Origin of the sequence: Sphingobium sp. LB126, assembly GCF_002795205.1 — a bacterium.
Taxonomy (GTDB): domain Bacteria; phylum Pseudomonadota; class Alphaproteobacteria; order Sphingomonadales; family Sphingomonadaceae; genus Sphingobium; species Sphingobium chungbukense.
The window spans coordinates 749,559-864,901 of the sequence record NZ_NETV01000002.1; the positions used below are offsets into that span (position 1 = coordinate 749,559).

General features: G+C 61.0%; 101 protein-coding genes and 2 pseudogenes (2 of these 103 cut by a window edge). 49 read left to right on the forward strand and 54 right to left on the reverse strand.

The genetic code is table 11. The features are described from left to right. Both CAF53_RS19510 and CAF53_RS27160 read right to left on the reverse strand, forming a co-directional pair. Positions 1-15: the 5' end (the start) of an MFS transporter gene (locus CAF53_RS19510; RefSeq protein ID WP_100239271.1), read on the reverse strand. It extends 1,419 nt beyond the left edge of the window; the window shows 15 of its 1,434 coding nt (coding positions 1-15); the start codon lies at positions 13-15; its stop codon lies beyond the left edge, outside the window. Between the two features lie 169 nt (positions 16-184). Then, positions 185-343, reverse strand: a complete 159-nt coding sequence (locus CAF53_RS27160; RefSeq protein ID WP_157801306.1) for a hydantoinase/oxoprolinase N-terminal domain-containing protein — start codon at positions 341-343, stop codon at positions 185-187. An 89-nt stretch (positions 344-432) separates the two neighbouring features. Here CAF53_RS27160 and CAF53_RS19515 point away from each other — a divergent pair. Next, positions 433-1,184 (forward strand): IS5 family transposase gene (locus CAF53_RS19515; RefSeq protein ID WP_100236949.1). Its coding sequence is split into 2 segments (ribosomal slippage): positions 433-754 and positions 754-1,184, totalling 753 coding nucleotides; the frame shifts between segments, so codons are not numbered across the junction. A gap of 121 nt (positions 1,185-1,305) precedes the next feature. On the opposite strand, the gene CAF53_RS19520 is transcribed toward CAF53_RS19515, so the two are convergent. The 12 genes from CAF53_RS19520 to CAF53_RS19570 form a co-directional block, all read right to left on the reverse strand. Next, entirely contained in the window at positions 1,306-2,106 is an 801-nt protein-coding gene (locus tag CAF53_RS19520) for an SDR family oxidoreductase (RefSeq protein ID WP_232307549.1), read from the reverse strand. After that, positions 2,103-3,146: an SMP-30/gluconolactonase/LRE family protein gene (locus CAF53_RS19525; RefSeq protein ID WP_100239272.1), complete on the reverse strand. Its 1,044-nt coding sequence runs from the start codon at positions 3,144-3,146 to the stop codon at positions 2,103-2,105. Before CAF53_RS19525 ends, CAF53_RS19520 begins: the two co-directional genes overlap by 4 nt. 185 nt (positions 3,147-3,331) lie before the next feature. Next, on the reverse strand, positions 3,332-4,258 hold the full coding sequence (locus tag CAF53_RS19530; RefSeq protein ID WP_100239273.1) for a 3-keto-5-aminohexanoate cleavage protein: 927 nt from the start codon (positions 4,256-4,258) through the stop codon (positions 3,332-3,334). Next, positions 4,258-4,407: a hypothetical protein gene (locus CAF53_RS27165; RefSeq protein WP_157801307.1), complete on the reverse strand. Its 150-nt coding sequence runs from the start codon at positions 4,405-4,407 to the stop codon at positions 4,258-4,260. Before CAF53_RS27165 ends, CAF53_RS19530 begins: the two co-directional genes overlap by 1 nt. Positions 4,408-4,520: 113 nt before the next feature. After that, positions 4,521-6,803, reverse strand: a complete 2,283-nt coding sequence (locus tag CAF53_RS19535; protein ID WP_197707486.1) for a TonB-dependent receptor — start codon at positions 6,801-6,803, stop codon at positions 4,521-4,523. A gap of 449 nt (positions 6,804-7,252) precedes the next feature. Beyond that, on the reverse strand, positions 7,253-7,720 hold the full coding sequence (locus tag CAF53_RS19540; RefSeq protein WP_100239275.1) for an SRPBCC domain-containing protein: 468 nt from the start codon (positions 7,718-7,720) through the stop codon (positions 7,253-7,255). Between the two features lie 13 nt (positions 7,721-7,733). Next, on the reverse strand, positions 7,734-8,027 hold the full coding sequence (locus tag CAF53_RS19545) for a muconolactone Delta-isomerase family protein (RefSeq protein ID WP_100239276.1): 294 nt from the start codon (positions 8,025-8,027) through the stop codon (positions 7,734-7,736). Positions 8,028-8,066: 39 nt separating this feature from the next. Further along, positions 8,067-9,305, reverse strand: coding sequence for a hypothetical protein (locus CAF53_RS19550; protein ID WP_046764240.1), 1,239 nt, complete (start codon positions 9,303-9,305; stop codon positions 8,067-8,069). 168 nt (positions 9,306-9,473) lie between these two features. Beyond that, the gene (locus CAF53_RS19555) at positions 9,474-10,406 is read right to left on the reverse strand and encodes a LysR family transcriptional regulator (protein WP_052757433.1); all 933 of its coding nucleotides are present in this window, start codon (positions 10,404-10,406) and stop codon (positions 9,474-9,476) included. 354 nt (positions 10,407-10,760) lie between these two features. Beyond that, on the reverse strand, positions 10,761-11,801 hold the full coding sequence (gene dmpG, locus CAF53_RS19560; protein ID WP_046764241.1) for a 4-hydroxy-2-oxovalerate aldolase: 1,041 nt from the start codon (positions 11,799-11,801) through the stop codon (positions 10,761-10,763). A 13-nt stretch (positions 11,802-11,814) separates the two neighbouring features. Then, positions 11,815-12,756: an acetaldehyde dehydrogenase (acetylating) gene (locus tag CAF53_RS19565; protein WP_046764242.1), complete on the reverse strand. Its 942-nt coding sequence runs from the start codon at positions 12,754-12,756 to the stop codon at positions 11,815-11,817. Continuing rightward, a complete protein-coding gene (locus CAF53_RS19570) occupies positions 12,753-13,538 on the reverse strand; it encodes a fumarylacetoacetate hydrolase family protein (protein WP_100239277.1) in 786 nt (261 codons plus the stop codon). Before CAF53_RS19570 ends, CAF53_RS19565 begins: the two co-directional genes overlap by 4 nt. Before the next feature lie 79 nt (positions 13,539-13,617). On the opposite strand from CAF53_RS19570, the gene CAF53_RS19575 reads away from it, so the two are divergent. After that, the gene (locus CAF53_RS19575) at positions 13,618-14,394 is read left to right on the forward strand and encodes an IclR family transcriptional regulator (RefSeq protein ID WP_100239278.1); all 777 of its coding nucleotides are present in this window, start codon (positions 13,618-13,620) and stop codon (positions 14,392-14,394) included. 68 nt (positions 14,395-14,462) lie between these two features. Beyond that, a protein-coding gene (locus CAF53_RS19580; protein WP_100237303.1) for an IS5 family transposase occupies positions 14,463-15,220 on the forward strand; the annotation gives its coding sequence in 2 pieces (ribosomal slippage) (positions 14,463-14,799 and positions 14,799-15,220; 759 coding nt in all). A gap of 100 nt (positions 15,221-15,320) precedes the next feature. Here the strand turns inward: CAF53_RS19580 and CAF53_RS19585 are convergent. Continuing rightward, complete coding sequence (locus CAF53_RS19585) at positions 15,321-18,821, reverse strand: indolepyruvate ferredoxin oxidoreductase family protein (protein ID WP_242443527.1); 3,501 nt, start codon at positions 18,819-18,821, stop codon at positions 15,321-15,323. A 124-nt stretch (positions 18,822-18,945) separates the two neighbouring features. Here CAF53_RS19585 and CAF53_RS19590 point away from each other — a divergent pair, with 124 nt between their 5' ends. After that, positions 18,946-19,557 carry a Crp/Fnr family transcriptional regulator gene (locus CAF53_RS19590; RefSeq protein ID WP_242443528.1) on the forward strand — a complete coding sequence of 204 codons (612 nt, stop codon included), beginning with the start codon at positions 18,946-18,948 and terminating at the stop codon, positions 19,555-19,557. Continuing rightward, entirely contained in the window at positions 19,518-19,619 is a 102-nt protein-coding gene (locus CAF53_RS28280; RefSeq protein WP_242443529.1) for a hypothetical protein, read from the forward strand. Before CAF53_RS19590 ends, CAF53_RS28280 begins: the two co-directional genes overlap by 40 nt. A 127-nt stretch (positions 19,620-19,746) precedes the next feature. Here CAF53_RS28280 and CAF53_RS19595 read toward each other — a convergent pair whose 3' ends face one another. Together CAF53_RS19595 and CAF53_RS28285 are read right to left on the reverse strand one after the other, a co-directional pair. Continuing rightward, positions 19,747-21,114, reverse strand: coding sequence for an FAD-binding oxidoreductase (locus CAF53_RS19595; protein WP_100239279.1), 1,368 nt, complete (start codon positions 21,112-21,114; stop codon positions 19,747-19,749). Between the two features lie 123 nt (positions 21,115-21,237). Continuing rightward, positions 21,238-21,474: a hypothetical protein gene (locus tag CAF53_RS28285; protein ID WP_242443530.1), complete on the reverse strand. Its 237-nt coding sequence runs from the start codon at positions 21,472-21,474 to the stop codon at positions 21,238-21,240. Between the two features lie 155 nt (positions 21,475-21,629). Here CAF53_RS28285 and CAF53_RS19605 point away from each other — a divergent pair, with 155 nt between their 5' ends. Then, a complete protein-coding gene (locus CAF53_RS19605; RefSeq protein WP_100239280.1) occupies positions 21,630-23,906 on the forward strand; it encodes a TonB-dependent receptor in 2,277 nt (758 codons plus the stop codon). 65 nt (positions 23,907-23,971) lie between these two features. Here CAF53_RS19605 and CAF53_RS19610 read toward each other — a convergent pair whose 3' ends face one another. The 3 genes from CAF53_RS19610 to CAF53_RS19625 all read right to left on the reverse strand — a co-directional run bounded on the left by CAF53_RS19610 (position 23,972) and on the right by CAF53_RS19625 (position 26,250). Then, positions 23,972-24,298, reverse strand: coding sequence for an NIPSNAP family protein (locus tag CAF53_RS19610; RefSeq protein ID WP_100239281.1), 327 nt, complete (start codon positions 24,296-24,298; stop codon positions 23,972-23,974). Next, complete coding sequence (locus CAF53_RS19615) at positions 24,295-25,236, reverse strand: 3-keto-5-aminohexanoate cleavage protein (protein WP_100239282.1); 942 nt, start codon at positions 25,234-25,236, stop codon at positions 24,295-24,297. Before CAF53_RS19615 ends, CAF53_RS19610 begins: the two co-directional genes overlap by 4 nt. A 255-nt stretch (positions 25,237-25,491) precedes the next feature. Next, the gene (locus tag CAF53_RS19625) at positions 25,492-26,250 is read right to left on the reverse strand and encodes an SDR family oxidoreductase (protein WP_197707487.1); all 759 of its coding nucleotides are present in this window, start codon (positions 26,248-26,250) and stop codon (positions 25,492-25,494) included. A 378-nt stretch (positions 26,251-26,628) separates the two neighbouring features. On the opposite strand from CAF53_RS19625, the gene CAF53_RS19630 reads away from it, so the two are divergent. Continuing rightward, entirely contained in the window at positions 26,629-27,606 is a 978-nt protein-coding gene (locus tag CAF53_RS19630) for a LysR family transcriptional regulator (RefSeq protein WP_100239284.1), read from the forward strand. A 355-nt stretch (positions 27,607-27,961) separates the two neighbouring features. Here CAF53_RS19630 and CAF53_RS19635 read toward each other — a convergent pair whose 3' ends face one another. From CAF53_RS19635 to CAF53_RS19650, 4 genes are all read right to left on the reverse strand, one after another. Then, a complete protein-coding gene (locus CAF53_RS19635; protein WP_157801308.1) occupies positions 27,962-28,846 on the reverse strand; it encodes an amidohydrolase family protein in 885 nt (294 codons plus the stop codon). Positions 28,847-28,982: 136 nt separating this feature from the next. After that, positions 28,983-30,638 (reverse strand): AMP-binding protein, encoded by a 1,656-nt coding sequence (locus CAF53_RS19640; RefSeq protein WP_197707488.1) that lies wholly within the window; start codon positions 30,636-30,638, stop codon positions 28,983-28,985. A gap of 574 nt (positions 30,639-31,212) precedes the next feature. Continuing rightward, positions 31,213-33,423 (reverse strand): TonB-dependent receptor, encoded by a 2,211-nt coding sequence (locus tag CAF53_RS19645; RefSeq protein ID WP_100239287.1) that lies wholly within the window; start codon positions 33,421-33,423, stop codon positions 31,213-31,215. 409 nt (positions 33,424-33,832) lie between these two features. Continuing rightward, positions 33,833-34,768, reverse strand: a complete 936-nt coding sequence (locus CAF53_RS19650; protein ID WP_100239288.1) for an NmrA family NAD(P)-binding protein — start codon at positions 34,766-34,768, stop codon at positions 33,833-33,835. Between the two features lie 73 nt (positions 34,769-34,841). On the opposite strand from CAF53_RS19650, the gene CAF53_RS19655 reads away from it, so the two are divergent. The 3 genes from CAF53_RS19655 to CAF53_RS19665 all read left to right on the forward strand — a co-directional run bounded on the left by CAF53_RS19655 (position 34,842) and on the right by CAF53_RS19665 (position 38,352). Continuing rightward, the gene (locus tag CAF53_RS19655; protein WP_100239289.1) at positions 34,842-35,669 is read left to right on the forward strand and encodes a helix-turn-helix transcriptional regulator; all 828 of its coding nucleotides are present in this window, start codon (positions 34,842-34,844) and stop codon (positions 35,667-35,669) included. Between the two features lie 691 nt (positions 35,670-36,360). Further along, positions 36,361-37,140: an SDR family oxidoreductase gene (locus CAF53_RS19660; protein WP_100239290.1), complete on the forward strand. Its 780-nt coding sequence runs from the start codon at positions 36,361-36,363 to the stop codon at positions 37,138-37,140. Positions 37,141-37,473: 333 nt separating this feature from the next. Further along, positions 37,474-38,352 (forward strand): NADH oxidase, encoded by an 879-nt coding sequence (locus CAF53_RS19665; RefSeq protein WP_242443531.1) that lies wholly within the window; start codon positions 37,474-37,476, stop codon positions 38,350-38,352. A 362-nt stretch (positions 38,353-38,714) separates the two neighbouring features. Here CAF53_RS19665 and CAF53_RS19670 read toward each other — a convergent pair whose 3' ends face one another. The 4 genes from CAF53_RS19670 to CAF53_RS19685 all read right to left on the reverse strand — a co-directional run bounded on the left by CAF53_RS19670 (position 38,715) and on the right by CAF53_RS19685 (position 42,697). Further along, complete coding sequence (locus CAF53_RS19670) at positions 38,715-39,686, reverse strand: AAA family ATPase (RefSeq protein ID WP_100239291.1); 972 nt, start codon at positions 39,684-39,686, stop codon at positions 38,715-38,717. Beyond that, complete coding sequence (locus CAF53_RS19675; RefSeq protein WP_100239292.1) at positions 39,686-41,347, reverse strand: IS481 family transposase; 1,662 nt, start codon at positions 41,345-41,347, stop codon at positions 39,686-39,688. The genes CAF53_RS19670 and CAF53_RS19675 overlap by 1 nt, the downstream gene beginning before the upstream one ends. After that, the gene (locus CAF53_RS19680) at positions 41,347-41,994 is read right to left on the reverse strand and encodes a recombinase family protein (RefSeq protein WP_100239293.1); all 648 of its coding nucleotides are present in this window, start codon (positions 41,992-41,994) and stop codon (positions 41,347-41,349) included. The genes CAF53_RS19675 and CAF53_RS19680 overlap by 1 nt, the downstream gene beginning before the upstream one ends. A gap of 166 nt (positions 41,995-42,160) precedes the next feature. Then, positions 42,161-42,697, reverse strand: coding sequence for a hypothetical protein (locus tag CAF53_RS19685; RefSeq protein WP_100239294.1), 537 nt, complete (start codon positions 42,695-42,697; stop codon positions 42,161-42,163). Between the two features lie 385 nt (positions 42,698-43,082). Between CAF53_RS19685 and CAF53_RS19690 the strand changes: the two genes are divergently transcribed. Then, complete coding sequence (locus tag CAF53_RS19690; RefSeq protein WP_100239295.1) at positions 43,083-44,237, forward strand: alpha-hydroxy acid oxidase; 1,155 nt, start codon at positions 43,083-43,085, stop codon at positions 44,235-44,237. Between the two features lie 259 nt (positions 44,238-44,496). After that, positions 44,497-44,904 (forward strand): GFA family protein, encoded by a 408-nt coding sequence (locus CAF53_RS19695; RefSeq protein ID WP_100239296.1) that lies wholly within the window; start codon positions 44,497-44,499, stop codon positions 44,902-44,904. 154 nt (positions 44,905-45,058) lie between these two features. Here CAF53_RS19695 and CAF53_RS19700 read toward each other — a convergent pair whose 3' ends face one another. The 5 genes from CAF53_RS19700 to CAF53_RS27170 all read right to left on the reverse strand — a co-directional run bounded on the left by CAF53_RS19700 (position 45,059) and on the right by CAF53_RS27170 (position 51,757). Further along, entirely contained in the window at positions 45,059-45,865 is an 807-nt protein-coding gene (locus CAF53_RS19700; RefSeq protein WP_100239297.1) for a TetR/AcrR family transcriptional regulator, read from the reverse strand. A gap of 476 nt (positions 45,866-46,341) precedes the next feature. Next, on the reverse strand, positions 46,342-48,411 hold the full coding sequence (locus CAF53_RS19705; protein ID WP_100239298.1) for a 3-hydroxyacyl-CoA dehydrogenase NAD-binding domain-containing protein: 2,070 nt from the start codon (positions 48,409-48,411) through the stop codon (positions 46,342-46,344). 807 nt (positions 48,412-49,218) lie between these two features. After that, positions 49,219-49,923, reverse strand: a complete 705-nt coding sequence (locus CAF53_RS19715) for a TetR/AcrR family transcriptional regulator (protein ID WP_157801309.1) — start codon at positions 49,921-49,923, stop codon at positions 49,219-49,221. A 133-nt stretch (positions 49,924-50,056) separates the two neighbouring features. Further along, positions 50,057-50,827, reverse strand: a complete 771-nt coding sequence (locus tag CAF53_RS19720) for an enoyl-CoA hydratase/isomerase family protein (protein ID WP_100239300.1) — start codon at positions 50,825-50,827, stop codon at positions 50,057-50,059. A 72-nt stretch (positions 50,828-50,899) separates the two neighbouring features. Then, entirely contained in the window at positions 50,900-51,757 is an 858-nt protein-coding gene (locus tag CAF53_RS27170; protein WP_157801310.1) for a CmcJ/NvfI family oxidoreductase, read from the reverse strand. 441 nt (positions 51,758-52,198) lie between these two features. On the opposite strand from CAF53_RS27170, the gene CAF53_RS19735 reads away from it, so the two are divergent. The 5 genes from CAF53_RS19735 to CAF53_RS19755 all read left to right on the forward strand — a co-directional run bounded on the left by CAF53_RS19735 (position 52,199) and on the right by CAF53_RS19755 (position 58,305). Further along, the gene (locus CAF53_RS19735) at positions 52,199-53,050 is read left to right on the forward strand and encodes an NAD(P)-dependent oxidoreductase (protein ID WP_100239303.1); all 852 of its coding nucleotides are present in this window, start codon (positions 52,199-52,201) and stop codon (positions 53,048-53,050) included. A gap of 265 nt (positions 53,051-53,315) precedes the next feature. Then, positions 53,316-54,218 carry a crotonase/enoyl-CoA hydratase family protein gene (locus tag CAF53_RS19740; RefSeq protein WP_100239304.1) on the forward strand — a complete coding sequence of 301 codons (903 nt, stop codon included), beginning with the start codon at positions 53,316-53,318 and terminating at the stop codon, positions 54,216-54,218. 6 nt (positions 54,219-54,224) lie between these two features. After that, complete coding sequence (locus CAF53_RS19745; protein WP_100239305.1) at positions 54,225-56,540, forward strand: acyl-CoA dehydrogenase family protein; 2,316 nt, start codon at positions 54,225-54,227, stop codon at positions 56,538-56,540. Positions 56,541-56,614: 74 nt separating this feature from the next. Next, positions 56,615-57,376 carry an electron transfer flavoprotein subunit beta/FixA family protein gene (locus CAF53_RS19750; protein WP_100239306.1) on the forward strand — a complete coding sequence of 254 codons (762 nt, stop codon included), beginning with the start codon at positions 56,615-56,617 and terminating at the stop codon, positions 57,374-57,376. Next, complete coding sequence (locus CAF53_RS19755; protein WP_100239307.1) at positions 57,373-58,305, forward strand: FAD-binding protein; 933 nt, start codon at positions 57,373-57,375, stop codon at positions 58,303-58,305. The genes CAF53_RS19750 and CAF53_RS19755 overlap by 4 nt, the downstream gene beginning before the upstream one ends. A gap of 105 nt (positions 58,306-58,410) precedes the next feature. Here the strand turns inward: CAF53_RS19755 and CAF53_RS19760 are convergent, their stop codons facing one another. From CAF53_RS19760 to CAF53_RS27175, 6 genes are all read right to left on the reverse strand, one after another. Next, a complete protein-coding gene (locus CAF53_RS19760) occupies positions 58,411-59,301 on the reverse strand; it encodes an SDR family NAD(P)-dependent oxidoreductase (protein ID WP_100239308.1) in 891 nt (296 codons plus the stop codon). Positions 59,302-59,313: 12 nt separating this feature from the next. Next, the gene (locus CAF53_RS19765) at positions 59,314-59,862 is read right to left on the reverse strand and encodes a hypothetical protein (protein WP_157801311.1); all 549 of its coding nucleotides are present in this window, start codon (positions 59,860-59,862) and stop codon (positions 59,314-59,316) included. Between the two features lie 152 nt (positions 59,863-60,014). Then, entirely contained in the window at positions 60,015-61,046 is a 1,032-nt protein-coding gene (locus CAF53_RS19770) for an SDR family NAD(P)-dependent oxidoreductase (protein WP_100239310.1), read from the reverse strand. Positions 61,047-61,115: 69 nt separating this feature from the next. Beyond that, complete coding sequence (locus tag CAF53_RS19775; protein WP_100239311.1) at positions 61,116-61,910, reverse strand: enoyl-CoA hydratase-related protein; 795 nt, start codon at positions 61,908-61,910, stop codon at positions 61,116-61,118. Positions 61,911-61,989: 79 nt separating this feature from the next. Then, positions 61,990-63,180, reverse strand: coding sequence for an amidohydrolase family protein (locus CAF53_RS19780; protein WP_100239312.1), 1,191 nt, complete (start codon positions 63,178-63,180; stop codon positions 61,990-61,992). Positions 63,181-63,668: 488 nt separating this feature from the next. Further along, positions 63,669-63,929 (reverse strand): hypothetical protein, encoded by a 261-nt coding sequence (locus tag CAF53_RS27175; RefSeq protein ID WP_157801312.1) that lies wholly within the window; start codon positions 63,927-63,929, stop codon positions 63,669-63,671. Positions 63,930-63,933: 4 nt separating this feature from the next. On the opposite strand from CAF53_RS27175, the gene CAF53_RS19785 reads away from it, so the two are divergent. Both CAF53_RS19785 and CAF53_RS19790 read left to right on the forward strand, forming a co-directional pair. Further along, positions 63,934-65,352, forward strand: a complete 1,419-nt coding sequence (locus CAF53_RS19785) for an MFS transporter (RefSeq protein ID WP_100239313.1) — start codon at positions 63,934-63,936, stop codon at positions 65,350-65,352. Positions 65,353-65,421: 69 nt separating this feature from the next. Next, positions 65,422-66,408, forward strand: coding sequence for a hypothetical protein (locus CAF53_RS19790; protein ID WP_100239314.1), 987 nt, complete (start codon positions 65,422-65,424; stop codon positions 66,406-66,408). A gap of 92 nt (positions 66,409-66,500) precedes the next feature. Here the strand turns inward: CAF53_RS19790 and CAF53_RS19795 are convergent, their stop codons facing one another. The 4 genes and pseudogenes from CAF53_RS19795 to CAF53_RS19810 all read right to left on the reverse strand — a co-directional run bounded on the left by CAF53_RS19795 (position 66,501) and on the right by CAF53_RS19810 (position 70,455). Then, positions 66,501-67,580, reverse strand: a complete 1,080-nt coding sequence (locus tag CAF53_RS19795; RefSeq protein WP_100239573.1) for a phosphotransferase family protein — start codon at positions 67,578-67,580, stop codon at positions 66,501-66,503. 88 nt (positions 67,581-67,668) lie between these two features. Beyond that, complete coding sequence (locus tag CAF53_RS19800; protein WP_100239315.1) at positions 67,669-68,898, reverse strand: CaiB/BaiF CoA-transferase family protein; 1,230 nt, start codon at positions 68,896-68,898, stop codon at positions 67,669-67,671. Positions 68,899-68,908: 10 nt separating this feature from the next. Then, positions 68,909-69,256 (reverse strand): annotated as a pseudogene (locus CAF53_RS19805) (SRPBCC family protein); the annotation flags it as partial. Positions 69,257-69,283: 27 nt separating this feature from the next. Further along, a protein-coding gene (locus CAF53_RS19810; protein ID WP_100238264.1) for an IS3 family transposase occupies positions 69,284-70,455 on the reverse strand; the annotation gives its coding sequence in 2 pieces (ribosomal slippage) (positions 69,284-70,191 and positions 70,191-70,455; 1,173 coding nt in all). A 437-nt stretch (positions 70,456-70,892) separates the two neighbouring features. On the opposite strand from CAF53_RS19810, the gene hemN reads away from it, so the two are divergent. After that, complete coding sequence (gene hemN, locus CAF53_RS19815; protein ID WP_100239317.1) at positions 70,893-72,200, forward strand: oxygen-independent coproporphyrinogen III oxidase; 1,308 nt, start codon at positions 70,893-70,895, stop codon at positions 72,198-72,200. Continuing rightward, complete coding sequence (locus tag CAF53_RS19820; protein WP_100239318.1) at positions 72,190-72,423, forward strand: hypothetical protein; 234 nt, start codon at positions 72,190-72,192, stop codon at positions 72,421-72,423. Before hemN ends, CAF53_RS19820 begins: the two co-directional genes overlap by 11 nt. Before the next feature lie 99 nt (positions 72,424-72,522). Here CAF53_RS19820 and CAF53_RS19825 read toward each other — a convergent pair whose 3' ends face one another. Together CAF53_RS19825 and CAF53_RS19830 are read right to left on the reverse strand one after the other, a co-directional pair. After that, a complete protein-coding gene (locus CAF53_RS19825; RefSeq protein ID WP_046764254.1) occupies positions 72,523-73,407 on the reverse strand; it encodes a LysR family transcriptional regulator in 885 nt (294 codons plus the stop codon). 61 nt (positions 73,408-73,468) lie between these two features. Further along, the gene (locus CAF53_RS19830) at positions 73,469-74,557 is read right to left on the reverse strand and encodes a helix-turn-helix transcriptional regulator (protein ID WP_242443532.1); all 1,089 of its coding nucleotides are present in this window, start codon (positions 74,555-74,557) and stop codon (positions 73,469-73,471) included. 86 nt (positions 74,558-74,643) lie between these two features. On the opposite strand from CAF53_RS19830, the gene cysD reads away from it, so the two are divergent. The 3 genes from cysD (at position 74,644) to CAF53_RS19845 (ending at position 78,370) form a co-directional block, all read left to right on the forward strand. Next, positions 74,644-75,555 (forward strand): sulfate adenylyltransferase subunit CysD, encoded by a 912-nt coding sequence (gene cysD / locus CAF53_RS19835; protein WP_046764255.1) that lies wholly within the window; start codon positions 74,644-74,646, stop codon positions 75,553-75,555. Positions 75,556-75,683: 128 nt separating this feature from the next. Further along, positions 75,684-77,606, forward strand: coding sequence for a sulfate adenylyltransferase subunit CysN (cysN, locus tag CAF53_RS19840; RefSeq protein ID WP_100239319.1), 1,923 nt, complete (start codon positions 75,684-75,686; stop codon positions 77,604-77,606). Further along, a complete protein-coding gene (locus tag CAF53_RS19845; RefSeq protein ID WP_100239320.1) occupies positions 77,603-78,370 on the forward strand; it encodes a 3'(2'),5'-bisphosphate nucleotidase CysQ in 768 nt (255 codons plus the stop codon). Before cysN ends, CAF53_RS19845 begins: the two co-directional genes overlap by 4 nt. Here the strand turns inward: CAF53_RS19845 and CAF53_RS19850 are convergent. Then, positions 78,342-78,995: a methyltransferase domain-containing protein gene (locus CAF53_RS19850; protein ID WP_242443533.1), complete on the reverse strand. Its 654-nt coding sequence runs from the start codon at positions 78,993-78,995 to the stop codon at positions 78,342-78,344. The genes CAF53_RS19845 and CAF53_RS19850 overlap by 29 nt on opposite strands. A 79-nt stretch (positions 78,996-79,074) precedes the next feature. Next, positions 79,075-79,737, reverse strand: a complete 663-nt coding sequence (locus CAF53_RS19855; protein ID WP_100239321.1) for a protein-L-isoaspartate(D-aspartate) O-methyltransferase — start codon at positions 79,735-79,737, stop codon at positions 79,075-79,077. Positions 79,738-79,814: 77 nt separating this feature from the next. Between CAF53_RS19855 and CAF53_RS19860 the strand changes: the two genes are divergently transcribed. From CAF53_RS19860 to CAF53_RS19875, 4 genes and pseudogenes are all read left to right on the forward strand, one after another. Next, positions 79,815-80,102, forward strand: a complete 288-nt coding sequence (locus CAF53_RS19860) for a hypothetical protein (RefSeq protein ID WP_232307556.1) — start codon at positions 79,815-79,817, stop codon at positions 80,100-80,102. A gap of 99 nt (positions 80,103-80,201) precedes the next feature. Further along, a pseudogene (locus tag CAF53_RS19865) lies at positions 80,202-80,543 on the forward strand (YciI family protein); the annotation flags it as partial. Between the two features lie 98 nt (positions 80,544-80,641). After that, positions 80,642-81,631: a threonine/serine dehydratase gene (locus CAF53_RS19870; protein ID WP_100239322.1), complete on the forward strand. Its 990-nt coding sequence runs from the start codon at positions 80,642-80,644 to the stop codon at positions 81,629-81,631. Between the two features lie 150 nt (positions 81,632-81,781). Next, a complete protein-coding gene (locus tag CAF53_RS19875; protein ID WP_100239323.1) occupies positions 81,782-83,491 on the forward strand; it encodes an ATP-binding protein in 1,710 nt (569 codons plus the stop codon). Here CAF53_RS19875 and CAF53_RS19880 read toward each other — a convergent pair whose 3' ends face one another. Beyond that, positions 83,492-84,514 (reverse strand): polysaccharide deacetylase family protein, encoded by a 1,023-nt coding sequence (locus CAF53_RS19880; RefSeq protein WP_100239324.1) that lies wholly within the window; start codon positions 84,512-84,514, stop codon positions 83,492-83,494. Positions 84,515-84,871: 357 nt separating this feature from the next. On the opposite strand from CAF53_RS19880, the gene CAF53_RS19885 reads away from it, so the two are divergent. Further along, a complete protein-coding gene (locus tag CAF53_RS19885; protein ID WP_100239325.1) occupies positions 84,872-86,770 on the forward strand; it encodes an acyltransferase family protein in 1,899 nt (632 codons plus the stop codon). A gap of 181 nt (positions 86,771-86,951) precedes the next feature. Here the strand turns inward: CAF53_RS19885 and CAF53_RS19895 are convergent, their stop codons facing one another. Together CAF53_RS19895 and CAF53_RS19900 are read right to left on the reverse strand one after the other, a co-directional pair. Next, a complete protein-coding gene (locus CAF53_RS19895; protein WP_046764262.1) occupies positions 86,952-87,536 on the reverse strand; it encodes a TetR/AcrR family transcriptional regulator in 585 nt (194 codons plus the stop codon). A 41-nt stretch (positions 87,537-87,577) separates the two neighbouring features. Continuing rightward, the gene (locus CAF53_RS19900; protein ID WP_046764263.1) at positions 87,578-88,465 is read right to left on the reverse strand and encodes a LysR family transcriptional regulator; all 888 of its coding nucleotides are present in this window, start codon (positions 88,463-88,465) and stop codon (positions 87,578-87,580) included. An 83-nt stretch (positions 88,466-88,548) separates the two neighbouring features. Here CAF53_RS19900 and CAF53_RS19905 point away from each other — a divergent pair, with 83 nt between their 5' ends. Together CAF53_RS19905 and CAF53_RS19910 are read left to right on the forward strand one after the other, a co-directional pair. Next, complete coding sequence (locus CAF53_RS19905) at positions 88,549-89,259, forward strand: CoA transferase subunit A (protein ID WP_100239326.1); 711 nt, start codon at positions 88,549-88,551, stop codon at positions 89,257-89,259. Further along, positions 89,256-89,912: a CoA transferase subunit B gene (locus tag CAF53_RS19910; RefSeq protein WP_100239327.1), complete on the forward strand. Its 657-nt coding sequence runs from the start codon at positions 89,256-89,258 to the stop codon at positions 89,910-89,912. Before CAF53_RS19905 ends, CAF53_RS19910 begins: the two co-directional genes overlap by 4 nt. Before the next feature lie 148 nt (positions 89,913-90,060). Here the strand turns inward: CAF53_RS19910 and CAF53_RS19915 are convergent, their stop codons facing one another. Then, the gene (locus CAF53_RS19915) at positions 90,061-90,867 is read right to left on the reverse strand and encodes an SDR family NAD(P)-dependent oxidoreductase (RefSeq protein WP_157801313.1); all 807 of its coding nucleotides are present in this window, start codon (positions 90,865-90,867) and stop codon (positions 90,061-90,063) included. A 342-nt stretch (positions 90,868-91,209) separates the two neighbouring features. Here CAF53_RS19915 and CAF53_RS19920 point away from each other — a divergent pair, with 342 nt between their 5' ends. The 7 genes from CAF53_RS19920 (at position 91,210) to CAF53_RS19950 (ending at position 98,757) form a co-directional block, all read left to right on the forward strand. Next, on the forward strand, positions 91,210-93,006 hold the full coding sequence (locus tag CAF53_RS19920; protein WP_046764266.1) for an acyl-CoA dehydrogenase: 1,797 nt from the start codon (positions 91,210-91,212) through the stop codon (positions 93,004-93,006). Between the two features lie 34 nt (positions 93,007-93,040). Continuing rightward, on the forward strand, positions 93,041-93,853 hold the full coding sequence (locus tag CAF53_RS19925; protein WP_100239329.1) for an enoyl-CoA hydratase-related protein: 813 nt from the start codon (positions 93,041-93,043) through the stop codon (positions 93,851-93,853). A 1-nt stretch (position 93,854) separates the two neighbouring features. Beyond that, positions 93,855-95,012: an alpha/beta hydrolase gene (locus tag CAF53_RS19930; protein WP_197707491.1), complete on the forward strand. Its 1,158-nt coding sequence runs from the start codon at positions 93,855-93,857 to the stop codon at positions 95,010-95,012. A 210-nt stretch (positions 95,013-95,222) separates the two neighbouring features. Continuing rightward, positions 95,223-96,257 carry an alpha/beta hydrolase gene (locus tag CAF53_RS19935; RefSeq protein ID WP_046764268.1) on the forward strand — a complete coding sequence of 345 codons (1,035 nt, stop codon included), beginning with the start codon at positions 95,223-95,225 and terminating at the stop codon, positions 96,255-96,257. A 66-nt stretch (positions 96,258-96,323) separates the two neighbouring features. Next, the gene (locus CAF53_RS19940; protein WP_046764269.1) at positions 96,324-97,121 is read left to right on the forward strand and encodes a class II aldolase/adducin family protein; all 798 of its coding nucleotides are present in this window, start codon (positions 96,324-96,326) and stop codon (positions 97,119-97,121) included. 123 nt (positions 97,122-97,244) lie between these two features. Further along, on the forward strand, positions 97,245-97,853 hold the full coding sequence (locus CAF53_RS19945; protein ID WP_046764405.1) for an HD domain-containing protein: 609 nt from the start codon (positions 97,245-97,247) through the stop codon (positions 97,851-97,853). Positions 97,854-97,872: 19 nt separating this feature from the next. Then, entirely contained in the window at positions 97,873-98,757 is an 885-nt protein-coding gene (locus tag CAF53_RS19950) for an alpha/beta hydrolase (protein ID WP_046764270.1), read from the forward strand. Between the two features lie 6 nt (positions 98,758-98,763). On the opposite strand, the gene CAF53_RS19955 is transcribed toward CAF53_RS19950, so the two are convergent. From CAF53_RS19955 to CAF53_RS19965, 3 genes are all read right to left on the reverse strand, one after another. Beyond that, positions 98,764-99,573 (reverse strand): IS5 family transposase, encoded by an 810-nt coding sequence (locus tag CAF53_RS19955; RefSeq protein ID WP_046765929.1) that lies wholly within the window; start codon positions 99,571-99,573, stop codon positions 98,764-98,766. A gap of 62 nt (positions 99,574-99,635) precedes the next feature. Further along, a protein-coding gene (locus CAF53_RS19960) for an IS5 family transposase (protein WP_100237303.1) occupies positions 99,636-100,393 on the reverse strand; the annotation gives its coding sequence in 2 pieces (ribosomal slippage) (positions 99,636-100,057 and positions 100,057-100,393; 759 coding nt in all). A gap of 219 nt (positions 100,394-100,612) precedes the next feature. Next, positions 100,613-101,737 carry a helix-turn-helix domain-containing protein gene (locus tag CAF53_RS19965; protein WP_100239330.1) on the reverse strand — a complete coding sequence of 375 codons (1,125 nt, stop codon included), beginning with the start codon at positions 101,735-101,737 and terminating at the stop codon, positions 100,613-100,615. Positions 101,738-101,823: 86 nt separating this feature from the next. Between CAF53_RS19965 and CAF53_RS19970 the strand changes: the two genes are divergently transcribed. From CAF53_RS19970 to CAF53_RS20020, 11 genes are all read left to right on the forward strand, one after another. Next, on the forward strand, positions 101,824-103,140 hold the full coding sequence (locus CAF53_RS19970) for a TetR/AcrR family transcriptional regulator (protein ID WP_100239331.1): 1,317 nt from the start codon (positions 101,824-101,826) through the stop codon (positions 103,138-103,140). Between the two features lie 316 nt (positions 103,141-103,456). After that, positions 103,457-105,556, forward strand: coding sequence for a TonB-dependent receptor (locus tag CAF53_RS29090; RefSeq protein WP_197707492.1), 2,100 nt, complete (start codon positions 103,457-103,459; stop codon positions 105,554-105,556). Between the two features lie 49 nt (positions 105,557-105,605). Then, the gene (locus tag CAF53_RS19980) at positions 105,606-107,321 is read left to right on the forward strand and encodes an AMP-binding protein (protein ID WP_242443534.1); all 1,716 of its coding nucleotides are present in this window, start codon (positions 105,606-105,608) and stop codon (positions 107,319-107,321) included. A 37-nt stretch (positions 107,322-107,358) separates the two neighbouring features. Then, a complete protein-coding gene (locus CAF53_RS19985) occupies positions 107,359-108,642 on the forward strand; it encodes an acyl-CoA dehydrogenase family protein (protein WP_046764273.1) in 1,284 nt (427 codons plus the stop codon). A 43-nt stretch (positions 108,643-108,685) separates the two neighbouring features. Continuing rightward, positions 108,686-109,741 (forward strand): phosphotransferase family protein, encoded by a 1,056-nt coding sequence (locus tag CAF53_RS19990; RefSeq protein WP_100239334.1) that lies wholly within the window; start codon positions 108,686-108,688, stop codon positions 109,739-109,741. Between the two features lie 16 nt (positions 109,742-109,757). Continuing rightward, positions 109,758-110,540 carry an SDR family oxidoreductase gene (locus tag CAF53_RS19995; RefSeq protein ID WP_100239335.1) on the forward strand — a complete coding sequence of 261 codons (783 nt, stop codon included), beginning with the start codon at positions 109,758-109,760 and terminating at the stop codon, positions 110,538-110,540. Positions 110,541-110,568: 28 nt separating this feature from the next. Beyond that, the gene (locus tag CAF53_RS20000) at positions 110,569-111,348 is read left to right on the forward strand and encodes an SDR family oxidoreductase (protein WP_100239336.1); all 780 of its coding nucleotides are present in this window, start codon (positions 110,569-110,571) and stop codon (positions 111,346-111,348) included. Positions 111,349-111,391: 43 nt separating this feature from the next. Continuing rightward, positions 111,392-113,434 carry a 3-hydroxyacyl-CoA dehydrogenase NAD-binding domain-containing protein gene (locus tag CAF53_RS20005; RefSeq protein WP_100239337.1) on the forward strand — a complete coding sequence of 681 codons (2,043 nt, stop codon included), beginning with the start codon at positions 111,392-111,394 and terminating at the stop codon, positions 113,432-113,434. After that, positions 113,431-113,883, forward strand: coding sequence for a MaoC family dehydratase (locus CAF53_RS20010; RefSeq protein ID WP_242443535.1), 453 nt, complete (start codon positions 113,431-113,433; stop codon positions 113,881-113,883). Before CAF53_RS20005 ends, CAF53_RS20010 begins: the two co-directional genes overlap by 4 nt. A gap of 27 nt (positions 113,884-113,910) precedes the next feature. Continuing rightward, positions 113,911-115,083, forward strand: coding sequence for an acetyl-CoA C-acyltransferase (locus CAF53_RS20015; RefSeq protein ID WP_046764279.1), 1,173 nt, complete (start codon positions 113,911-113,913; stop codon positions 115,081-115,083). After that, on the forward strand, positions 115,083-115,343 hold the beginning of the coding sequence (locus tag CAF53_RS20020) for an NADPH:quinone oxidoreductase family protein (RefSeq protein ID WP_100239338.1). Its footprint extends 747 nt past the window's final position; the window shows 261 of its 1,008 coding nt (coding positions 1-261); its start codon is at positions 115,083-115,085; the stop codon falls past the right edge of the window. The genes CAF53_RS20015 and CAF53_RS20020 overlap by 1 nt, the downstream gene beginning before the upstream one ends.

The window sequence follows — 115,343 nt, forward strand, 5'->3', positions numbered from 1 at the left end:
AAATGCGTCCAGCATCCAATGCTCCTTCGCAACCTCTCCGTCCGCGAGCCATGTTTTGATTTGCTCGCCAGCTCTTCGGCCTCAATTCACGCAAACCTCCCTATCGTGCGGGATGGGATCGCCGAAGCCGGTGATTGCGTGAGCCGATCGGCTGAGGTTCGAGCCTTCGGAATAGGGCTCGACCTTACGGAAGTCCCGTTCGGCTTAGACTCTCGATCAGGCCTTCGGTGTAGTTTGGCAGGGAGGATCGCGCCTGGGCCGTCACCACCTCGCCGTCGTCCGAAACCACTATGCGATCGGTGAAAGTGCCGCCGATCTCCACTCCGGCTGGAAAGCTGTCCACGAGCAACCTCCTCACTAAGGCCTGTGGACATTTAGGGGATTCCTTTTTCCGCGCGGATCGGATTCAAGACTGGCGAAGGGAGCGCCATCTTGGATCGACACGGATTAAGCGACGAGCAGTGGGAGCGGGTTCGCCCCGTGCTTCCCGGTAAAGTTGGGGACCGAGGCCGTTCGGCTGCAGACAATCGTAGATTTCTCGAAGCGGTCTTGTGGATTGCTGGGACCGGAGCGCCATGGAGAGATTTGCCGGAGAGCTTTGGCAACTGGAACTCCAGTTTCCGTCGTTTTCGTCGGTGGGCGGTGAAAGGGGTCTTCGACCTTCTGTTTGAGCAGTTATCGGGCGACCGTGACTTCGAATACGCCATGATCGACGGCACGATCGTCCGGGTCCACCAGCAGGGCGCCGGCGCAAGGGGGGGACTCATCGTCAGGCGATCGGACGGTCGCGCGGCGGTCTGACCACGAAGATCGTGGCGCTGGTAGATGCGCTGGGAAACCTGGCCCGTTTCGTTCTGCTTCCGGGCCAAAGTCACGACCTCGTCGGGGTGAGACCGCTGATCCAGGACGTCGAATTCGATATGTTCCTCGGCGACAAGGCGTTCGACGCTGATTGGTTGCGTACCGAACTGAACGAAAGGGGCGCTGTAGTGGTGATCCCTCCCAAATCGAACCGGAAGCAGAAGATCGACTGCGACTTCCATGCCTATCGCTGGAGGCATCTCGTCGAGAACTTCTTCTGCAGCCTCAAAACATTCCGGCGCATCGCTACCCGATACGAGAAAACTGATCAGAGCTACCGCGCCATGATCAACCTTGCGGCCCTGAAGATCGCTATGCGCTAAATGTCCACACGCCTTAATTCATTGTCAGCATAAGGGCCGCGAGCTATCCCACTAGGAGCATAAATTATATTTCTTCCATAGCCGTGGGGATATATCAGGTCAGAGTGACAGGATGGAGGACCTAGGCGGTTTCCACATCGCCAGGTCCGCCATAAGCCAGCCACCCGCCATCGACCGGCAGCAGCACGCCCGTCAGAAAACGGCTCCAATCCGACAGCAGAAAGGCGGCCGCTGCGCCCACTTCCTCCACCTCGCCGAGCCGTCCCATCGGCGTTCGCCGCTCAAGCCGACCGACATCGACCTTCCCCTCCGCGCTCAGGCGGTCGATCATGGGCGTGCGGATATAGGTGGGGGCGAGCGAATTGACGCGCACGCCCGCACCTGCCCATTCGCACGCCAGCGTTCGGGTCAACTGCGCGATCGCGGCCTTGGCGGGGCCATAGGCATGGCGCCTGGGTATGCCGGTCACTCCATTGACCGAGGATATGGTGACGATCGATCCGGACCCTTGCGCCAGCATGATCCTGCCGGCCGCCCGGCAAACAAGGAAGGTACCGCGCAGGTTGATATCGGTCACGCGCTGCCAGTCGGCTATGGCGACTTCCAGCGCCGGTGCGACGACATCGCTGACGCCGGCGCTGTTGAACACCCCGTCGATACCGCCAAGAAGGGCGTGAGCACTGGCCATCAATGCCTCACAGGCCGCCTCATCCACCACATCGACCTGTTGGCAACGGGCCGGCGCCAATTCGGACCATGCCTTGATCAGCGCCGGATGATCGCGGTCAGCCACGACAAGTTCCGCGCCCAGCCTTTGGAAAAGCTGCGCCGCACCCAGGCCGATACCGCTCGCCGCCCCGGTGACCACAATCCGTTTGCCCGAGAGCCATTCCGGCGACAATTGCGTTTCGCCCACCATCATGCGTTCCAATGGGCCATGGGCAGACCGGCGACCGGGCTGGCGAAGACTGGAATCCTGTTCGCGCGCAGGCCCCCGAGATAAACCTGATCCAGATTGGGTCCGCCGAATGTCACCGATGCCAGCCATGGACACAGCTTGCCGCCGGTCTTCATCAGCACATCGAAGGGCGGCGCATCGCCTCCCGCCACCGCAGCCTCTATCCTTGCGAGACCCTCGGGGTTGCCGTCTTCCAGCAGGGTGAGCACATCCCCCTGCGGCGTGATCGCGATCAACCGATCGGCAAAGATCATCGTGGCCCAGAGATTTCCGTAGGCATCGAAAGCGATGCCGTCGATAAAGCCGGACCCAAGACTGTCGGGACCATAGATTTCCCGTCCCGACAAGGATCCATCCGCCCCGACCCGCAGCCGGGTTACGCGGCGACGCGCGGTTTCCGCCACATAAAGCCATTCCTCCTGCTCGTCGAACCGGATCTCGTTCGTGAAAGCGAAACCGTCGGCCACGATCCTGGGGCCGCGTTCGTCCATCAGCGCGATGTAGCCGTCGGCGAGATCGGGGCGTAGCGCATCGTTCCAGGGGTTGGTTCGGGTGGAAACGGTCAGCCAGATGCGGCCGCGGCTGTCGGTCAGGACGAAATTGACCTTGCCCATCGGCTGGCCGTCGATGCTGTCGCAAAGCACCCGCGTCTTGCCCTCGCGGGTCATGCGTTCGAGCCGGTCGGTGCCGAAATTGGCGATCAATATGTCGCCATTGGGCGCGAACGCGAGACCATTGGGCAAAGTGCCGCCGAGCAGGCTTGCAGCCGCGTCGGCCTGCAAATCGAAATGCGCTTCGACCGACTGAAGGATCAGCTCCTGGCCCTGTCCCGGCACGATCTTCATGACCCCGCCACGGGCGTCGGCCGCCCACAATGTGCCATCGCGTTCGGCGAGAATGCATTCCGGGCGCTGAAGGTCGTGACCGACAAAGCGGGCCTTTTCCGGATCGAACTGCCACCCATGAAGGGGGTTGGGGCCCTTGCCCATTCGTATAAGCGTCATGCGGTCTTCCCAAGGCTCCAAGGGGACGCGCCGATCACGAAAGAGGCTTTGCCGCCTTGTTCGTCGCTCCCTCCACCCCTTAGAGCGGATTCCGATCTGATTGAATCAGATCGGAATCCGCTCTAAGTCTTTTATTTGCCGCGATTTCTTAACCGTCAGATGATGCCATCTGACTGGAAATCGCTCTAGTAGGCGACGCGGTCGCCGCCCTTCAGCGCCAAAATCTCCCGCGCTTCGGCGGGGCTGGCGGGCTCATGTCCCATTTCGCGCAGGATACGCACGATCTTGCCCACCTGCTCGGCGTTGGAGACTGCGAGCTTGCCGCGCTCGATGAACAGGCTGTCTTCCAGGCCCACGCGCACATGGCCGCCCATCAGCGCAGCCTGAGTGAGGAAAGGCATCTGGTGCCGGCCCGCCGCCAGAACAGACCATTGAAAGCTGTCGCGACCGAAGAGCCGGTCCGCAGTCTGCTTCATGAACATGAGATTGTCGAGATCGGGCCCGATGCCGCCCAGGATGCCGAATATCATCTGCACGAAGAAGCCGGGCTTGATCAGACCCCGATCGAGAAAATGGGCAAGGTTGTAAAGATGCCCGACGTCATAGCATTCATGCTCAAACCGGGTTCCGGCCTCGCGCATCGTCTCCAGGATATAGGCGATGTCGCGAAAGGTGTTGCGGAAGATGTAATCGTCCGAATTGACGACATAATCCTTTTCCCACGGATATTTCCATGCGCTGATCCGCTTTGCCGCAGGGAAAAAGGCGAAATTCAGCGAACCCATGTTGAGCGAGCACATTTCCGGCTGGAACCTGGCGGCGGCGGCAAGGCGCTCCTGCACGCTCATCGTCGCCGCCCCGCCGGTGGTGATGTTCACAACAGCGTCGGTGGCCTGCTTGATGGTGGGCAGAAAGCGCTGGTATATGTCGGGATCGCCGGTCGGACGGCCATCCTCCGGCACGCGGGCGTGCAGGTGAAGAATGGCGGCGCCCGCTTCTGCGGCCTCGATCGCCTGCGCGGCAATCTCCTCCGGCGTTATCGGCAAGGCATCGGACATCGTTGGCGTGTGCGCCGAACCGGTAACGGCGCAGGAGATGACCACTTTTGCCATCAGTCGTGTCCGATCGCGGCTTCGGCTGGCGCTTGCCCGTGCGTGATACGGTCAAGCGCCCGTCCCGTCCCGCCATCCTTGAAGACGCGCGCCATTTGCGGCGCGTTCTCGATGTCGCACACAAATGTTTCGATGCCTGTTATCGTCATGTAATTCCCCCGCCCATCGGGCCTGGATGCCATCGGCCTCATGCATCCAATCCTCCTCCCGACCATCCAACCGGAATATGGTGGTCGGGAAGAGGATCGGACTGGCCCCGCTCTTAGAAGTGGAACGTCGCTTCAACACCATAAGTCGCCGGTTCGCCAACGGCGGGTTCCGTGAAACCATAGTTCGTGAAATCGACGATATCGCGATAATATTTCTTATTGAAAATATTCTTGCCCCATAGCGCCACCTGCCATGTCTTCGTCTGCGATCCGATCGCGATCCGGGCATTTGACATCCAATATCCCGGCTGCTCGAACCGTGGATCATTATTCGGATAGAAGAAGACCTTCGTGCGATAGGAGGCGTCAAAGCTTCCGAACAGGGCGAGATTCGACGAAATGGGCGTGCTAGCGTCAAGACCAAGGGATGCGGTCAGTTTCGGCGCGCGGGCCAGCGTATTGCCGGTATAGTCATTTGCCGCCGACTCCGATCGATAATCGGTGAACTTGGCACTGAGCAGACCCAGGGAACCTCTGAACCTGACGTTCTTCGTGATGGCCAGGGCCGAACTTCCTTCCAGACCGTAAACCCGTGCGGTAGCCGCATTATCAAGCAACTGTTTGGGGATGCCCCCACCGGCGGGCTGCAACAGCGAATAGACCTGAAGATCCTTATAGTCATAATAGAAGCCCGACACGTTCAGTGTCAGCCGATGATCCGGCGTCTGATATTTCACGCCCGCTTCGTAGCTCGTGATCGTTTCGGGCGTAAACGTGGTCACCTCTGCCGGATCGAACACGACTCCGCCATTGACGCCACCGCTCTTGAAACCGCGCGAAACCGAGGCGTAGACCATCGCGTCGGGCGTGATCTGATAATTCGCTATGATGTCTCCGCTGACATTGCCGTTCGATATCTTTCCGGCGACATCCACAACGGGAACCGAAAAAGTCGGCTCCACCAGAGCTATGTTCTCGCTATAGGTCTTGCGCTCATAGGTATAGCGCAGGCCAGCCGTAAGCTTGAGCTTGTCGGTTATGGCATAATCGGCCCGTCCGAACGCGGCATACGCCCAATTTTTCTGATGGAAGAAGTGATCGGCGAACAGGATACCGAACGATGGATCAAATCCGAAGCTCGGCCTGAGCGCCCGAAGGCTGTCATATTGATTGTTATAATCCACCTTCTCGTAAAAATAGTAAGCCCCGATTATCCAGTTCAGTCTATCCCCACCGGGAGATGCAAGCCGCAGTTCCTGGGTGACCTGATGACTGGTTTGATCGTAAGTGAATTCAAGGCTTTCATTGGGTGAGCTATCCGTATCCTCGACCCGGGTAAGATGGACCCTGTTGTAGGCCGTGATGCTGCTCAGCTTTGCCCAATCGAAATCCTTGTCGATCGACAGGGAGCCGCCATAATTTTCGATGATCTCCCGCCCGACGCGATTGATGGCATTCGAACGCAGGTCAGGCGTGTCTCTATAGCCCAGAACGTCATAACATTCATAGGCGCGCTGCGCCTCCAGCGAACAGCTTTGCCCGGTCGCAGTCAAAGTTCCGCGCGACTTGAAGGTTGCGGTATGCGGGTTCGATCTACCGCCGTGCACATTCAGCACGAAACGCCAGTCGCTGGACGGCTCCCACTTCAAGATGCCCCGCCCGGCCCAGGTCCTGATGTCGTTTCCGGTGTCTTTGCCCGTCAGTCGATTGACCATATAGCCGTCCCGACGCTCCGCCGTGAACGCCACGCGGCCCGTCAGGGCGTCACCCGCCAAAGGCCCCGACAGCGCCGCTTCAACAAAGGCGTCGTCGAGATTGCCTCCGCGAACCGTAATATCGCCCGAGAGACGATCGGTCGGCATTTTGGAGAAATATTTGATTGCGCCAGCAGTCGTATTTCGCCCGTAGAGCGTCCCCTGCGGCCCGCTCAACACCTCCACCCGCTGAACGTCGAAGAGGTTGAATGCGATCGCATTTGTCGAAGCGATGTAAACATCGTCAATATATACGCCCACCGGACTGGCGGCATTGGGATTAAAATCCGCAGTACCAACGCCGCGGATGAAAATACGGGGGTTGGTATTGCTGTATGTCGAGGAAATCGTGACATTCGGCACGATCTGCGAAATCTCATTGCTCCTGGTAATACCCGAGCTGTTCAGCGACTCGCCGCCTATCACACTGATGGTGGCCGCTACCTTCTGAACATTTTCCGAGCGCCGGTTGGCGGTGACAATGATTTCACCGAGCTGCAAGCCGTCGGACTGGGCCGCTTCCCGCTGCATGCCGGTTTCAGTGGGCGGTGTTGATGCGCCTGACGTCTGGGCCGAGGCGGCGCCAGATAGGAAAACGGGCACGACGAGCGCCGCAGCTGATGCATAAAAACGTGGTTGCATATCCCCTCCCATTCAAAAGAGTTGCTCCCGACCTCCTGCGGTTTTTAAGGGGCGGGTCTTTTGTTTCGATTTGAATTCTACCGAGGTCTCGGCATATCATCGAGACGCGATCTTAGATGTTATCCATCTGATATCGAGATCGTTCAGGCTGGTGGCGACTGTGCCCGCTGGGTGGTGCGGGACGGTTTTCCTGAGAAGGTGGCCACCACCAATGCGGATCGCCGCCGTCGGCACCGATGGCCGGCGCGCGGTGCTGAGCGGGGCGACGACCATGTTCCACACTCGCGCACGGATGAGACTTGCACGCATGGTGACGCGCTAGAGCATCGTGCGCAAAAGTGGGAACCGGTTTGGCGCTTAAAACGATGCGACAACAAAAGCTTAGAGCGCTCGGCTTGCGTACGATTTAACGCAGCGCGCTCTAGTCTTTTGGCAACGTCGGTCTTACCTCAAGAATCCCCGCCGCCATAGCGTTGCTCCACGGTCGCCTTGAGCTGAGCATTCCAGTAGCGAAGAAAAGATTCCAGCTCTATCGTGTCCTTAGCAGGATCTTCTGCACCAAATATCGATTCGGAGTTCGTTAATCTGGTCCCGGTGCCGCTTGGCTCGAATTCCCACACATGTGTGCCGGTGAGGCCAGCAACGGCGCCCTGCCAGGCCAAGCGTCGGCCGGGTTCGACATCGACAAGCTTCGATGGAATTTCCATCCCCGCGGCACTAAAATCGGTCCCGGCGACACTCCAGTGAATGATGGAACCGGGAGCCAGAGGCCCTTCCAATCGCGCCGAGGTTATCGGCTCCATCCAGTCGACCCAACCGGCAATGTCGGTGAAGATCGCCCACACCTGATCCGGTGAGGCGCCGATTTCAATTTCAAGAACACACAGAACCGGTGCATCGCGATCGACAGAAACCATGACTTCACCTCGCCTAAGATTTGGAACATTCGGGAAATGCAGGGTGCGCCAACAGTGGCGTCACCTCAATGTTGCGCAAATAGGGAAACAGCGGCAACGCTTGCAGGTCGGACGCCAGCGCTTCATGCGACTCTGCATCGATGACGAAAACAGCACCACCGCAGTCCGCACGCCTCCACAATCCCATCAGCCGTCCCTCGGCCTTCCAAAGCCGGGCTTGGGCCGCGTCGCCGGCACCGATCTCGATCCGCTTGTCGCCGCCCCCTAATGCTTGCTGATCCGCGTAAAGCTTCACCAGATAGAGCATAAGTGCCTCTTGCCTAGAGCTTGCAGCCTTGCGTGGGCATCAGGCCGGGCGCGGAGTACGCGTTTGGGAAAGACGAAGTATGTACAGGCCCTGATTCTTGTCACTGATGTATATATATCCGCGCGAGTCTACCAGTACGTCTTCGGTTTGGGCGATTAGACCCGTCGTCGGCCAAGGACCACGCCGGTCTGTGGGATCTGGCGGGAGGAAATAGGCAATTTCCTTGGGTAGACGCTCGTCAGAAACATCGTAAACCCGCAGTCCTGCGTTGAAATATGTCAGGAAACAGATATTTTCATCATTCAGGAGAACATCCTGATATTGCCATTGGTGCTGGTTATGCGGCCCGAATCTGGCGCCTCGCTCGACGAAGTTTTTATAGGGAGCACCCGGAGGCGGCTCCGGCAGAGGGAATAGGGAAATCAGGCGGGGTTTTGCCTCATCGCTCACATCGACTATGCCGGCATAGCCCAGCGATCCGGCTCCATTCTCCAAAATCGCTTCAGAATTGACGATCACCAAAGGACGGTTCTGCAACGGCAGAGCCGTATGCACGGCAATATAATGCTCGAACGGCGGCGAGAAAGGAAGATCGCTCACCAGCTTCGGCGTCTTCTTGTCCGATATGTCCAGAATGACAAAGCCGCCCGCACTATAGGGCAAATAGGCGCGATCCCCCTTCACATAAGCACCGCCATGCAGAAGCGTTCCCGCCGAAACGCCCCCTTCCCCGCCGGCAAGCCACTGCCCTTCGCGCCACCAGCGCGAGACTTCCTTGGGGTTTGCGGGATCGGAGATGTCGACGATCTGCAAGATGTGACCATCATAGCCATCGGGCAAGCCCGTTGCGTAGACATAGTGGCCACCGTCATAATAATTGCGATGCGTTCCCGATCCGCCCGTCTTGAAAACGCCCAGTTGTTCAGGATTTTCAGGATCCTCCAGGTCCCAGATCGCAAAGCCCTCATGCTCCCACGGCCCCTCGTGGCCGCCGAGATAATCCGGGATCGCCTCCATCGCGGTGATCATCCTGCCGTCCGCGATTTGAATCTGGAACGTCATTGTATCCGCCGGGCCCGGGACATGCTTGATATAGCGATGCGAATTGGGATCAGTGATATCCAAGATCACGAAGCCCGGCTCCCAGAGCAAGGCGGCATAGAGGTACCAGCGTTCCCCAACCCGGTGAATCGCCATTTTGAATCCAGCTTTTCCATCGAGATCGGCATATCCGATCTGATCGATATTCCAGCTGATCGCCTCTTTCTGTGGGAACATGCATCTCTCCTGAACCACCCAAGCGGCTGCATGGCAGCGCGGCGTGGCGTGTTTCAGGATTTATCGGCCCACCCTGCCTTTATCGAGTGCCTGCCCGGCAACAGACTCATCTCATCTCAAGATAAAACGGTGCCGGTCCGCTGGGCTGCGATGAACCGAAACGCAACATCAAAACATCACACCGATGCTCTTAAGATTCTCGATTTCCTCCATGAGAATGTCGTAGACGCATGTGACGGCGTTGCTCGGAGTGGGGGTGACGCGACGGGCGATATAGCGCGTAAGCGTAAGATCGCTGAGGACTGTCGCATGCCATTCCGGATTATTCTTTTCCTCCAGCACCGCGGTTTCCGGCAGGAGCAGCGAGCCATAACCCAGCATCGCAAGAGATTTCATCAGGGACAGCGTATCCGCCTCCACCCTCACGTCCAGTGTGATGCGACTCTTCTTTGCCAGGGCCTCTATGTTACAGCGCTCCCGCTGAGGAAGATGAGACAGAATAAGCGGGACCCCCAGCGCTTGCTGCGTCGTGCAAGTTCCATAGGGCAACGGGTGCATGCCGGCGGGCGCCAAGAGGTAAAATTTCTCGCGCGCGAGCGGCTGGACGTCTATCCCGGATATGGGATCCGGGAAGGTGATGATCGCCAGGTCGAGACGACCTTTCACCAGGAGTTCCTGTAGTTCCGCAGTCATGGACTGCACCGGATCAATGTGCACGCCCGGATACAGCCTTTGCGCCTTTTTGAACAATAGCGGGAATAGGACATTTCCGTCTGATGGATGCGCTCCAAAGTTGACAGTTCCGACAACCTCGTCCGCGGCATCTCGAACAAGCGAACGAAGCGCCTCGGCATCGAGAAGGAGTTGATTTGCAGCATCCAACAAGCGCGTTCCCGCTCTCGTCAAACGGACACCCCGACCATCTCGGGCGAACAATGCCACCCCCAGATCTTCCTGTAATCTGGAGATCTGCCGGCTGAGTGCCGACTGAACGATATTCAGCCGGCCGGCAGCATCCGTGAAGCTGCTCAATTCGGCGACCGAGACGAAATAGCGGAGCTGCCTCAGATCCATCCCATAGCCTGCCGCGTCAATCTGCACCCGCCTCCCACAGCGATTTCCCAATCCCTCAAAAGCTTTCTCGTTGGATATGTTGCCAGGCGACGCGAATGCCTTTCGCCAGCCATGGCCGCAATACCCATCGGCGCGGCCTCGATTGTTAGCAGATCGGCGGAAGACGAACAATGATCTGCGACCCAGCCCCTTTGGCCGTTACCAACGCGTGCAGCCTGGCCTAGTCGATGGCTGTCGGTCGGCCGGCCTTTCAGCGGCTGGCGCAACAGGGACGAAATTTGCCTGCATCCGTCAACGCGGCCTGGCGCTATCGCGGACATTGACGACCATCATGCAAAAAAGCGCCCTGACCCGATCGGATCAGGGCGCAATCATGACGCATTACACCGCTTCCTGGGCCTTCAGCATGTCAAGAGCGACGTCGACGATCATGTCTTCCTGTCCGCCGACCATCTTGCGCCGGCCAAGTTCGACAAGTATCGCACGGGTATCGAGGCCATAATCGTCCGCCGCCTTTTCCGCATGGCGAAGGAAGGAGGAATAGACGCCGGCATAACCGAGCGCCAGCGTCTCTCGGTCGACGCGTACCGGCCTGTCCTGAAGCGGGCGAACGAGATCCTCCGCCGCATCCATCAACATCATGACGTCGCACCCGTGGTTCCAGCCCTTGCGATCAATCGCGGCGATGAACACTTCGAGCGGCGCATTGCCGGCGCCCGCCCCCATGCCCGCCAGGCTGGCGTCGATCCGCACGGCGCCTTCCTGCGCCGCGACGATCGAATTGGCGACGCCCAGCCCGAGATTGTGGTGCGCATGCATGCCGCGTTGCGTTTCGGGCTTCAGCACACGATCATAGGCCTGTAGGCGTTCGCGCACGCCGTCCATATCGAGCGCGCCGCCGCTGTCGGTGACATAGACGCATTGCGCGCCATAGCTCTCCATCAGCAAAGCCTGCTGCGCCAGTCCTTCGGCGTCGATCATATGGCTCATCATCAGGAAGCCCGAGACATCCATGCCGAGGTCGCGCGCTATGCCGATATGCTGCTTCGATACGTCCGCCTCTGTGCAGTGCGTCGCCACACGCACCGAGCGCACACCGATGTCGTAGGCGCGCCTCAGTTCCTCGACCGTGCCGACACCGGGCAGGATCAAGGTTGTCAGCACGCTGTTTTCCAGCACGTCTGCAACCGCCTCCAGCCATTCCCAGTCGGTATGCGCCCCGAACCCGTAGTTGAAGCTCATGCCGTTGAGGCCGTCGCCGTGAGCGACCTCGATCGCATCCACCCCGGCCTGGTCCAGCGCGGCGGCAATGGCACGAACATGATCGATGCCGTACATGTGCCGAACGGCGTGCATGCCGTCGCGCAGCGTCACGTCCTGGATATAAAGCTTCTCGCCCGATTCGACGTTGAACTTTGCCATTTTATCGTCTCCGTCAGGCGGCGGCAGCGGCCATGCGCCGCTCTGCCAGCAGTTCGCCGGTCGCCTTGGCGGCGGCGGTCATGATGTCGAGATTGCCGGAATAAGAGGGCAGATAGTCGCCCGCGCCTTCGACCTCGAGCAGGATCATCGTCTTGACGCCGGTGAACTCGCCCCGGCCGGGGATCTTCAGCTTGTTATTGTCGCCGAACCGCTCGAACTGCACTTCCTGCTTGAGCCGATATCCGGGAACATATTTCTGCACTTCGGCGACCATGTCCTGCACGGACCGGCGGATGGTCTCTTCGTCGGCGCCTTCGGACAGCGTGAAGACCGTATCGCGCATGATCATCGGCGGCTCTGCGGGATTGAGGATGATGATTGCCTTGCCCACCTCAGCGCCGCCGACCTTCTCGATGGCATTGGCGGTGGTGCGCGTGAACTCGTCGATATTGGCGCGTGTGCCGGGACCGGCAGAACGCGAGGACACCGACGCGACGATCTCCGCATAATGCACTTTTGCCACGCGGCTGACTGCCGCGACCATCGGGATCGTCGCCTGACCGCCGCATGTCACCATGTTGACGTTCGGCGATTCGAGGTTCGCGTGCATATTGACCGGCGGTACGGTGAACGGGCCAATCGCCGCAGGAGTGAGGTCGACCACCTGAATACCGTCCGCGCGCAGGGCTTCGTCATGCACCTTGTGCGCATAGGCGCTGGTCGCGTCGAACGCGATGCCGATCTCCGGATAGCAGGGCAGCTTCTTCAGTCCCTCGATGCCCTCGTGGGTCGTCGCGATACCGTGTTCGCGTGCCATCGCCAGGCCTTCGGATGCCGGATCGATGCCGACGACCGCGACAAGCTCCATATTCTGGGGATATTTGATCATCTTGATCATCAGATCGGTGCCGATATTGCCCGATCCGATAATCGCCGCCTTGATTTTATCGGTCATGATTTCGATCCATAAGTTAAAGAGCAGCTGCCGATGCCACCGATGTGGATCCGCACATGATCTCCGGGTGCAAGTGTCACCATCGGACCAAGCGCGCCCGACAGCAGGATGTCGCCCGCCCGCAGGGGTTCGCCGAGCTTCGCCAGCATCCGGGCGATCCAATGCACCGAATGATAGGGGTGGCCGAGGCACGCAGCGCCAGAACCCACCGATGCGACGGAGCCGTTCACTTCCGTCACCATGCCGCAGCTGTAAAGATCGAGTTCGGCATGCGGGAGGGGGTCGGTTCCAAGCACGAAAAAGGCCGAGGAGCCATTGTCCGCGACGGTATCGGCAAAGGTGATCTGCCAATCCGCGATACGGCTATCGACGATCTCGATAGAGGGAACCGCCTTGTCGATGGCGGCGATGACCGTCTCCAGCGATGCGTCTGGATCGTCAAGATCGCGGCCCATGATGAAAGCAATTTCCGCCTCGGCCTTGGGGTGGATGACCTGCGCCAGGTCGAGCACGCCTCCGTCAGGAATTTCCATGTCCGCGAACAAGGCGCCGAAATCGGGCTGATCGACACCGAGCTGCCGGCGGACCGAATCGGCCGTCAGGCCGATCTTGCGGCCGACAAGCTTTCGCCCCTCGGCTTCCCAATATTTGGTGTTTATGGCCTGCACGGCATAAGCACCCTCGGCATCAAGAGGGTCGAGGAAATCCCGCAGGGGAGCGATGGGAGGGCCGTGATACGCATCGCGCAGCATCCGTGCCACGAGGTCGAGGTTTCTGCTCATAGGAAAATCACTATGCAGCACTATGAGACAAGGGCAATCTCGCCTTGCCAAAACTTCCCACGATGCGGAATAAAGTCGCATGAGTCTCAGTCGGACATCGCCGCCCTTATCCGTCGACAAGTCCCTTGCCCTGCTCGTCCATGCTCTTGAGGGTGACTTTGCATCGATGTCAGCCTTGGCGTCCGCCGCGGGCCTACCTCTTTCAACGGCGCATCGGCTTTTGACGGGTCTTCAACAGGCGGGCTTCATCGTGCCCGTCAGCCGCGGTCGTTATATCAGCGGCCCGACGTTGCGGCGGCTGGCCCGCCCCGAGAACGAAACGAACAGGATCCTCGTGCAGATCGCTGCCCCGATCCTGGCAAAGCTATCGCGTCGCACCAGTCGCATCTGTCACCTGGGCGTGCTGGAAGATGGCATGATGACCTATCTGATCAAGGAGGGCGATGCCGAGGATCACGCCTTGTCGCGCCAAGGCATGCAACTGGAGGCATATTGCACCGGCCTGGGGAAAGCATTGCTTGCTCATATGCCCGAGCCCCAGCGCAATGATTATCTTTCATCCGGGACTTTCGTCGCTCTCACGCCTCACACGCTGACAACGCCTGAGGCGCTTTCGGCGGAGTTCGATCGCATCCGACGATCCGGTTATGCACTGGACGAGCAGGAAATCTTGCCGGGTTTGGTGTGCATAGCCGTGCCAATCCAACTGGAAGGGCGCGTGATCGCGGCGATCTCGTTGGTCGTGACGCACAAGGGAGGCCCCGTGCGTCCCCAGGCCTATTTCGCCCGTCTACGCGCGGCGGCAATCGAGATCGAACTTAGGCTGCAACCTTTTTCCGACATGTTGCAGCTCTAAGGTCTGTGGACAATAGGGATTTTCTTTTTGGCTGAGAAGTGATTCAAGCTCCTTTTGGGAGCGCGAACATGGACCCGAACCGTTTTGTTATCAGTGATGCGATGTGGGAACGACTTGAGGGGTTGCTTCCCGGCAAAGTGACAGACCGTGGTGTGACGGCGGCGGACACGCGCTTATTTCTGGAGGCAGTATTCTGGCGGGTTCGCGCGGGTCTGCCGTGGCGCGACCTTCCATCCGGGTTTGGCAATTGGAACAGCAACTTCCGCAGGTTTCGACGCTGGGCGCGCGATGGCGTGTTCGACCGGCTTTTCGAGGCTGTGTCGGACGATCCCGATATGGAATATGCGCTCATCGATGGCACGATTGTTTCCGTTCACCAGAAGGCGACCGGCGCTAAAGGGGGACTCACAATCAGGCCATCGGGAGATCGAAGGGTGGGCTGACGACCAAGATCATGGCTCTGGTCGATGCGCTGGGCAATCTGGTGCGTTTTGTTCTGATGCCGGGGCAACGCAACGATATCATGGGCGTCAGGCCGTTGATCGAGGGGCTGACGTTCGACGCCTTGCTCGCTGACAAGGCCTTTGACGCCGATTGGCTACGCACGGAACTCGCCGAACGAGAGGCGCAAGCCGTCATCCCGCCGCGCAAGCATCGCAAAGCTTGCATCGACTACGACGCCCAAATGTACAAATGGCGCCACCTCGTCGAAAACTACTTCGCCAAGATCAAGGAATTTCGTGGTATCGCAACCAGATACGACAAAACCGATGGCAGCTTCAAAGCCAACCTCAACCTAATCGCTACACTCATCGCTTGTCGGTAAATGTCCACAGACCTTAGTCGAGGTTTACACGACACGGCTGGGCCACAATCAATCGACGCCTTGGTCTCCCAAGTCACTTTGCGGCAAGCGCCGGCTCCGTTCAGGTTGCTGCGCTGCGACGGCCAGCCCCCGTGTCCCTATCCTGCACGTCCGACAACGCGGCTTCCGCCGCCGCCACATCACGGCGGTAGCGCTCGATCGCGCCCGCCTTGACCGGGCCGTAGCCGCGAACCTCGTCGGCCAATGCGAGCAGGCGCGCAACCGCTGCGTGGTTTCCAGGCGCGAGCGTCGTGAGCATGCGCTCGGCCAACGCCTCATATTCCGCGATCAGTGCGCGCTCGTCGCGTCGCTCGCCAGTACAGCCAAACGGATCGAGCCAGGTGCCGCGCAGGCGCTTCATGCGCGCCAGCACGCGCATTGCCGTCAGCATCCAGCGCCCGAACGCACACTTGGCGGGGCGGCCGCCCACGCCCGGCCGCGTGAAGATAGGCGGCGCAAGGTTGAAACTGATCTTCGCGCCGTCCTGGAACGTGCGCGCGATCTCGGCATGCAGTTCCGGCCGCGTCAGCAGGCGCGCGACCTCATACTCGTCCTTGTAGGCGAGCAGCTTTGCGTAGCTGCGCGCGAAGGTGCGGGCGATGGCTTCGTCCCCCGGCCGGATCGCGTGCTCGGCCGCCGCGACGCGCGCGACGAAAGCGCGGTAGCGTTCGGCCAGCGCCCGATCCTGATAGGCCTCCAGATGGGTGGCACGATGCACCATGATTTCGGCAAGCGTCTGCGGCGGGGCGGCGGAATCGCCGCGGCTTGCGGCGATGAGTTCGGGCAGGCGGTTCGGCTCGACCGCGTGGAGCCGGCCGAGCCGGAACGCCTTCAGATTGAAGTCGACCGCGACGCCGTTGAGGGTAATCGCTCGCTCGATCGCGGCGATGCCGACCGGCAACGATCCCTGCTGCGCGGCGATGCCGAGCAGGAACAGGTTGGTTCCCATCCTGTCGCCGAGGAAGGCGAGCGCAAGTTCGGAGGCGGGAACGGGCAGTAGATTCCCCTCGCCCGCTGCGCGCCTCAACCGGCCGAGCAGCAGGGTCGGATCCGCGGTTGCATCGCGGTCGAACTGGAAGGCGACGGTGGGTTCCACATCGGCGTTGGCGATCACCCGCGTGCGGCCGGCGCCGATCGTGTCGGCTGCTTCGGGCGCCACCGCCGCGACCACATCGAAGGCGAGGATCAGGTCGGCCTCGCCGCGCCCGACCCTTTGGGTGACGATGGTCGTGGGATCGCTGCCGATGCGGATATGGCTGTAGACCGCGCCATTCTTTTGACTGAGGCCGGTCATGTCGAACAGCGACATGGCCTTGCCTTCCAGATGCGCGGCCATGCCGATCAGCGCACCGACAGTGACCACGCCGGTGCCGCCAATGCCCGCCACCATCAGATTGAAGTCCCGGCCGCGCCGCGCAACCTCGGGTTCCGGCAGGGTTTCCAGTATCGATTCGTCGATCGCCAGCGCGTCGGGCTTGCGCGGCTCCGCTCCGCGAACGGTGATGAAGGACGGGCAAAAGCCGTTGAGGCAGCTGAAATCCTTGTTGCAGCTCGACTGGTCGATCGCGCGCTTGCGACCGAATGGCGTCTCGACCGGCACCAGGCTGACGCAAGTCGACTGAACCGAGCAGTCGCCGCATCCCTCGCAAACCTCCCTGGAGATGAACAGGCGCTGCGCCGGATCGGGAAAAGTGCCGCGCTTGCGCCGGCGCCGTTTTTCCGCCGCGCAGGTCTGCTCGTAGATCAGCACGGTGCATCCGGGCGTTTCGCGCAGCGCGCGCTGAATGTCGTCCAGCCGATCGCGGTGGAGGATTTCGACGTTCCGGGGGAAGCCGGCGTCGCCCCGATGGCGTGATGGCTCGTCGCTCGCGACGACGATCCGTTCGACGCCTTCATCGCGCACCTGCCGCGCGATCTGGGCCACCGAGATCGGCCCGTCCACGGGCTGGCCGCCCGTCATCGCGACCGCGTCGTTGTAAAGGATCTTGTAGGTGATATTGGCCCTGGCGGCGACGGCGGCGCGGATGGCGAGCAGCCCCGAATGATAATAGGTGCCGTCGCCCATGTTCTGGAAGATGTGCGGCGTTTCGGTGTAGGGCGCCAGGCCAAGCCAGTTGCCGCCCTCGCCGCCCATCTGGGTCGGCAACAGAGCCTGCTCCGGCCGCACGAAACTGACCATCGTGTGGCAGCCGATGCCGGTCATGCTGATGCTGCCGTCGGGCAACCGAGTAGACCGGTTGTGCGGACAGCCCGAACAGAAATAGGGCGTGCGCCGGGGCGCGGGTCCGCTGTTGCCGCCTCCGCCGGCCAACGCGTCGCGTGCCGCGCGCGTCGCGTCATCCAGCCGTCCGAGCCGCTCCAGCCGGCCGGCAATCGCGCGGGCGATGCTTACCGGATCGAGCGGATCGGTGGCCGAAAGGAGCGGCGCTTTGCTCTCATCGCGCTTGCCGATCACCAGCGGGCGATCGGCCTCGTTGATGAGGAGAGCGGCGAGCTGTTCCTCCAGGAAGGGGCGCTTCTCCTCCACGACGAGCAGGGTTTCGTGCCCACGCGCGAAGGCGGCGAGGCCATCGGGTTCCAGTGGCCAGATACATCCGACCTTGTAGAGTGAGATGCCGGTGGCCGCAGCCGCATGGTCGCCCAGCCCAAGGAGGGCGAGCGCTGCGCGCGTGTCGCCATAGGCCTTGCCCGCTGTGACGATGCCGAGCCTGCGCGTTTCGGCGGCGATCATGGGACGGTCGATGCCATTTGCGCGTATGAAGGCATGTACCAGCGGCAGCCGCCGCTCCACCACCACGCGCTCCTCGCCCAACGGGTCGAACGCCCCCTGGCGGCTATGCACCGCCGCGATCTCATCCTCGCCTAGCGGCGGCAGCACCGGCGCGAAATCATCCAGCGCCAGATCGACAGTTGCGGTCTGTTCCGCGACATCGTTGACGCACTTCATGGCCACCCAACTGCCCGAATAGCGCGAGAGCGCGAAGCCGAGCAGGCCGAATTCGAGTAACTCGGAGACGTCGGCGGGGTAGAGCGAGGGGATGAGGCTCGCCGCCATCGCCTGCTCGCTATGATGGGCGACGGTGGACGACTTGCCGGCATGATCATCGCCATAGAATAACAGCACGCCACCATTGCGGTGTGCGCCAGCGAAATTGCCATGCTTCAAGGCATCGCCCGAGCGGTCGACGCCCGGACCCTTACTGTACCAGGCGGCGAATACGCCTTCGACCTTGGGTCCGGGCACCTGATCGAACTGTTGTGTGCCACGGACCGCCGTCGCGGCGAGATCCTCGTTCACGCCCGGCTGGAACAGGATTCCAGCCGCCTTCAGCCTGTCTCCGATCGACCAGAGCGTCGTATCGACATTGCCTAGCGGCGAGCCCCGATAGCCGGTTATATAGCCGGCCGTGCGAAGCCCGGCCCGACGATCGAGCGCCGCTTGGGCTAGCAGAACCCTTGCGATAGCCTGGTTTCCATTCAAGACAACCCGGCCATTCTCGACGGTCCATTTGTCGTCCAGGCGGGCCGCTCGCAACTTGGCGGGGTCGATTGCACGCGTCAAAAAATCTCTCCCAACTTGTTTGATAGGGCATAGTCCAGACTCCGGCCCCGCCGCTGTCGCCTAGGCGACAAGGCAGCAAAACCGTGTATGTTGGAACGAGACCAATAGCGATTTGAGAAAGAGGATGTCTGCTTCCCCCTTTGATCTATTGCAGTGGCTTCCCGAGCGCGCGTGCGAAGCATTTCATGCCGCGGCCCGAAGCCGACATTTCAATCCCGGCGAACTGATTTACAGCCAAGGGGATCCTGGCAACCAGATGTATCGGCTGGTGTCGGGTGCTGTACGACTGTCGGTTGCCCGCTCGGACGGCCGTGAACTTCTATATCTGCTTTTCCAGCCGGGAGATTGCTTCGGCACGAGCAGCCTCGTCGATGGGGAGATGCGCCCGCAAACCGCCGAGGCGCATGAAGCGTGCGAGGTAGAGATGCTTGGTCGGGTAGGGTTTGGCCAACTGCGAAGCATGTATCGGGAATTTGATGACGCGCTCATTCGCCTGGCTACGCGTCACATGCGACTCCTGAGCGGGCTGTTCGCAGATGCCCATCTTGAGGCCATTTCCGCGCGTGTCGCCAGTCGCATCCTCGCCACGACGCGCAGCTTCGGCCGCCCAACATCCGCCGGCATCGCGCTGTCCGTCCCGCTGACGCAAAGCGAGTTGGCGCTTATGGTGGGGGATCACGTCAGACGGTCAACAAGGTGCTTCAGCAGTTTCAGGCCGATGGGCTGGTCACTTTGAGCGGAGGGCAGATAATCGTCCTTTCCACTGATCGGTTGCGATCGATGCTATCGTCGGAGTGATCCGCAGCCGGGCATGGCGCGGAGAAGCTGTTCCGACCCGCGCTCGATCAGATCATCTGCACTCGCTCTCGGACACGGCGGGGTCTTCACGGTCGACCACAATAGATTTTGTAACCCCGCACAGATTTTATGACAGCGGCATCACTTTACCAGGATTGAGTGTCGAACGCGGATCCAGGGCCCGCTTCAGCCTCACCATCGTGTCGATTTCCGCTTCGGTACGGCTGCAATGCAAATAGGAGCGCTTCTCCAAACCGATACCATGTTCGGCGGAAATGCTCCCGCCAATCGCTTCGAGCGGCAAATAAACCAGAGCATCGATCGCATCATGATGTCCGTGCTCGCCCGGTCGAATGACAAGGTGCAGATTACCGTCGGCGACATGCCCGAAAACGAACATTTTTGCATTTTGCAAATAAATATGCAGATTATCTTGCAGGCTATCAATATAGCTTTTCATATGCGTTTGCGGAAGACTGATATCATATAGTAAAATCGGATCTGATCCGGCACAAAGCGTGTCGATGTCGTCGCGAATCGCCCAAAATGAATTGGCTTGGCCGATATTCTGAGCAATAGAGGCATCGTCAATCAGCCCCCGCTCCCAGCCTGAGGTGACCACCTGGCTGATCAACGCGTCGGCACGATGCGATTCGATCTCGATTAAAACGTAAAGGGCGTGCGCGTTTTCCAGTGGAGACCGATGATTGCCTCGCCCAACCACGGCGTCGACGAACGAGGGCCACATGACTTCGTAACTTGAGAGCGCCCCGTCCGCCTCGGCTGCCGCAAGCGCGAACAGTTCGAGGACAGCATCGAAACTTGAAAGACCGATGAAAGCGGTTGCCTTGAGACCGGCATTCGGTCTCAGCCGGAGCACCGCCCGGGTAATGATTCCCAACGTCCCCTCGGACCCGACGAACATCTGCTTCAGATCAAATCCGGCGTTGTTTTTGATCAGTCGATTCATCGAACTCAACACGGTTCCGTCGGCGAGGACAACCTCAAGTCCGAGAACCTGATCGCGGGTCATGCCGTAACGAAGGACGGAATTGCCGCCTGCGTTAGTCGCGATCGTACCGCCGATGGTCGCCGACCCCCGCGCGCCCAGATCGACGGGATAGAGCAGATCCGCGGCGCTCGCCGCCTCTTGCACGGCTTGAAGGGTGGCGCCCGCTTCCACTTCGATTGTCAGCCCTGACCGTTCCACAGGACAGATCGTGGTCATTCGTTCGAGTGACAAGGCGATATCGCCGGGTCTTGTATAGGCACCCCCGGCAAGGCCGGTGCGGCCCCCTTGCGGGACGAGCGCGAGGCCATGACGATCGCAATAAGCGGCAATCATGGAAACCTGGCCGGTCGTCTCGGGGCGAACGACGCACAAGGCTTCCATCGCATGAGCCGGAAGGTAGCAGTCTAATCGCTGGCTGACCATTTCGCCCGTCAAAACATTTTGAACGCCGACGATTTTCGTCAAGTCCTCGACAATATTCATTTCGCTTAATTCCGAAGTGTGAGGGGGCATCGGACCACCTTATCGGCTATGCCGAATATCTCAAAGCGGGAATCCGGCCCGTCGACCGCGAACTCAGGACCGCGGCGCCGTCAATCTTGCATATCATTGATCGACACCCACCGAGTGGTCCGGCTTGATTGCTGGTGCATGATCGGCTTGACGTGATCGGGATTGGTGGACCAGAGCCATGAGGGACCCGGTGGCGGTATGATCCGAAGCCTTTCCACCGGCCAGCCCGGGTTCGACCAGCGTTTGCAGCAGTGCGCCCCAGACGCCCAGCTCCGCCAAGCGCCGGAAGCGGACATAGACCGAGTTCCATTTGCCGTAACGCTCATGCATGTCGCGCCGGTGGCACCGGACCCATAACCGCAGAGCTATTACGCATATATCAATTACTACTCTGGTGCGAACGGCGCCTCCTTGAGACGCTACTATAAGAATATTGCACATAAAGAGCGGCCGGATTGACCCGGCCCGAAGTCAGGGAGAGGTTCATGATGAACAATCGAAATCTCACAGTTACGCCTCGCGTCGCCAACCAAATATCCGCGCCCTCGTTGATCGCACTCGCGATCGCCTCCCTCGGCATCTGTCCGGCGGCGGCTCAGACCATGCCTTCATCGCCGGCTGATGTTCAACATTCGTCGGCGGACACACCGCCCGCTCAGTTGCTCAGCGACATTATCGTGACCGCGCAGCGACGATCGCAGCGATTGCAGGACATTCCGTTGGCGGTGACGGCTTTGTCCGCCGACGCCCTGGGCCGTACACCGGTCAGCAACGTCATGGACCTTCAGACCATGGCGCCGAACGTCAACATCTCGCTGCGTAGCGGGGCCGGCGTCGTCAGTATTCGCGGCATCGGCTATGACGTCATCACCGCCGGCGCGGACGGCAGTGTGGCAATACACAGCGACGGCGTCTATCAGTCGAGGCCCGCAGCTGCGCTTTCGGCGCTGTTCGACGTCGATCGGATCGAGATCGCGCGCGGTCCACAGGGCACCTTATATGGACGCAACGCGACAGGTGGCGCTGTCAACCTCATCTCCAGCAGGCCAACCAGCGAGCCCGAGGGTTATATCAATGCCTCGTACGGCAACTATAACGCGCTCTCGGTTGAGGGCGCCGTCAGCGGGCCGATTGCGGGCGACGTGCTGACTGCGCGCATTGCCGCCAAAGTCGAGGAGGCGGATGGCTTCGGCACCAACATCTACAACGGAAAAGGCATCGATGATTTGAAAAGCAGGGCGGTCCGGGGTTCGCTCAACTTTCGTCCTAACTCGACCGTCGATCTGCTTCTGGTCGGGGAGTATTTCAAGCGAGACGACAGTGCCGGCGCATTTCACATCGCCGGATGCGTGACCGCCACCTGTAACGCCTTTGCCGCAACCAATCGTGGCTACTCTCTCCCGGCCGATCCCCGGGACGTCGACGAGGACCAGCAGGCGGGTTACCGACCCGAACAGTCCAGCGTGCTGTTGACGGCGAAGGTGGAGCTGCCGTTCGCCGACTTGACCTCGATCAGCGGCTACCGCAACGGCAGCTCCTACTTCATAGCCGATCTCGACGGGACGGCGCAGCCTGGCGCCTTCATCACGCGCGAGGAGACCTACAGAACCTTCTCGCAGGAACTTCAACTCGGGCATAGCGGCGGGGCCGTCGATTGGATTGTGGGCGGCTATTACTTCCATGAGAAGAATTATGCTCGAGCGAACGGACACTTCCCGCTGTTCGCCGCCCCGACCGTATCGGTTTTTTTCCAGGGAGGCACGCAATTCACCGACGCTTACGCAGCCTTTGGCGAACTGAGCTACCACGTCACACCGACGCTGACACTGACGGTGGGCGGGCGCTACTCCAATGAGAAGCGGCGCTTGGAGAACGAGTTCACTTTCACCAACGGACCGGTCAACATGGTGGCGCGCCAGGCTGCCCCGACCGCAGCCATACCCTGCGTCACTTGTCAAGGGTTGCCGGACATGGTGAAGTTCAACGCCTTCACCCCCAAGTTCAGTGCGCAGTACAAGATCGATCCCCGCAAGATGCTTTATGTTACGGTTCAAAAGGGGTTCAAGAGTGGCGGCTTTGCAATTGGCGCCGTTACCCCCGCTTTCGCGCCCGAAACCATCTGGAGCTATGAGGCTGGCCTGAAGGCAGATTGGTTCGACCGAGCGTTGACCACGAATATCTCGGCCTATCACTACGACTACAAAAACCTGCAAGTCGGCCGGGTAGGCCCCTCTCTCGCGACTGTCATAGACAATGCGGCAACGGCCAAGGTTGATGGCGTTGAAGTGGAGTTCCGCCTGAAAGCCGGTGAGCATCTCAGCTTCGATGGCTTTGGCGCGTACAACCACGCTCGATTCACATCCTATCTTGCGTTCAATCCAAACGACCCGTCACAGGACCCGAACCAGGCGGGCCACCTTCTTTCCAACGCGCCGAAGTGGACCGCCAGAATTGGCGCGGAATATGGGGCAGATGCTGGCGACGGACGAGTAACCATACGTGGCGAGATCTTCACATCCTCCCGCGTTTTCTTTTCGCCTTACAACAATCTTCGTAACAGCCAGGCAGCCTATACGCTGGGCAATATGAGCCTGCGTTACGACGGTTCCGGTCCTTGGTCTGCCAGCATTTACGTGAACAATGTGACCGATCGCTTGGTACGGGCGGGCAGCTCTGTGGGAAATGTGTTCGTAGGGAGAGTCATCACGTTTTCCTACCTGCCGCCGCGGGTGTATGGCATCAAGGTTGGCAGGAAGTTCTGATCCCAATGAACGAAAGGAATCTCGGGCGCGAGAAGCAACAGCGCCCACATTCATCGCCCTTCCCCTCAACGCAACGAAGAGAAGGAGGTCGGCAACAGGAATTCGTTTCGCGCATCGGCTACAAGAACGCCGTTCCGCTCCGTTTCCGCCTTCTTCTCGATCCATTCCGGATCGGCTTGAAAGAGGGCCCAAAGCTTCTCTCGCTCGGCCAGGCTCTCCCAGTGCAACATGTAGGTCAGCGAATTGGCCGATTCTCCGACCAGCGTCGTCCAGAATCCGATCTGACGAATGCCGATCCGGGTCAGGATGGGCAGGGTGACGGTCTCGAACCGCGTGAGCAATGCGCCCAGCTTTCCAGGTGTCGCCTCATATATCCGCAGTTCGACTATCATGATCCAAATTCCTCCCGATCCATACCCTTGAGTCGCAGCATCGCGCGTGTTTCCTCCGGAGATGCTATGTCCAGGTCCAAGGCGTGCAGGATGTCCACGATCCGGCGAACCTGATCCGCGTTCGACTGTGCAAGCCGGCCGGGACCGGCCCACAGCGAATCTTCGATACCAACCCGCACGTTGCCGCCCATGGAGGCTGCCATCGTCGCGATCGGGAACTGGTTGCGTCCCGCCCCCAGCACCGACCAGTAATAGTCCTCACCGAACAGACGTTCGGCCGTGCGGCGCATATGGAGGACGTCTTCAGCATGCCGCCCGATGCCGCCCAGCAAGCCGAAGACAGACTGGATCAGCAGTGGCGGCTTGAGGATGCCCTTGTCGATGAAATAGGCCGCAGCGTACAGGTGGCTGATGTCATAGCACTCTATCTCGAAACATGTGCCGTTGTCGCTACATGATTCAAGGATGTACTGGATATCCTTGAATGTATTCCTGAACACCCAATCCTTAGATCCTTCGAGATAGGGGCGCTCCCAGTCGTGCTGGAACGTCTTGAACCGGTCCAGCATCGGGAAGATCCCGAAATTCATCGAGCCCATGTTGAGCGAGGCGACTTCCGGCTTGAGCTGGAGCACCGGTTGCAGGCGCTCCTCGACCGTCATGGTGAACGCGCCGCCGGTCGTGATGTTGATCACCACGTCGCTTTGGCGGCGGATCTCGGGCAGGAATTTCCGGAAGAGATCCGGATCCTGGCTCGGCTGTCCCGTCTCCGGATTTCGCGCATGGAGATGGACCACGGACGCCCCTGCCTTGGCGGCCGCCACAGCCTCTGCGGCGATCCGTTCGGGCGTCACCGGAAGATGGGGTGACATGCTTGGAGTATGAATTGACCCCGTGATGGCACAGGTCACGATGACTTTAGACTGGCGCGCCGCCATGACGCCTCTCCTTATTTCAAAGCAACGGGATTGATGGACGATCCGACCGCTTCCGACGTTCGAGTTGATCGAAAATCCGATTGAGGGATGGGTGTTCGTGCGACGGCATGGACGTGTCCGGGGCACCGCCCATCGCGGCGACACGGTCCAAGAGCTGCTCCGCGAAGGAGCCTCCGTCGAGATATTCGAACAGCATGGGCGGAAGACGCTTGCGGGCCGCATCCCGAAAGTCCTCGACGCTGGCAGGAGCGCGCATCAACGACCGCCGGAGACGTCCAGGATCGCGCCATGCACATAGCTCGACCGGTCTTCGAGAAGAAACAGCGCCGCCTCGGCCACCTCGTCGGCCTCTCCCGCACGGCCGAGGGGAATCCCCGGCTCCACCTTGGCGATCAACTCCTCGCCGCCGTGAATATCATGGATGGCGGTGCGTATCAGCCCCGGGCGTAGCGTGTTGATGCGAATGCCGTGGGGCGGCAATTCCTTGGCGAGCGCATGATTGAGCGAGTCGATCGCGCCCTTGCTCGCGGCATAATGCGCTTCTCTCACCATGCCGCCGTGGCGCGCGGCCGCCGACGACATCAGCACTATCGAGCCACCGTTGCCTCCATGCAATTTCGACATCGCCCGCGTCGCCGCCCCCACAGTGTACATCACGCCCAGAACGTTGATGCGGAACACTTCGTCGAGATGATCCTCATCGACATCTTCGATGCTGCGTGGCGCACCGCCGACGCCGGCATTGGCCACCACGCCATCAAGGCGGCCGAACGCCGCGCGCACTTGGTCAACGAGCGCGAAGACCGCCGATCTGTCAGCGGTGTCCGCCTGGATCGCGATCGCTTCGACGCCGGTCTCCACCGCGGCCTCGACCACCGCCTCTGCCTCTGCCCGGTTCTGTCGATAGCTGAAGGCTATGTTCCAGCCACGCGCCGCCGCCAACAGGACGATCGAACGCCCAAGGCCGCGATTGCCACCGGTCACCAACACACTGGGCTTTATCTTCATATCCATTCTTTCTGCTCGCTTGTTTTGTTTGCATGCGTGGAAAAACGGGCTGGTGAGGATGGGTGCCAGGTGAAGCCGCGAACACAGCCCCGGGAGCGGCAGATCGATCTGACAGACCCCGGACTGAGACCCTCGACCGCCCCCGCGGTGCAGTTTGGTGAGGAGGATCGCGCCTGGGCCGTCAGCTCTTCGCCGTCGTCCGAAACCATAATGCGATCGGTGAAAGTGCGCCGATCTCCAATCCGGCTGGAAAGCCGTCCACGAGCAACCTCCTCACTAATTCATTGTCAGCATAAGGGCCGCGAGCTATCCCACTAGGAGCATAAATTATATTTCTTCTATAGCCGTGGAGCTATATCGGTTCAGATCGACAGGAAGGAGGACATGTTGGAGCCCTCGCTCAATCTCCGCTCGTGGAGCCATTTTCTGACGATTGCTGAGGCGGGCAGCTTCACACGCGCCGCGCTCCAGCTTCGCATTGCCCAACCGGTGCTCAGTCGCGAGATGGCCGAGCTAGAGCGGCAAGTTGGGGCACGGTTGTTTTACCGACATGCGAGGGGGGTCAAACTTTCGCCGTCCGGCGACCAGTTTCGGGCACGTGCCAAGGACATCCTTAAGCAGATTGAGGAAACCCCGCGCGGACTTTCTGATGCCGACAATGAACCGGTTGGCACGCTCGCGGTCGGATTGCCTCCGTCGATGGCTGGCTTCATCACCAGTGAAGCGATAAAACTCTATCGTGCGCGCTATCCCTCCTCCCGATTGAACCTGTCCTTGCTGGAAGGCGAGGAATGCTATGAACGTCTGGTTGAACGCCATCTCGACTTGGCTGTCATAAGAAACCGGCCCGGCCAGCGTGGCGTCGATCTTGCTCCCTTGCTGACAGACCATATCGGCGTCTTCGGCGCCCATCGGTTGTTGGAAGGCATTCCGGACGTCATCGGCGTCACGGAACTGGCACAACTGCCCCTCATGCTCCCGCCACCTCCTTCGCTCGCCTACGATCTGCTCAGCAACGAGTTGACGCGCAACGGGTTGCGGCTGAATGTCATAATGGAAGGTAACCTATGGGCGATATTGGAATCGGTTCGCCAGGGCATGGGAGTGGGGGTAGCAATATTCTCGGAATGCGCGAAACCGATCTTCGATCCACAGATTGTCCGATTTGTTAAGATTGCCGTGCCGCCCGGCATATGGTCCATCGCGACCTTGGCATATCGGCCAAGCACGCCGGGGGCCAAGGCGTTTTCCAGCATACTCCGGGAGGTCGTCGACATGCTCCTGGCGTCGGACCAACCGGGCATTTCTGCGCCTCATGGTACAGCTAACCATGCCGACGGCAGTACGAACAATATGGCATAACTCGATCTGGCAAGTTGATGGGGTGCCTGTATGATCCATCGACTGTGCCCCCCGCAGGCTCGAAATTTTCACCGACAGGGGGCTGGAGCCATCACCAAGATCGCGCCGTTGCAGCTCGACCGCCTCCTCATGCCAATATCGTTCAGCGACTTTCGCGCGACTTGCGAGTTGGCTCCGCCGATTGCGCCAACGACCGCAATTTTCATCATGATAATCGTCTGCCGTTTTTCACGGGTCACTTCGGTAAAGGTTCGTTGAATCGACCAGCCTCGGAATTGATCATCCTTGGGTTGGCTCCATCCCAAGCCGCATTGACATCCGGCGATAAGGACGCCCCTCCATCATTCCCGCTTCTTCAACTGACCCCAAGGGACGCGAGAAACGATTCAGCGTTCCCAGAAAATACATCGTCCAAGACCTCGGACGAGAAGCCCTGCTCGCGCCACTCTTTCACGAGCCGTTCGTGGGTGAGCATCGGATAGTCAGCTGCGAAGAATATTTTTTTTCGTAGCCGTTTGCCAATTTCGCGCTTGAGTTCCTCCGAATAGTAGCGGGGCGACCAGCCGTGAAGCTCCATCCAGACGTTGGCCTTGTGCAACGCAATCGCGATCATCTCAGATTGCCATGGCCAAGCCACTCGAGCCGCGATCACATTCAGAGCAGGGTATCGGGCGGCGATGCGATCCACGTAGCGGGGATGGCAATCCTCAAGCGTGAGCCCCCCGCCGCCCCGGACGCCGACACCAGAGGCGGACATGCCTGTAAGCATCAACACCGGTCGGTTGGCGTCGATACACAAATTGATGCACTTTTCCCACGCCGCACTGTCAGGAAGCCCCGCTTTAGAGAATGGATAAAGTCCCATGCCGATCAAGCCTGGCCCGTCGCTCAGACAACGTTCCAGTTCCTTCACATGTCCCGCTTGTGTCGGATCGATACTGATCCAGTTACCGAGAACCACGTCCGGATATTTGCGAGCGAAATCGAATGCGTAGTCGTGTTGATCTCTCACGGCGCCGACATCCATCTTGTAGGTGTAGGCGAGATCCAGCATCACTTTGGCGTTGGCCCGCCGGAACTGGGCCGCCTGCTCCTCCTCGCTGACAAATTTCATGTCCCACTTGAAGTAATTGCGCGTGCCGTCTCGAGCTTCCGGATTGTCGAACGGGCTCCCTTTCCAACCCTGCTCAGTACCCCAGTGGGAATGAAAGTCAAAAACTCGCGGAGGAATGGTGCTCATGGGTAGTCCCTTCATTTATCTACCGCCGGATGACCTATCATCCCGTCTCGGCGCATTCGTCGCGAGGCGCGATGTCTCGAACGCGACCCTCGGGAGATGACGAGCGTCCCCGCCCGGATGATCAGACCGGCACTTCTTAACCGTTGGCTGCCGCCTTGCGACGACGCTCCACCTCATCGGCCAGTTCTCGCTTGACGACCTTGCCGGTGGGGCCGATCGGGAATTCAGAGAATATCTCAAGGTGTTGGGGAAGTTTATACTTCGCCACCTCACTCTTCATAAAGTCGATGACATCCTGCAATAGGATGTCGGAACCATCCTTCGGTATGACGCAGGCACAGACATTCTCGCCATAATAGTCGTCGTGAATGCCTATCATCGCGACGTCGGCAAGATGCGGATGCTTGATCAATATTTCTTCGAGTTCGCGGGGCCATATGTTCGCCCCGCCATGGATGATCATATCCTTCGATCGGCCCGAGATTGTCAGCCTTCCTGCCTGATCGATATAGCCGCGGTCTCCGGATCGGAACCAGCCGTCCGACGTCCAGCTCTCGGCGTTCTTGGCAGGATTACGATAATAGCCGACCATGATGGTGGGACCGGATTTCACGATCTCACCCTCGGTTCCGACCGGCACGTCGCGGTCATCGGGACCAAGAATTCGGACTTCCATAAAGGGGTAAGGCCGGCCGACCGTACCGACCCACTCCTGATAGGGCTCCGTCTCGTCCGTGCTCGAGGTCAAACCTACCTCGAGCATCCCGTAAATATCGATAACCGGGCAACCCAACCGCTCATTTGCCTCCCTGAGCACTTTCACGAGTGTGGATTGTCCTCCGGTCTGCACCAGGCGCAAACTGGAGAGATTCCTGTCGGCGAGGTTTTCATTCAGGATTGCAACGAGGGCGGTGGGCGGGGTCGTAAACGTTGTGATCCTGTATTTTTCAATGAGGTCCAAAGTGGCAGCGGGATTGAATCTGTCCATAAGAACGGCGTGCGCGCCAGCGAGAGCAGCGCAGACCACCGCAGAAAGCCCCATATTCAAGCCCACGGGCATCAGCACCAAAACATTGGCATCGCGGTCGATCTTGAGCACCTCCGCTGCGTGCTTGAGACAAAATAATGTCGTGTTTGTCGTATGCATCACCGCCTTGGGCTCTCCGGTGGTGCCGGAGGTGAACGCTATGCGCATAACCTCGTTAGCATCTCCGGGATGGTTAGGTTCGGGGTCGGCTAGGTCGCAGTCTCCACGAAGTTGATCGAGGGTAACCCAGCCGTCTCCAGCAGGCTTTGGCGGTGCTATGCCTAACGGAACGACGACGCTGTTCACCAAATGGGGAAGGCGATCCCGAAGATCATCGATCATCTCGACAAAGTCGAAATCCCGGAACCGATCCGGTACCACGAGCGTGTGCGCCTCCGAGAAGCGGAGGATGAACTCGACCTCGCCAGCGCGATAGTCCGGCGGATATTGGCAGAAGACGGCGCCCAGGCGAGCAACTGCGGCCAGCATGAATATGAACTCGATCCGGTTCGGAAGCTGAACCGAGACCACATGGCCTGCCCGAACCCCGCGGCGTGAAAGGCCGGAGGCGACTTCCCCGCTGATCCTCCACAGATCGCTCCATGTGACTTGCGATCGGACGTCGCTGTAGGCGATCTTGTCTGGAATCTCTCTCGCATTCTGCTGAAACACATCGGCCAATATTCTGTCGGTCCAGTAGCCAGCGGCCGTGTATTTCTCGATCAATTCTGGCGTGAGGATCGTGTCATTACGGGTGATCGTCATCGGTAACCTCTCCATTGAGTTCTCGCTGCCAAGCGAAGCTACAGGGAGCTAAATCTTTCGCGTAGCGCAGGCCCGCCAGCGCTGAAGCCGCTCTTCTCGATCGGCCTTGATCTCTATCGTTGGTCCACTCAATTCAGCCAGATCCTCAGAAGGGACATGGATATTATGATGGTAACGAACATTAGCATTCATATGACCATGTCGTCACCAATCCCTCGCCAACATGGCGCTATCCTGAATAGGCCGGTGCATCAATGGATTCTAATCGGAGCGAGGCCAACCTTCATTGACATCCCATCAATACAGAGAAACCAAATAATTTTGCGGCCGAATGGAATACCCACCATTGTGGCTCAACGAGTATATTCAGCATGCACCTGAACTGACTTATAAGTCAATATGTCATGACGCCGAAGTAGACGAACCTCCACGATCACGCCGATGAACAGCGGGGATCGAACCGTCTGGCCGACGGACATCGTGAATCGGGAGAAAAGGGGGGACGTCATCACATACGCTCAAAAGAAAATGCCGGGGAACGCGTCCCCGGCTTCTCGATCGGAGGAAGCGTGATTTAAAAGTGATATTTCACCTGAGCACCGACCGTGCGACCTTCGGCCATCGCCCGGCCTCTGTTCTGGGCCGTGACGGGCAGGATGAACGGCTCTTGACCGTCGTTCAAAATGTTCTTGCCATACACCGAAACCTCCAGTCCCGTCTTCGGCAAAGACAAGGTGAGGTTGGCCGTAAGATTATTGACGGTCGATGTGGGATTGAGATTCGCATCATCGCTGAAATTCCTGTCGCGATACGAGAAGTTCACCGTACCAGTCAGATGAGCGTTATCAGCAACATCGGTCGTATAGGTGCCACCGATGTTATAGTTCCACGGCGCCGCTCGGGTGGGCTTCAATGCATAATCGAGGCCATTGATCACACCATCGTTATTCAAATCATACTGAACGTTTTTATAGTCGATTCCAACATAGCCTACGTTGGCGTTAACACGAAAATGGCTATTGAGGATCAGCGTAAGTTCAGACTCGAATCCGTAGATATTTGCGTCCGTCGCGTTCTTCGTGAACTGCGTCACGCCAACAAGTTGGGTAAGTACGATGTCGCGCTGAAGCTTCTTAACGTCGCTGAAGAAGGCGGCGAAATTGAACCGTACCTTACGATCGAACAGGTCCGACTTCAAACCGGCTTCATATGACCACTGCACTTCCGGATCATATTCAGGTATCGAAGGCGAGCCATCGCGATTCGCCTGCTGCCGCACATTGTATCCGCCGCTGCGGACACCCTTGCTGGCTGTCGCATAAATCAGGACATCGTCATCCGGCTTGTAGTTGACGCCAAATTTGGGCGTGAATGACGGCCAACGCTTGCTTCCCACAAAGTCGGGATTGACGCACTGATAGATTGCGATGTTACAGTTGCCGCCGGGACCGGTTGCGACCTGATACGACAGGACGGCATCCTTCTTTTCCGAAGAATATCGACCGCCCAGGACCAGCGATAGCTTATCGGACGCATGATATTCGAGCTGGCTGAAGATTGCGTAGGCACTCTGCTTGATCGTACCGCCATATTCACGATGGCGACCATTAAAGTCACGCGCTTCGATATAGAGATATTTTTGCCAGAAATAATAAAGACCGACCGTTGCTTCAACTTTGCCAAAGGTCCCGGCATAACGGAGTTCTTCGCTGAACTGCTTTTGACGAAGGCCGATATGGCTATTGAAGAAATTGGTCGGCCCTCCATCGATGTCGGCCAGCGACTCGTTAAACACATGACGGTATCCCGCGATGTTGGTGATGACGCCGTCGCCAAACGGGACATTGATGTTGGTCTCCGACGTCGCGCTCTCCCAATCAAGGATCGTGAAGCCGGGCTCGTTGGCAGTGATCCTGAATCCTTGCGATTCTACGCCAGCCCCGACCGGCACCTGTTGAAACACAGCACCGTCACCGCGGGTTTTGCCGATTTCCCCAATGAAAGTCTGACTGAATCCACTCGAAGGTTCAATGACGAGGGTCGGACGCACAAACCATGTGCGCAGTTCTCCGACCTTACGGTTCAAGAAAGAGTTATGGTACCAGCCCTCATCCTTGTTGTAATAGCCGGCGACCTTGGCCTTTACCGCATCGCCAAGGATAGGTCCTCCAACACTGGCGGCTATATTATATTCGGGGCCGGTCTGAATGCTTGCCTGAGCGTTCACCTCGAACTTGTCGGTCGGACGCCGGGTACGGATCAGCACTGCACCACCGGTGACGTTCCGACCTTGAAGAGTTCCCTGCGGACCGCGAAGAATTTCGACGCCTTCAAGATCAAAGGTCTCGAGGTTGGTGCCGTATTGAGAACCAACGTAGACGCCGTCAATGAAAACGCCCGTCGCCGTTTCACTGCTGGGGTTGCCAGAGCTGGTGCCTAGGCCGCGCAGGTTGAACGAGGCGAAGCCGACAGCCAAACCATTTGTCCCCAGCATCACCCCCGGCGCACGGGTCGCAATGTCAGGAAGGCTCTGGAAGTGGGTTTCGGCAAGTTGCGCGGGCCCTAGGGCCGTGGCAGCGATCGGAACATCCTGCAACTTTTCGCCGCGGGACTTTTTCTGCGCGGTGACCACAATATCTTCCAGGCCCGCAGACCGCCTCGCGTCATCCGCGGCAGCGGAAGCTGCTCCCTGAGCATGGGCGGTGACCGAAAAGCCAGACGATGCAAGAATGGCGCACACAAGCGCGTGCTGCCCGACGTTCAGCAAATTCCATTTGGAACTCATCAATCCCTCCCCATTTTCGTAACCGGCCTCTTGCCGTATCACAAGCGTTCATCCCTCATATTGACTTCTAAGTCAATTGACTTTTACGTCAAATTCAAATGCGAGAAGCGAGCGGTTTTCCCGTACTTTTCAACGATCCGAAGAAGCCGATCGCCTGAATATCTTCGCCATTGGAAATCTTTCCAATGGGCGCAATCGGTTCATCGCCATAGCATCGGGGTAAATTGCCGGCCCTCGCCATCGACAGGCCCAGAGTCGATCCTGGTCTCGGCCGACAATTTCCCGCGGCAGACACAACCGCAAATTCGCATCCATCGCCGATCCCCGACCGCCAGCGAAAACCTTCATCGCATTAGCTGGCATGCGGTCGGGCATGGGCACGCTCACATAGATTCCGCTACCTCGGCCATTATCCTTGCGAGCTCCACGTCAGGAAAGTCTCTGGTTTGGCGTCATCCGCCCGCGCCTTCTCGATCAACGGCGCCAGAGTGTCTTTGACGAATTCTTCCATTGTCGTGCACAGCGCAGAACGATCATCGTGAAACTTTATGCGGCCATCGTTAAGAGCAGCCATCGTGTTGTTATCATAGACCCACCGATCGAGCGTTCCGAACCTTTCCCGGAATACCGTCTCGACCGCGCGATCATTCCTATCGACGAAGCGATAGCCCACTTCTCTGCCGATGGCCCGCGCGATAATTGCAGCGATCTCGTTGATCGAGTGATCGATGCCGAGTTGCCTTACGGTTCGGTGCTGGCCAGTCGGCGTCTCGAACTCCTTCGCCGCGATATCCGCGATGTCCTGGATCGCAACCCAGGGAATTTTGACGTCAGGGTCAAGCGACCACCCAATCTTGCCGTGCTGCGCGATCGAGTCGCTCCACCTGCCCAGATCCTCCATGAAGAAGCCACCTTGCAGATGCACCAGATCAATGTCGCGGAGCCGGTTAAGAATCTGATCCAGGATATGGAAGGGCTGGAAATGCCCAGTGTTTCCCGTAACTTCGGATCCCATTGCGGTCAGGCTGACGGCCAGTTTCACAGGGGAATCCCGAAGCGCGTCGAAAAAGCGAAGCGCTACCGCAGGGTAGTGTCCATGAAAATCCTCCGACTCCCAAAGGGTCTTGACCATCAAGAACGCAGCATCGGTGTCCTCGAAGAACTTGCCAAGCTCTCCATCACCGGTGTCGAAGCTGCCAAAGAACGGTTCTGCTCCTTTCGCGACGAGTGCGTCGAGGGCGGGCCCTCCTCTCGAAAGAGCTTTGACTGAATGGCCTTTGGCCAAGAGGTTCTCGGTGAGTTTGGCACCGATCCTGCCGGTCGCGCCGACCACGGCGATACGCATGGATGATCTCCTGAAGTTGCTGAACCATGTTTCTAAAGGATTGCATGATGAGTAAAAGTGGAGATAATGCCATATGATCTCAAAATCGGGCCAACTTTCGGATAAGCCGCGCCCTTGCAGTACCGCTATCGATCTGAGCCTCTCGCACGGACCGGCCATGGCAATCAGGGTGGACTTCGCCGACTATGAAGCCGAGGTGCCGCAGCACCAGCACCGGCAGGGTCAACTGATCTTGGCGCACCATGGCGCGGTTACCTGCAGAGCGGGAAATGGGGTCTGGATCGTTCCGCCCAACTGCGGAGTTTGGATACCCGGTGGCGTTCGCCACAGCAATCAGGTCACGTCCAATGCGCGCCTGACATATCTGTTTGTCGAGCCTGGCGCGGCCATGCTTCCGGCTGAATGCTGCACGCTTTCGGTATCGCCGATGCTTAGGGAGATGATACTCCGGGTAGCGGAACTATCAGAAAGTGATGCGCGCGACGCTCATGTCGATCGCCTCATGGGGGTCATGCTCGATGAACTCGCGCTGATGCCGCGTGAGAGGCTGGAGCTACCGGTATCTGACCATCCGAAGATCGCCTCGATTGCCGCGGCTCTTTTGGCAGACCCGAGCGACCGCCGTACCCTCGGCCAATGGGCTGAGCATGTCGCCGTCGGTGAGCGGTCGTTGAAGAGGCTCATGCTCCAACAGACAGGATTGAGCTTCGGCCGTTGGCGGCGCCAGCTCCATCTGGTCATCGCGCTGCGGGAACTTGCCGGCGGTGCAACAGTCCAGCAGGTGGCTGGCGACTTAGGGTACGAATCCACGACGGCCTTCATCGTCATGTTCAGGAAGGCGCTCGGGACCACGCCATCGCGCTACTTTGCCGATCGGCTTTTGAGCGCCGGGGTTACGTGAGATGTTGCCCATCCGAAAGATCGACGGCGACAATCCTAAGTCAACTTCCGCCTGAAGCCGGAGGACACCAGCCAACAGGCGCCCAGCACCGATCTTCGCGGACTGGGCCTGACGTGCGCCAAGAGACGTGCGCCCCTGCTTGTCACCGTTCGGAGATAGAGGCCGACTCCTTCATGATGGTCGTTTGAGGGAATGGCAACCTGCTGAGAGGCATGCCCCAAGGCAGCACGTTCGCTGGCGATCTCGTCGGAGGTTCGAGCGATGCCCCTTGCAATCGGCAGGTCGACCACCCTTCCGCCAAAGTAGCGCCAGAAGGCTAGTAGTCCGGCTACATACGCACCCGCACCGGTCGCCCGCCTCTGCTACCCTCGGGCGATGAGCGGAGGCCTTCGCGCTTCCGCCGCGCGCTCATTGTGAGCTCCCAACATCCGCCACTACCAATTCCATATTGACTTTGTTGTCCTGACATCTGAATATATCGTCAATTCGCGCTGGTGATGGTGATAAGGCGATCGCCCGTTCCAACATAACCGCAACTCGGACAGGCCTGCGGATGGCAGCAGTGCTCAACAGGGAATTGCCTGAAAATCGGAAGTGAGTTCTACAATTCAGCCTAAACGCAGCGCTTTGTATTCACGATTATTTCTGTGCGATCAGATTGCACGATGCTTAATCTGACGAGGGGAGAGAAATGGACCTGCAACTACTGGGAAAAACGGCGGTCGTTAACGGTGCGAGCCAGGGTATAGGCTTTGCCATCGCGCGCCGACTCGCCGCGGAGGGAACCGAGGTCCTCATCAGCGCGCGAAAGGAAGACGCGCTGGTGAGCGCGGCTAAGCAGATCAGTGAGGAGACAGGGCGAAAGGTTCGAACGGTTGTCGGCGACATTCGGATGCTGGACGGGTGCAACAATATTCTTGCCGCGGTTGAGGAAATGGGTGGCGTAGACATATTGGTCAACAATGACGGCGCTCCTCCGCTTGGGCCGGCGCTGGACTTTGACGACCTGCGCTGGAGCCGGGCGTTCGAACAGAATCTGATGAGTGTTGTGCGGATGTCCCGTGGGGTCGTCCCGGGGATGGTTGCCCGCGGCGGCGGAAGCATCGTGAACATCACCGCGCTGTGCACAATCCAGCCGATGCCCAACTTTGGGTTGTCGGTTTCCACCTGGGCGGGGGTGATCGGCCTCGCAAAGACGCTGTCCCTGGAACTCGGACCCAAGAATATTCGGGTCAACACTCTGTGTCCCGGGCTGGTCGAAACGCCCCGTGCCAATCTCACCGACGGGCCAGTCAGCAGCGGGCCGGGCAACGACGAATTGCAAGCGGCTTTGAAAGCGATTCCGCTCGGCCGGAAAGGTGACCCTGCGGAGATCGCCGCCGTGGCGACGTTCCTGGCCTCACCGCTCGCTTCCTATGTTACCGGCACGACGCTGGCCGTCGACGGCGGTGTCAGCAAGAACCTCCTGTAAAATTTTGCTTTCAGGAACTTGATTACCAACGGCTCGAATTGCAGCCGAAGGGTTCTGATTTAAAGGATTATCAGCAATGGCCGACGAAAAATTCACTTCAGTGGGTCTTCGTACGTTGATCACCCCGGACGGCGAACTGTTTCTCACGTTGGAAGAAGAGGTTATTGGAGACCTTTCACCCGACGAGGTCGTCATTCGGGTTGAGGCAAGCTCAATGAATCCAACGGACATCGGCCTCCTTTTGGGACCGGCTGATTTGTCGGGACTGGCGGCCTTCTCGCAAAATGGGCGTCCGGGGTTGCGCGCATCCATCCCCCCGAGCAGATGGTTTCCGTGGATTTGCAGCCGAGAATCGGCAAGTCGTTGCCCGTTGGCACCGAAGGTGCCGGTACGGTGGTTGCGGCGGGGGCGAATGCCGTCGAGTTGATCGGGAAGACAGTCAGCGCCATGGGCGGCGGAATGTACGCCCGCTTTCGACGCTTGAACGCTGCTCAATGCACGGTTCTTCCGACCGGCACGAGCGCACAAGACGCCGCCTCGATGTTTGTTAATCCGTTGACGGCCCTGTCCATGGTCGAGACTATGCGCCGCGAGGGGCACAATGCGCTTGTCCATACGGCCGCGGCTTCAAATTTGGGCCAGATGCTCAATCGCATCTGCATCAACGATGACATCCCCCTCGTAAATGTTGTCCGGTCCGAAGAGCAGGTCAAAAGCTTGCAGTCGATCGGAGCCAAATATGTGGTTAATTCGAGCGCGGAGTCGTTCTTTGAAGATCTGACGGCGGCTATCTCGGCGACGGGGGCAACATTGGCATTTGATGCCGTTGCCGGAGGAGCCATGTCGGATACTATTCTTCGCGCAATGGAAGCGGCCTTGGGCGCAAGTCAGGCTGCATTTAGTCGCTATGGAACATCGACCCTTAAGCAAGTTTATATTTATGGGTCGCTCAATCCTGAGCCGACTGTTCTGAGTCGGACCTATGGATCTTCGTGGGCAGTCGCCCGATATCTGGTGTTGAATGCTTTGCAAAAGTTCGGGGACGAGACGACGCGTGCACTGAAAGACAGAATTGTTCGCGAGCTATCCACGACCTTTGCCAGCAGTTACAAGGGGACGCTTTCGCTCAGCGATGTCGTCAACCCTGAATTCGCAAAGGAATATGCGAGGAAATCGACCGGCAGCAAATTCCTGGTCAACCCGTCACTTTGACCGACCGTCCGCGCCGCGCTCCGCCTTGGCTTTGCCTCGGTTTATAGCGACGATCGAATTGCGACACAAAGAGGGGAGGTTTCAACGATGAGAACGCGTATGGAGGAGCTACTTGGTGTCGAGCGGCTGACGTGCAAGTCGGCATGCATTACCGAGCATAGATCAGCCATCCATGCTCTTATTCGTTAATTGTAGCGGCTTGCAATGATGATCGCCCGGAACTGCAATAAATGGTAGTTTCCGGCCCACTTTGCGTGAGACGTTCAGGATCGCGAGGCTCACATTGTTTGAGACGCAAATCACATTGCGTGCGACGGACGCGAGATGTTCAGCGAGCGACGCAGGATTTCGGATACGGCGGGTCAGAGCGGCAATCCCGCCGCGCGCATGTCATCGGTGAGTTCGCGAGCACGAGCCGGATCAAGAGCGCCCCTGAGCAGCTTGCGGATTTCCGCCGGCTTCGCGTCGAACTGGTCGGCGAGGCTCTTCGTGTCGTATCCGTGGCGGGTGAGCTGGGGTTCGAGGTCGTCGATCTGGCGTGACAGCACGCCCTCGATGGTCGCGGCGTCGATCGGTTTCACGCTTGCGCCGAACCCCGCCTCGAACGCCCGGACAAGATGACGGCCGATCTGGAGCGGGGTCTTGAGCCTGGCGGCGAGCAAAATCGCGGCGTCCTCGGTCAGCGCGTCTTCCGGCTCGATCCCCGGGGATAGCGCGGTGCGCAATGCCCAGTCGATATAATCGCGCTGCCGGTCGCGTAGACCTCCGAACTCGAACACCGTGGTGCGGTCGCCGATTTCCTCCATGAGCGGGCGTTTCAGATCGTTACGCAGTTTCGGGTGGCCGACGAGGATCACGGCGAGTTGACCGCCGCCCTCGGTCACCAGTTCGACGAGGCGCTTGAGCGCGGTCAGCGTTTTGGGATGCAGGTCATGCGCATCATCGACGAACAGTGCGACGGGGCGCTTGGCTTTGCGGAACAGCTCCTGCAAATCGCGTTCGCGGCGCTCCGACTGGCTGGGGATCGAGACGGTCTTTTCAGACGACAGGTCGTAGAACAGGGCCGCAACCAGCAGCGGCACCGAGATCTTGGCCTTCTCAAGGCTGAGCGCACGCGACACGATCACGCGGCCCTCGCGCTCCAGTTCCTCGCGCAGTCGCCGCGTCAGCACGGTCTTGCCCGAGCCGATGGTGGCGGTGAGCGCGATCAGGCGCCCGCCCGTGATCGCTGTTTTCAGGTCATGGGTGAGCTGGGCGTGATGCTCGGTCTCGAAAAAGCCGAGATCGACCGGGGGGCGGTCCAGACCGTAATAGCGCATCACTTCGGTCTGCATCAGCCGCTCCGTCTATGGCCGGGCGGGAAGCGCCTGCGGATTTCGTCCATGACCTCGGGCCTGGACAGCGTGCGTGCCAGCAGCGCGTCGATGAATGCACGGTCCTCCTCGCACAGGCCGCCCAGCGGCAGGCGCAATTCCTCCGAGATCGCCATTCGCGCCCTGAGCGGGGTCGCAAAGGTCAGTTCGGCGGAAGGGTCCGGGTCGGCAAATGGCCGCACCGGTACGGCGACAGCCCCATCGGCAGGTTTGCGCGCGATCACCTTGATGTCGTCTTCACCCGTCAGGACCGAGCGGGGAATCCCGATCCTCGTCGCCAGTGCATCGACGCGGTCCGTGCGCACTTCGCGCCGGCTCTTGCGGTGCTTACGGTAGCGATGCAGCGGCACCGGCCCTCCGACCGGATCGAATGGCCCATATCGGTCCTCGCCATGCTCGACCCATAGTTCCTGGTCGAACAGCCCCCACCAGACGACGACCGTTTCGCCGACGACCTCAGGCGTGACCTCGTAGGTGACGCCCGCCACGGTCAGCCGGCAGTCGATGCCGACGGTTCGCCGCTCCGGCTCGCGCGCGAATGCGCAAAAGCGTTCCCAACTGCACATCGCGCGAATGCCGCCATCTGGCAGATGACCGAGCCAGTCGTCGATCCGGCTATGCGGCTCGCGGCGATGATCGCCGCTGTTATAGGTGGCAATGTAGCGGGCCAGCCAGCGATTGGCCTCTTCCTCGCTGGCCGGTTCGTGGAAGTGGTAGAGCGTCTCGTGGGCTTCCTTGACGGTGCGGAATGGCCGCTCGACCTTGCCCTTGGCGCGGGCGGTCGTGCGCCGCCCGTCCGAGCCTTTGGGCATGTGTGGGAAGGCATTGATCCCGAGGCATTCCATCACCCGTTTGAACACGGCCGACTTGCCGATCGGCCCACCATCGAGCTGGAGGTTGTCGGGGATACCCCCGAATGGATTATCCTCCTTGGGGGCCATGGCGCGATACAGGAAGCGCAAGCCCGCCTCGGCGTCCTCGCCATAGACCAGCCCATATTCCTGATAGACGACGCCCGACCGGTCATCGACCACCGAGAACAGCATAAGGGTCGGCGCGCCACTGCGATCGGGATCGATCCAGGTCGGTGCCTTCAACTGCTTGAGGTCCGACGGGCTCATGTCGAAATGCCACAGCATGTTCGATCGCTCTGCCTGATAGCGCACTGCCGCCGGCTCGCGTGTCATGCGCGCGGCGTCATACCCCAGTTGTCGCATGTGCCGGTTGAGTGTGGACGCCGCCACCCGTCCTGGCGGTAGCTTCACGAGACCACGGTCGGGGGTCTCGACGCCATGTTCGGTGACGATCTGGAGGATACGCCTGGTCGAAAGACGACGGCCCTGCCGATTGGTCGTGCGACTCTTCATTGCCGCGACGACCTCGCACCACCACTCGATCTCGTCTGCGGGCATGATGCGCGAAAGGCCTCGATCGGCGCGGTGTGCGTCCTTCGGACGCCGCTCACCGCGCAGCAGCCGGTAGAGGGTGGCGCGACTGATGCCGTAGAGTTCGGCTGTCGATGCCATCAGCGGTTGCCGCTCGGGATGCCGTGCCGGGAGTGTCGCCAGACGACGCCGGAGCGTCACGATCGCCTCGATAGGGACCGTGACGCCCACACCCATCACGCGGCCCGGTTCTGGACTGGCGGTCGCATCGGGATGGCGTCGAGCAACGCCTGCCCCGGAGCCTTGGGGCTGCCATCGCCGTTGACGTAGACATAGAGTGTCGTGGTCGTGATCCCGAGCCGCCTGGCGACATCGGCCGCGACGGCACCCCGATCGGACATCGCCGCCATCGCCATCGTCAGCGTCGCCCGGTTCATCTTGCGCGGCCGACCGCCCATACGACCACGCGCACGCGCTGCGGCAAGGCCGGCATGGGTGCGCTCGGCAATCAGCTCGCGCTCGAACTCGGCGAATGCCGCGAAGATGCCGAAGGCGAGACGGCCATTGGCGGACGTCGTGTCGATCTGCGCGCCGGCACCGGCCAGCACCTTCAACCCGATCCCGCGCGACCGGAGATCCTCGGCGGTCGTGACCAGGTGGCGCAGATCGCGGCCGAGCCGGTCGAGCTTCCAGATGACGAGCGTGTTGCCCGGTTGCAGCGCCTTCAGGCAGGCGGTGAGACCTGGCCGGGCATCGTGCCGGCCCGATGCCAGATCCTCGTAAATGCGGGACGGATCGATGCCGACCGCGAGCAGCGCGTCGCGCTGCGGCTCCAGCGTCTGCGTGCCGTCCGACTTCGACACCCGGATATAGCCGATGAGCAATCCACACCTCGCCAGAAAAGATGATCGGCATGGTGCAAGATTGCGCTGGTTTTCACAACGGGTTTCCTTGCCATTGGCGCGAGGTCGAGGCCGGCATCGCGCGACCGCGAGAAAACCGTCCGTTTTTCTTGCGGGGCAGGCGCCGGCTTCCGGCGATCAGGTGTCGCTACGGGGTTTCCATCCACGTCTGAATCCGTTCCGCCGTCGCCTTGAGCACCTGTTGCACCAAGGCCTGGGACGCGGGCGGCAAATCCGAGGACTGGAAGTCGGATACCAGTCGTGCGAGGTCGTCGGCCCAGCGGTGCATCATTTCCGTCAAGCGCCCGGCATGGTCGGCGTGGCCGCCATCAGCGGCTGCCTGAAGCTCGCGCTCCAGTTCGGCGGCGGCGTGCAGCACATGAACGAGTTTTGCCTTCAGCCGCTCCGGCAATTCAGGCAGCTCGCCATGGGGATGGTTGTCGGAGGCCAACATGGCCTGGTTGCGTTCGGACATCTCCTCCATGATCCGGGCATACCGCTCAAATCCCGGGAAACGGTCGCACAGGTCGCCCAGCGTCCTATCGCTGGCGGTGCCGTAGATACCGTGCAGGTCCTGCATGTGGCCGATCATATGATCGGCCAGGGCGATCCCGGTGATACCCTGTGCCTCAAGCTGGCGGACACGCAGGTTGATGGCGGCGGCAATCCGGCTCGCATCGATCATCTCGCATCCGTCCCTTCTATTGCAACTCTCGTGAATACGTCGCCTTCGATTGCAGGCAGCGCCGGATGATTGCAACGCTACCGTGCGGAGCAGACCATGCCCGTTGCGACATTGCTGCCGTCTCCGCGATCCTGCGCCGCGCGCTGAACATCTCGCGTCCGTCGCACGCAATGTGATTTGCGTCGCAACCAATGTGAGCCTGGCGACCCTGAACGTCTCACGCAATGTGAGCCGGAAACCGCCCTTTATTGCAGTTCCGGGCGATCATTATTGCAAGCCGCTACAGTTAATCCTACCCTCAGGAGGGCCTTAACGCTGTCACCAAGGACGGCGCAGGCTGCCGAAGGACCTGGAGTGTCTGGAGCGAGGGGTAAGAGAGGTAAGAATGAGCCGCTGGCACAACATTGAGGCCTTGAAGGGAAGTGCTCGAAGCGCCCTCCCCCGCCCTATATTTGATTATCTGGACGGCGGTGCCGAGGATGAGCTGGCGCTACGTCGGTCGAGTTCCGCCTTCGACCGGTACGAGTTGTTGCCCCGGATGCTGGTAGACGTATCGCACACTAGCACGGAAACCGAAATCTTCGGACGCCGCATACCCTTTCCGCTGATGCTCGCGCCAACGGGATTGACACGCCTGTTTCACAGGGATGCGGAACTTGCGGTTGCCCGGGCGGCCTCTGCCGCGGGGGTGCCTTATTGCCTATCCACCCTCGGTACCACCACGATTGAGGAATTTGGGCGCGCGCTTTCTGCGCCGAAATTGTTCCAGATCTATATCTTTAAAGATCGGGGACTAACCGAGGAATTTATCGAGCGTGCACGCGCCGAAGGTTATGATGGGCTCGTTTTGACCGTCGATACGCTCGTCGCCGGTAAGCGGGAGCGCGATATTGTAAATGGCCTTTCCCTTCCTCCCCGATTGACTCCACGAGGGTTCTGGGGATTTGCTATGCGGCCCAGTTGGTCCATTCCCGCGCTGTTCGGGCGGAAGTTCGACTTCGTCAATGTGGCTCATCGCGTTGCAGCACTGTCCGGCGACCCCATTTCGCTTCAGGATTATGTCAGCGGCCAGTTCGACCGCTCATTGACATGGAAGGACGTGGAGTGGTTGGCAGCCCGCTGGGGCGGTCCATTGGCGGTGAAGGGTATTCTACGCCTGGATGACGCAAAAAAGGCGGCCGACGCGGGCGTCGACACCGTCATGGTGTCAAACCACGGAGGACGGCAGCTAGAGTCCGCCGCCGCGCCAATCGATCAAGTCGCTGTTATCGCCGATGGTCTCGGCGGACGCATGAAGATCATATGCGATGGTGGTATTCGGCGAGGTTCGCATATCTTCAAGGCGCTGGCTTTGGGCGCCGACGCGGTTTCGATCGGCCGTCCCTACTTATACGGCCTCGCCGCAGGAGGTAGTCGAGGCGTAGAACGCGCGATCTCTCTCCTGCGAGAGGAATTTGAGCGGTGCATGATCCTGGGTGGCGCGAACAGCCTGGGAGACCTGAACCGGGAGATGATCAGGCCGTCTGCATCCACTTCGTAGATTCGACTGTGGTAGTGGTTGCCAAAGCAGAATGATGACGCGTGAAATCCGCGAAAATATAGGGAACGCCTTTATGAAGCGAGCCTTGAAGCCTGAGCGCGGTAACGCTGGATTTTAGTTAACTCTATGACTTGATGCATCTATTCTGGTGTTTGGCGGCCAGGATGGCAAGTCGGTCGCTTGGTCAGGAACGGCTTCGATTCCCAATCAATGTCTTTGCCGAAAACCGCTGAATTCACTGTCTTGCAGGGGAAGATATATGGACGGCTCGTGCCTGTGTGGTAAAATTACCCTGAGATTGACCGGTGAGCCGGAATTGCGGCTGGTCTGTCATTGTACCCACTGCCAGAAGCACACCGGTTCCGCATTTTCCCTGCTTTATGCCTATCCCCGTGAGCATGTCGAAATTAACGGCGTATTGCACCGTTACCCGGACTCAGGGGACAGTGGAAAGCCGGTGGATCGGCTTTTTTGTCCGAACTGCGGATCATCCGTAGCTGCGGACGCACACATCATGCCCGAACTGCTGTTCTTATATGGCGGTGCCTTGAATGATGGCGCCAACTTCTCCCCCGTGCGGGAAATCTTTTGTGACAGCGCTTTGCCTTGGGTCCATCTCGCGGGCCTGGAGCGCTTCGCGCGCTTGCCTTCCGAAGCCGGGCAGTGAAATTGCAGAAGTGAAATTGCAGAAAAGCCGTCGTCAACATCGCTGCACTCAATGGCCTCTGCCATTCACTGTGCGCAGCGCAAGCGCGCGCCATTCCAATTTTCCAGCCAATAATTCGCCACCGTCAGGCGCGGGCGCCCAGCGTTGGTTTCCATTAGACATCGGCGCCGGCACTGCGTGCTTTGCGTTTCGATGGAGACGCCACCGGTTTTTTGCGTGAGGCGGCGGCCCTCTTTCTGGGGCCGACCGGCTTCTCAACACGAGCGGTCGCGACCGCGCTGCGACTGAAAAATCCCAGGGGGGTCACCTGCATCGGATAGGGCGGAATAGGCGGATAAGGTGCCAGGTCTTCCGGACGCGTTGCGAGCGAGCGAGTTAACAGGTCCAGCATCTCGTCCGCGACGGCTTCGATGCTCAGACGACCATCGGGAGAATACCAGGCCGAGATGCCATTGATCGCGCTCATGATCGCATATACCGTGATTTTGGGATCGCAGGCGCGGATGCTTCCATCTTCGGCGCTTTCCTTCAAAAGACCGACAAGAGCAGCCTCCATCGCGTCACGTCTTGCCACCACGACGGCGCGATCCTCCGCGCGAAGCGCATTGACGTCGAAGGTGAGGCCACCAACTCCTGTCTGCCCATACATCCATATGATGAAGCATCTCAACAGGAGACGGAGCCGATCGATACCCTTGCCCCCAGCTTCGCTGGCGACCCGCGCGGCTTGTTCTCCAAGATCGAGTGAGATCTTGTGACATTCGAACAGGATTTCCTGCTTGTCCTTGACGTAATTGTAGAGCGTTCCCTTGGAGATTCCCAGTACCTTGGCAACCGCATCAAGGGAGGTGTTGTGGAAACCCTGCCGCGATATGATCCGCGCCGCCTCACGGATCACCGCGTAGCGCTTGTACGCCTGAATTTCTTCATTTGTCTGAAAGCCGTTTTCCCAACGAGGCATGTGCGACCTTTCGATTGCAAGAATATGCTGACTTGTCCGGTTCGATAAATAGGTGATACTTTCACGTCAATAGCACAGCCCTCTCGGCCAATTTCGATCCGGCACTCCTTTGGTAGAAATGTCATTTTTGCGATTCCCCTGACCGCAAATGCGCGATTCACGGGGCGCCGGCTGCGACGGATGCCGGCCGTGGATACCGATTGGCAGAAGAATCTCGAGCATTGGCTCGCGCCCTCGCCTTGGCGGATCAAAGAATTTGTTCAGCATGCGGCTGGACTGACGATAAAGTCAATATATTTTGGCATCCGAGTGGGCGAACCTCCACGGTCTTGACGATCAACCGCAGGGATCGAACCGTCCGACCGACCGGCATCCGGGCGTTTGATCCTTAAGCGATGCCCTGGAACCGCCGAGGCGGAACATGCGGCCGAAATTATGAACATCTCCGTCATAGACGATCTCCCCATCCATTCGGCTTACGCATTGAGCTTACTGAAGGCCTCTCCAGTGGCAGCCATCTCTTCCACGAGTGGCGCGGGCGCCCAGGCCCAGCCGTGACGCCCCGCGGCGAGCCTCGTCAGCCGCGCCAAAAGCTCCCGCGCGCCGATCTCGTCGGCTTGAAACATCGGCCCGCCTCGATCGCGCGCGAAGCCATAGCCGTGCAGGAAGACCATATCGACATCGACCGGTCGATAGGCGATCCCCTCTCCAACGATGCGCAGACCCTCATTGATAAGCGCCAGAAGACAGCGCTCGACGATCTCATCATCGCTGATCCTGCGGCGGGTGAGGCCAATCTCGGCGGAATGAGCCACGATGAGCGCCTCGATCTCGGGATCGGGTGTGGCTGTGCGCCCATCTTCATAGAGGTAAATCCCCTTACCGGTCTTCTGGCCAAACCGCCCTCGCTCGCAGATCCGATCGATGACCGTCGAATAAGGACGATCCGGTTGTTCCACCGCGCGGCGCTTGCGGATCGCCCAGCCGATATCCTGTCCTGCAAGGTCCATCGTACGGCACGGCCCCATGGCAAACCCCCAACGCTCCAGCGCGGCATCGATTTGCTGGGGAAGTGCGCCCTCCTCGAGCATGAAATACACTTGGCGGAGATATTCCTCGAACATGCGATTGCCGATGAAGCCGTCGCACACGCCCGAAACGACCGCGACCTTACCCATCCTCTTGCCCAGTGCCATCGCCGTCGCCAGCACGTCGGGCGCCGTATGCTCGCCCCGCACCACTTCCAGCAGGCGCATGATATTGGCTGGCGAAAAGAAATGCAGTCCCACAACATGCGAAGGGTCAGATACGGCCTGGGCGATTTCATCGAGGTTGAGCGTCGACGTGTTACTGGCCAGGATCGCCTCGGGCCGCACCAAAGCTTCTACGGCTTTGAATAGCTGACGCTTGATCGACACATCTTCAAACACGGCCTCGATGACGAGGTCGGCGTCAGCCAACTCGGCATAGGCCGTCGCGCCGGTGAGACGCGCGATCCGGGCGTCGGCCTCGGCCTGGTCGATGCGTCCTTTATCGACGTCGCGGGCGATGTTCCTGGTGATCGTCGCCATTGCCCGGGACAGGGTGTCCTCGCGCAGCTCTATCATGCTCACTTGAAGGCCTGCGTTCAGCAGGGCGATTGCGATTCCCGTGCCCATCGTGCCTCCGCCGATTATCGCCACCCGTTCGATCCGGCGGGGGGCGAGATCGCCCGGGATACCGGGGATATGCGCCACCGCCTGCTCGCCGGAAAAGGCGTGACGCAATCCGCGGGAAGCCTCGCTCGCCAGGAGCCTGTCGAATTCAAGCGCTTCATGCGCGAGGCCGGCGGCAAGATCGCCGGTGATTTGGGCGACGCTGCCGATGATCGCTTCGGCGGAACCAGACCGAGAGGGAGGTAACGCCGCCCGCGCGGCAATGACCGCGTCGGCGAGGTCCGCTGGCGGCGGAAGGCTTCCCGTCCGACGCATGGATAGGTCGGCATCAGGAGTGAACGCCGTCGCGGCGGCGACGACATCATCCTCAATGACTTCGTCGATCAGTCCCAATGCCGCCGCCTTCTGGGCGGAAATCGAATTCCCTGTCAGCATCATCCCGAGCGCCGGCCCGGCCCCGATCAGCCGCGGCAAACGCTGGGAGCCGCCTGCACCTGGCATCACGCCGAAATTGACTTCGTGCAGCCGAAAAAGCGCGTCTTTATGTGCGATCCGGTAATGGCCGGCCAGCGCGAATTCCAAGCCGCCACCAAATGCCGCGCCATGGATCGCCATGATCACCGGCTTGGTGGAAGCCTCGACTCTGGCGACAGCCTCCCGAAGCTCCACTGCTGTGGTTTCGTTTCCAGCCCCCTGGAGATCGGCTCCGCCCGAAAAGACACTGCCTGCCCCCGTCAGCACAATGGCGTGACAAGACATATCATTTGATGCCGCGTCAAGCGCGTCGATCAAGGCGCGCAGATGTCCGCCGGATGCCCCCAGCCTGTTGAGCGGCCCGTTCTCCATCGTGAGCAGAATGACGGCGCCATGGCGCGTCGTGGATATGGTCATGGCAACTCCGTTGCAGATCAGAATGCGTCGTGAGGCAGGAGGAACAGCGCTTCCGTCCCGGCCTTCAGCGCCGCGTCGCAGACTTTCGCTTCAGTCAGGACGTCGGACATAGAAGAGTATGAGTGAGTGTTTCGCCTGATGCGCCGTCATTCTGAGCCTCCATCGTCCGCCACAGCCAATTTCATATTGACTTCAATGTATGTATATCTGAATTTAACGTCAATTCAGTATGGACGAACGCGATAAGGCGATCACCCGTTCCAACATAATAGCGCCTCGGAGCGGCTTGCGGATGGCAGTCGTGCTCAAGAGCGAAGCATTTCAGACGATACCCACATGATCGGCGTTGGCATGAGGCGTTTCGGCAAGCCCCTCGTTCAGTCGGTGAAAAGCATCGTCGCCGAAGCCGTTACCGCGGCGCTCGGGTTAAACACGCTGTGCCCAGTCTGTTCGAAACCATCCCCGTACCAATCGCCCCGACGGCCAGCCGACAGCGCACGCAATAGGCTCCGAAATGGTTCCGCTCGGTCGAGAGGTGACCGCGCAGGTTCGGCCGAACGGCCGGGACGACCGCTGGTTCGCCCGCACCTTCATGTAGAATCTGACGAACAGCAACGCATCGCCGGCTTGTACGTGCCGACCAGCCGTCGGGCCTGTTCACGAGCATCTTCACGCAGCGACCCCGCCGCTACTGCATCGCGGTCGGCATGAATTTCCAGGCATGGGGACAAATTTCGAGGTGCCGGGAAACGAACCATTGCACATCTTCAAACCCTCCCTACGCGGAGCGTGGGGAGGAGGGCCGGCCTAACGCTGGTGGAAAAGAAGTTCCGGAGGTGATGGTCCCCCACCCTCTTTGCCGGACTTGAGGGCTTCGACATTCAGGCCATCGCTTACCTCAGCACGAAAAGCCGCACTTTGGAACGATACAATCTCCCGAACGGCCCGTTCGATATCGGTCGGATCGTAGAGGCCCTTGCTCAGATGGCGTATCCGAATGCCGCCGGTAATAGCGTACATCACCGCAGCGATCAACGACGCATAACGCCAATGAATGGCGTCGAGCGGGATGCCGGGCAAAGCCGCTACCAGCGCCTGGATGAACCGCCTGTCGACGGCGAGGAAATGCAGATTGTAAATCCGGCTATATGTTTCTCCGCCCTGAAAGTTGAGGATCGCCATGGTTCGCCGGCCATAAATTGAGCCATGCTGACCCCGGTCGAGGAAAGTCGGCCTTACAAAGGCTTCGACAATCTGCTCGATCAGCGGCGGCCTGCCCGGCCCATCGGCGCATTGAGACAATAATGTAAGCCGATGTTCCGCCACCTGCGGGGCTTCCCGGTCGGCCATGGCCGATACGAGATTTTCCTTGGAACCGAAATGATAGTTTATCGCGGCGACGTTGACCCCGGCTTCGCGCATGATCTCCTGCATGCTCACCGCATCTATACCCGTGCGGGCGAACAAGCGTGCCGCGACGTCCAATATCCGGTTCTTGGTGGATAGTGGCAATGCCTTTCCTGATTCGTCTGCTTCAGCCATCCTCATAGGATGGAGCGATCACCAATCGGGAACAACCATAAGTTGAAAGTCCCGGTTTCCGTGGATGACGGGGAAGGAAAACGGCCGGAGCAACGATCACATGTCAAACGTCCTGCGCTCCCCGCGTGTTGGCGATCGCCGTCAACCCTTCCAGCGCGAGGCCGAGGGGAAGTTCCCTTTGCAAAGATTCCTTCAACGGCTGCGCGAACAACATGCGCGAATAGCGCAGAGCGTCGATCGGCCGGGCCGCCAGTCCCGCCGCTATTTCCCTCGCCCGGTTCATCAGCATATCGGGTTCATGGATTTCGTGCACGACGCCAAAGGCGTGAGCCTGTTCGACGCTCAGCGTTTCTCCCGTCAGCAGATAATAATGCCCACGGCTTGGGCCCAGCAACATGTTCCATATGGCATGGCAGCCATCGCCGGGAACAACCCCGATCTTCATGTGCGGATCGCGGAATTTCACCGTCGGGGTGGCCAGGACGACATCGGCCAGTATCGGCAGTTCCGAATGGATGGTCGCAGGACCGTTGATCGCCGAGATCACCGGCACATCGATATCGAGCAGGTTCATGAACATCGCGCGGCTTTCGCGCATGATCCTGTGCCACGTCGCAAAATCGGATGGAACCTTCAGTTCGTTCCCATTGGGCTTGCGACAGAAATCCTCGCCGGTCCCCGTTAGAATGACGACCCGATTTTCAGGATCATCGCCAATCAGCCGAAAAGCCTCCCCCAGTTGCTCGTGGATGGAGCCGGGGTCCGCACCCCATTGGAGAGGACCGCCATCTGTGTGATAGCGTGCCTCCAGCACACCGCCCTCACGGGTCATCGCAATGTTTCGAAAAGCCTTGAAATAAGAAGCTTCTGTCATTTTTCCTACCATGGTAATTGCTTCACAAGTTGCCGGCCGAAACCGGCCACCCCGCGATCTTTCGCCCGACGACTACCAGACCGCCAGAGTGCGCACTTCTATGCTGGCCCGTGGCAGGGCATCGGCGGGCGTGGTCGGGTCCGCGAAGGCTGAATGGGGGCTAAACCGCGCTACCCCGTCGCGACGCGAATCGTAATTTTTCAGAAGCAGCGCTTCGTCAGGCATCATGTCGGGGACATAATACCATTTATGCGCCGGATTGAAGGCGACCGAATAGATTTCTCCGGCCGTTATTTTTCCATCCGCCGTCCGCAGCCCCTTGTCATTCGTGCGGGAAATCGATCGCGATACCATCAGGTCCTTGGGCTCTACCGTGCGGGCGTCGCAAAGTGCAAGGGGATGATCGCGCATCGGACCGTTGATGGGACGCCATACGTTGATGACCGCGAAGCGCCGCCCGCGAAGCCGTTCGGCATCTTCGCCCAATCGCTCCGCAAAACATTCCGGACCCGTCTCTTCCGTGAAATCGACATGAACGGTGCCGGCGGGCATGGTGATCCCGCCGGGCATGCGGCGCTGGGCTTCTTCGCCACGAAGGAAGGGAACGAAAACGCGTACTTCCGAAGCACCCGTATGCTTCTTGACGATATCGATCACCTGCGGATAATAATCTTGTTCGATTTGCGCTGGATCGTATATGTCGTCGACTGCTGGCGCAAACGGGATAAGTTGAAAGCCATGAACGTCGAGTTGCCCGACCGTGGCGCTTTTCCTCGCATCTCTTATAAACACATCATGCGGATCGAGTATCTGGTTTGAAGCAGGCATCCCTTCGGGCGGTTCTACAATATTATACGTATAGAGAGTCTCGTTAGCGGGAAGTATGTAATTCAAACTGGATTTCACTCCAGCCAACTCTCGCTCATCCATGGTCCCTCTCCTTTTTCAACACTGTTATCCATTTCAGGTCGTGTTTTATGGTCTTATCAATAACACATCCGCATGAAATTTTCGGATGCATGGTTTCATCGATGAAAGGAAAGGCATTTCCCTGCCGGGCCAATATGCTCAAAGTTGCATTTGGTATCCACGCAGTGATTGCGCTATCGCGATGAACCACGGGCAATCGTACAGCATGCGGAAAAAATCGAAAGCTCTTCAAAGAGCTTTTCCTCTGCCGAAGCCGCAACGCGAGATCATATCCGCGTATCGATAGGAAACAGGAAAATCATTTTATTACAATGAATTAATTTTATTTTCCTATGTTCAAGGACGGGTCTCACCTCAATATATCGCTGGCCGATCGATCCCTGCTCTGTAGCAATTTTCACATCCGCTTCGGGAAGGGCAGCTAGCAGAGAGATCGAACATATGAAGTCAGATATTTATACGGCGACGCGCGTGGGCGTCATCGGCGTGGGCGCGATGGGACGCCCGGTCGTTGATCGGTTGCACGGGCGCGGTTTCGACGTGGCCGTCCATGTCCGCAGGAACGAGATAAAAGCTGATCTGTCGGCGCAAGGCGTGACATTAGAGCCAGACATTGCATCGCTTTGCAAAGGACGCGATTTCATCATCGTCTATGTTTATTCGGAAGAGCAGACCCGCACACTATGCCTTGAAGATGGCCTGGTCGATGCAATGGACCGAGGCGCAATCCTCATCATTCACACGACGGTCGGCGCGAAGACCGTGCAGGACATTGGCGAACGCGCGCAATCGCGTGGCGTGAAAGTCGTCGACGCAGGCGGCGCCTGGGGTCCGTCCTACACCGCTCTTGGCGAGATGAACCTGATGGTGGGCGGCGATCCCGCTGACGTCGCGAAATGCATGCCAGTGTTCGCAACCTACGCATATCCCATTCATCATATCGGCCCACTCGGTTCCGGCATGAACATGAAGTTGATCAACAACGCCGTGCTGGGTGTCCACCTGCAATTGGCTTCCGAAGTTCTGCGTATTGCCCGCGATCTCGGCATGGATGGTCATCGACTTCTGCGCGGCCTGACATATTGCACCGGCGGCAGCACTGCCATGCGCTTCATGGAAACGGCTGTGACGGAGGAACGATTTTGGGAAGCGGGTGGGAGCTTCCTGTACAAGGATTTGAAGGTGGTGGAGGAATTCGCGGCGCAGCAGGAGTTGGATCTCGGCATGATCGGCAAGATGAACCAGCCACTGATCGAACGATTGGCCGAGGAATTCTCCTCACCTCACGCATGAATCCCGTCGCGGACTGATACAGGCGATACATCCGCGTGCCGCGTTCCGGCAACGTCCAGGGTCTTCCGATCATCGCGGCTTCCACGATGCCCGGGGGTTGGCTGCATCATATCCCGGCTTGGATATGGCAATATTTATCTTCTAATTTCAATATTTTAGAGTATTTAAAAAAGAAATTCCCGCCGGTTCGTCCATTATTCCCGCTAGCGCATCAAGCCTGCATGTGGCTGTAGCGACGGGAATAGAGACAGGAGCGGAGAGCGACATGACAAAATGGTTGACGACAACCGAGACGATTTGTTTCGCGATCAAGGACGGGGTTGCGCGGATCACCCTGAACCGCCCCGACCGCCGCAACGCGATCACCCAGCAGTTGCTGGTCGAACTTCGGTGTGCTCTGCTGGAAGCGGACGATCTCAAATCTGTTCATTGCGTTATCCTGGAGGGCGCAGGCAAGGATTTCTGCGCGGGTTACGACATTGGCGGCGGTTCCACCTACGAATCCCAGGTGAAGGCGGAAGCCGAGGGCGAAGAAGACGGTAATGCCTATCGCGACCTGGGCCTTGCCCGGTTCGACGACGATTGCTGGCAACTGGAACGGTGGATGGATCTGAAGATGACGATCTTCGATCTGCACAAGCCCGTCATCGCGAAGGTCCACGGCAACTGCCTCGCCGGAGGCACGGACATTGCCCTGCTGTGCGACATGATCATCGCGGCGGAAGACGCCCGCTTCGGCTTCCCGCCGGTCCGCGCCCATGGATCGCCGCTCAACAATATGTGGCTCTACCATCTGGGTCCGCAATGGGCGAAACGCGTGATCCTGACCGGCGACTGCCTGCTGGGGCGCGACGCCGCCCAACTCGGCCTTGCCCTTCTGGCGGTGCCCGCAGACGAGCTGGACGCGGAGGTCGATGAACTTGCCCGCCGTCTGGCAGCGATCGACACCGATCTGCTCTCGGCCAACAAGCGCATCATCAATCAGGGTCTTGAACTCATGGGCGCGCGCACCCTTCAACGCATGGCGCACGAAATGGATACCCGCGCCCACCATGCCCGCGCCAGAAACGGCTTCCGCAATGATGTCGCCACGCTGGGCCTCAAGGAAGCACTAAAGCGCCGCGACGCCCCCTTCGGAGACGGTAATATTCATCTGAAGCGCGGGTGAACGATCATGACCTTGCAGCCCAATTCCGCTGAAATCGCCTTCCGTGCCGAAGTTCGGGAATTCGTCCGAACCCATCTTCCGCCGGAAATAGCCGAAAGGTCGCGTACTTCGGTGCACGGCTTTCGTGACGACATGCTGGGCTGGACGAGGATATTGGCCAGCAAGGGCTGGTCGGTGGCCGGCTGGCCGGTAGAATATGGCGGGACGGACTGGACGCCCCTACAGCGCCATATCTTCGAAGAGGAATGCCTTCAGGCCGGCGCACCCATGAACAACATGCAGGCGATCAGCCTGGTCGGTCCGGTCATCTACACCTTCGGGTCGGAAGAGCAGAAGCGGACCTATCTGCCCCCCATCATCCGGGGGGAGGTTTGGTGGGCGCAGGGCTTTTCCGAGCCGAATGCGGGGTCGGACCTGGCGTCGGTGCGTACCCGCGCGGTGCTGGACGGCGATGAATATGTCATCGATGGCCAGAAGATCTGGACGTCCAACGCACATTTCGCCGACTGGATATTCTGCCTTGTCCGCACCGATCCCAACGTCAAGCCCCAGCAGGGGATATCGTTCATCCTCGTGCCCGCCGATGCGGACGGTTTGACGATCCGCCCGATCGAATCGATCGACGGCGGCATCTCATTGTGTGAGGTGTTCTTCGATTCCGTGCGCGTTCCGGTGACGAATCTCGTCGGTGAGCCGGGGAAGGGCTGGACTTACGCGAAGTTCCTGCTGGGCAACGAACGCACCTGGGTCGCCGAAGTGCCCCGGAACAATCTGAACCTCGCCGCGCTCAAGAACATGGCGCGGCAGGAAATGTCCCGCGGCCGCCGATTGATCGACGAGCCGACTTTCGCATCGCGTCTGGCGCAGGCCGAAATCGACCTGTTGGCCGTGGAGGCGGCAGTTCTGCGCGATCTGGCCATTCCGCATGACGAGGCCAGGGCGCTGCCGATTGCGTCAGTCGTCAAAACCCGCGGCAGCGAACTGCTACAGGACGTGCTGGAAATGCAGATGGAGGCGCTGGGCGTGTACGGCGCCGTGCAATATGAGGAAGGCGCGTCTTCGCCGGTCCCCGCCCATGGACAGGAAGTGACCGCTTCGTTCCTGTATCGGCGGAGCGCCTCCATCTATGCGGGCGCGAACGAGATACAGCGGAACATCATCGCCAAGACGCTGCTCGCCATGGACCCGCAGTCCACGGCGCCCGCTGCCGAAGGTGATATGGCGATGCTGCGCGAAAGCGTCGAGCGCTGGGTGGCCGACCATTACAGCTTCGTCGATCGCACCCGCTATGTTGCCGAAGGCACCTCCGCGATCCGGACCCACTGGAAACTGTTTGCGGAAATGGGCTGGCTCAGCGTTGGTTTATCCGGCGATGTCGGCGGTTTCGACGGTGGCGCTGCCGAAACAGGCGTCATATTGGAGGCCATGGGCGGCGCTCTGGCTATCGAGCCGCTGGCCACCAACCTCCTTGCTGCGCAACTCATCGACAAGGCAGGAAGCGAGGAACAGCGGCAACGCTTGCTGCCTGCCTTTTCGACCGGCGATCTGCTTCTCGCTTTCGCTCAGGAGGAACCGGGCGCACGGGGACAGATTGATCGGATCGCGACCACCGCTACCGAAGACGGCAACGGGGGCTGGACGCTTGACGGACACAAGGCGCTGGTCATCGGCGCTTCGCTGGCCGACATGCTCGTGGTCACGGCGCGGGTTGCCGATGGGGTCGGCATCTTCCTGGTGCCCACGGACACTCCCGGCCTGACCCGGCAGGATTATCGCACCATCGATGGCCGGCTGGCGTCGGATATCATCTTCGATCGCGCCCCCATCCCCGCATCATCGATGCTTGGGACTCCGCAAACCATATTGCCGATCCTTCAGGAAGCAATCGATGCGGCACTTTATGCGCTCTGCGCGGAAGCCATGGGGAGCATGGAAAAGGCGCTTTGGACCACCATCGAATATCTGAAGACCCGTCGTCAGTTCGGTCAGGCGTTGGCCGAATATCAGGTGCTGCAACATCGGCTGGCAGACATGTACATGCGCATCGAACTCAGCAGGGCGATGCTGATGCGGGCGGCCGAAGCCTTGCATGACCCCGATGCCGACAAACGGAGCAAGATGCTTTCCGCCGCGAAGAATTTCATATGCCGCGCCGGACGTTTCGTGGGCGCGGAGGCGATACAGCTTCACGGCGGTATCGGGATAACCGAGGAATATGTCGCGGGGCATTATTTGAAACGGCTCAAGGTGATCGACATGCTGCACGGCAATGCCGATTATCATCTGAACCTATATATGCAGGCCATGATCTCGGAAGCATGATGTCCTGACCATCAGTTGGACGGCTGCGCCCATGATTCCGCTGGCCGCCATGAATATCCCGGAGGATGTTGGAGATGAAGATCCTTGTGCCCGTGAAGCGGGTGATAGATTATAATGTGAAGCCGCGGGTGAAGGCGGATGGTACGGGCGTCGACCTGGCGAACGTGAAGATGTCGATGAACCCGTTCGACGAGATCGCGGTGGAGGAAGCGATCCGCCTGAAGGAAAAGGGCGTCGCGACCGAGATCGTCGCGGTGTCGATCGGCGTTGCGAAGGCGCAGGAAACGCTGCGCACGGCGCTGGCGATGGGGGCTGACCGGGCGATCCTGATCCAGACGCCAGATGATATTGGTTCTGAAGTCGAACCGCTGGGCGTGGCCAAGCTGCTGGCGAAGGTCCAGGAAGAGGAAGGCGCTGGCCTGATCATCCTGGGCAAGCAGGCGATCGACGATGACAGCAACCAGACCGGCCAGATGCTGGCGGCGCTGCTGAACCTGCCGCAAGGCACCTTCGCCAGCAAGGTGGAGGTCGAGGGCGACAAGGTCAGCGTCACCCGCGAAGTCGATGGCGGCCTGGAGACGGTGAAGCTCACCACCCCGGCGATCATCACCACCGACCTGCGCCTCAATGAACCGCGCTATGCCTCGCTGCCCAACATCATGAAGGCAAAGAGCAAGCCGCTCGCGACCAAGACACCCGCCGATTACGGCGTGGACATTGCGCCGCGTCTGGAGACGCTCAAGGTCACGGAACCCGCCAAGCGTTCGGCCGGCGTGAAGGTTGCCGATGTCGATGAACTGGTCGCTAAGCTCAAGGCTCTGGGAGTTGCAGCATGACGAAGACGCTCGTTTGGGTTGAACATGAGGGCGGCGCGGTCAAGGACGCGACCCTCTCCGCCGTCACCGCTGCATCGAAGCTGGGTGAAGTCCATCTGCTGGTCGCCGGTTCGGGCGTTGGCGGGGTGGCCGAGGAGGCTGCGAAGATCGCGGGCGTGGGCAAGGTCCATGTCGCGGACGACGCCGCCTTCGGTCATGCGCTGGCCGAGAATGTCGCGCCGCTGGTCGTCGAACTGATGGGCCACCATGACGCCTTTGTCGCGCCTGCCACCAGCAACGGCAAGAATATCGCGCCGCTTGTTGCGGCTCTGCTCGACGTGATGCAGATCAGCGACATCCTGTCGGTGGAGAGCGAGGACAGCTTCACCCGTCCGATCTATGCCGGCAACGCGATCGCGACCGTCAAGTCGAAGGATGCCAAGAAGGTCCTGACCGTTCGCGGTACGGCGTTCGAGAAGGCGGCCCGTGAGGGTGGTTCGGGCGCGGTGGAAGCCGTGGCCTCGACCGGCGACAAGGGGCTGAGCAGCTTCGTCGGCGCCGAGATCGCCAAGCAGGAGCGTCCGGAACTGACCTCGGCCAAGATCATCGTGTCGGGCGGCCGCGCGTTGAAGGACAGCGAGACGTTCGAGGCGACCATCTTCCCGCTGGCGGACAAGCTGGGCGCGGCGGTCGGTGCGAGCCGTGCGGCGGTCGATGCTGGCTATGTGCCGAACGATTATCAGGTCGGGCAGACCGGCAAGATCGTGGCGCCGGAAGTCTATATCGCGGTCGGTATCTCCGGCGCGATCCAGCATCTGGCGGGGATGAAGGATTCCAAGACCATCGTCGCCATCAACAAGGATGAGGATGCACCGATCTTCCAGGTCGCGGACATCGGCCTTGTCGGCGACCTGTTCAAGGTCGTGCCGGAGCTGGTCGAGAAGCTGTAAGCCAGTTCCCCTGAAATTCGAAAGAAGGGCGCGGAATATATTCCGCGCCCTTTTTCTTGTTCGATCATCTGAACGGCAAGTCCCCGTGGAACGGGGACGAGCCATTTATTTAGCCTGGACAAGCTCCGGCACCATCGTGCGCGTCGAATCGTAGACGCGACGAGGGACGGTGATGGCGCTCATGTCGTCGAGCTCGGGCCATATTCCTGCCATGTCCTCGCCGTCCAGTTCGACGACAGATCCCTCGGCAATCATGCTCTTGCGTACGCGGCCCGCACCGGCGGTGAGGATGACGCCGCCGCGATCGCATTCCTCGCTGGACAGATATCCCACCACGGGCGCGATCCTTTCCGGTGCCATGATGTCGGCAAGCTCGGTGGAAATCGCATTCGCCGACATTTGGGTGCGGGCGTAAGGAGAGATGATGTTGATCTTGACGTTCGTGGAGAAAGTCTCGCAATGCAGGCTCCGCATCAGGCCGACGAGCGCGACTTTCGAAGCGGCATAGATGGAGAGATCGGACTGCCCGAAAAGCCCCGCAGCCGACGTGGTCATGACGATGCGGCCATAATTGGCGGCAAGCATGGAAGGAAGCGCCGCCCGGATCGCGTAAAACGCTCCCCAGAAATTGATGTTCATCATTCGATGACATTCTTCCAGAGGCATGTCCTGGATGGGCATGCGGACCGTGGGGCTGATCGCCGCATTGGATATCAGGACGTCGATCCGCCCGAATGCATCCAGCGCTGCGGCGACCATCGCGGCATTGCCCTCCGGCGTCTCGACCGAATTTTCGTCGGCAATCGCGATGCCGCCCTTGGCCCGAATGGCCGCGGCGACGTCCTCCGCCGCGGAAGCCACTCCGGCATGCCGCCGGTTATTGACGACGACGCTTGCGCCATGGGCCGCGAACCACTCCGCATATGCCCTGCCAAGGCCGCGTCCCGCACCGGTGATGAGGACGACCCTGCCATTGAAATTCAGCTTTTTGCTCATGCCATGATCCCGCTATTTCCCGATAGGTTCGGATGGATGATCGATACTGGGCCGTGAACGCACTTCAGTTCGCCCGGCCGTCCTGCCAATCGGCGAAGCTGCGTCCCCCTCGGCAAGCTCGACGAGAAGAGCCGCAGGCCGCAGCGAAAGGGCATCGGGACATTCAGCAGAAAACAGGTTCAACTGTCCGACTATATGCGCCGCACCGACCTTGTCGACGTAGAGCATTGGGCCGCCCATCTGACGCGGCCATGCATGGCCATATTGCCACAGAAGATCGATGTCCGAAGGAAGGAGCGTGCCGACCTCGGCCAGGATATGCGCGCCCTCGTTGATCAACGGAAACAACACACGCTCGATAATCTCCCCGCTCGCAATGGTTTGAGCGGCCCGGGAGCGGCGATCTGCCTTGATGTCGGCAAGAACGTCCACGGGCAGCAGGTCTTCGATCATGAGCAGCCCCTTCGGCAATCCAAAGCCGAGCAGTGCGTTATGGATTTCGCCGGGCAAAGCGCCACGTTGCAAAAGCCGGTCGACTTCGCCAGCGAACACGGCGGCCATGCGCCGGCCCAGAAAACCTCCCCGGCCGCGTGAGAAGATGGCGGCTTCGCCGGTCTTCCGACCGTTCGAACATCGGGACGACCGGTTGAACCTTTCGGCCGTCCTCGCCGGATTGGATGCAACCGCCAGCATTTCTTCGCCGAAATGCGATATCATGATTTCCTCGCATCCTCATTTCCAACCTTGTCGGGCGACAAGCGCCGCCCCCGCCCCTCCAGCATCGCCCAGGCGTCGTCAGGCATCATCGCGCGCCTGTCGCGTAGGCCTTCCAGCAAATAGGCGCCGACTTGCGAAAGGCCTTCCGCATCCCAACCGTCCGGCCGAAAGCATGAGCGTTCGACCCTGGGTTCCGACCACAGGCCGATTTCACCGCCGCCGACCTGGACCGTATGGCCATTCAGCCCGTCCAACCCCTCTCCGCAGAGGAACGCGACCATGGCGCCCACTTCATCGGGTTCGGGAAAGACTGTGTGCGCGAACGGATGGGTGCCGACAAAGGGCACGCCGAAATCGGCTTCGAACGATTTGAACATTTCATGGCTTTCGGGCCCGCTCATGCTCGTTCGAAACGCTCGCGGCCGGATCGCGAGGCAGCGGACATTATATCTGCCCAACTCGAAGGCGACAGCGCGGGTGAAGCCAACGACGCCCTCCTTCGCGGCTGCGTAGTTGGAAAGAGCGTGAATGCCGAGGCCAGCATCCGAACTGGTGTTGATGATCACGCCGCTGCGCTGGGCGCGAAATATCGGAGCGGCATGACGAACGGTCGTGAAGCACCCCTTCAGGTTCACGGCGATCGTGAGATCCCATTCCTTCTCGGTCATCTCGGTAACGGGATTTCGGCGTCCGGCGCCCGCATTGTTCACCAGAATGTCCAGTCGACCGAAACTGTCGATTGCCTTGGCTATGATGGCTTGGCCGCCATCCATCGTGGAAACCGTATTGGTGTCCGCGACCGCCTTGCCACCCGCAGCGCATATTTCATCGACGACCTTCCGGGCGATATCCGGATCGCCCATTCCAAGATCGTTGACGACTATTCGGGCGCCCTGCCGCGCGAGATGAAGCGCTTCCGCCCGGCCGATGCCCGATCCGGCGCCAGTCACAATAGCGACCTTGCCCGCAAGGGGCAATTTGCCGTCCGACTGCATCATCGGCTTGCCGGAGGCAATATCGTAGCCCAAGCGGCTTTCGGCTCGGGCATGATGAGGCGGCCCCCGCAATCGAAGGCCGCGTTCGGACCGCCTGTCATCCTATTTGCCCGTAAAGACCGGTTTGCGCTTTTCGCGCAGCGCGCGGATCGCCTCACGGTGATCCTCCGTCCGACCCGACAGCACTTCATATGTCATCGATGCGTTCATGACCGAATGCGCGATCTGCTTGAGACCGATGTTGACGGACTGCTTGGTCCACTGGATCGCCCTGGGTGAGCCGGCGGCCAGGCGATCTGCCAATGCATCGACCTTGGCGTCCAATTCTTCGGCCGGCACCACATGATTGATAAGGCCGATCCGTTCCGCCTCGACGGCACCTATCGTGTCGCCCGTCATAAGATATTCCTTGGCCCGCGCGTGGCCGACCAGTTGCGGCCAGATCACCGCGCCGCCGTCGCCCGCCACGAAGCCGATCTTGACATGCGGATCGGCGAATTTCGCTTCCGCGGAGGCGACGATGATGTCGCAGAACAACGCCAGCGTCGCGCCCAACCCGATGGCATGCCCATTGACCTTGGCAATGATGGGCTTCGGACAATCAAGGACGGAGAATATCAACTGCTTGGATTGATACATATTGTCATAGAATTCGTCGGGATGATCTATGATCGCCTCGATCGCGTCGAGATTGCCGCCTGCGCTGAAGGCACGACCAGCCCCGGTTATCACCAGGACAAGAGTCTCCTTGTCCTCCGACACCTCGCGAACCATGCGGACCAGTTCGCGCTCCGCGCCGATATCGATCGCGTTCAGCGTGTCGGGCCGGTTTATGGTCGCATGAAGGACAGCACCGCGTCGCTCGAAGCGAAGATAGTCGTAACTGCCGAAATCCACACATGCTCTCCTTATTCTCTGTCTGCTCTAAAGGGGAATGCGCGGCTGATCGGCGCATTCCCCATTCAGCAACCGACGCTTACGCCGTTGCGAAGAGCTCCTTGCCGTTGTCGTACATGATGGCGCGGGTCTGCTCATCCGTCAGCCCTTCGCAGGCTTCGTCCGCGAACTTGCGCGGGGTGGAGACCCCCTCCGCATGGGGATAGTCGGACCCCATCAGCAGACATTCCGCAGAGCCCACGCGCTCGACGACCGACTGAAGATTGTCTTCCGGATAGGCCACGACACGCACATGGCGCTTGAATATGCGGCTCGGCCGCTCCTTGAGCTGACCGCACATCCAATAGCCATTCTTGGCGATGCCGCGCACCTTGTCCATCTTGATCAGCATGTCCGGCACCCATTCACAGCCGTTTTCTGCGCTGATCAGCTTGATGTTCGGGAAGCGTTCGAAGAAGTTGAGGAAGATCGCGGACGACAGCGTTTCGATCAGCGGCCGCTCGCTATAGGCGTGCATCCACGTCCACGGGCTCTGCCGCATGCGCTGCTCCAGCGGCTTCTCGCCCCACTCGCGCATGTGCGCATGCATATGGGTCGCTTCACCGACATGATAGGCCACATGGACCCCGGCTTCGTTCAGCACCGACCAGAAGGGATCGTGATCGGGATGCGCGGGCGGCTTGCCATGCACCGGACCCATCGGCATCACCACCAAACGGGCACCCTGCTTCACCACCCATTTCGCCTCCTGGACCGCGCGATCCAGGTCCATCAGTGTCAGGAGCGGCGCGGTGAAGATCCGATTCTTGTAGGCAAAGCCCCAATCTTCATCCAGATAGCGATTATAGGCATGGATTACTTCGTAAGCCGATTCCGGCTCCGTCAGATAGGCATGCCCGGCATTCATCCAGCCCATGTACAGGGTGCAGCCTTCCACCCCGAATTCGTCCATCTTGGCAATGCGGGCGTCGCGGTCGACCATGTCGGGCGTCATATGGACGCGCATGTCGACATTCTCCCTGCCCTCCTTGATGGCTCTCAGCCATTCGTGGAGCTGGCCCGGCGGGGCAACGCGCCCGTCCTCGGTGACGTAGCCGGCCGTGGCTTCAACGCGGCGGTCGCCGATGAAGAGAGCGTGCTCGCCATCTTCGCCGGTCTTGAAGTGAAATTCCCAATCCTTGTATTTTTCCGGCAGATATCGCCGCCACGCATCCGGCTTTTCATAGAGATGCGTGTCACAATCAAAAATCGGGCCTGCATATAAGGTCATACTGCGCTCCTGCTCCTATGACCTTCATGTGTAAGTCTACAAAGCAGGTCGCGCACCAGCTAATCGGGGCCGGCGCCATGATATCCGAGCCGGGATATACTGAAAATTATCCCAATAAATCAATCGGTCATCAAAAATTCGGACAAGGCATGTCGCCAGATCAGGCGTGAGCGACGACGATTGATATCTGGATGCGAATGCTCATGCGAATAACGCGACTGATCGCACGGCATCGGGAAGGATATTGCCGATGACGTTCCCTCACCTGGACGGGCCTCACACTGCTGCCGTTCCCGCACAGGAAAGCTGAAGGGCGTATGCGCCTCCCCGCCGGATATCCGGCCGCCCGCATCTTCCCAGATATCGGGATGCCGATAGGTGTTAATTCCGTACACAATTCCAATACGTTAAATAGGAATTCCGCACCGAATGTCCTGCCTGGAAACAGCTTTCTGTTGACCGTGCACGGTTAGCCAAACACCCTCTCTTCAATCGTGCGATCCTTGGAAAATGGCTCGGGAGGAATCGGACAGTTCGTCATTCAAAAGCAACATGGCGATCAAAAATAGCGAATTCCGGAAACCAAATGCCACATCAACACGCACGGAAAAATTCATACGCTGAAAAATATAATGCTGTTCATTCCGGTCCGAATTCCGGTTTGTGAGCGGCAAGCGAGAGGAACTTGGGGTGAAGACTGATCGATTGCGCTCCAATGTAGCCAACGCGTCGTACAGAACAGCCAGCAAGGGCATGATCCTGACAATCATCGTGAGCGCGGAACTGATGATTGCACTGGATTATGCAATGACATCGGTGGGCCTGCCTGCGCTGGGGATAGATTTGCGCCTACAGCCGGATCAACTGCAATGGGTGCTGAGCAGCTATTCGCTAACCTTCGGTGGCCTGCTCATCGTGGGAGGGTATCTTTCGGACCTTTGGGGCGGCCGACGCTGCTATGTCAGAGGGTGCCTGCTGTTCGGCGCCGGTGCCCTCTGCTGTGCGGTGGCCCCTTTCTACGGCCTTCTACTGGCTGGCCGTTGCCTCCAAGGACTTGGCGGCGCAATTCTCCTGCCCGCCACCCTGTCACTTACGGCATCGACTTTCGCGGATGGGCCGGAACGGATCAAGGCCCTGGGAATCATCGCGGTATCGGGCATGGCCGCCACCGCAGGCGGCACGATCATAGCGGGATTCCTGGTCTCGACGTTCGGCTGGAGGGGACCTTATCCCTTCGCGGCACTGCTGGTATTCGCTTGCGCTATTTTCGGCGCCCTTCTGTTGCCGCGGGCTGATGGCTTCGCCAAAAAGCCCGGCGGCTTGGACCCGATCGCCATCCTGCTCATAACGCTTTGCTCCAGCTTGCTGGTCTGGTCCCTGTCGACGATCGCTTCGAAAGGTCTCGGCAGTCCGCCGCTCATCCTTTCCGCATTCGCCGCCAGCCTCATCATGTTCGGGGTCTTCATCCTCCTTCAGCGCAAGGCGGCCATTCCGCTGATTCCTCCCGGTATGCTCCGAAAGCCCAAGGTCATCGGCGGCATCGTGATGTCCAGTCTTATCGCGGGCAGCGCCGCCTGCATGATCGTGCTGGTCAGCCTGACCCTGCAACGCAGTTTCGGACTGACGCCCATCCAGGTCGGTTATGCGCTGGCGCCGTTCGGCATCACCTCCGTCCTTCTGGGGATCGCCATGCGGCGCATGAGCACGCTTCTCGCCCGCCGCGTTCGCCGGAACATGTTTGCAGCGCTCTGCCTCAACATGGGTGGCCTGTTCATGATGTCGCTGGTGTCCGGGTCGGCGAGCCAATATGCCTATACCGTCCCGATCATCATGATGTCCGTGGGATCCGTCATCGGACTGGCGCTGGCGATGGGCGAAATCTATGCCGGCATCGAACCCGATGAAAAGGGCATCGCGTCGGCGCTATGCTATGTCGCGCGCCTGCTCTGGAGCGCGATTGTCGTCGCCTTTTCGATCGGCGCGATCGGCCACATCGGCGCTCAAGATCAGCGCATTCCCGCCGAGCATTTCGCCGGCGGATTTCAGATCGGAGCCTTTTGCCTCATCCCCGGCCTGCTTGTCCTCGCCATGCTCTTTCGAACGGAGCGGGCGGGAGCGATCGCCGGGGATGAGGCTGACGCTTCATTTGCATCGGGCGATGCGGCGACATGATGATGACCGGAACAGCCAGACATCAAGGCTGATCCGTCCGACTGTGGGACATTCAGAATAATGGTTGATATGCTGACAGATAAAGATGATTTTCTGCGGGAGCCTGGCACGGAAGGCAATTGGAACGAGAGCCGCTACACCGACTTCACTGACCCGTCGACCGGCGTCAGCGGCTGGCTGAGGACGGGCAGCCGGGTCAATGCAGGTTATGCCGAATTATCCGTCTGCCTCTATCTCCCCGACGGCTCGGTCGCGGTCCGGTTCGACAAGGTAAAGATCGCCGCGAACGAGGAAAGGGTCGGCGGTCTGCGCTGGGAAATCCTCGCGCCCTTCGTTCGTTCGCGGGTCGGCTTTTCCGGAACGCTGTTTCTGCTTCGCGATCCATTGTCGCTGACCGATCCCAAGCGGGCCTTTGCCGACGCTCCGACCCTGGAATGCAAAATCGACCTTATCGTCGACGGTGACGGGCTGGCGTCGGTGTACGGCCGCGACCAGGCCCAGATCGCGCGCATATTCCTCCCGGGACAGGCGCAAGGGCACTACCAGCATCTGGTGCGCAGCACTGGTGAGGTTCGGTTGGGAACGCAGAGCTGGAAGATCGTCGGCCTCGGCTGCCGCGATCATAGTTGGGGGCCGCGAAACTGGCTTTCCAAAACATGTTTCCGCTGGCTGGTCGCCACTTTCGATGACTGGGGTTTCATGGCGACCAGAGGCATTGGTCAGGGCACGGAGCGTTGCGGCGGCTTCATCTGGCATGAAGGCAGACAAGTGGAAATCGACGATTTCGATCTGGAATCGGACTGGAACGAAGCGGGATATCTGGAAGAATGCCGTGCAACCCTGCGCGGCGGCGGGCGGCAATGGCATGTCGTGGGAAAGCCGGTCGTTTCCCTGCCGCTGCGCCACAGGCAGCACGCGCCCGATGGATCGGTCTCGACCCTGCGTATCGCGAAAAGTCCGGTCCACTGGCGGCGAGCCGATGGCGCCGAGGGCATCGGTTCCACCGAATATCATGACATCATGGTCGATGGCGAGCGGGTCTGGAGGGCGTTTTAAGACCCTGATAACGGCGAAGGGGGCGATCGCGCGTCAGCCGCGCTCCGCCCCCTCTCCTCAGGACCTGCTTCGGCCGGGCCGCTCGTTACGGGTCAGATGCCCGCTTTTTCGGCAAAGGAACAGCCAAGCGCGGCGAGCATGGGTGCACGCGCGGCGCGCGACGCGGCGTGGTCGTTGGCGGCCGTCCCTGCCTTCGCACGCATGCCGATGCCATGCGAAATGCCCGCGAGCCGAAAGAAATTGAAGGCGAAATACCAGTTGAGGTCGGGCACGTCGTCACGTTTCACCAGGCTGCAATATTGCGCGATCGCTTGGTCCAACGTCGGGATGCCATAGGCGGGCAAATCGCCAATCTCGCATAGCGGCAAGTGGCGGTCACGGGGCATGACCCAGCCCAGAAGAAAATAGCTGAGATCAGCGAGCGGATCGCCAAGTGTGGACAATTCCCAGTCCAGCACCGCCCGCACCCTGGGTTCGGTCGCGTGGAGGACCATATTGTCGATGCGGAAGTCCCCGTGCAACAGGGTGGTGCGATCCTGATGAGGCACGGTCTTGGGCAACCATTCGATCAGCCTTTCCATCGGCTCGATCCGTTCGCCCTCAGTCGAACGATATTGTTTGATCCAGCGATGGATCTGCCGCTCGTAATAATTGCCGGACTTCCCATAATCACCCAGCCCGACAGCGACATGGTCGATCGAATGCAGCCGGGCCAACGTCTCTATCTGTGACCGGTACACCGCGCCGCGCTCCGCGGGGGTCAGATCCGGCAAAGACCCATCCCACAGGATTCGTCCCTCGACCATCTCCATGACGAAGAAGACCGATCCTATGACGCCTTCATCCTCGCACAACGCATAGGCTTGCGCGACCGGAAAGCCGACCTTTCCGACGGCGGACATCAATCGATATTCGCGCTCGACCGCATGCGCGGAGGCCGATGCGCCAGCCGGCTTCGAGCGCAGCACATATTTGCGCGTCGGCGTGACCAGTTGGAAGGTCGGATTGGACTGGCCGCCCTTGAACTCCCGAATTTCGGTGAGGGCATCGAACCCATCTATATTGGCCTTTAGCCAACGTCCAAGCCGCTCCATATCGATGCCCCGGGACGGATCGATCGGACGGGTCCCCGAATTGATCTCCTGTACCGACTGGGCCTGATTATTCGCCATGTTTTCCTGCTGCTCCAGCCCCCTATCGATCATCAGTCGCGCAAGGGGGAAATAGTTTATCGACAATGATCGCCCGTCAAAGCGCCGATCAGATCACGCCCTCTTGCGCCAGCCCGTCCAGCTCCTGCTCGGCGAGCCCCAGTTCCTGCGCGAGCAGCGACCGCGTGTGTTGGCCCAATTGCGGCGGCGCCCGATATTCGGTGATCGGCGTCTCGGAAAACACCAGCGGGCTGCGGATCACGTCGAGGTCCTCCTTCAACGGATGCCCGGCGCGAACCCGAAGACCGCGATGAACCGCCTGAGGTTGGGAGAATACCTGATCGAGCGTATTGATCGGCCCGCTCGGAATGCCCGCCTCGAACAGGATAGTAAGCCAATGTTCGACGCTATGCTGCTGGAATATGGCATTGAAAACAGCGGTCAGCGCATCGCGATTCTGCACGCGCAGGACATTGGTGCAGAAATCCGGATGGGTCGCCAGATCGGGACGGCCCACCGCGTCGCAGAGCGTCACATATTGCTTGTCGTTGCCCGCCGTCAGCATGATCGCACCGTCGCTGCACGGGAACATGCTCGACGGCATCCCACCATTGCCCTGCGTGCCGCGGCGGACGGGCACGTCGCCGGAAGTCAGATAGATCTGCGCGTAATGCGACAGGGCGGACACGCCGCAATCGAGCAGGGCGATGTCCAGAAACTGCCCGTTCCCGCCATTGGCATCCCGATGATAGAGCGCCGCCGTCACCGCTGTCGCGACGTTCAGACCCGTGATGATATCGATGATGCTCGGCCCGACCTTCATCGGACCAGCGCCCGGCATCCCCTCCGCGATACCGGTGATGCTCATCAATCCGCATTCCCCCTGGAACACAGCGTCATAGCCCGGCTTTCCGGCGAGCGGTCCGGTCTGGCCATAGCCGGTCACCGAACAGTAGATCAGGCGGGGATTGATCGCCTTGAGCGACTCATAATCCAGCCCATAACGTTTGAGATCGCCGACCTTGTAATTTTCCAGAAAGACGTCGCACGTCATGACGAGCTTACGAACGATCTCCTGCCCGGCGGCGGAGGCGATGTTCAACGAAATGGATTTCTTGTTCCGGTTGACCGACATGAAGAAGGCGTTGTCCAGCGTCGGCTTGCCCTCTGCGTCGCGCAGATACGGTTCGCCGAATATCCGGGCATCGTCACCGACGCGAGGGCGTTCGATCTTAATGACCTCCGCACCCAGATCGGCAAGCATTTGCGATCCGAAGGGACCCGCGAGAACGCGGGTCAAATCGAGGATGCGGATGTTTTCGAGGGGAAGTCTGGACATTTACTATTCTCTATTCGGCCCTGTCGAGCAGTTCATTGTAAACGCGATGGAAATTGCTGACCTCGATCTCCTGAAGCGGGTTCGGCCGCGCCGCGGCAAATGCCCGCGATTTCATGCCCTTCTGGACTTCTTCCATATTCTGGAAGTCCTGGCTCAGGATCAGTCCCCAGTCGACGGACCGCCAGTCTGAGCCGCCATCCTCCACCTCGACCTTCGGCTCCTGACCCGGCGCAAAGCGCTCCAGCACATAGACTTCGAAGATGCAGCGGTCCGGATCATCCCCATATGGGCGCGCGCGATACCCCAGCAGACATGTCGGCTGCTGCAAAAAGACCATGTTGGGGAAGATATTGATCTGCCCCCACCGAGTGGACCGATAGGTTTGTTAGTGGATTAAGCCCATCGCCGCCATATCCGGACGGAGGTGGAGCGTAGCGGAACCGGAGGCCGGATATGGCGGTGTCGCCGTTTCCGGTGCCGGTGGCCGGTATCCCAGACTGCTATGTGGGCGGACGGTGTTGTAATGCCGCCGCCATGCTTCGATCAGCACCTTGGCTTCGGCGAGGCTGTAGAAGATCTCGCCGTTGAGCAGTTCGTCGCGAAGCGACCCGTTGAAGCTTTCGTTATAGCCATTCTCCCATGGTGATCCCGGCGTGATGTAGAGCGTCTTCACACCGATCTGCCCCAGCCATTGCTGGACGGCGGTCGCGATAAATTCGCTGCCATTATCGGACCGTATATGTGCCGGAGGGCCGCGCGAGATGAACAGGTCGGCTAGGGCCGCCAGAACATCCTCATGCTTGAGCTGACGCGCCACGACGAGCGCCAGGCACTCCCGGCTGGCCTCATCGATGATGGTCAGGATGCGGAACTTGCGGCCATCATGCGTGCGCCCTTCGACGAAGTCGTAGGCCCATACATGTCCCGGATATTCCGGCCGCAGGCGGATGCAGGATCCGTCATTGAGCCATAGACGCCCGCGCTTTGGCTGGCGCTGGGGAACCTTCAGCCCCTCACGCCGCCAGATCCGTTCGACCCGCTTATGGTTCACCGTCCAACCCGCATGGCACAGCAACGCCGTCACCCGGCGGTAGCCGTATCGACCATATTGCTTTGCCAGTGCGATGATGTCCTCCGTCAGCGCCTGCTCGTCATCCGCCCCGCGCGGCACCTTGCGCTGCGTCGATCGATGCTGACCCAGCACCCGGCATATCCGTCGCTCGGATACCGGAAACTCTCGTCGCACATGATCAATGCAGCGTCGCCGCCGCGCGGGGCTTAGAAGTTTCCCTTTGCCGCCTCCTGCAGGATCAGCTTGTCCAGGGTCAGGTCGGAAATCGCACGGCGAAGCCGCTGGTTCTCCTTCTCCAGATCCTTCATCCGCCGCGCCTGGTCGGTCTTCAGCCCGCCATATTCCTTGCGCCAGCGATAGTAGGTTTGCTCACTGACCGCGATCCGCCGGCACGCCTCTGCGGTCGATGCCCCCTGCGCCAGCACGATCTCAACTTCACGTAGCTTGCCGATAATCTCTTCCGGCTTGTGCTTCTTGCTCGGCATTCAATGTCCCTTTCGTGGTCCAGACTATCATAGTCTCTGGGCCACTCAGCAGGGGGCAGATCAGTTGAAGCTGATCTTCTTCCAAGGAGCTTCAGGGACAGATTGATCATTATCCTGTGGGCGATCCTTCCACTCGGAAGCAAAGGCTCCCATAATCACGGGGGTCGAATTACGGCGACGCTACAAGCGGAAATTTTGTTTCCGCTGATTGAGATAAATCAAGGAATAAGTGCAACCAGTCTCGCATGGTCCTATCTGCGTTCATGGCCCGCACCGGCTGTGGCGTCAGGGATATTTCGGCCGGAGCGATCACGATGATTGTCGCGCTTTTTATCGCTGACTCTCTTGAGTTGGCGAATGGAATTCCGCAATATGACAAAAGCCTTGGAAATCCATGGCTTTTGGCAGGGCATTCGGCGCGGTCCTGAGTCAGAACCATGTGGACCTATCATCCCGACCTGCTCGACCGGCCCGTGCCGCGCTACACCAGCTATCCCACCGCCGCGCAATTCAGCGGCGATGTCGGCGCGGCGGAACTTGCCGCCCGGCTGGACGGAGTGAATAGGGACGCCCCCCTCTCGCTCTATGTCCATATCCCCTATTGCCACGACATATGCTGGTATTGCGGCTGCAACACGGGCGCGGCGAACCGGGTCCAGCGCCTCACCGCCTATGTCGAATCGCTGGAACGCGAAATCGCGACGGTCGCCGGACGGCTGAACGGCCGTGGCCGGGTGCAGCGCATCGCCTTTGGCGGCGGCAGCCCCAACAGCCTGCCGCTGGTCGATTTCGTCCGCCTGCTCCAGCAATTGCTGCTCTGCTTCGACGCGCATCACGCCGAATTGTCGGTCGAACTCGACCCCCGCCGCCTCGACGCGCAATGGATTTCGACCATGGCCGCCATGGGTGTCGACCGCGTGAACCTGGGCGTGCAGACCTTCACCCCGCATGTTCAGGCGCGGATCGGCCGCATCCAGCCGCTCGACATGGTGGAGCGCGCCGCCGACCAGTTGCGCACCGCCGGGATCGCGACGGGTTTCGACCTGATGTACGGCCTGCCCGGCCAGACGCCCGACGATCTCGCCGCCACGCTGGAGGCCGCCATCGCGATGCAGCCCGCTCGCATCGCGCTGTTCGGCTATGCCCATATGCCCCGGCTGCTGCCCCGCCAGCGCCGCATCGACGCCAGCGATCTCCCCGGTCTCACCACCCGCTTCGCCATGGCGGCGCAGGGATATGATATGCTGACCGGCGCAGGCTATGAGGCGATCGGCTTCGACCATTTCGCCCTGCCGCAGGACGGCATGGCCCACGCCGCCCGCGAAGGTCGGCTGCGCCGCAATTTTCAGGGCTTCACCGACGACCCGGCGGAAATATTGCTGGGCTTGGGCGCCAGCGCGATCAGCCAGTTCCCCGACCTCATCGTCCAGAACGAGAAACAGGCCGGTCCATGGCGTGAACTGGTCGGCGCAGGGCAATTATCCGCCACGCGCGGCACTTTCCGCACGCCGGAAGACCGCCGCCGCGGCCGCATCATAGAGGCGCTGCTTTGCCAGGGTGAAGCGCATATGGGCACCGCCCATCCGATGCCCGATCTCGGCCGCTTCGAAGAACTCGGTCTCGTCCGCCTGAGCGAGGGGCGCGTCGCGCTGACGCGGGATGCCCTGCCCTATGCGCGCAGCATCGCCGCCTGCTTCGACGCCTATCTGGAACCGGCGGAAAAGCGGTTCAGCCATGCGGTTTAGCGCGGCGATCCTCGCCACTCTCGCCTGCATCCCCCTGGCAGCCGTCCATGCGCCCGCCGCCGTCGCGCAAAGCCCGGGGTTCTGCGGCTCCGCGCCGCCCGGCTGGACCCCGCCCTGGCAACGCAAGCCCGCCGCCCCCACCGACAAGAGCGCCCCCTGCCATCTCATGCTCTGCGACCGGAAGAAACCCCGCGCCGAAGGGGAATGCGGTCAGCCCAATTAGAGCATCGTGCGCAAAAGTGGGAACCCGTTTTGCGCGAAAAACGATGCGACCACAAAAACTTAAAGCGCGCGGTTTGCGTCAGATTTAACGCAGCGCACTCTAAAACCGGTCCCGCATCCCGCGTACGACTTCATCCAGAAATTCCCCGGTCGCCCGGATGCGCGGCAATCGCTGGAGATCGGCGTGGATCACCAGCCAATAGCTGCGCCACACCTCGACCTCCCCCGGCAACAGGCGGACCAGCCGCTCATCCCGATCCGCCGCGAAGATGTGCAACACGCCGATACCGCATCCAGCCGCCACCGCCGCATGCTGCGCCGCGCTGGAACTGGACCGGAACGCCACGGGCGCGCCGGGCAATATCTGGTCGAGCGCGATCATCTCGGGAAAGCCCGCCAGTTCCTCGATATAGGACACGAAGGCATGGCGGTTGAGGTCGGCCCGGCCCGACGGCGCACCCTCCCGTTCCAGATAGTCGCGTGACGCATAGAGCCCCAGCCGGTAATCGACCAGCTTGCGCGTCACCAGCCGTCCCTTGGGCGGCGGCTTCAGCATCACGGCCATGTCGGCCTCACGCTTCGACAGGCTGCTCGCCTTGCTTTCCGACGCCAGTTCCAGCGTCAGCCGGGGATGGCGGGCACGGAAATCCGCAATATGGGGCGCCACCAGACAGGCGGCGAACGCCTCGGGCGTCGCCAGCCGTACCGTTCCCTCCACTTGCTGGTCGCGCCCGGCGACGCTGTTCATCGCCGCCAGCAATTCGCTCTCGACCCGCTCGGCATGGGCAACCAGGGCAAAGGCGGCCGGTGTCGGCGTCACCCCACGGGGCGAACGGTCGAACAGCCGCGCGCCCAGCGTCGTTTCCATATTGCCGATGCGCCGCGCCACCGTGCTGTGGTCCACCCCCACCCGGCGCGCGGCGGCCAGCATATTGCCCTCCCGCATCACGGCAAGGAACAGGCGCAGTTCATCGGAATTCAGCATGGGCAAATTTGCACAACCATAGGAGCGGGATAGCCATATCTATGCAAAACCGAATGGATGCTCAAGCCAGCGCCAGCACGCTCGTCAGGATATTGCGAACCAGCTCGGCCTGCCCCCGCGCACCCGTCTTGGCATAGATTTTCTTGGAATAGTTGCGCGCGGTCTCTACCGTCAGCCCCAGCTCGGCGGCGGCCTCGCTGATCGACATGCCCTGCGCGATGGCCCAGGCCAGCCGCGCCTCGCTGGGCGACAGGCCGAACAAGTCGACCAACTGGTCGCACCGGTCCGCCTGCGACCAGCGGTCACCGCTGATATAGGCGATGGCGACCGGCACCGACTGGGTGGACAGCGAACGATCATGAAACGGGCGCACCAGCATGTCCATCAGGGGATCGCGGCTCAGATTGATCGCCCTTGGCCGTCCCTCGCCATCGGCTGCGAAGCTCTTGACCAGTGCGGTCAATTCGCGGTCCACGGCGGGCGAGGCGGGCGTCAACCGGTCGTACCGCCCCCGCCGCAGCAGCTTCGACCGCTGGAATAGCTGTTCCAGATGCGGTGTCATGTCGACGATACGGCACTGGGCATCCAACGTCAGCCAGCCGAAATTGAGCCGTCCGAACGCCTCCGAATTGACCGAAGATCGGAATTTCTCGCGCTCGAACGCGACGAAGCTGCGCAGGGCGATGCGCAGATTCGGCACCAGCGCGGTCAGCATCGCGCCCACACCCGACCCCACTTCCCGGCCGCCCGCGCAACTCAGCCAGGCGTCCATGCCGCTCGGCTCCGTTACGCGGACCGAACGCATATTGGTGATGCCCAGCGGCTCCAGAAACTCCGCGCGATAGCCTTGCTGCACCGCATCGCCGGGGTCGAGCAGCTCGTCCAGCGTGTAGACCCTCGCCTCGCGCATCCGCCGGTAAGGCAGGGGATCGCGCACATATTTCTCGTTGAACAGCCGATCGAGATGCAGCGGCGTGGGCGGCCCGGCATAAAGCTCGACCAGCCGCTCCTCATCCACCGGGCGAAAGGCCAGGCTCGCATATCCTGCCCCGGATCGCGTGCGCAATTTTTCCAGAAACCCATGCCAAAGGGGTTGCTCGAACATGCCCTCATGGAGGGCCGCCAATAATCCGCCGTCGTCCAGCCGCATGGCTAATATGTATACCCTCCCATATGGGAGGTCCACCCCTCCCCCACTTCTGCCATCAGGCTGTCACAAAATAAGGTGGGTGAACGATGATCGATTCGAAAAGACTGACGCATTTGGATCGTTTGGAGGCGGAGAGCATCCATATATTGCGGGAGGTTGTAGCGGAGGCTGAGAAGCCTGTGATGCTGTATTCTGTGGGCAAGGATTCGGCGGTGATGCTGCATCTGGCGCGCAAGGCCTTCTATCCTTCGCCGCCGCCTTTTCCGCTGCTGCATGTGGACACGACCTGGAAGTTTCAGGCGATGTACGCGCTGCGCGACCGGATGGCGCGGGAGTCGGGCATGGAACTGCTCGTCTACCACAACCCCGAAGCGCAGGAACGCGGCATCAACCCGTTCGACCATGGCCCGCTGCACACCGACATGTGGAAGACCGAAGGGCTGAAGCAGGCGCTCAACCTCTACGGCTTCGACGCGGCCTTCGGCGGCGCGCGGCGCGACGAGGAGAAGAGCCGGGCGAAGGAACGCATCTTCTCCTTCCGCACGGCGTCGCACGGCTGGGACCCCAAGAACCAGCGGCCGGAGCTGTGGAACCTCTACAACGCCCGCAAGAACAAGGGCGAGAGCATCCGCGTCTTCCCGATCAGCAACTGGACCGAGCTGGACATCTGGCAATATATCCACCTCAACGACGTGCCGATCGTGCCGCTCTATTTCGCGGACAAGCGCCCCACGGTGGAGCGCGACGGCATGCTGCTGATGGTCGACGATGAACGCTTCCCGCTGAAGCCCGGCGAGGAGCCGGTGATGCGCTCGATCCGCTTCCGCACTTTGGGCTGCTATCCCTTGACCGGGGCGGTCGAGAGCGAGGCCAAGACCCTGCCCGAAGTCATTCAGGAAACGCTGCTCACCACCACATCGGAACGGCAGGGCCGCGCCATCGACAAGGACGCCGGCGGCGCCGGCATGGAAAAGAAGAAGCAGGAGGGGTATTTTTGACGCGCCACGGAATGCGTAGCGTTCCGAAGCGTCAACCCCGGCGAAAGCCGGGGCCTCGTGCCTCCGGGCCGAACCTTTCCCCCAGATCAACGAGATCCCAGCCTTCGCTGGGATGACGAGGTAGCGACATGACTGATACGCTCACCAAGACCGACGAACCCATCTACAAGACCGACGCCCTCATCGCGCAGGACATCGACCAGTATCTGAAAGTGCATGAGCACAAGACGATGCTGCGCTTCATCACCTGCGGATCGGTGGACGACGGCAAGTCGACGCTGATCGGCCGCCTGCTCTACGACAGCAAGATGATCTTCGAGGATCAGCTCGCCGCGCTGGAGGCCGACAGCAAGCGCGTCGGCACGCAGGGGCAGGAGATCGACTTCGCCCTCCTCGTCGACGGCCTCGCCGCCGAGCGGGAGCAGGGCATCACCATCGACGTCGCCTATCGCTTCTTCGCCACGGAAAAGCGCAAGTTCATCGTCGCCGACACGCCCGGCCATGAACAATATACGCGCAACATGGTGACCGGCGCGTCCACCGCCGACCTCGCCGTCATCCTGATCGACGCGCGCAAGGGCGTGCTGACGCAGACCCGCCGCCACAGCTATCTCGCGCATCTGATCGGCATCAAGAATATCGTCCTGGCCATCAACAAGATGGACTTGGTCGACTATGACCAGGCGGTCTATGACGGCATCGTCAAGGATTATACCGAGTTCGCCAACTCGATCGGCATCAAGGCCTTCACGGCCATGCCCATTTCCGGCTTCAAGGGCGACAATATCACCGGCCCGTCGGACAACACCCCCTGGTACAAGGGGCCTGCGCTGATCGAGCATCTGGAGACGGTCGAGGTCGATCAGGTCTCCGACCAGGAAAAGCCCTTCCGCATGGCGGTCCAGTGGGTCAACCGGCCCAATCTCGACTTCCGCGGCTTTTCCGGCCAGATCGCCACCGGCACGGTCAAGGTGGGCGACGCGATCCGCGTCCTGCCCTCGGGCAAGACCAGCACGATCAGCCGCATCGTGACGCTTGATGGCGATCTGGACGAGGCGATTGCCGGCCAGTCGGTCACCCTCTGCTTCGCGGATGAAGTCGACTGCTCGCGCGGCGACGTGATCGCGGCGTCGGACAATCCCCCGCAGGCCGCCGACCAGTTCGAGGCCACCATCGTCTGGATGGCGGACGAGGAGATGCTGCCCGGTCGCCCCTATTGGCTCAAGATCGGCACGCAGACCGTCACCGCGACGGTCCAGCAGCCCAAATATCAGGTCAACGTCAACACGATGGAGCATCTGGCGGCGAAAACGCTGGACTTGAACGCCATCGGCATCGCGAACCTGTCGACCGACAAGCAGATCGTGTTCGAACCCTATGACACGAACCGGACACTGGGCGGCTTCATCCTGATCGACAAGCTCACCAATGCCACGGTGGCGGCGGGGATGCTGCACTTCTCGCTGCGGCGGGCGCAGAATGTCCACTGGCAGGCGACCGACGTCACCCGCGAGTTCCACGCGAACCTCAAGAACCAGAAGCCGGCCGTGCTGTGGTTCACGGGGCTGTCGGGCGCGGGCAAGTCGACCATCGCCAATCTGGTGGAGAAGAAACTCGCCCGGATGAACCGCCACACCTTCCTGCTGGACGGCGACAATGTGCGCCATGGGCTGAACAAGGACCTGGGCTTCACCGATGCCGACCGGGTGGAGAATATCCGCCGCGTGGGCGAGGTCGCCAAGCTGATGACCGATGCGGGGCTGATCGTCATCACCGCCTTCATCTCGCCCTTCCGCGCCGAGCGCGACATGGTGCGTTCGATGATGCAGCCCGGCGAGTTCATCGAGGTGCATATCGACACCCCGCTGGCCGATGCCGAGGCGCGCGACGTCAAGGGCCTCTACAAGAAGGCGCGTTCGGGCGAGCTCAAGAACTTCACCGGCATCGACAGCCCCTATGAGGCGCCCCAGGACCCGGAGATCCACATCGACACCACCGGCATGAGCGCCGAACAGGCGGCCGAGGCGATCGTCGCAAGGATCATCCCATGAGCGAAGCGGTGGAAAACATGACCGACGCCGATCTGGCCGCGCATCTGGCCGAGGTGGCGGGGAACATCCTGGTCACCGTCCGGGAATCCGGCCTGTTCAGCGCCAAGGCGCTGGGCAAGGCCGGGGACCAGACGGCGAACCAGTTCCTCTGCCACGCGCTGCGTGAAGTGCGCGGCGAGGACGGGCTGCTGTCGGAGGAAGAAAAGGATAATGCCGAACGCCTCGCCATGAGCCGGGTGTGGATCGTCGACCCGGTCGACGGCACCCGCGAATATGGCGAGGAACGGGCCGACTGGGCGGTGCATGTGGGCCTGGCCATCGACGGCCAGCCCAGCATCGGCGCGGTCGCGCTGCCGGGCCTGGATGGCGGCACGGTGCTGCGCTCCGACCAGCCCCGCGCCCTGCCCGCCGCGCCGGACAAGCTGCGCATGGTGGTCAGCCGCACCCGGCCCGCCGCTGAAGCGGTCGCGGTTGCCGAAGCACTGGGCGCCGAACTGGTGCCCATGGGCTCGGCCGGCGCCAAGGCGATGGCGGTGATCCTCGGCCAGGCCGACATCTACCTCCACTCCGGCGGCCAATATGAATGGGACAGCATGGCCCCGGTCGCCGTGGCGCTTGCCCATGGCCTCCATTGCTCCCGCATCGACGGATCGCCGCTCGTCTACAACCAGAGCGACGTCTACCTCCCCGACCTCCTCATCTGCCGCACCGAACATGCAAGCAAGGTGCTGGCACTCATCGCAGAGGTTGCCAAAGCGGCTTAAGGTCAGGCGGCTTCACCTGCCTCAAAAGTCCACTGGCCCAATAAAGATGGCAGGGCGGGATATTCCGCCATTCGAAGCCCGTCGCCACCCTGGCGAAGCGACGGGCGAGAAGCGGCCCAACCGCCCTGCGCATCTGATAGGCCAGAAACCGGCCGTCAGGTGCCAGCGCGCGGCAGCTCCTGTCCATCAGCCGCGCCGCCCGCACCGGTTCCAGCGTCGAAAAGGGCAGGCCGGACAGGATGCAATCCGCCCGTTCCAGCCCATGATCGGCCATGATGCCCAACACATGATCCGCCGATCCGGTGACGGCGATCAACCTCCGGTCGTCCGTTTGCCCGCGCAGATGGTCGATGAACGCCGCACTGGTGTCGATCGCCAGCAACCGTGCCTGCGCCGGCAATCGGGCCAGCAGGGCGCGCGTGAAGATGCCCGTTCCCGGCCCATATTCGACAACGCAGCGGACCCGGCTCCAATCGACCGGCGCCAGCATATGGGCGACGAGATAGCGCGATGCCGGAAAGGCCGACCCCACGGCCAAAGGGTTTCTGAAAAATTCGCGGATCGCAAGGCCGGAAAGACCCGGTTCGGGGTTTGCGATCAATGTCTTGTCCAAGGATGCTGCCACGGCGGCTTCACTCTCCCGTTATTCTATCGCGGAAACCCCTGTTCGCGGGTCGGGTTCCGGAAATTCCGTCCAACCTCGATCAGATGCCCAGCCAGCCCTGCTCTCCGATCAGCGGCACGAAGGTCACGGCTTCTCCCCAGTCGACCTCATAATGATCGTCATCGAGGCGCGTGATCCTGCAAAGCCGTTGCACCTCGCCCCCGATCGGCATGACCAGCCGCCCGCCCACCGCAAGCTGCGTCTTCAACGCCGACGGCACGTCCGGCCCGCAGGCGGACACCAATATCGCGTCAAAGGGCGCTTCCCCCGCCAGTCCCAGCGTGCCGTCACCCTCGCGAATATCGACATTGAGATAGCCCAGCTCCCGCATCCGCCTGCGCGCCTGCCCGGCAAGGCTTGCGTGCCGCTCGATCGCGAAGACCTGGCCCGCGATGCAGCCAAGAATGGCGGCGGCATAGCCCGACCCGGCCCCCACCTCCAGGACGCGGTCGCCCGCCCCGATCCCGCCATTCCCTATCCCGATCCCCTCGATCATCGCAGCGACGATATAGGGCTGGGATATGGTCTGCCCGGCCCCGATCGGCAGCGGCCTGTCGTCATAGGCCTGCGCCTTCACCGCCTCTCCGACAAAGCGTTCGCGCGGCACGGTCCGCATGGCGGCGAGCAGCGCCGGGTCCGTTATTCCGCGCCGAACGATCTGCTTGGCCACCATTTGCTCGCGCAACTGCCGGTAGTCGGGCATGATCCGCTCCTTATCGCGCCGGATTCGTGGAGGCGCTGCGCCGTGCATCATAGCACAGGAGCGAAGGAGGCGATTTTGTGACCCAGCGAATGGACCCGATGTCGGTGGCGTTCAACTATTGGCGCCTTGGCATGGAAGCGGCCGAAGTGATCGGCCTGCGCCTGCCGAAGCTGCTGGCTGGCGATCCTGCTGCCGCCTTCGAGGCGCAGCGGATGGTGGCCGAGAAGATCGAGGCGGCCGCGCTGCTGCAATGGAAGGCGATGACCGGCGCGCTGGGATCGACGCCCCTGTCGGTCATGCAGCGCTCGACCGCCCATTACCGCCAGGCGGTGGGCAAGAACCGGAAGCGGCTGGCCCGGCGATAATGCCGTCGATAATGCATGGAATCGCTGTACAGCGATTTCCTTCCCCTCGCCCACTGGATATGAGGATCGACGGAAAGCCCTCCGGCACGGGAGACGGTCATGCGCGTTATGGTTTTGGTGAAGGCGACGGAAGACAGCGAAAGGGGCGGTCCCCCCTCAGCCGAAATGTTCGAGGAAATGGGCAAATTCAACGATGCGCTGATCGCCGCCGGTATCATGGTCGATTGCGACGGGTTGAAACCCTCATCGTCAGGCAAGCGGATCGCCTTCGACGGGGCCAGCCGCACGGTCATCGACGGTCCCTTCGCCCATCCCCGCGAACTGGTCGCGGGCTATTGGATATGGGAGGTCAGGGACATGGAGGAGGCGATCACCTGGGCCAGGCGATGCCCCAATCCGATGCCCGGCCCCAGCGAACTGGAAATCCGACCTTTCTTCCAACGCGACGATTTGCAGGCGATGGGGCCGGAAATAGCGGAGGTCTTCGAACGCGAGCAGGATAGGCGAGCCGGTCCTTGACCCGCACGCCAAGGCAAAAGATGGGAGTTGCGGCGGCCCTCGCGATCGGCGCGGAGGATGTACGCGACGCCGCCACGCAGATCAGCGGGGCGGCGGTCCGCACGCCGTTGCTGGAAAATGCGGCGTTGAACGCCCGAACGGGACGCCGCGTCCTCATCAAGTTCGAAGGCGCCCAGCACACCGGCTCTTTCAAGTTTCGTGGCGCCTATAATCGCCTCAGCCGCATCGCCCCGGGCGACAGAGCCGCCGGCGTCGTGGCCTGGTCCTCCGGCAATCATGCGCAGGGCGTGGCCGCAGCCGCGCGATTGCTGGGCATGCCCGCCACCATCGTCATGCCCGCCGACGCCCCCGCCATCAAGATCGGCAACACCAGGGCGTTGGGCGCGGAAATCATATTCTACGACCGCGCCACCCAATCGCGCGAGGCGATCGCGACCGCCATCGCCCTGGAACGCGGCGCCGTGATCGTTCCCTCCTACGACGATCCCCATATCATCGCCGGGCAGGGCACCGTCGGACTGGAAATCCTGCATCAGGCGCGGGAAGCCGGGGCAGATGTCGGCCAGATACTGGCTTGCTGCGGCGGTGGCGGCCTGGTCGCCGGAATCGCCACCGCCGTCAAGGACGCGGCGCCGGAAGTCGATATCTACGCCGTCGAACCGGACGCGTTTGACGATACGACCCGCTCGCTGACCTCCGGCATCCGCGAGATCGTGGCGACCGGCTCCACGTCGATCTGCGATGCCCTGCTGGCGCCCAGTCCCGGCGAGCTCACCTTTCCCATCAACCGCACCCTGCTGGCCGGCGGCCTGACCGTCAGCGACGATGAAGTGCGCACGACGATCCGTTTCGCGTTCGAAACGCTGAAGCTGGTTGTCGAACCGGGCGGCGCGGTGGCCCTGGCGGCGCTGCTCCACGGCCAAGCGCCATATCGGAACGATGCGGTTGCCGTCGTCGTTTCCGGCGCCAATGTCGACCCGGCGGATTATGCCGCCATTCTGCGTTCCTGATGGTGCGCTTCTTTTTGGGAAAGGATCAGGGTTAAGACCGAATTGGTCATCAATTTGGAATTTCTTGTTCTAACCCCTTGATCATCTTTGCTTTATGACAAGCTTCTCCGATGATAAGAAAGGCTTCGGACCGAAGGCGGAAGGCTGTCGATGGAAAAGAAATTGGCGAGCGAACGCGAATCCGAACACAAGGCGCTGGCGGCGCGGTGGAGCATCGCGGCCGAGGCGATGGAGGCCCTGGCCGGCGCGCGGTCGCTGGACGCCATCGTCAATGTGCTGCGCGCCTTCGCCCGTCGGGCCGTGGGGGCGGACGGCATCGCGGTAGTCCTGCGTGACGAGGACCAATGCCATTATATCGCCGAAGATGCGATGGAGCCGCTTTGGGCGGGGCAGCGCTTCCCCGCCGAGACCTGCGTATCGGGCTGGGCCATGGAACATCATCAGACGGCGGTGATCGTCGATGTCTTCGACGATCCGCGGGTGCCGGTCGAGGCCTATCGGACCACCTTCGTACGATCCATGCTGATGGTGCCGATCGGCCGGATCGATCCCATCGCCGCAGTCGGTGCCTATTGGTCCGAATTTGGTCAGCCCACCGACAATGAGATCGCGCTGCTGGAGGCCCTGGCCCGCGCCGCATCCACCGCCTTGGAGAACGGACGATTATTCTCGTCGCTCGAAGCGTTGAACGACCAGCTCGACCATCGCGTCCGGGAACGCACCACGGAGCTGGAACGGTCGCAGGACAGCTTGCGGCAGGTTCAGAAACTGGACATGCTCGGCCAGCTGACCGGCCATGTCGCCCATGATTTCAACAATCTGCTGATGCCCATTGTCGCGGGCCTGGACCTGATCCTCTCAGGCAGGCGGACCGCCGAATCCATCGAACGCCACGCCACCATCGCCATGCAAGCGGCCGAGAGCGCCCAAAGCCTGGTCCAGCGGTTGCTCACCGTCGCCCGCCGTCAACCGCTGGCCACTAAGGCGGTCGACCTCCCCGATCTGCTGGCCGGCATGCAGGCTTTGCTGGGCAGCACGCTGGGACCGCGGATCACGCTGTCGGTCGACCTCCAGCCCCTGTTGCCCACCGTCCATGCCGATCCCCACCAACTGGAGGTCGCGCTCCTCAACCTCGCCGTCAACAGCCGGGACGCGATGCCCGATGGTGGTACGATCAGCATCACGGGCGAAGCGCGGCGGAGCCGGTTGCCTGCCGGATTGTCGCCCGGTCAATATGTCTGCCTCACCGTCACGGATACCGGCACCGGCATGACGCCCGCCGTCAAGGCCGCGGCGATGGAGCCCTTCTTCACCACCAAGCCTTCCGGCCACGGCACGGGGCTTGGCCTGTCCATGGTCCACGGCCTTGCCAGCCAACTTCGCGGGACAGTGGAAATCGACAGCGCCGTCGGGAAGGGCACCACTATCCGGCTCTGGCTGCCGGTGGAACGCGCGGCCAGCGCCAAGCCGGTCCCTCCGGTCCAGGATGAAGGCTTGCCGGTACGGTCCGGCAAGGTGCTGCTGGTGGACGACAATGACCTGGTGCGAAACAGCACGCGCGCGATGCTGGTGGACATGGGTTATGATGTGGTCGACACCGACAGGGCAGAAAGTGCCCTCAACCTGATCGAATCGGGCAACCGACCCGACATATTGATCACCGACCATATCATGCCGGGCATGACGGGGGTCGAACTGGCGCTGCGCTTGCGGGTCGACCATCCGAACATCGCCCTGCTCATCATATCGGGCTATGAGGGCGTCGACCTGATCGCCCCCGACATCACGCGCCTGTCGAAACCCTTCCGGCACACGCATCTTCAGGCGTGCATAGCCGCGGCCAGGGCGCAGGCGGCCTGATCACCCCTGCCCCCGCCCCCGGCGGCAAAGCGTCTTGAGATTGTCGGTCGGCTCCAGCTTGGGGAGGGCGCCGATATCGATCTTCCGCTGTTTGGCGATGCGATCCATCAACAATTGATTGCCCGCCCATGGATCGTTGCCGCCATAGGCCGGGTCCCGCTGCGCCTCCTGCAAGGTCACATAATGCGCGCCCGCCGCGTCCAGCCGGGCCAGCACCTGGGGCAGCATGTCCGCGCTCCATCCGCTCAGATGGGTCAGCAGAACCTGCGGGATCATGCGGTCATAGACTTTGTGCGACAGCGACTTCATGCGCGCGATACCGTCGTCGACGGCCTTCAGATATTGCGCCTCCATGGCGGCGATCGCCGCCCTGTCGCCTTTGGCGAGGCAACGGGCATAGGCATCGCCATAAGCCCAGTCGTCGAAGCTGACACTGGCTTCGGCGATGCGATAGCCGCGCTGTTTCAGGAAGGTCATTGCCGCGTCATGCTGTGCCCCGTCCTTTCCCGCCGCCATGTTGGGAAAGCGGAAATAACGCCAGTCGGCATCCTTCATCCGGCGCGCAATCTCCGGCTCGCCGGTCACGACATCGCTCTTCCACCCATCGAACGAGGTGGCCCGATTGAGGTTCATATGACTGTATGAATGATTGCCCAGCGAATAGCCGGCGCGTCGCCATCGATCCAGGACCGCCGGTCCGTCGGCGTCCCGCTGCAATTTCGAGACATTGACGAGACCAAAGGCGTCAGGCACCCGATGCCGCTTCAGGACCTGGATATAGAGATCCGCGATGGCAAGACGGGTCATGCCCGGCGGCAGCGCCCCGTTTCCCGTCAGATCGTCCACCGTGATGGCGATGGTGAAAGGCTGCCTGTCGCGGGAATAGTCGATCTGCGCGCGGGACGCCGCGGCCAGCATTATGGTCGCCGCGACGATCGCTCCCGTCCCGGCGATACCCGCCCATTGCATCCCGGACTTTGCGCGGAAGAGGCGTCCGCATTGCGCGGCGACGGTCGCGATCATGCCGATAGCATTCACCTTTCCCGGAACAAGAATCGACGGACGACAAAAGTGACATAAAGTCAAAATTTAAATAATAAGATACGAATAAACCCAATAATTATGTCGGATATGACAAATATATCCTCCATGATAAATTCGATGAATATTGCATATTATACGATATATTGATTTATATTTCTGCTTTCAACGTTGAAATAAGGTAATATTTTTAACATAGAAATATCCATGCGGAGGGAGGATTGAATCGAAAAAGGGGATATCAGTGCACAATTCCGTGAATATTCACTTGCCAGCCGTGGCTGACGAACTTCCCTCCCCACAGATGGAATTGCCGATCACGCGGGGAGGCTGCCCGGCATGATCAAGCAATATCGCGCGGACATTGATGGATTGCGGACCGTCGCTGTCATTCCCGTCGTCATCTTTCACCTGGGCACAAGCCTCTTCTCCGGCGGTTTTGTCGGCGTCGACGTGTTCTTCGTAATCTCCGGATTCCTCATCACGCAAACGCTTCTAGGTGAGCAGGGCACTTGGCGCGACGCGCTGTTCGATTTCTACAAGCGGCGGATAAAACGCATTTTTCCTGCCCTGTTCGCGCTCTACCTCTGCGTCATGCTGCTCGCCTGCGGTCTGCTGATGTCCGACCAGGCCAATGAGGTCGCCAAGTCGATCATGGCCTCGATCGTCTTCGTGTCGAACATCCTGTTCTACAGCCAGAGCGGCTATTTCGACGGTGAGCTCGACAGCAATCCCCTGCTCCACACCTGGTCGCTGTCGGTCGAGGAGCAATTCTACATCTTCTTCCCGCTGCTGATCTTCTTCACCCGAAGCTGGACGGCGACGCATCGGCGGCAGATCATCTGGGCCCTGACGCTGGCCAGCTTCGTGGCGGCGCAATGGATGGTGTCGCGCGACGCCAGCGCCGCCTTCTACCTCATTCCCTTCCGCACCTGGGAACTGGCGCTCGGCTCCCTCCTCGCGATCGGAGCCATCCCGGCACCGCGTCGCCAGTGGCAGGCGGAGATCGGTGTCGTGGCGGGCCTCGCCCTCATCGGCTATGCGGTGCTGTTCTACAACAAGGCCACCATTTTTCCCGGCGCGTCCGCCCTTGTTCCGTGCCTCGGCACTGCCCTGGTCCTGCTGTGCGGCGAAAAATCGATTACACTGGGCGGGCGGCTGCTGTCGCTACCGCCGATGCGCTTTGTGGGACTGATCTCCTATTCGCTCTACCTCTGGCACTGGCCCATCATCGTCCTCTATCGCCAGGTCGACAGCCGCCTCGACAATATGGAGCGCGCGGCACTGCTCGCCGCGGCGCTGATGGCGGCCACGCTGTCCTGGGCCTTTGTCGAAAAGCCCTTCCGCCGGTCGAGCCGGCTGACCTCGCGCGCCGTGGTGGCACGCGGCACGGCCGCCATGGCGATGTGCGGAGCGGGCGTGCTGGCGCTCGCGCTGCTCAGCAATGCCCTTTATCCGATTTCCGCGCAGGCGCGCGGCGTCCTCGCTTATGGGGAGCGGACGGGGCGCACTGAAATGATGCGGACAGGTTCCTGCTTCCTGACCTCCCAACACAGCCTTTCGGACTATGCGTTCGACCGGTGCATGATCGCCCCGCATGACAAGCCGCATATCCTCATCGTCGGCGACAGCCATGCCGCCCATCTCTATTACGGCCTCAACCATGCCTTGCCGAACGCGCATATCCTTCAGGCGACGGCATCGGGATGCAAGCCGCTGATCGGCAGCCGCGGCGATGCGCGCTGCCTGACCCTCATGCACCGGGTATTCGCCGACTATCTGAAGCAGGTGCGCCCGGATCTGGTGATCCTCTCGGCGCGCTGGCTCGACAAGGATGTGCCGGATATCGAGAAAACCGTCCGGATGGTGCAAAGGGCAACCCCACATGTCATCGTGTCCGGGCCGATCGTCGAATATGACCAGCCCCTCCCGCGATTGCTGGCGCGGCAAATCGATCAGGCCGAGCCGATCGACCCGCATCGCATTCCCCAGGTCTCTGTCGTCGACCAGCGGATGGCAGCCGCGATGAAAAAGGCCACCATCCCCTATTTCTCGGCCTATCGCAGCCTCTGCAGGCCCGATTGCCGCTTGTGGGTAAAGCCCGGCATACCCGTCCAGTTCGACTATGGCCATCTGACCCAGCAGGGATCGATCCTGGTCGCCGACCTCATGGTCCGTGAAATCCGGCCCCAGCTCGCCGCTATGGCGAAGATGACCGATATGGCACGATTGCAGTAGGAGCATCGCTGCCGGCTCATCCCGCCTGGCGGAGGAGGTCGGTTATGAATCGGCGAGCGCATTCAGCACGGCCTTTCGGTCGAGGGCGGGTTGCTCCCCCGGCGCGTTCGCGCGCGAAACAGGGAAATTTGGCAGCGGACGAAAGTGCGACGACCGATGCCGGTATTGTTCGACCCTGAACTTATTCGTGCCGGAAGATAGCGACGATCTGGGCCGCAACCTGGGCCGGGGTCAGGCGGCCGTCGCGATACCAGTCCCCTGTCGCATTGAGCTGCGAAAGCAAGAGGTTACGATAGATTGATCGGTCGATATGAGCGGATAGGGGCAGGTCCGCCACCAACGTGCGGAACAATTCTTCGAACTGATCGCGCCGTGCGATCAATTGTGCCCGGACTTCATCGGGCACTTCGCGGAAATCGTTCATCATCGGAGCCGTCAGTGAACCCGGGGCGAGCTGGATATCCAGCAAGGTCGAGCAGGCCGCCTCCAGCCTGGCCCAGGGATCGTCGTGCCGTTGGACCGCCTGATGGATTTGATCCGCTGCGTTGTCCAGCGCCGCATTGTGCAATTCGACGAACAACGCATCCTTCGACTTGATATGGTGGTAGAGCGACCCGCCCAGCACCCCTGCCTGCTCGCCAATGTCACGCATCGACGTACCGCGATATCCCTTCCGGGCGAAGAGCTGTGCAGCGATTTCCAGTATCTGGCGGCGGCGGCTCGACCCTTCGTCGTTCGAGCAGGAAGATTGAGCGGCTTTCGTCATCGCACCCGCGCTAGCACAGAGTTGCCCGGCCGCGAAGACGGTCAGGTCAGGCGAAGCGCGCTCGCGCGCTCGAATATGGCATGGGTGACAGGTTCATTGTCGAACGCCCGCTTCGACACGTGGAATTCGATCGGCGCGAGGGCCGGCATCCCTTCAAGCACGACCAGCGCCCCACTCGCCACTTCATCCCGCGCCATGGATTCGGGGAAAATGCCGATCCCGCCCCCGGCCCTGGCAATGTCGATCATGATCCGGGCATTGTTGCAAAGATTGAGAAGGCTGTGCGCGATTTGCGACGCGGCAATCGCTTCCCTCATGCGCCCGTGAATGGGGGAATGGCTGGCCAGCGACCAAACCGGAATGAGGCGATCCGCCTTCCCCGCATGAAAGGCCGCCGCCACGTCGGGACTGGCGAGCCAGACCAAGCTGACCAGACCGATCGGACAGGACATCAGCGCCGGATGCGCGATAGGACCGGCGGCGAAGGCAATGTCGGTCCGTCCCGTGAGCAGTTGCTGAATGAGGTTCGCGGTCAGGTCGATCTCGATTTCCAGGCTGATGAGCGGCATCGTCTTCTTGAGGTCGGAAATAAAAGCGGGCAGGCATCCCGCTGCAATGATTTCACCCGTGCCGATGCGGATGACGCCGCTCGCCTCCTGAAAACCGCCGCAACGCATGAGAACTGTCTGAAGATCGCCCCACAGCGGCCCACAATCGCGCACCAGTTGCCGTCCGGTGGGCGTAAGCGACATGTGACGCCCCTCGCGGCGGAACAGACGGGCGCCCAAATGGGCCTCCAACTCCCGTACGCGCGCCGAAATGGCTGGTTGTGTCGTGTTCAACCTGTCGGCGGCAGCGGCAAATGTACCGAGCCGGTCGATCCAGAGCAACGTTTCCAGATGATAGAGACCGATACGATTGATAGCCATTGCTTATGTTTATATCAAAAAACAAATCATTGGAAATAATCAATCATGTCCCACATGCTTCCTGCTGAAAGGAGAGGTCGTCGATGGCGAACAAGATTTATTCGGATGCTGCGAGCGCGTTGGAGGGCCTTCTCTTCGACGGGATGCAGTTGTGCGCGGGCGGTTTCGGGCTGTGCGGCATCCCTGAGCGGCTGATCGACGCGATCCGGGATTCGGGGGTCAGGGATCTGACCATCGCCTCCAACAATGCCGGGATTGACGGCGAAGGCTTGGGCAAGCTGCTGCGCACACGGCAGGTGAAGAAGATGATCTCCTCCTATGTCGGGGAGAATAAGGAGTTCGAGCGGCAATATCTGGCGGGCGAGCTGGAGGTGGAATTCTGTCCGCAGGGGACGCTGGCGGAGCGGTGCCGGGCGGGCGGCGCCGGGATTCCGGGCTTCTATACCAGGACGGGCGTCGGGACCGCCGTGGCCGAGGGCAAGGAGGTCAAGAGCTTCGACGGGCAGGATTATATATTGGAGCGCGGGATTTTCGCCGATGTGGCGATCATCAAGGGCTGGAAGGCCGATGAGAGCGGCAATCTGATCTTCCGCAAGACGGCGCGCAACTTCAACCAGCCCATGGCGACGGCGGCGAAGGTCTGCGTCGCGGAAGTCGAGCAAGTGGTGCCGACCGGAAGCCTCGATCCCGATGCCATCCACCTGCCCGGCATCTACGTCAAGCGCATGATCGTCGGCGCACCCTATGACAAGAAAATCGAGTTCCGCACCGTTCGCCAGAGGGAGGCCGCATGATGACCCAGGAAATCAAGGGCTGGACACGCGATGAGATGGCCGCGCGCGCGGCGAAGGAATTGCAGGACGGTTTCTATGTGAACCTGGGCATCGGCATACCGACGCTGGTGGCCAATCATATTCCGGCGGGGGTGGAGGTGACGCTCCAGTCGGAGAATGGCATGCTGGGCATCGGCCCTTTCCCCTATGAGGGGGAGGAGGATGCCGACCTTATCAACGCGGGCAAGCAGACGATCAGCGAATTGCCGCAGTCGGTCTATTTCTCCAGTGCCGACAGCTTCGCCATGATCCGGGGCGGGCATATCGACCTGACCGTTCTGGGCGCGATGGAAGTATCGGAAAATGGCGACATCGCCAACTGGATGATCCCCGGCAAGATGATCAAGGGCATGGGCGGCGCAATGGACCTGGTCGCGGGCGTCAAGAAGATCATCGTCGTGATGGAGCACACGTCCAAGGACGGCAGCCCGAAGTTCATCCCGGCCTGCACCCTGCCGCTGACCGGCAAGAATGTGGTCGACATGATCATCACCGACCTTGCCGTCTTCCAGCGGCCCGACCATGACAGCCCGTTCAAGCTCATCGAACTCGCTCCGGGCGTGACGGCGGAGGAAGTCGCCGCTAAGACCAGTGCGAATTTTATCCCCTATTGACCTTGAGCAATGGAGAAGGGGGCGGGCGGGTTTACGGGCGTTAGCCCAACGGCCGCCCCCTTGCCGATTGATGGTCCTTTGGGACCTATCTGTTGAACATCGAACAGTGAGCGCTCATCGACCCGAGCAAGGCCATGGATCATCGCGTCTATTTGCCCAAGCCATAGCGTGTAGCAGGGTGCGCGCTGAACATTGATTGCAGTAGCGTTCCGCTGGCGCTGTCATAAGCTTCCAGGAGCGTCAGGTCCGCCAGGGACGGCGCGATCACCGGCTCGCCCTGGTCCAGACCCGACATCACGGCATCGACGCAATCTTCGGTCGTCATGACGATCGCGTCCGGGAGCGGCTCGAGTTCGGCTCCTCCGGCAACCTCCCATCCTTCGGAGACGACAGCCCCCGGGAGGACCAACCGCACACTCACGCCAGTCCCCTCGACCTCGTTCTGAAGATATTTGGTGAGCAGAAAGACATAGGCCTTGGTAGACGCATAAACGGGAATGCCGATGCCCGGGAAAGGCGCGAAGCCAGCGCCCGAGCCGACATTGACGACCGTCCCCGCACCGCGCTCCGTGAAACGCACGATCGCCGCTTTCGACAGGGTCGTCAGCGCGGTGATGTTGAGCGCGATCATGTTGGCGATCACCTCGTCGGGCGTCTGGGCCAGCGTCTTGATCGTCGAATAGCCGGCATTGTTCACCAGCATGGAGACGGAAGAATCGGACGAAATGCGGTCCGACACCGAGGCGACGCCGGCCGGCTCGGAAAGGTCGGCCACCAGCACATCGGCCCGAACGGAAAACCGGCTCTGCAAATCAGCCGCGATGCTACGAAGCCGGTCCTCTCGCCGCGCGACCAGCACCAGGTCATAGCCGCGCGCGGCAAGACGATCGGCGAACAGCTTGCCGATACCGGAAGAAGCCCCGGTCACGATTGCGGTACCAAGATTGCCAGACAATTTCATTTCCTTCGGCGCATAGAGGAATGTCGAATGGGCGTCCGCCCGGTTCTTTGGCGCCCATTATGCATTCAAACGATCCGCGACCATGACGAAACCCGTCACCGGAAAGGTGACATTTACGTTCACCCTTCTGCGCTTTCCGAAAGCTTTGTCTTCACGGTCAACCGCACCCGCCCGCCCTGCGCAAGACAGGCCAAGCCCGGTCCGACTTGCACGAGATTACGATGGTCCGCCTGCACAAAACCGTCCTAGTCGCCATGGCCTAAACGGATCAACCTCAAGGTCCGCGCAGGGCAGCCCGCCCTTTTTCTACACATCGTACGGCTTTCAGGAGATCATGTGAGTTACATCGTCGATCGTCGCAACCTCGACTTTCTAATGTTCGATATGTTCGACGTGGAGCGCGTGCTTGCCGCCGGCCCGTTCGAAGGCCAGGATCGGGAGCTGATTTCGCAACTGCTCGACACCGCCCAGCGGATCGCCGAAGCCGAATATCTGCCGTCGGCGGCAACGCTCGATGCATCCCCGCCGACCTTCGTCAATGGCGAAGCCGTGATGCCCGACGATGTGGGTCGCGCGTTGCGCGCCTATATCGAGGCGGGGCTGTCGGCGCAGAGCTTTCCACCCGAAAATGGCGGGCTTGGCCTGTCGCACACTGTCAGCATGACGGCGAACGGCATGTTCATCGCGGCCAATGTCGCGATCGCCAACTATTTCCTCCTGACCGCCGCCGCCGCGCGCCTCCTGCTGGCATTCGGCACTGACGAGCAGAAAGCACGCTATGCGTCCCAGATGATAGCGGGACGCTGGATGGGGACGATGTGCCTGTCCGAACCGCAGGCCGGCTCCTCGCTTGCCGACATCACGACACGGGCCGAACCGGCGGCGGACGGCGCCTATCATCTGCGCGGCACCAAGATATGGATTTCCGGCGGCGGACACCGCATGAGCGAGAATATCGTCCATCTGGTTCTGGCGCGGCTTCCGGACGCGCCCGCCGGGGTCAAGGGCATATCGCTGTTCCTCGTTCCGCAAAAGCGGCTGGACGATATGGGCGCGCCGGGAGAAGACAATAATGTCCGGCTGATCGGCCTGGCGCACAAGATGGGGCAGCGCGGAACGACCAACTGCCAGCTCAATTTCGGCGAAGACGGCCCCTCGGTCGGCCATCTGATCGGCAAGCCCAACCAGGGCCTTCACGCCATGTTCCACATGATGAACGAGGCACGCATCGGCGTCGGCCATGTCGCGACCATGTCCGGCCTGATGGGCTATCTCTATTCGCGCGACTATGCGGTGGAACGTCTCCAGGGTCGCCGCATCGGCCAGAAGGACCCTGCGTCCCCACAGATACCGCTGATCGAGCATGTCGATGTCCGACGCATGTTGCTGGCGCAAAAGGCTGCCGTGGAGGGCGCGCTGGCGCTCTGCACCTTCTGCGCGCTGCTGGTGGATCAGCAGAAAGGAGCGGCGGACGAGGATCAGGCCGATCTTGCCCTCCTGATCGACGTGCTGACGCCGATCGTCAAATCCTGGCCGTCGGAACATTGCCTGGAAGCCAATAAATGGGCGATGCAAATATTGGGCGGCGCGGGCTATACCAGCGACCATCCGATAGAGCGTCTGTATCGCGACAACCGCCTCAACCATATTTATGAGGGCACCTTCGGCATCCAGGGCATCGACCTGCTGGGGCGGAAGGTCCGCATGGCGGACGGCAGGGGGCTGGACCTGCTGTTGGCGCGGATCAAGGCCACGATCGACGAGGCGGCCGGTATCCCCGCGCTCTCCGGCCACGCGGGCAAATTGGAGGAGGCGCTGGGCTGGGTGCGGGACGCGACCGCGGCGGCTGTGCGGGAATCCGATCCGGAACGCAGCCTCGCCAATGCCACGCTCTATCTGGATGCGACGGGAACCGTCGTCATCGCCTGGCTGTGGTTGTGGCAGGCGATGGTCGCGGCACGGGCGGAGGAAACCGCGATCGGCGCTGGACGGGCATTTTATCAGGCCAAGCACGCGACCTGCGACTATTTCTTCCGTTACATGTTGCCGCGCGCGCAGATCGACCTACGCCTGGTCGAAATGCTCGACGACTCCTGCCTCGTGACGACGCCGGAGCAGATCAGGGCCGCCTAGGCAGGCGCGCGCGAAATAGAGAGAGGAGACTGGATTGGTACAGCGGGACACGGATACGCCCGACCTCCTGTCGGCACTGGATGACGGCCTATTGACGCTGACGCTCAACCGGCCGGATGCACGCAACGCGATGAGCGACCCGATGCTCGAAGCGATGGAAAGGGAACTGGCCTTCGCCGAAGGTAGCAGCGAGGTCCGCTGCGTCGTCCTTCGCGGCAATGGGCATGCCTTCTGCGCCGGCGGCGACGTCAAGGCCATGGGCGACGGCCCGCCACCCCCGTCCGCGATGAACGATCGCATCGCCTATCAGCGGGCCATTCAACGCGCGACGTCGGGTCGGCTGGTCGCGATGGCCAAGCCGACGCTGGCTGTCGTCAACGGCCCTGCGGCGGGTGCGGGCCTGGCGCTTGCCCTGGCCTGCGACCTCAGGATCATGGCACGCCCGGCCTTTCTGCTGACGGCCTTCGCCACGGTCGGCCTGTCAGGCGATTTTGGCGTCGGCTATCTCCTCACCCGCCTTGTCGGAGGCGCGCGCGCAAGAGAAATGATGTTCCTGCCCGATCGCATATCGAGCGACAGGGCGTTGGATATCGGGCTGACGAACTGGGTGTGCGAGGCAGAGCATCTGGACGCCCATGCCGAGCGCATAGCCCGGCGCCTGGCCGCCGGACCGCCCAAGGCACTTGGTTACATGAAAGACCATTTGAACAAAGCCCTATCAACCGATTTTGACACCTATATGGAGCATGAGGTGGCCTGCCATCTCGATTGTTCGAGAACCGCCGATCATCTGGAGGGCGTGATGGCCTTTGCCGAAAAACGCGCGCCCCTTTTCACCGGGCGTTAGGTTGGTCCCGCTACCCCGCGATCATCCCGGTCCGTTTCCCGATGTCATGCTGCCAAAGGGTATTCGGTCCCGCATCGTGCGCGGGGTCGGCGATCTCGACATGCATATTCTGGAAGCGGGTTTTGGCCGGGAGTGCCCCGCCATCCTTCTCCTCCATGGCTTTCCCGAACTTGCCTGGTGTTGGCGCCGGCTGATGCCGATATTGGCGTCCGCCGGCTATCATGTGATCGCACCCGACCAGCGGGGCTATGGCCGCACGACACCGCAACCCGGCGATTATCTGACCGATCTGGAACCCTACGCGACAGGGAATTTGGCGAATGATGTCTTCAACCTGATCGCAGTCCTGGACCTTTCCTCCGTGGAAGCCATCGTCGGACATGATGCCGGCTCCATTGTCGCGGGCTTTTGCGCATTGGCACGGCCCGGACTGACGCGCCGCCTGGTCCTCGCCGCCTCCCCTTTCGCGGGCGCGCCGCCCCAGGGCGCGCCGCTCGACGCGCCCTTCATCTTCCATCCGGTCCATGCCGAGCTTGCCCGGCTGAACACTCCGCGAAAACATTATCAGGCTTATTATGTGGGGCCATCCGCCAACGAAGACATGTGGCATTCTCCACAGGGGCTCCACTCGTTCCTGCGCGGCTATTTTTATCAGAAAAGCGCCGATTGGGACGGCAATGCCCCTCACCAACTGTCAGGATGGAGCGGTGCGGAACTGGCCAGGATGCCGCATTATTATTGCATGCCAGCACGCCACGACATGGCCGAGGTCGCCGCCGCCGCAATGCCCGACGCGCGGGCGATCGCCGCCTGCGCGTGGCTAAGCGAGCACGACCTGTCGATCGCCGCGGCGGAATTCGCGCGCACGGGATTCCAGCCCGCGCTCAACTGGTATCGCAGTGCTCTTGTCGAGGGCATGACCGGGCGCGATCTGATACCGTTTCAAGGCCGCCGCCTCGACATCCCAGTCGCATTCGTCGCGGGCAGCGCCGATTGGGGACCCTATCAGGCACCGGGATTGCTGGAAACCATGCGGGACAGGCTCGCGACCAGACCCGTATCGCTTCATGTCATCGACGGAGCCGGTCATTGGGTCCATCAGGAGCAGCCCGAACGATTTGCCGACATTCTGTTCGCTACGCTGAACGCCGCCGGCTAGCCGGCAACCGCCTGTGCTGCAAATAGCGACCAGCGGGCTGCGATTGCTGGTCATTGTTCCAGCCCGTCATGATGGCATGATCGTCCCAGCAGTTCGAACCGATGAACGGCCGTCTCGGCAGGGATCGCGCTTTCCCGCGCCTCCTGCCGACGGGAATGTCCCGTGCGCGCGACCCCGCGAAGACGCTGAAAAAAAATGGAGAGGCACAGAATGGCGAAGCTGTTTCAAGACGTGCGGGTTGATCCACGAATAAAGGCGGTTTTCGGTGACTATGGCGAACCAGCCGGCCCCGACATGTCCAGCCGCGAGGAGCTGATCGAGTTCATGAACAGTCCGGAGGCACAAGAGGCCGTGGCCGCGGACGCCGCCTTCTTCGCGTCGGCCGTATCGGAGGAATGCGCCCCGTCGCAAGGCATCGTCTACGAAACCAGGGTCTTTACATCCCAGCCCGACGGCAACCAGATCAAGATCCAATATATCCGTCCCGAAGGGGCCGGCATCCTGCCCTGCGTCTATTATATGCATGGCGGCGGAATGGCCTATCTGTCTGCCTTCGACCCCAATTATCGCGCCTGGGGCCGCATCATGGCGGCGCAGGGCGTGGCGGTGGCGATGGTCGATTTCCGCAATAGCCTGCTCCCCTCGTCGGCCCCCGAAATCGCCCCCTTCCCAGCCGGCCTGAACGATTGCGTCGCCGGACTGAAATGGGTCCATGCCCATGCGGAAGAGCTCCAGATCGACCCGGACAAGATCATCGTCGCGGGCGAAAGCGGCGGCGGCAACCTGGCGCTGGCCACCGCGCTGAAGCTGAACCGGGATGGCGACATCGGGCTGATCAAGGGCGTTTATGCGCTTTGCCCCTTCATCGCCGGCCAGTGGCCGCATCCCGATCATCCGTCCTCGGCCGCCAACGAGGGCATTTTCATCAGCATCGGGAACAATCGCCTGACCCTCGCCTACGGCATCGAAGCCTTCGAGCGGCAGGACCCACTGGCCTGGCCGATCTTCGCGTCGGAGGCTGATCTCAAGGGCCTGCCGCAAACCGTCATCAGCGTGAACGAATGCGATCCGCTCCACGACGAGGGCGTCGCCTTTTACCGCAAATTGCTGGCGGCCGGGGTCCCCGCGCGGTGCCGCTCGCTGATCGGCACGGTCCATGCCGTCGAAATATTGCCCAGATGCGCGCCGGATGTCAGCGCCAACACCGCCAATGACATCGCCTATCTGGCGCGGACTGGAAAGTGATGATGGGCCGGCAATCCGCTGGCACCACCAGATCGCCCATGGATGAAATGACTAAAGGAGTTTGAAATGGCTGACGGTTCCTGGGCGCCTGTGCCTTCATTGAGGGCCAAGGTGAGCGAGGCGGAGTGGCAGATGCGGGTCGATCTTGCCGCGCTGTACCGGCTTGTGGCCCTGCATGGCTGGGATGATATGGTCTATACGCACATATCGGCGCGGCTACCGGGACCGGACCATCATTTTCTCATCAATCCCTATGGTCTGTTCTTCGAGGAGATGACCGCCTCTTCCCTCGTGAAGATCGACATGGACGGCAACATCGTTCAGGACACGCCCTACAAGGTCAATGCGGCCGGCTTCACCATCCACTCCGCCATTCATGGCGCGCGGGAAGACGTGAAATTCGTGATGCACCTGCACACCGACGCGGGCATTGCCGTGTCCGCCCAGAAGGACGGGTTGCTGCCCCTCAGCCAGACGGCCTTGGCGGTGATCCCGGAACTGTCCTACCATGACTATGAAGGCATCGCGCTCGACTGGGATGAACGCGAGCGTCTGGTGGCCGACCTGGGCGACAATTCGGCCATGATCCTGCGCAATCACGGGACGCTGGCTGTGGGGCTGGACGCCGGCGACGTCTGGCGGACCATGTTCATTCTGGAACGGGCCTGCAAGATACAGGTGCTGGCGCTTGCCGGGGGACGCGACGGAGCGCTGATCGCGCCCCAGACGGCCCAGGATACGGTGGCCCGGCAAATGGCCGCACGCGGCCCGCTTCGCCAGGAGGGTGGCCAGTCTGCCTATGACCTGATCTGGCCGGGTTGCCTGCGTCGGCTGGAGCGCCAGCTGCCAGGCTTTAACGCCTGAGCAAAACAATGCGGGACCAGTGAACGGAACCAAAATCTGGATTCCCGAACAGGATTGGGCGCGGAAATCCATTCGGCCGGTGGAAGCATGCTGTTCGACCGGCTCAACAGAAGAAAGTCCGATATGTCTGAGCCAATAGAGAGCGAACGCACCACAACCCATTTCACCCAGATGGCGGAGTCCACGCAGGAGGATTGGGCGGTGATCGATCGGCACTACAAGCCGTTTCACGCAGGATTATCCACCCGCATATTGACACACCTCAAGCTGCTGGACGGCGATTTCGGGGGATATCCCGTGGACCGCCTGGAACATAGCGTCCAATGCGCGACGCGGGCGTTCCGGGCCGGAATGGACGAGGAATATGTCGTCTGCGCCCTGCTGCACGATATCGGTGACACGCTGGGGTCGGGCAATCATGCCGATCTCGCCGCCGCGATCCTGAAGCCCTATATATCGGAAAAGAACCACTGGATGGTTGAGAAGCACGCCATCTTCCAGGGCTATTATTTCTTTCATTTCATCGGGGAAGACCGTGACATGAGGGAAAAATATCGCGGACATCCGCATTTTCAATATACGGCGGACTTTTGCCATCTGTTCGATCAGTCCGCGTTCGATCCCCATTACGACACCATGCCGCTCGAAGCCTTCGAACCCATGGTGCATAGGCAGTTCGCGACCATGAGATATGCGTTCTACAAAAGCCCCGGCGCCGCCGCCGCTGAATGATGGATGGTGGTAGACGGACATGATCGAAACGCGTTGCATCCGCCTGAACGGCCTTGAATTCACGATCGACATCGCGGGGGAGGCCAACGAACCGACCGTCCTGCTGCTGCACGGGTTTCCCGAATCCCGCTATATGTGGCATCCCCAGATGGAGGCGCTTTCCGCCGCCGGCTTTCGCGTGATCGCGCCCGATCAGCGCGGCTACTCGACTGGCGCACGCCCCGAAGAGCAGGACTCCTATCGCGTGGAACTGATCGTCCAGGACGCGGTCGACCTGATGCGGGCGTTGGACGTTCCGAAATTCCACCTGGTCGGTCACGACTGGGGCGGACAGATCGCATGGCTGATCGCGGCCGGACACCCGGAGAAAATCCGCACGTTGAGCATCCTGTCGCGGCCGCACCCCGCCGCCTTCGCGCGGGCCATGGCGGAAGACCCGGAGCAGGCGGAGCGCTCCCGCCACCACCGCTCCTTCCGCGAGCCGGACGCCTATTCGACCATGCGCGTCGATGGCCTTCGCCCCCTGCGCGAAGCCCTGGAAACCCAGCATGTGCCGCCGGAGATCGCGGCCGTTCACATCGCCAAGCTGGCCGAACCGGGTGGCCTGGAAGGCGCGATGAACTGGTACAGGGCAAGCGGATTCACGGGGGCGGCGACCCGGCCCATAGACCTGTCGACCCTCTATGTCTGGGGCACAGAGGATTCGACGGTCGGTCGATATGCCGCGGAATTGACGTCGCGCTACGTCACGGGGCCATTTCGATTTGTCCCCGTCGAGGGTGCGGGGCATTTCATCGTCGACCAATGCCCCGACATGGTGTCAGACCTGCTCCTCGCCCATATCAGCGGGACTGATCGGCCACTCGACGCAGGAAGGCGCGTGAGCGAGAACCTTGCTCCCTAGAGACTGTTATGAATCTGCGGTGAGAGCGGCGACTTGCCTGATCATGAGGCAAGCGAAAGCGACGACATGTAGCCCTGCGAGGGTTTGGGCATATCGTTCGTAATCCTTGACGAGCCTGCGGAATTTGGTTGCCCATGCGAAGGAACGTTCGACGACCCATCGACGGGGAAGGAGAACAAAGCCGCGCTTCGCCTCGGGTAATTTGACAACTTCCAGGGTGATGCCGTGCCGTTCGGCGGCCTGCGCGGCACGCTCGCCGGTATACCCCTGATCGACCCAGGCGATCTCGACGCTGTCGCCGGTGACGGCCTGGACCGTTCGGGCGAGTTTCTCGACCTCGCCGCGATCTTCCGCGCTGGCCGGCGTGACATGCAGTGCGAGCAGGTGGCCGAGCGTGTCGACCGCGATATGGAGCTTGGAGCCCTTCTTGCGTTTTGCCCCGTCATAGGCGGCGCGCTCGCCGCTCTCGGGCGTGGAGCGCAACGTCCGGCTGTCGATGATCGCAGCGGTGGGTTCGGCCGATCGTCCCGCCGCCAAACGCAGCATGGCGCGCAAATCGTCCACCAGCGCTTCGAAGCAGCCCGCCGCCAGCCAGCGCTGCGTCTGCTGATACACCGCTGCCCAAGGCGGCAGGTCGTTCGGCATCCACCGCCACGGCGCGCCGGTCTTCACGATGTAGCGCAGTCCGTTGAACACCTCGCGAAGGCTATGCTCACGCTGTCCAGCATCCTCACGCTGCAGCGTCAGGTAGGGCGCAACCAGCCACCACTCTTCATCGGACACATCGGACGGGTACGGCTTGCGGCAAGTGCTCATGCCGAACCGTTTCAATCTTATCGATTCTCAAGTCCATAACAGTCTCTAAGGTCTGTGGACATTTACCGACAAGCGATGAGTGTAGCGATTAGGTTGAGGTTGGCTTTGAAGCTGCCATCGGTTTTGTCGTATCTGGTTGCGATACCACGAAATTCCTTGATCTTGGCGAAGTAGTTTTCGACGAGGTGGCGCCATTTGTACATTTGGGCGTCGTAGTCGATGCAAGCTTTGCGATGCTTGCGCGGCGGGATGACGGCTTGCGCCTCTCGTTCGGCGAGTTCCGTGCGTAGCCAATCGGCGTCAAAGGCCTTGTCAGCGAGCAAGGCGTCGAACGTCAGCCCCTCGATCAACGGCCTGACGCCCATGATATCGTTGCGTTGCCCCGGCATCAGAACAAAACGCACCAGATTGCCCAGCGCATCGACCAGAGCCATGATCTTGGTCGTCAGCCCACCCTTCGATCTCCCGATGGCCTGATTGTGAGTCCCCCTTTAGCGCCGGTCGCCTTCTGGTGAACGGAAACAATCGTGCCATCGATGAGCGCATATTCCATATCGGGATCGTCCGACACAGCCTCGAAAAGCCGGTCGAACACGCCATCGCGCGCCCAGCGTCGAAACCTGCGGAAGTTGCTGTTCCAATTGCCAAACCCGGATGGAAGGTCGCGCCACGGCAGACCCGCGCGAACCCGCCAGAATACTGCCTCCAGAAATAAGCGCGTGTCCGCCGCCGTCACACCACGGTCTGTCACTTTGCCGGGAAGCAACCCCTCAAGTCGTTCCCACATCGCATCACTGATAACAAAACGGTTCGGGTCCATGTTCGCGCTCCCAAAAGGAGCTTGAATCACTTCTCAGCCAAAAAGAAAATCCCTATTGTCCACAGACCTTAGGGGTGTGTGGGGATTCAGCCCATGGCGGGCTGAATCCCCACACACCCCTAGAGCGGCCGATCTGATCAAATCAGATCGGCCGCTCTATTTCTTTGTTTTGCCGCGATTTCTTAACCGTCTGATGATGCCATCCGACTGGAAATCGCTCTAGCTTTCGCACAGTCGACGTTGCAGCCGATACGCCGTCGGCGACATGCCGAGCCAGTCGAAACAGGCGCGCCACAAACTGCGCCGGTCCGAGAAACCGAGATCATAGGCGACGTCGTCCAGATTCGCATCGGTCGCGAGCAAGGTACAAAGTTTCCGCATCCGAACCTCGCGCGAGAGTTCACGAAAACTTGTGCCTTCCTGCGTGAGTCGACGTTGCAGGGTCGCCGCGCTCATACCAAGCTTATGGGCCGCCACACGTTGATGGGGTATCTCATCCCGCATCAGCACACGCAGTTCGTTGACCAGTGAACTCGACGCACCTGAATCCGTCGCGTGAGGCGGCTTTTCCGCCATTTCCATGAAAACGGACGATTCATGGAAGGAAAAACTCTTGTAGCGGCGCACCCCCAGCGGCAGATCGAGTATCTCTTTCGGATAGATCATGGAGACCCCGGTCCCCTGCCTCCAGCTGCTCGTCGCCAGGCCCGTCAGGAGCGATTCCTTGCGATCGCCCAACAGGCTCGACAATCTCATGCGCACAGGTTCAATCGCTCTGCCCGTTCCCCAGACCAATACACAGTGGAACACCAACGCGATCAGTTCGACGTAGATTTCGCCGCGTTCGGACAGGTCGTTCATCGCATAGGTGACGTGGACGCCATCGGTGCCGTGTCCGACCGAGACGGTCATTCCGGATGGAATCACCTGTACGAAATCACAGAAGCGCTTCAGCCCCTCATCCACCGAATCCATGTGATTCACCGCGGTGAAGATCATGGTCCAGCTGCCTTTGGGCAAGGGAAGCGGCGTGCACCCGTGACCTTCGTCATTATATTTGAAGATCCCGTCGACGCACAGATTCCAGAAGTCGACGCGGGAAATGCTTGCCGGCATCTTGCCCTTGGCATCGCATAATCCAGCGCCGAGCAGCAACGCATGCGCGCGTTCCCGTCCGAAAAACGTCTCGACATAATGGATCGAAAGCTGTTCCGCTCCGAAGCTTACTTCGTTACTCGTGAACAGCGCGGGACGATGACTGCGAAAATCACCGGCCCGCACCGCTGAGCCGAGCATCGCCGAATAGCTGCGTGCATTCTCTGCACCGCATGGGTTCGCTTTCATATCCAGCCTCCCTTCCGGCGATCCTCATATAACGAGACCGCCTCTTGCAATAATTAGTACTATAAGACAAAAATGGGGCCGGAGCAATGCCACTTCGGCCGCGTCAACAGAGGGAAGATCGAAACGTGCCCGCACTCCGCCGCCCTCCCCTGACCCGGAACTCGCTCACAGAAGCACATAGACCGAAGAGAAAGCCTGCGCAGGCAAGGTCCGTCGACACACGCAAAAGGATCATCGAAGGTGCGATCCGCGTGCTGGCCGATCAAGGCATTGCGGGCATAACGCACCGTGCGATCGCCCGCGCCGCAGATGTCTCCCTCGCATCAACCACATATCATTTCACCGGCAAGTTCGACATCTTGGCCGCGGTGTCGCAGGCGATGCTCGACGAGGACAGGTTGCTGCTCCCACGGCCAGATCTGGTCAACCCGGAATGGCAATCGGAAGAATTCCATCCCCGATCCCAGGTTCTGCAATTCCTTCTCGAAGCTACCGGCGCATTGCGCGTGCGGTGCACATGCTGGACGGAGATCATGCTGGACGCCCCCCGCCATGCGGAATCGCTGGGTCTGGCGCATCGATGGTTTGCAGCGGCGGCGGAAATCTGGCGTGAATGGTCACTGACCGTGGGTGGCAGCGACGGCGCGCTGGCCGCTCGATCCTATGGCGATGTCACGGCCGGGCTGTTGCTTTTCGTGCTGGTGCTCCGCCCTTCGGAGGATGATCTTCGCGCAGTGTTCAACGCCGGCGAAGACCCCCTTGATCGTTGGCGACGGCATGAGGAAACACCGGCCGCCAAACCAGCCCGGCTGAGCGGCAAATCGGCGGTGACCCGTGAAGCCATTCTCGCGGCAACGATGGATGAACTGGTATCGAAGGGCCAGACGGCGATCGGCCTGAAGGCGATGGCCAGCAAGGCGGGCCTGTCGCCATCGGGCGCCTTTTACCACTTCCCGACGACCGCCAGCCTGATCGCGGCGGCACAGCACCGTTTGTTTGAAAATGCGAAGAACCGCTATCGTACCGTCGCCCCGCTGGATCGCGGGCACGAAAGCCTGGAAGAGCTGATCGACCGGACCACCGTCATCTTCTTCCGCGAGGCGACCGAATATGCGCGGGAAAGTCTGGCGATCTACCGGGTCTGGCTTGAGGCCAGTCGTCAGCCGTCGCTGCAATCCGCGATATGGAACGACATCGAGAATCAGCACAGTGCCTGGCGACGTCTTTTGACGCCGATCTCATCGTCGCTGCGGCCGATCGATCCACTACTGTCCCAGGCATTGTTCACCGGGAAGCTGATCCGGCTGGTCGCTACCGGCTCGCAAACAGAGGACCTGGCCAACGTGCGCCGCGAGTTCGCGCATGATCTGACATTGATCACGTCGGGCCGATTCTGGCTGTAAATTCAATCCGCACGCCATCTGGCGAGCGCTTACGATCCATGCCGAGCGACGGCACAACTTTCCTTGCGGCAAATTGCGACGTCGCTCGTGCGATCAACCATCATTCTCCCTCCGCCGGAAATCGATAGAACACGAATCAGCACAAAAAGATAAAAATCTTGGAGGGGTTAATATGTCGAAAGGTTCATACATCATTGTGCTGCTCTGTGGAGCAGCGGTTACGGAATCAGTCCATGCGCAAGCGCTTGACGCGCAGGCACAGGCTCAGGCTCAGAGCGCTCAATCGTCCGGCGCCGGGCAGCTAGGGGATATTGTGGTGACGGCATCTCGCCGAAGCGAGACGATCCTGAAAACGCCCATCGCGGTTTCGGCCTATTCGGGCGATCGCCTGCGGGCGGCCCAAACAGTGGCGCTCACCGATCTGGTTGGTCCCAATCCGAACCTTCAGATCGGCAATTCCTATAACTCGGCGAATGTCGCGATCCGCGGTATCGGCAACGGCTCGTCGATCAATGCGGGTTCGGACGCGGGCGTCTCCATCCAGGTGGACGGCGTCTACATGGCTCAGCCACTGCTGACATTGTCGACCTTCCTGGACGTCGCGCGCGTCGAGGTATTGCGCGGACCGCAAGGCACGCTGTTCGGCCGCAACGCGACCGGAGGCGCGATCAACATCATACCGAACGAGCCGACCAAGGATGTGCATTATGGCATCGACATCACAGCAGGCATAGACCCCGGCAGGATCAACAGCACGGGCTACATCAGCGGCCCGCTCGATGCATCGGGCACATGGACGGCCCGCCTCTCCGCGCAGCAGACCTACAATCGCGGCTACACCCGCAATCTGGCGACGCCACAAAACTACGCGCCGGGCTATTCGGACAATCTGGTCACGACCAATCCTTCGAACCGGCTCGACGATGCCAACAACCAGTCCGTGCGCGGCCAGATCAAGTGGGAGCCTTCCGACAGTTTCAACGCCCGTCTGCTGGTCGAATATCAGCGCGACCATTCCGATGGCCCCGCCGTGTTCCTGGAAGGCACCCCCGATCCCGCCCAACCGCTCCCCGCGATCCTGGTCGGACAGCCCACCGGAAATGTCAGCAAGCGCGAAGTCTATAATAATGAGGGCCTCAGGCGGATCGAGGGCAAGAATGTGAACCTGACCCTGAACTGGGCGTTGGGCAGCGGCAATGTGAAGATGCTCGGTTCCTATGCAGATGCCGACATCCACAATATCCAGGACGGCGACGGCACCGGCGCGCTCCACACCTATTCCGACTTCAAGAACCGCACCCATCAATATTATGGCGAGTTGCTGTACACGTCCGAACCGGACAAGCCCTTCACCTATATTCTGGGCAGCAATTTCTTCCACGAAAAGCTCAAGCAGGACATCTCCGTTCCCATCAGCCTGCTGCCCATGCCAGTGGATCTGGGCGCGAGGATCAACACCACCTCCTATGCCTTTTTCGGCCATGCCCAATATGCGTTCACGCCGGAGGCCAAGATCTTCGCCGGCCTACGCTACACGCACGACAAGAAGGTCGATCTGGACGACTATAACAATTATATCGGCATTCTGCCCAGGCAGAGCACGTCGTCGAGCGAAATCACCTATGAAGTGGGGACTTCCTATGCCTTCAGCCCAACGCTTGACGGTTATGTGAAATATGCGACCGGCTATAAGGGCGGCGGCTTCTCGGCCGGCGGTCTTGCTCCCGCGTTCAATCCGGAAAAGAACAGCAACCTCGAAGCCGGCCTGAAGGGCTTGTTCCTGAACCGGGCGCTGCAGGCCAACCTCGCCGCCTTCCACATGAAATACAAGGATCTGCAGGTTAACCAGATCAACGGCGCATCGACGCAGGTCGTCAACGCCGCGAAGGCAACCATCTATGGCTTCGAGGTCGAAACCGTCATCCGGCCCATCGAAGCGCTGCGGTTCGAAGTGTCGGGCGCCTATCTGCACGCGACATTCGACCGCTTCCGGACGGGCGATCCCGCCCGGCCCGACCTGGGCACGATCGACCCGGACGGTACCCGCCGGTTCGACCTCGACGGCAACACTCTTCCACAGGCGCCCAAGTTCAGCGTCAGCGCCGGCGGTTATTACGACGTACCGCTATCATCGGGCAAGATCACCCTGGGTGCCCGCTATGACTGGAAGTCGAAGCTGTATTTCAGCGAGTTCAACATCCCCGTATCCTCGCAGGCAGCGGCGGGCAAACTCAACCTGTCCCTGAACTATGAAAGCGCGGACCGCCGCGTGACCGCGAGCCTGTTCGCCAAGAACGTCACCAACAAGCAGGTGAGGTCCAACGTGATCGTCGTGTCTGCCCTGATCGGCTCGCTCGCGCTCAGCCAGTATCAGCCGCCCCGGCAGATCGGCGCGTCGTTCGGATACCACTTCTAGAAGAGAAATGACCCAGACCGATGTCGACCGACCATCAGAGGAACGGAGAATGATGCAATCCTGGCCGGTAATGTCACTCAAGGACGCAGAAGCACAACTCTGCGTTCCCGGCTCCCGCTTTGAAATCGGCACGGCGCTTATCAATGGTCGCGAACTGCGGACATGGGCGCGCCTGCCCGCCACCATTGCGGATCTGGCGAGGGAGGTGCAGGCCGAACATGGCGAGCGGGAATTCCTGGTCTTCAATGACGAGCGCATCACTTATGACGGCTGGTTCCGGGCAGTCGCCAAGCTGGCGGATCATCTGGTGCGGCAGGGCGTGCGGCCGGGCGATCGCGTCGCGCTTGCGATGCGGAACCTGCCCGAATGGCCGGTGGCATTGTTCGCGGCAGGCCTGTGTGGCGCGATCGTCGTCCCGCTCAATGCGTGGTGGACGGGTGACGAGCTTCGCTACGCGCTCGACCAGTCGGGTTCCACGCTGCTCCTCTGCGATGAGGAACGGCTGGAGCGCCTGACAGCAGGGGACCCGGCGTTCACCGATCGCATGAAGGTGATCGTTTCGCGCTCGTCCCGCCCGGACGTCGCATCGCTGGAAAGCGTCATCGGCTTGCCCGCCGGCTATGGTTCGTTGCCCGTTCTGCCGCTGCCCGCTGTGGCGATGGCGCCCGACGATCCGCTGACCATCTTCTACACCAGCGGCACGACCGGCCGGCCGAAGGGCGCGCTGGGCACTCATCGCAACATGCTTTCGGGCCTGCTTGCAGGCGATTTCATCGCCCAGCGCGGCGCCTTGCGCCGAGGCGAGCCGGCTCGCGAGCTCCCGCCATCGGTCACGCTGATGACCATTCCGCTGTTCCATGTCACCGGCTGCGCATCGCTGCTGATGTCCGCCCTGGCCTGCGGCGGCAAGATCGTGCTGATGCACAAATGGAATCCAGTGGAAGCCATGTCCCTCATCGAGCGGGAGCGCATCACATCGGCCGGCGGCGTTCCGACGATCGCCTGGCAGTTGATCGACAGCCCCGATCGAAGCCGATATGATCTGAGTTCGCTCGACTATGTTCCCTATGGCGGCGCACCCGCCGCCCCGGACCTGCCCGTTCTGATCCAGCGCGAACTGGCGGCCGTGCCTTATAATGGCTGGGGCATGACGGAAACGTCGGGCACGATCACCGGGCATAGCGCGGAAGACTATCTAAACCGGCCCGACAGTTGCGGACCGCCGCTGCCGGTGGACGAGCTGCGCGTCACGGATGAGGCGGGCCAGGACGTCCCGATCGGCGAGATCGGGGAACTGCGCGTGCGGGGACCGCAGATCGTCATGGGATATTGGCGGAACCCCGAAGCCACAGAGGCGACCTTCGGCGACGGCTGGCTGCATACGGGAGACCTGGCCCGGCTGGACGAGGAGGGATTTTGCACCATCGTCGGCCGCAGCAAGGATGTCATCATCCGAGGCGGCGAGAATATCTACGCCGTAGAGGTGGAAAACGCGCTGTTCAGCCACCCCGCCGTGACGGACGCGGCGGTCGTGGCGCTGCCCCATGACCGGCTGGGCGAGGAACCGGCCGCTATGGTCCAGATCGCGGACGGGCATACCCCCGCAGAGGAAGAGCTGAAACTGTGGCTGCGCCAGCGCCTGGCCGCGTTCAAGATTCCGATCGTCATCCGATTTCACGACGGACCGCTGCCACGAAACGCGAACGGCAAGGTCCTGAAGAACGAGGTCCGCCTGCTTTTGCTGGCCGAGACCCTGCAAGACTGAATCCGGACCATCACGCCAGATCACCAAGGGATATATAATGGATTTCTCACTCACCGCCCGGCAGTCGTCATTTCGCGATCGTGTCCGCGCCTTCATAGAGACCAATGTCAGGCCGCGCCTTGCCGACTATGCGGCCGAGGTGGCGACCGAGCCGAGATGGAAGGTCATCGAGGTCATCGAGGAACTCAAGCCGCTAGCCCGTCGAGCGGGCCTGTGGAACCTGTTCATGCCCCCCCACTCGGGTCAGGAGCATGTCGATAGCAGCTTCGTGTTCGAGGGCGAGCAACTGACCAATCTCGAATATGCCTTGTGCGCGGAAGAGATGGGGCGGGTCTTCTGGGGATCGGAGGTGTTCAACTGCTCGGCCCCCGATACCGGCAATATGGAGGTGCTCCATCGCTACGGCACGATCGACCAGAAGGAGCAATGGCTTCGCCCGCTCATGAATGGCGAGATCCGCTCCGCCTTCCTGATGACAGAGCCCGATGTCGCCAGTTCGGATGCCACCAACATCCAGACGTCGATCCGACGCGATGGCGACCATTATGTCATCAATGGCCGCAAATGGTGGTCGACCGGCACCGGCGATCCGCGCTGCAAGGTCGCGGTGGTCATGGGAAAGACCGATCCGAACGCGGAGCGCCATCGCCAGCAGAGCATGATCCTGGTGCCGATGGATGCGCCGGGCGTCCACATCAAGCGGATGCTGAACGTCTATGGCTATGACCATGCCCCGCATGGACATGGCGAAGTCGTGCTGGAGAATGTGCGGGTTCCCGCGGCCAACATGCTGCTGGGGGAAGGGCGGGGGTTCGAAATTGCCCAGGGGCGGCTGGGACCGGGCCGCATCCACCATTGCATGCGCACCATCGGCGTCGCGGAGAATGCGCTGGAAGCCATGACCCGGCGGCTGCTTTCCCGCCAGGCGTTCGGCAAGCCGATCGCCAGCCATTCGGTGTGGGAACAGCGGATCGCGCGCGCGCGCATCGACATCGAAATGACCCGGCTGCTCTGCCTGAAGGCGGCGGACATGATGGACCGCGCCGGCAACAAGAGCGCGCAGACCGAAATCGCGATGCTGAAGGTCCAGGCCCCCACCATCGCGTGCCAGATCCTCGACGACGCCATTCAGGCGCATGGCGGCGCGGGCGTGTGCGACGATTTCGACCTGGCCTTCGACTGGGCCAATACGCGGACGCTGCGTCTGGCCGACGGACCGGACGAGGTCCATGCGCGGGCGATCGCGCGAGCGGAGTTCGGGAAGTTCAGGGAGGTCAGGGCCGACGGCCCTACCAGCGGCACGATCGGGGTCTCCCGCTGATGATGTCCACGCGCACCCGTTTGCGTCGCAACGGCCGTTCGACATGAGCGCGATATCGGAACCGGCGGCCGTCGGAACCGCCATCGACCTGGACAGGTTGGCGACGTGGATGGGCACGCATGTCGCTGGGTTCGCGGGGCCGATCACGCTCGACAAGTTTTCGGGTGGCCAGTCCAACCCCACCTTCGCGCTCGACACGGCGACGAAGCGCTACGTGCTTCGTCGCAAGCCCGCAGGCGCCCTGCTCGCCTCCGCTCATGCCGTGGATCGCGAATATCGCCTGCTGAGCGCGCTGCATCCGGAGGGCTTTCCGGTGCCACGACCGATCGCGCTGTGCGAGGACGAAACGGTGATCGGATCGGCCTTCTACGTCATGGAGCGGGTCGATGGGCGGACGTTCTGGGATGGAAAGCTGCCCGATCATGAACCAACGGAGCGGCGCGAGATATATGAGCAGATGGTCGCAACTCTCGCGCGGCTCCATCGCTTCGATCCCGCTCAGGTGGGCTTGACCGATTATGGCCGACCCGGCAATTATTTCGGGCGGCAGGTGGCGCGCTGGAGCCGGCAATATCGCGCGGCGCAGACGGAGGACGTGCCGGAAGTCGAGAAGTTGATGGATTGGCTTTCGCGTACGGTGCCGGAGCAGTCGTCGGCGACGATCATTCATGGCGACTACAGGCTGGACAATCTCATTTTCGATCCGTCCGGGGGGAAGGTCGCTTCGGTCATCGATTGGGAACTGAGCACGATCGGCGATCCCCTCGCCGATTTCAGCTATTTCGCGGTCCACTGGATCATGCCCGCAGACGGTCTGGCGGCGCTGGGCGAGGTGGATCTGGCCCCGCTGGGCATCCCGTCGCTGGAGGACATCACCGACCTTTATTGCGCGTTGAGCGAGCGTCCGCGCGTCGCGAACCCGCACTGGTACTTCGCCTTCAACCTCTTCCGGATCGTCGGCATCGTCCAGGGCATCCGCAAGCGCATCATCGACGGAACCGCCTCCAGCCTGGAGGCGGAAAGATCGGCCGCAAAACTCGTACCGATGGCCCGCCTCGGCTGGGAACAGGCACGGATCGCGGGAGCACCCAACCTATGAACAGCCGGAGTCAATCATGAGCAAGCTTTTCGACCTCAGCGGCAAGGTCGCCATCGTGACCGGGTCATCGCGCGGCATCGGCCGCGCCATTGCGGAAGCGATCGCCGACGCGGGCGCGCGGGTCGTCATCTCCAGCCGCACGCAGGCGGCGTGCGACACGGTGGCGGACGGCATCAACGCCCGGCTGGGGGAGGACCGCGCTTTGTCGATCCCTGCCGACATCGCAGTGAAGGAGGATGTGCGCGCGCTTGTCGCGGAAACCGAAAAGCGCCTCGGCCCCGTCGATGTCCTTGTGTGCAATGCGGCGGTCAGTTCGCATTATGGCCCGACGCTGGAAATCCCGGACGAGGAATTCCACAAGATCATCAACAGCAACATCCTGTCGACCCATTGGCTCGTGCAGCAGGTCGCGCCCGGAATGATCGAACGCAAGGCAGGGTCGATCGTGGTCGTGGCGTCGCTCGGCGCCTATCTCGGCTCCGGCACGATCGGCACCTATCATCTGTCGAAGGCCGCCGACCTGCAACTGGTCCGCAACCTTGCCGTCGAACTGGGCCGGCACAGCATCAGGGTCAACGCCGTCTCACCCGGCATAACCAGGACGGATTTCGCCAAGCGGCTGTGGGAAGACCCCCATGGCGAGGAAATGCTGCTCAAGCGCACCCCTCTGAACCGCGTCGGCGAAGCCACCGACATGGCAGGCGCGGCCGTGTTCCTGGCAGCCGATGCCAGCGCCTTCATGACCGGCCAGTCGATGATCATCGACGGCGGCATGGCGATCGGCCCGGCACGAAGCTGACGCATCAGGACAAAGGCAGGAACAGGCAATGCGCAAGCTCTTCGATCTCAATGGCAAGGTCGCCATAGTCACAGGCTCGTCGCGCGGGATCGGCCGCGCCATTGCGGAGGCGCTGGCGGACGCGGGCGCCCGCGTCGTCATCTCCAGCCGCAAGCAGGCGGCATGCGAGGAGGCAGCGGCCGCCATCAACGCGCGCTGCGGTGAAGCGCGCGCGCTGGCCGTCGAAGCCAATATCTCCAGCAAGGCGGCGTTGGAGGCGCTGGTCAAGACCACGGAAAACAGGCTCGGCCCGGTCGACATCCTGTTCTGCAATGCGGCGTCCAACCCCTATTATGGGCCGACGCTGGGCATCAGCGACGACCAGTTCCGCAAGATCCTGGAAAACAACATCATGTCCAACCACTGGCTGGTGCAACTGGTGGCGCCGGGGATGGTGGAGCGGCGGTCGGGCAGCATCGTGATCGTCTCTTCGATCGGCGCCTATATCGGATCGGACGTGATCGGCACCTATCATATGTCGAAGGCGGCGGACCTGCAGATGGTGCGCAACCTCGCGGTCGAATTCGGGCCGCACAGGGTCCGGGTCAACGCCATATCGCCGGGTGTGACGCGCACCGATTTCGCGCGGGCGCTGTGGGAGGATCCGGCGGCCGAGCAGGCCTTCAGCCGCCAGATCCCGCTGCGCCGCATCGGCGAGCCGGAAGAAATGGCGGGCGCGGCCCTGTTCCTGTCGTCGGACGCCTCCTCCTATGTGACCGGCCAGTCGATCATCGTGGATGGCGGCATGACGATCGGACCCGTCGCGTGACCCGCATGACTCGGGACGAAGACCTTATTGGAAAAGAGAGACCATGATCGAAACCCATCGCCACGGCCCGGTTCTGAGCATCCAGATCGCCAACCCACCCGTCAACGCGCTGTCGGAAGCGGTCCGGCGCGGAATCCATCAGGCGATAGAGGCGGCACAGAAGGACGATAGCGTGTCCGCCATCCTCATCCATGGCGGCGGACGCATGTTCTGCGCGGGGGCCGACATCACGGAATTTGGCAAACCCCTGGCGGAGCCGGGACTGTCCACCGTGATCGACGCGATCGAGGCCAGCGCCAAGCCGGTCGTCGCGGCGATTCACGGGTCGGCGCTGGGCGGCGGTCTGGAAGTCGCGCTGGGCGCCCATTATCGGATCGCCACCGCCAGCGCGAAGCTGGGTCTGCCGGAGGTGGCGCTGGGCCTGTTGCCCGGGGCCGGTGGCACGCAGCGTCTTCCCCGTCTGATCGGCGTTTCCGCCGCGCTGGACATGATCGTTTCCGGGACGCCCATTTCGGGCAGCAAGGCGCAGGAACTGGGCCTGATCGACCGGATCGTGGCGGAGGATGATCTTCTGGAAGAAGCCGTGGCCTTCGCCGCGACGCTGAAGGAACCGCGCGCGACCGGCGAAAGGACGGTCGCATTCGAAGCCGACGAGTTCGATCGGTTCGTCGAACATAATGGCCGCAAGATCAACGGACTGGACGCCCCCCGCGCCTGTATCGAAGCCGTCAGGGCGGCAACGACGCTGCCGCTTGCCGCGGGTCAGGAAAGGGAACGCGCGCTGTTCCATGAACTGATGGACGGCGCCCAGTCCCGCGCGCTGCGCCATGCCTTCTTCGCCGAACGCGCCGCCGCCAAGATCGACGACCTGCCGAAGGATGTCGCCCTGCGCCCGGTCGGAAAGGTCGGGGTGATCGGCGCCGGCACGATGGGCGGCGGCATATCGATGAATTTCCTGTCCGCAAGCATCCCCGTCACCATCGTCGAGATGGCGCAAGAGGCGCTGGATCGCGGCACCGGTCTCATCCGGCAAAATTACGAGGCGACCGCTGCCAAGGGTCGGATGACGAACGCGCAGGTCGAGGCCGCCATGGCCCTGCTCACCCCTACGCTCGATTTCGATGCCCTCGCGGACTGCGATCTCGTCATTGAAGCCGTGTACGAGAATATGGACGTGAAAAAGGAAATATTCGCCCGGCTTGACGGAATCGCGAGGCCAGGTGCCATTCTCGCGTCGAACACCTCCTATCTCTCGATCGACGAGATCGCGCAAGCCACCACTCGCCCGCAGGACGTGCTGGGCCTGCATTTCTTCTCGCCGGCCAATATCATGAAGCTGGTCGAAGTGGTGCGCGGCGCGCAGACCGCGCCCGATGTGCTGGCCACCGGCATGTCCATCGCGCGCAAGATCGGCAAGGTCCCCGTCGTCTCGGGTGTATGCTTCGGCTTCATCGGCAACCGGATGCTCGACCCCCGCCTCGAAGGCGCGATGGACATGTTGCTGGAGGGGGCGACGCCCGAACAGATCGACCGCGTCTCGGTCGCGTTCGGGATGCCGATGGGCCCGTTGCAGATGATCGACCTCGCCGGCGTGGATATCGGCTGGCACCGCGACCCGACGCGTATCGAAAGCCTGCGCGATGCGCTGAACGCCGTTGGCCGCTGGGGCCAGAAGGCGGGCGGCGGCTTCTACGATTATGACGGGAAAAGGCGCCCGTCCCCCTCCCCTGCGGCGAATGCTATCATCGATGAGTATCGATCGAGGGCGGGCATCACCCCACGCGCCATATCCGACGAGGAAATCATGGTGCGCACGATGCATGTGATGGTGAATGAAGGCGCCAAGATCCTGAGCGAGGGCATCGCCCAGCGCGCGTCCGACATCGATATCGTCTGGATCTACGGCTATGGCTGGCCGCGCCATACGGGCGGGCCGATGTTCTGGGCGCAACAGACGGGGCTCAGCCATGTCGTGTCCGCGCTCGAACGCCATGCCGACCGGCTGGGCGATGACTTCTCCCTGTCCCCGAGATTGGTGGAGGCGGCGCGCAACGGGCTGACGCTCGACGGGAAACAGGCCGGGTGAGCGAGACGCTGGCACGCTTGCAGGCCGAACTGGGCGTCACCCGCCATTCGGACTGGCTGACGGTCGATCAGGCTATGATAGATCGTTTCTCCGACGTAACGATGGATCGGCAATATATCCATGTCGATCCCATCCGCGCGCGCGAAACTCGCTTCGGCGGCACGATAGCGCATGGTTTTCTGATTCTGTCCCTGCTGGCCCATCTGGAGCAGAAAATTGCCGAGGCGCGATGGCCCGATGTGCAGATGGGGGTGAATTACGGCTTCGACCGCATCCGGTTCGTTGCGCCGGTACGGGCGGGAAGCCGCATTCGCGCCGCCTCCACCCTTGCGAGCGTCAGGGAAAAGTCGCCGGGACAATTTGAACAGTCGCTGGATATCCGCGTCGAAGTGGAAGGCGAGGAAAAACCCGCCATCGTGGCGCGGTGGATCACCCAATATTTCATATGACCTGAAGGTCTGCCGAGGAGAATTATGATGCAAGATGCCGTTATCGTGTCGGCAGCACGCACGCCGATCGGGCGCGCCTATCGTGGGGCGTTCAACGCGACCCCCTCCCCCACGCTCGCCGCCCACGCGATCCGGGCCGCGGTGTCCCGCGCGGGCATTGATCCAGCGGAAGTCGACGACGTGCTGATGGGCGCTTCGATGCAGCAGGGATATCAGTCCACGATCGGGCGAACGGCGGCGATGCGGGCCGGTCTGCCCGTCAGCGTCGCGGGCATGTCGATCGACCGGCAATGCGCGTCCGGCCTGATGACGATCGCGACCGCCGCCAAGCAGATCATCGTCGACCGGATGAAGGTGGTCGTCGCGGGCGGGGTGGAATCCATCTCGCTGGTGCAGACGGAGGCGCTCCGGATCGACGAGGATCCCGAACTGGTGGCGATGGTGCCCGCCATGTTCATGCCAATGCTCCAGACCGCCGAAACCGTCGCGTCGCGCTACGGCATCGGCCGCGAGCGTCAGGATGCCTATGCCCTGCGTTCGCAGCAACGCACGGCTGCGGCCCAGAAGGAAGGCGCGTTCGACGAGGAGATCGTCCCGGTCGAAGCGACCATGACGGTCCGCGACAAGGCCACCGGCGAACAATCGTCGAAGCACGTCACGCTGACCCAGGACGAGGGTGCACGGCCAGAAACCACCGCCGAAGGTCTGGCCGCGCTCAGGACCGTAGTCGAAGGCGGCACGATCACGGCGGGCAATGCCAGCCAATTGTCCGACGGCGCGGCAGCCGTCGTGGTGATGGACGCCGGGCTCGCCGCCGAGCGTGGCCTGCGTCCGCTGGGCCGCTATCTGGGCATGGCGGTCGCTGGCACGGAGCCCGACGAGATGGGCATCGGCCCCGTGTTCGCGATACCGAAGCTCCTCCAGCGCTTCGGCCTGACCATGGACGATATCGGCCTGTGGGAATTGAACGAAGCCTTCGCGGTCCAGGTGCTATACTGCCAGGACAGGCTGGGCATTCCCGACGATCGCCTGAACGTGAATGGCGGCGCGATCTCCATCGGCCATCCCTATGGCATGTCGGGAACCCGGCTGGTGGCCCATGCCCTGATTGAGGGACGGCGGCGGGGGGTTCGCTATGTCGTCGTCACCATGTGCGTCGGCGGCGGCATGGGCGCGGCAGGGCTGTTCGAGATACTGTGATGAAGGCCCTGCTTTCCGTGGAGCCCGGTGGCCCCGAAACATTGAGGCTGTCGGACGTCCCCATCCCTGATCCCGGTCCCGGCCAGTTGCGCGTGCGCGTGCTGGCATGTGGGATCAATTATCCCGACGTGCTGGTCATCCAGGACAAATATCAGTTCCAGCCGCCACGACCCTTCGCGCCGGGCGTCGAGGTTTCGGGAACGGTGGATGCGGTCGGGGCTGGCGTGGAGGGATGGCGGCAAGGCGACAGCCTCATCGCC

Bases quoted from the DNA above. Each gene is read 5' to 3' on its own strand.
- CAF53_RS27170 (WP_157801310.1), bottom strand. From the start codon at position 51,757: ATGGATGAGCGAGAGTTGGCTGGAGTGAAATCCAGTTTGAATTACATA.
- CAF53_RS19640 (WP_197707488.1), bottom strand. From the start codon at position 30,638: ATGACGATCACCCGTAATGACACGATCCTCACGCCAGAATTGATCGAG.
- CAF53_RS19705 (WP_100239298.1), bottom strand. From the start codon at position 48,411: ATGACCATATCCACGACGCGCCATGGCGCCGTCATTCTGCTCACGATG.
- CAF53_RS19660 (WP_100239290.1), top strand. From the start codon at position 36,361: ATGGACCTGCAACTACTGGGAAAAACGGCGGTCGTTAACGGTGCGAGC.
- CAF53_RS19645 (WP_100239287.1), bottom strand. From the start codon at position 33,423: ATGAGTTCCAAATGGAATTTGCTGAACGTCGGGCAGCACGCGCTTGTG.
- CAF53_RS19765 (WP_157801311.1), bottom strand. From the start codon at position 59,862: ATGGCCGCCGTGTTCGCTGGCGAAGTCGACCGGCTTTTGCAACGTGGC.
- dmpG (WP_046764241.1), bottom strand. From the start codon at position 11,801: ATGGCAAAGTTCAACGTCGAATCGGGCGAGAAGCTTTATATCCAGGAC.
- CAF53_RS19595 (WP_100239279.1), bottom strand. From the start codon at position 21,114: ATGAATATTGTCGAGGACTTGACGAAAATCGTCGGCGTTCAAAATGTT.
- CAF53_RS19590 (WP_242443528.1), top strand. From the start codon at position 18,946: ATGTCTGCTTCCCCCTTTGATCTATTGCAGTGGCTTCCCGAGCGCGCG.
- cysN (WP_100239319.1), top strand. From the start codon at position 75,684: ATGACTGATACGCTCACCAAGACCGACGAACCCATCTACAAGACCGAC.
- CAF53_RS19965 (WP_100239330.1), bottom strand. From the start codon at position 101,737: ATGAAAGCGAACCCATGCGGTGCAGAGAATGCACGCAGCTATTCGGCG.
- CAF53_RS20000 (WP_100239336.1), top strand. From the start codon at position 110,569: ATGCGCAAGCTCTTCGATCTCAATGGCAAGGTCGCCATAGTCACAGGC.
- CAF53_RS19845 (WP_100239320.1), top strand. From the start codon at position 77,603: ATGAGCGAAGCGGTGGAAAACATGACCGACGCCGATCTGGCCGCGCAT.
- CAF53_RS19940 (WP_046764269.1), top strand. From the start codon at position 96,324: ATGGCTGACGGTTCCTGGGCGCCTGTGCCTTCATTGAGGGCCAAGGTG.
- CAF53_RS19755 (WP_100239307.1), top strand. From the start codon at position 57,373: ATGACGAAGACGCTCGTTTGGGTTGAACATGAGGGCGGCGCGGTCAAG.
- CAF53_RS19575 (WP_100239278.1), top strand. From the start codon at position 13,618: ATGAGTCTCAGTCGGACATCGCCGCCCTTATCCGTCGACAAGTCCCTT.
- CAF53_RS19830 (WP_242443532.1), bottom strand. From the start codon at position 74,557: ATGCGGCTGGACGACGGCGGATTATTGGCGGCCCTCCATGAGGGCATG.
- CAF53_RS27165 (WP_157801307.1), bottom strand. From the start codon at position 4,407: ATGACGATAACAGGCATCGAAACATTTGTGTGCGACATCGAGAACGCG.
- CAF53_RS19870 (WP_100239322.1), top strand. From the start codon at position 80,642: ATGGGAGTTGCGGCGGCCCTCGCGATCGGCGCGGAGGATGTACGCGAC.
- CAF53_RS19780 (WP_100239312.1), bottom strand. From the start codon at position 63,180: ATGACCTTATATGCAGGCCCGATTTTTGATTGTGACACGCATCTCTAT.
- CAF53_RS19900 (WP_046764263.1), bottom strand. From the start codon at position 88,465: ATGGCTATCAATCGTATCGGTCTCTATCATCTGGAAACGTTGCTCTGG.
- CAF53_RS19885 (WP_100239325.1), top strand. From the start codon at position 84,872: ATGATCAAGCAATATCGCGCGGACATTGATGGATTGCGGACCGTCGCT.
- CAF53_RS19990 (WP_100239334.1), top strand. From the start codon at position 108,686: ATGAGCGCGATATCGGAACCGGCGGCCGTCGGAACCGCCATCGACCTG.
- CAF53_RS19945 (WP_046764405.1), top strand. From the start codon at position 97,245: ATGTCTGAGCCAATAGAGAGCGAACGCACCACAACCCATTTCACCCAG.
- CAF53_RS19955 (WP_046765929.1), bottom strand. From the start codon at position 99,573: ATGAGCACTTGCCGCAAGCCGTACCCGTCCGATGTGTCCGATGAAGAG.
- CAF53_RS19605 (WP_100239280.1), top strand. From the start codon at position 21,630: ATGATGAACAATCGAAATCTCACAGTTACGCCTCGCGTCGCCAACCAA.
- CAF53_RS19875 (WP_100239323.1), top strand. From the start codon at position 81,782: ATGGAAAAGAAATTGGCGAGCGAACGCGAATCCGAACACAAGGCGCTG.
- CAF53_RS28285 (WP_242443530.1), bottom strand. From the start codon at position 21,474: ATGCATGAGCGTTACGGCAAATGGAACTCGGTCTATGTCCGCTTCCGG.
- CAF53_RS19760 (WP_100239308.1), bottom strand. From the start codon at position 59,301: ATGAGCAAAAAGCTGAATTTCAATGGCAGGGTCGTCCTCATCACCGGT.
- CAF53_RS19820 (WP_100239318.1), top strand. From the start codon at position 72,190: ATGCGGTTTAGCGCGGCGATCCTCGCCACTCTCGCCTGCATCCCCCTG.
- CAF53_RS19520 (WP_232307549.1), bottom strand. From the start codon at position 2,106: ATGATGGTGGGCGAAACGCAATTGTCGCCGGAATGGCTCTCGGGCAAA.
- CAF53_RS19880 (WP_100239324.1), bottom strand. From the start codon at position 84,514: ATGATCGCGACCGTCGCCGCGCAATGCGGACGCCTCTTCCGCGCAAAG.
- CAF53_RS19970 (WP_100239331.1), top strand. From the start codon at position 101,824: ATGCCACTTCGGCCGCGTCAACAGAGGGAAGATCGAAACGTGCCCGCA.
- CAF53_RS19675 (WP_100239292.1), bottom strand. From the start codon at position 41,347: ATGGGTGTGGGCGTCACGGTCCCTATCGAGGCGATCGTGACGCTCCGG.
- CAF53_RS19825 (WP_046764254.1), bottom strand. From the start codon at position 73,407: ATGCTGAATTCCGATGAACTGCGCCTGTTCCTTGCCGTGATGCGGGAG.
- CAF53_RS19795 (WP_100239573.1), bottom strand. From the start codon at position 67,580: ATGGCGAATAATCAGGCCCAGTCGGTACAGGAGATCAATTCGGGGACC.
- CAF53_RS19630 (WP_100239284.1), top strand. From the start codon at position 26,629: ATGTTGGAGCCCTCGCTCAATCTCCGCTCGTGGAGCCATTTTCTGACG.
- CAF53_RS19735 (WP_100239303.1), top strand. From the start codon at position 52,199: ATGAAGTCAGATATTTATACGGCGACGCGCGTGGGCGTCATCGGCGTG.
- CAF53_RS20015 (WP_046764279.1), top strand. From the start codon at position 113,911: ATGCAAGATGCCGTTATCGTGTCGGCAGCACGCACGCCGATCGGGCGC.
- CAF53_RS19905 (WP_100239326.1), top strand. From the start codon at position 88,549: ATGGCGAACAAGATTTATTCGGATGCTGCGAGCGCGTTGGAGGGCCTT.
- CAF53_RS19635 (WP_157801308.1), bottom strand. From the start codon at position 28,846: ATGAGCACCATTCCTCCGCGAGTTTTTGACTTTCATTCCCACTGGGGT.
- CAF53_RS19935 (WP_046764268.1), top strand. From the start codon at position 95,223: ATGGCGAAGCTGTTTCAAGACGTGCGGGTTGATCCACGAATAAAGGCG.
- CAF53_RS19785 (WP_100239313.1), top strand. From the start codon at position 63,934: ATGATCCTGACAATCATCGTGAGCGCGGAACTGATGATTGCACTGGAT.
- CAF53_RS19855 (WP_100239321.1), bottom strand. From the start codon at position 79,737: ATGCCCGACTACCGGCAGTTGCGCGAGCAAATGGTGGCCAAGCAGATC.
- CAF53_RS19750 (WP_100239306.1), top strand. From the start codon at position 56,615: ATGAAGATCCTTGTGCCCGTGAAGCGGGTGATAGATTATAATGTGAAG.
- CAF53_RS19655 (WP_100239289.1), top strand. From the start codon at position 34,842: ATGATCTCAAAATCGGGCCAACTTTCGGATAAGCCGCGCCCTTGCAGT.
- CAF53_RS19895 (WP_046764262.1), bottom strand. From the start codon at position 87,536: ATGACGAAAGCCGCTCAATCTTCCTGCTCGAACGACGAAGGGTCGAGC.
- CAF53_RS19950 (WP_046764270.1), top strand. From the start codon at position 97,873: ATGATCGAAACGCGTTGCATCCGCCTGAACGGCCTTGAATTCACGATC.
- CAF53_RS19690 (WP_100239295.1), top strand. From the start codon at position 43,083: ATGAGCCGCTGGCACAACATTGAGGCCTTGAAGGGAAGTGCTCGAAGC.
- CAF53_RS19745 (WP_100239305.1), top strand. From the start codon at position 54,225: ATGACCTTGCAGCCCAATTCCGCTGAAATCGCCTTCCGTGCCGAAGTT.
- CAF53_RS19980 (WP_242443534.1), top strand. From the start codon at position 105,606: ATGATGCAATCCTGGCCGGTAATGTCACTCAAGGACGCAGAAGCACAA.
- CAF53_RS19535 (WP_197707486.1), bottom strand. From the start codon at position 6,803: ATGCAACCACGTTTTTATGCATCAGCTGCGGCGCTCGTCGTGCCCGTT.
- CAF53_RS19650 (WP_100239288.1), bottom strand. From the start codon at position 34,768: ATGCGTATCGCCGTGGTCGGCGCGACCGGCAGGATCGGTGCCAAACTC.
- CAF53_RS19545 (WP_100239276.1), bottom strand. From the start codon at position 8,027: ATGCTCTATCTGGTGAAGCTTTACGCGGATCAGCAAGCATTAGGGGGC.
- CAF53_RS19615 (WP_100239282.1), bottom strand. From the start codon at position 25,236: ATGGCGGCGCGCCAGTCTAAAGTCATCGTGACCTGTGCCATCACGGGG.
- CAF53_RS19720 (WP_100239300.1), bottom strand. From the start codon at position 50,827: ATGACAGAAGCTTCTTATTTCAAGGCTTTTCGAAACATTGCGATGACC.
- CAF53_RS19695 (WP_100239296.1), top strand. From the start codon at position 44,497: ATGGACGGCTCGTGCCTGTGTGGTAAAATTACCCTGAGATTGACCGGT.
- CAF53_RS19565 (WP_046764242.1), bottom strand. From the start codon at position 12,756: ATGACCGATAAAATCAAGGCGGCGATTATCGGATCGGGCAATATCGGC.
- CAF53_RS20005 (WP_100239337.1), top strand. From the start codon at position 111,392: ATGATCGAAACCCATCGCCACGGCCCGGTTCTGAGCATCCAGATCGCC.
- hemN (WP_100239317.1), top strand. From the start codon at position 70,893: ATGTGGACCTATCATCCCGACCTGCTCGACCGGCCCGTGCCGCGCTAC.
- CAF53_RS19790 (WP_100239314.1), top strand. From the start codon at position 65,422: ATGCTGACAGATAAAGATGATTTTCTGCGGGAGCCTGGCACGGAAGGC.
- CAF53_RS19540 (WP_100239275.1), bottom strand. From the start codon at position 7,720: ATGGTTTCTGTCGATCGCGATGCACCGGTTCTGTGTGTTCTTGAAATT.
- CAF53_RS19685 (WP_100239294.1), bottom strand. From the start codon at position 42,697: ATGATCGATGCGAGCCGGATTGCCGCCGCCATCAACCTGCGTGTCCGC.
- CAF53_RS19995 (WP_100239335.1), top strand. From the start codon at position 109,758: ATGAGCAAGCTTTTCGACCTCAGCGGCAAGGTCGCCATCGTGACCGGG.
- cysD (WP_046764255.1), top strand. From the start codon at position 74,644: ATGATCGATTCGAAAAGACTGACGCATTTGGATCGTTTGGAGGCGGAG.
- CAF53_RS19525 (WP_100239272.1), bottom strand. From the start codon at position 3,146: ATGACGCTTATACGAATGGGCAAGGGCCCCAACCCCCTTCATGGGTGG.
- CAF53_RS19740 (WP_100239304.1), top strand. From the start codon at position 53,316: ATGACAAAATGGTTGACGACAACCGAGACGATTTGTTTCGCGATCAAG.
- CAF53_RS19625 (WP_197707487.1), bottom strand. From the start codon at position 26,250: ATGGATATGAAGATAAAGCCCAGTGTGTTGGTGACCGGTGGCAATCGC.
- CAF53_RS19800 (WP_100239315.1), bottom strand. From the start codon at position 68,898: ATGTCCAGACTTCCCCTCGAAAACATCCGCATCCTCGATTTGACCCGC.
- CAF53_RS19550 (WP_046764240.1), bottom strand. From the start codon at position 9,305: ATGTTCCCACAGAAAGAGGCGATCAGCTGGAATATCGATCAGATCGGA.
- CAF53_RS19700 (WP_100239297.1), bottom strand. From the start codon at position 45,865: ATGCCTCGTTGGGAAAACGGCTTTCAGACAAATGAAGAAATTCAGGCG.
- CAF53_RS19530 (WP_100239273.1), bottom strand. From the start codon at position 4,258: ATGGCAAAAGTGGTCATCTCCTGCGCCGTTACCGGTTCGGCGCACACG.
- CAF53_RS19610 (WP_100239281.1), bottom strand. From the start codon at position 24,298: ATGATAGTCGAACTGCGGATATATGAGGCGACACCTGGAAAGCTGGGC.
- CAF53_RS19910 (WP_100239327.1), top strand. From the start codon at position 89,256: ATGATGACCCAGGAAATCAAGGGCTGGACACGCGATGAGATGGCCGCG.
- CAF53_RS19570 (WP_100239277.1), bottom strand. From the start codon at position 13,538: ATGAGCAGAAACCTCGACCTCGTGGCACGGATGCTGCGCGATGCGTAT.
- CAF53_RS19985 (WP_046764273.1), top strand. From the start codon at position 107,359: ATGGATTTCTCACTCACCGCCCGGCAGTCGTCATTTCGCGATCGTGTC.
- CAF53_RS19670 (WP_100239291.1), bottom strand. From the start codon at position 39,686: ATGCAGACCGAAGTGATGCGCTATTACGGTCTGGACCGCCCCCCGGTC.